Annotated in this window: 119 protein-coding genes, 1 tRNA gene, 2 pseudogenes and 1 riboswitch (2 of these 123 only partly in view); of the genes and pseudogenes, 33 read left to right on the top strand and 89 right to left on the bottom strand. The window is 40.9% G+C overall.

Annotated features, from left to right (window positions below; translation table 11 throughout):
• Positions 1–117: the 3' portion of a hypothetical protein gene (locus M3204_RS02035; RefSeq protein WP_251477808.1), read on the top strand. It extends 90 nt beyond the left edge of the window; 117 of the gene's 207 nt are visible here — the last part of the coding sequence; the start codon falls outside the window, past its left edge; its stop codon occupies positions 115–117.
• Positions 118–292: 175 nt separating this feature from the next.
• Here M3204_RS02035 and M3204_RS02030 read toward each other — a convergent pair whose 3' ends face one another.
• Positions 293–1,864 carry a peptide chain release factor 3 gene (locus M3204_RS02030; protein ID WP_251477805.1) on the bottom strand — a complete coding sequence of 524 codons (1,572 nt, stop codon included), beginning with the start codon at positions 1,862–1,864 and terminating at the stop codon, positions 293–295.
• Between the two features lie 92 nt (positions 1,865–1,956).
• Between M3204_RS02030 and M3204_RS02025 the strand changes: the two genes are divergently transcribed.
• Complete coding sequence (locus tag M3204_RS02025) at positions 1,957–2,244, top strand: hypothetical protein (protein WP_251477803.1); 288 nt, start codon at positions 1,957–1,959, stop codon at positions 2,242–2,244.
• A gap of 44 nt (positions 2,245–2,288) precedes the next feature.
• Positions 2,289–3,161, top strand: coding sequence for a metal-dependent hydrolase (locus M3204_RS02020; protein ID WP_251477800.1), 873 nt, complete (start codon positions 2,289–2,291; stop codon positions 3,159–3,161).
• Between the two features lie 109 nt (positions 3,162–3,270).
• Here M3204_RS02020 and M3204_RS02015 read toward each other — a convergent pair whose 3' ends face one another.
• The 5 genes from M3204_RS02015 to treP all read right to left on the bottom strand — a co-directional run bounded on the left by M3204_RS02015 (position 3,271) and on the right by treP (position 8,892).
• Positions 3,271–3,483, bottom strand: a complete 213-nt coding sequence (locus M3204_RS02015; protein ID WP_251477797.1) for a hypothetical protein — start codon at positions 3,481–3,483, stop codon at positions 3,271–3,273.
• A gap of 225 nt (positions 3,484–3,708) precedes the next feature.
• Complete coding sequence (locus M3204_RS02010) at positions 3,709–4,938, bottom strand: alanyl-tRNA editing protein (RefSeq protein WP_251477795.1); 1,230 nt, start codon at positions 4,936–4,938, stop codon at positions 3,709–3,711.
• Between the two features lie 107 nt (positions 4,939–5,045).
• Entirely contained in the window at positions 5,046–5,456 is a 411-nt protein-coding gene (locus M3204_RS02005; protein ID WP_251477792.1) for a YugN family protein, read from the bottom strand.
• A gap of 291 nt (positions 5,457–5,747) precedes the next feature.
• Positions 5,748–7,433, bottom strand: coding sequence for an alpha,alpha-phosphotrehalase (gene treC, locus M3204_RS02000; protein ID WP_251477789.1), 1,686 nt, complete (start codon positions 7,431–7,433; stop codon positions 5,748–5,750).
• A 43-nt stretch (positions 7,434–7,476) separates the two neighbouring features.
• Positions 7,477–8,892 (bottom strand): PTS system trehalose-specific EIIBC component, encoded by a 1,416-nt coding sequence (treP, locus tag M3204_RS01995; protein ID WP_251477786.1) that lies wholly within the window; start codon positions 8,890–8,892, stop codon positions 7,477–7,479.
• A gap of 294 nt (positions 8,893–9,186) precedes the next feature.
• On the opposite strand from treP, the gene M3204_RS01990 reads away from it, so the two are divergent.
• Positions 9,187–9,627, top strand: coding sequence for a YkvA family protein (locus M3204_RS01990; RefSeq protein ID WP_251477783.1), 441 nt, complete (start codon positions 9,187–9,189; stop codon positions 9,625–9,627).
• Between the two features lie 243 nt (positions 9,628–9,870).
• The gene (locus tag M3204_RS01985) at positions 9,871–10,113 is read left to right on the top strand and encodes a hypothetical protein (protein WP_251477779.1); all 243 of its coding nucleotides are present in this window, start codon (positions 9,871–9,873) and stop codon (positions 10,111–10,113) included.
• Positions 10,114–10,369: 256 nt separating this feature from the next.
• Here M3204_RS01985 and M3204_RS01980 read toward each other — a convergent pair whose 3' ends face one another.
• The 11 genes from M3204_RS01980 to M3204_RS01930 form a co-directional block, all read right to left on the bottom strand.
• Complete coding sequence (locus M3204_RS01980; RefSeq protein ID WP_251477775.1) at positions 10,370–11,239, bottom strand: carbohydrate ABC transporter permease; 870 nt, start codon at positions 11,237–11,239, stop codon at positions 10,370–10,372.
• On the bottom strand, positions 11,236–12,228 hold the full coding sequence (locus tag M3204_RS01975; protein ID WP_285856858.1) for a carbohydrate ABC transporter permease: 993 nt from the start codon (positions 12,226–12,228) through the stop codon (positions 11,236–11,238). Before M3204_RS01975 ends, M3204_RS01980 begins: the two co-directional genes overlap by 4 nt.
• A 102-nt stretch (positions 12,229–12,330) precedes the next feature.
• The gene (locus M3204_RS01970) at positions 12,331–13,623 is read right to left on the bottom strand and encodes an ABC transporter substrate-binding protein (RefSeq protein WP_251477773.1); all 1,293 of its coding nucleotides are present in this window, start codon (positions 13,621–13,623) and stop codon (positions 12,331–12,333) included.
• A 106-nt stretch (positions 13,624–13,729) separates the two neighbouring features.
• Complete coding sequence (locus M3204_RS01965) at positions 13,730–14,347, bottom strand: hypothetical protein (protein WP_251477770.1); 618 nt, start codon at positions 14,345–14,347, stop codon at positions 13,730–13,732.
• Positions 14,331–14,858, bottom strand: a complete 528-nt coding sequence (locus M3204_RS01960; protein ID WP_251477768.1) for an RNA polymerase sigma factor — start codon at positions 14,856–14,858, stop codon at positions 14,331–14,333. Before M3204_RS01960 ends, M3204_RS01965 begins: the two co-directional genes overlap by 17 nt.
• 198 nt (positions 14,859–15,056) lie before the next feature.
• Positions 15,057–15,191, bottom strand: a complete 135-nt coding sequence (locus tag M3204_RS01955) for a YjcZ family sporulation protein (protein WP_251477764.1) — start codon at positions 15,189–15,191, stop codon at positions 15,057–15,059.
• Between the two features lie 36 nt (positions 15,192–15,227).
• Positions 15,228–15,326 (bottom strand): YjcZ family sporulation protein, encoded by a 99-nt coding sequence (locus M3204_RS01950; protein ID WP_251477761.1) that lies wholly within the window; start codon positions 15,324–15,326, stop codon positions 15,228–15,230.
• Between the two features lie 229 nt (positions 15,327–15,555).
• Positions 15,556–15,921 (bottom strand): hypothetical protein, encoded by a 366-nt coding sequence (locus M3204_RS01945; protein ID WP_251477759.1) that lies wholly within the window; start codon positions 15,919–15,921, stop codon positions 15,556–15,558.
• A gap of 293 nt (positions 15,922–16,214) precedes the next feature.
• Positions 16,215–16,514: a metal-sulfur cluster assembly factor gene (locus tag M3204_RS01940; protein WP_251477757.1), complete on the bottom strand. Its 300-nt coding sequence runs from the start codon at positions 16,512–16,514 to the stop codon at positions 16,215–16,217.
• Between the two features lie 205 nt (positions 16,515–16,719).
• Positions 16,720–18,192: a UDP-N-acetylmuramoyl-L-alanyl-D-glutamate--2,6-diaminopimelate ligase gene (locus M3204_RS01935; protein WP_251477755.1), complete on the bottom strand. Its 1,473-nt coding sequence runs from the start codon at positions 18,190–18,192 to the stop codon at positions 16,720–16,722.
• Positions 18,193–18,392: 200 nt separating this feature from the next.
• A complete protein-coding gene (locus M3204_RS01930) occupies positions 18,393–19,124 on the bottom strand; it encodes a protein-glutamine gamma-glutamyltransferase (RefSeq protein WP_251477753.1) in 732 nt (243 codons plus the stop codon).
• A gap of 303 nt (positions 19,125–19,427) precedes the next feature.
• Between M3204_RS01930 and M3204_RS01925 the strand changes: the two genes are divergently transcribed.
• From M3204_RS01925 to M3204_RS01910, 4 genes are all read left to right on the top strand, one after another.
• Positions 19,428–19,559 carry a 3-methyladenine DNA glycosylase gene (locus tag M3204_RS01925; protein WP_251477751.1) on the top strand — a complete coding sequence of 44 codons (132 nt, stop codon included), beginning with the start codon at positions 19,428–19,430 and terminating at the stop codon, positions 19,557–19,559.
• A gap of 91 nt (positions 19,560–19,650) precedes the next feature.
• Positions 19,651–19,887, top strand: coding sequence for a hypothetical protein (locus M3204_RS01920; RefSeq protein ID WP_251477749.1), 237 nt, complete (start codon positions 19,651–19,653; stop codon positions 19,885–19,887).
• 95 nt (positions 19,888–19,982) lie between these two features.
• Positions 19,983–20,402 (top strand): pyridoxamine 5'-phosphate oxidase family protein, encoded by a 420-nt coding sequence (locus tag M3204_RS01915; protein WP_251477746.1) that lies wholly within the window; start codon positions 19,983–19,985, stop codon positions 20,400–20,402.
• Positions 20,403–20,687: 285 nt separating this feature from the next.
• Complete coding sequence (locus M3204_RS01910) at positions 20,688–21,917, top strand: NAD(P)/FAD-dependent oxidoreductase (RefSeq protein WP_251477743.1); 1,230 nt, start codon at positions 20,688–20,690, stop codon at positions 21,915–21,917.
• Positions 21,918–21,998: 81 nt separating this feature from the next.
• Here M3204_RS01910 and M3204_RS01905 read toward each other — a convergent pair whose 3' ends face one another.
• The 5 genes from M3204_RS01905 to M3204_RS01885 all read right to left on the bottom strand — a co-directional run bounded on the left by M3204_RS01905 (position 21,999) and on the right by M3204_RS01885 (position 27,655).
• A complete protein-coding gene (locus M3204_RS01905; protein ID WP_353056018.1) occupies positions 21,999–22,565 on the bottom strand; it encodes a M15 family metallopeptidase in 567 nt (188 codons plus the stop codon).
• 584 nt (positions 22,566–23,149) lie between these two features.
• Positions 23,150–23,863 carry a GDSL-type esterase/lipase family protein gene (locus M3204_RS01900; RefSeq protein WP_251477739.1) on the bottom strand — a complete coding sequence of 238 codons (714 nt, stop codon included), beginning with the start codon at positions 23,861–23,863 and terminating at the stop codon, positions 23,150–23,152.
• A gap of 257 nt (positions 23,864–24,120) precedes the next feature.
• The gene (locus M3204_RS01895) at positions 24,121–25,059 is read right to left on the bottom strand and encodes a YsnF/AvaK domain-containing protein (RefSeq protein WP_251477735.1); all 939 of its coding nucleotides are present in this window, start codon (positions 25,057–25,059) and stop codon (positions 24,121–24,123) included.
• Positions 25,060–25,278: 219 nt separating this feature from the next.
• Positions 25,279–26,583, bottom strand: a complete 1,305-nt coding sequence (locus M3204_RS01890; protein ID WP_251477731.1) for a hemolysin family protein — start codon at positions 26,581–26,583, stop codon at positions 25,279–25,281.
• Positions 26,584–26,869: 286 nt separating this feature from the next.
• Entirely contained in the window at positions 26,870–27,655 is a 786-nt protein-coding gene (locus M3204_RS01885) for a TerC family protein (RefSeq protein WP_251477728.1), read from the bottom strand.
• A gap of 509 nt (positions 27,656–28,164) precedes the next feature.
• Between M3204_RS01885 and M3204_RS01880 the strand changes: the two genes are divergently transcribed.
• Complete coding sequence (locus M3204_RS01880; RefSeq protein ID WP_251477725.1) at positions 28,165–29,958, top strand: methyl-accepting chemotaxis protein; 1,794 nt, start codon at positions 28,165–28,167, stop codon at positions 29,956–29,958.
• Between the two features lie 72 nt (positions 29,959–30,030).
• Here M3204_RS01880 and M3204_RS01875 read toward each other — a convergent pair whose 3' ends face one another.
• On the bottom strand, positions 30,031–30,501 hold the full coding sequence (locus tag M3204_RS01875; RefSeq protein ID WP_251477722.1) for a hypothetical protein: 471 nt from the start codon (positions 30,499–30,501) through the stop codon (positions 30,031–30,033).
• Positions 30,502–30,648: 147 nt separating this feature from the next.
• Here M3204_RS01875 and M3204_RS01870 point away from each other — a divergent pair, with 147 nt between their 5' ends.
• Together M3204_RS01870 and M3204_RS01865 are read left to right on the top strand one after the other, a co-directional pair.
• Complete coding sequence (locus tag M3204_RS01870; protein WP_251477717.1) at positions 30,649–31,203, top strand: tyrosine-type recombinase/integrase; 555 nt, start codon at positions 30,649–30,651, stop codon at positions 31,201–31,203.
• A gap of 13 nt (positions 31,204–31,216) precedes the next feature.
• Complete coding sequence (locus tag M3204_RS01865) at positions 31,217–32,719, top strand: potassium/proton antiporter (protein WP_251477710.1); 1,503 nt, start codon at positions 31,217–31,219, stop codon at positions 32,717–32,719.
• A 36-nt stretch (positions 32,720–32,755) separates the two neighbouring features.
• Here M3204_RS01865 and M3204_RS01860 read toward each other — a convergent pair whose 3' ends face one another.
• Together M3204_RS01860 and M3204_RS01855 are read right to left on the bottom strand one after the other, a co-directional pair.
• Positions 32,756–33,370, bottom strand: a complete 615-nt coding sequence (locus M3204_RS01860; RefSeq protein WP_251477704.1) for a TetR/AcrR family transcriptional regulator — start codon at positions 33,368–33,370, stop codon at positions 32,756–32,758.
• A 37-nt stretch (positions 33,371–33,407) separates the two neighbouring features.
• Positions 33,408–34,940, bottom strand: coding sequence for a carboxypeptidase M32 (locus tag M3204_RS01855; RefSeq protein ID WP_285856859.1), 1,533 nt, complete (start codon positions 34,938–34,940; stop codon positions 33,408–33,410).
• A 176-nt stretch (positions 34,941–35,116) separates the two neighbouring features.
• Here M3204_RS01855 and M3204_RS01850 point away from each other — a divergent pair, with 176 nt between their 5' ends.
• Both M3204_RS01850 and M3204_RS01845 read left to right on the top strand, forming a co-directional pair.
• Positions 35,117–36,004, top strand: coding sequence for an ABC transporter permease (locus M3204_RS01850; RefSeq protein ID WP_251477701.1), 888 nt, complete (start codon positions 35,117–35,119; stop codon positions 36,002–36,004).
• Positions 36,001–38,886, top strand: coding sequence for an ABC transporter permease subunit (locus M3204_RS01845; RefSeq protein ID WP_251477698.1), 2,886 nt, complete (start codon positions 36,001–36,003; stop codon positions 38,884–38,886). Before M3204_RS01850 ends, M3204_RS01845 begins: the two co-directional genes overlap by 4 nt.
• A gap of 235 nt (positions 38,887–39,121) precedes the next feature.
• Here the strand turns inward: M3204_RS01845 and M3204_RS01840 are convergent, their stop codons facing one another.
• The 13 genes from M3204_RS01840 to fdhD all read right to left on the bottom strand — a co-directional run bounded on the left by M3204_RS01840 (position 39,122) and on the right by fdhD (position 51,740).
• Entirely contained in the window at positions 39,122–39,814 is a 693-nt protein-coding gene (locus tag M3204_RS01840) for a response regulator transcription factor (RefSeq protein WP_251477695.1), read from the bottom strand.
• Positions 39,811–41,268: a sensor histidine kinase gene (locus M3204_RS01835; protein WP_251477693.1), complete on the bottom strand. Its 1,458-nt coding sequence runs from the start codon at positions 41,266–41,268 to the stop codon at positions 39,811–39,813. The genes M3204_RS01840 and M3204_RS01835 overlap by 4 nt, the downstream gene beginning before the upstream one ends.
• A gap of 13 nt (positions 41,269–41,281) precedes the next feature.
• The gene (locus tag M3204_RS01830) at positions 41,282–42,022 is read right to left on the bottom strand and encodes an ABC transporter permease (RefSeq protein ID WP_251477691.1); all 741 of its coding nucleotides are present in this window, start codon (positions 42,020–42,022) and stop codon (positions 41,282–41,284) included.
• Positions 42,003–42,731, bottom strand: a complete 729-nt coding sequence (locus M3204_RS01825) for an ABC transporter ATP-binding protein (RefSeq protein WP_251477688.1) — start codon at positions 42,729–42,731, stop codon at positions 42,003–42,005. The genes M3204_RS01830 and M3204_RS01825 overlap by 20 nt, the downstream gene beginning before the upstream one ends.
• A gap of 26 nt (positions 42,732–42,757) precedes the next feature.
• Positions 42,758–43,621 carry a hypothetical protein gene (locus M3204_RS01820; RefSeq protein ID WP_251477686.1) on the bottom strand — a complete coding sequence of 288 codons (864 nt, stop codon included), beginning with the start codon at positions 43,619–43,621 and terminating at the stop codon, positions 42,758–42,760.
• A 383-nt stretch (positions 43,622–44,004) separates the two neighbouring features.
• Positions 44,005–45,543: a flotillin family protein gene (locus tag M3204_RS01815; RefSeq protein WP_251477683.1), complete on the bottom strand. Its 1,539-nt coding sequence runs from the start codon at positions 45,541–45,543 to the stop codon at positions 44,005–44,007.
• 11 nt (positions 45,544–45,554) lie between these two features.
• Positions 45,555–46,091 (bottom strand): NfeD family protein, encoded by a 537-nt coding sequence (locus tag M3204_RS01810; protein ID WP_251478117.1) that lies wholly within the window; start codon positions 46,089–46,091, stop codon positions 45,555–45,557.
• Positions 46,092–46,307: 216 nt separating this feature from the next.
• On the bottom strand, positions 46,308–46,865 hold the full coding sequence (locus M3204_RS01805; RefSeq protein ID WP_435367711.1) for a DinB family protein: 558 nt from the start codon (positions 46,863–46,865) through the stop codon (positions 46,308–46,310).
• A gap of 179 nt (positions 46,866–47,044) precedes the next feature.
• Positions 47,045–47,734, bottom strand: coding sequence for a DUF975 family protein (locus tag M3204_RS01800; RefSeq protein WP_251477680.1), 690 nt, complete (start codon positions 47,732–47,734; stop codon positions 47,045–47,047).
• Positions 47,735–48,170: 436 nt separating this feature from the next.
• The gene (locus tag M3204_RS01795; protein ID WP_251478112.1) at positions 48,171–48,893 is read right to left on the bottom strand and encodes an amino acid ABC transporter ATP-binding protein; all 723 of its coding nucleotides are present in this window, start codon (positions 48,891–48,893) and stop codon (positions 48,171–48,173) included.
• A gap of 28 nt (positions 48,894–48,921) precedes the next feature.
• Complete coding sequence (locus M3204_RS01790; RefSeq protein WP_251477677.1) at positions 48,922–49,581, bottom strand: amino acid ABC transporter permease; 660 nt, start codon at positions 49,579–49,581, stop codon at positions 48,922–48,924.
• Positions 49,582–49,751: 170 nt separating this feature from the next.
• Positions 49,752–50,501, bottom strand: coding sequence for a transporter substrate-binding domain-containing protein (locus M3204_RS01785; protein WP_251478109.1), 750 nt, complete (start codon positions 50,499–50,501; stop codon positions 49,752–49,754).
• 450 nt (positions 50,502–50,951) lie between these two features.
• On the bottom strand, positions 50,952–51,740 hold the full coding sequence (gene fdhD / locus M3204_RS01780; RefSeq protein ID WP_251477675.1) for a formate dehydrogenase accessory sulfurtransferase FdhD: 789 nt from the start codon (positions 51,738–51,740) through the stop codon (positions 50,952–50,954).
• 424 nt (positions 51,741–52,164) lie between these two features.
• Here fdhD and M3204_RS01775 point away from each other — a divergent pair, with 424 nt between their 5' ends.
• The 4 genes from M3204_RS01775 to M3204_RS01760 all read left to right on the top strand — a co-directional run bounded on the left by M3204_RS01775 (position 52,165) and on the right by M3204_RS01760 (position 57,105).
• Entirely contained in the window at positions 52,165–53,427 is a 1,263-nt protein-coding gene (locus M3204_RS01775; protein WP_251477673.1) for an L-lactate MFS transporter, read from the top strand.
• A 73-nt stretch (positions 53,428–53,500) separates the two neighbouring features.
• Complete coding sequence (locus tag M3204_RS01770) at positions 53,501–53,860, top strand: DUF2294 domain-containing protein (RefSeq protein ID WP_251477671.1); 360 nt, start codon at positions 53,501–53,503, stop codon at positions 53,858–53,860.
• Positions 53,861–53,999: 139 nt separating this feature from the next.
• A complete protein-coding gene (locus M3204_RS01765; RefSeq protein WP_251477668.1) occupies positions 54,000–56,360 on the top strand; it encodes an FdhF/YdeP family oxidoreductase in 2,361 nt (786 codons plus the stop codon).
• A 160-nt stretch (positions 56,361–56,520) separates the two neighbouring features.
• Complete coding sequence (locus M3204_RS01760; protein ID WP_251477666.1) at positions 56,521–57,105, top strand: hypothetical protein; 585 nt, start codon at positions 56,521–56,523, stop codon at positions 57,103–57,105.
• Positions 57,106–57,598: 493 nt separating this feature from the next.
• On the opposite strand, the gene M3204_RS01755 is transcribed toward M3204_RS01760, so the two are convergent.
• The 11 genes from M3204_RS01755 to M3204_RS01705 all read right to left on the bottom strand — a co-directional run bounded on the left by M3204_RS01755 (position 57,599) and on the right by M3204_RS01705 (position 66,320).
• Positions 57,599–58,375 (bottom strand): TatD family hydrolase, encoded by a 777-nt coding sequence (locus M3204_RS01755; RefSeq protein ID WP_251477664.1) that lies wholly within the window; start codon positions 58,373–58,375, stop codon positions 57,599–57,601.
• On the bottom strand, positions 58,362–59,123 hold the full coding sequence (locus tag M3204_RS01750; protein ID WP_353056019.1) for an ABC transporter ATP-binding protein: 762 nt from the start codon (positions 59,121–59,123) through the stop codon (positions 58,362–58,364). Before M3204_RS01750 ends, M3204_RS01755 begins: the two co-directional genes overlap by 14 nt.
• A complete protein-coding gene (locus M3204_RS01745; RefSeq protein WP_251477661.1) occupies positions 59,120–59,881 on the bottom strand; it encodes an ABC transporter permease in 762 nt (253 codons plus the stop codon). The genes M3204_RS01750 and M3204_RS01745 overlap by 4 nt, the downstream gene beginning before the upstream one ends.
• Positions 59,878–60,171: a thiamine-binding protein gene (locus M3204_RS01740; RefSeq protein ID WP_251477658.1), complete on the bottom strand. Its 294-nt coding sequence runs from the start codon at positions 60,169–60,171 to the stop codon at positions 59,878–59,880. Before M3204_RS01740 ends, M3204_RS01745 begins: the two co-directional genes overlap by 4 nt.
• A gap of 2 nt (positions 60,172–60,173) precedes the next feature.
• Entirely contained in the window at positions 60,174–61,175 is a 1,002-nt protein-coding gene (locus M3204_RS01735) for an ABC transporter substrate-binding protein (protein ID WP_251477655.1), read from the bottom strand.
• Between the two features lie 132 nt (positions 61,176–61,307).
• Positions 61,308–61,415: riboswitch (TPP riboswitch) on the bottom strand.
• Positions 61,416–61,633: 218 nt separating this feature from the next.
• Positions 61,634–62,101 carry a hypothetical protein gene (locus M3204_RS01730; protein ID WP_251477654.1) on the bottom strand — a complete coding sequence of 156 codons (468 nt, stop codon included), beginning with the start codon at positions 62,099–62,101 and terminating at the stop codon, positions 61,634–61,636.
• 14 nt (positions 62,102–62,115) lie between these two features.
• A complete protein-coding gene (locus M3204_RS01725) occupies positions 62,116–62,703 on the bottom strand; it encodes a hypothetical protein (RefSeq protein WP_251477652.1) in 588 nt (195 codons plus the stop codon).
• A gap of 98 nt (positions 62,704–62,801) precedes the next feature.
• The gene (locus M3204_RS01720; protein ID WP_251477650.1) at positions 62,802–63,161 is read right to left on the bottom strand and encodes a hypothetical protein; all 360 of its coding nucleotides are present in this window, start codon (positions 63,159–63,161) and stop codon (positions 62,802–62,804) included.
• A gap of 314 nt (positions 63,162–63,475) precedes the next feature.
• A complete protein-coding gene (locus tag M3204_RS01715; RefSeq protein WP_251477648.1) occupies positions 63,476–63,628 on the bottom strand; it encodes a hypothetical protein in 153 nt (50 codons plus the stop codon).
• 42 nt (positions 63,629–63,670) lie between these two features.
• Entirely contained in the window at positions 63,671–64,693 is a 1,023-nt protein-coding gene (locus M3204_RS01710; RefSeq protein WP_251477646.1) for a hypothetical protein, read from the bottom strand.
• 205 nt (positions 64,694–64,898) lie between these two features.
• The gene (locus M3204_RS01705; protein WP_251477644.1) at positions 64,899–66,320 is read right to left on the bottom strand and encodes a glycosyltransferase; all 1,422 of its coding nucleotides are present in this window, start codon (positions 66,318–66,320) and stop codon (positions 64,899–64,901) included.
• A 145-nt stretch (positions 66,321–66,465) separates the two neighbouring features.
• Here M3204_RS01705 and M3204_RS01700 point away from each other — a divergent pair, with 145 nt between their 5' ends.
• A complete protein-coding gene (locus M3204_RS01700) occupies positions 66,466–67,665 on the top strand; it encodes a glycosyltransferase (RefSeq protein ID WP_251477641.1) in 1,200 nt (399 codons plus the stop codon).
• 554 nt (positions 67,666–68,219) lie between these two features.
• Here the strand turns inward: M3204_RS01700 and M3204_RS01695 are convergent.
• The 10 genes and pseudogenes from M3204_RS01695 to M3204_RS01650 form a co-directional block, all read right to left on the bottom strand.
• Positions 68,220–68,522, bottom strand: a pseudogene (locus tag M3204_RS01695) (hypothetical protein); the annotation flags it as partial.
• Between the two features lie 150 nt (positions 68,523–68,672).
• Positions 68,673–69,599, bottom strand: coding sequence for a GDP-mannose 4,6-dehydratase (locus M3204_RS01690; RefSeq protein ID WP_251477639.1), 927 nt, complete (start codon positions 69,597–69,599; stop codon positions 68,673–68,675).
• 1 nt (position 69,600) lies between these two features.
• Positions 69,601–70,560 (bottom strand): GDP-mannose 4,6-dehydratase, encoded by a 960-nt coding sequence (gene gmd, locus M3204_RS01685; protein ID WP_251477636.1) that lies wholly within the window; start codon positions 70,558–70,560, stop codon positions 69,601–69,603.
• A 158-nt stretch (positions 70,561–70,718) separates the two neighbouring features.
• The gene (locus M3204_RS01680) at positions 70,719–71,846 is read right to left on the bottom strand and encodes a glycosyltransferase (protein ID WP_251477633.1); all 1,128 of its coding nucleotides are present in this window, start codon (positions 71,844–71,846) and stop codon (positions 70,719–70,721) included.
• Between the two features lie 41 nt (positions 71,847–71,887).
• A complete protein-coding gene (locus M3204_RS01675; RefSeq protein ID WP_251477630.1) occupies positions 71,888–72,490 on the bottom strand; it encodes a class I SAM-dependent methyltransferase in 603 nt (200 codons plus the stop codon).
• A gap of 62 nt (positions 72,491–72,552) precedes the next feature.
• Positions 72,553–73,515 carry a hypothetical protein gene (locus tag M3204_RS01670; protein WP_251477627.1) on the bottom strand — a complete coding sequence of 321 codons (963 nt, stop codon included), beginning with the start codon at positions 73,513–73,515 and terminating at the stop codon, positions 72,553–72,555.
• A gap of 92 nt (positions 73,516–73,607) precedes the next feature.
• Positions 73,608–74,975, bottom strand: coding sequence for a sugar phosphate nucleotidyltransferase (locus M3204_RS01665; RefSeq protein ID WP_251477624.1), 1,368 nt, complete (start codon positions 74,973–74,975; stop codon positions 73,608–73,610).
• A 283-nt stretch (positions 74,976–75,258) separates the two neighbouring features.
• Positions 75,259–76,200, bottom strand: coding sequence for a glycine rich domain-containing protein (locus M3204_RS01660; RefSeq protein ID WP_251477622.1), 942 nt, complete (start codon positions 76,198–76,200; stop codon positions 75,259–75,261).
• A gap of 210 nt (positions 76,201–76,410) precedes the next feature.
• Positions 76,411–76,483, bottom strand: a tRNA-Val gene (locus M3204_RS01655).
• 133 nt (positions 76,484–76,616) lie between these two features.
• Positions 76,617–77,234 carry an NUDIX hydrolase gene (locus M3204_RS01650; RefSeq protein WP_251477619.1) on the bottom strand — a complete coding sequence of 206 codons (618 nt, stop codon included), beginning with the start codon at positions 77,232–77,234 and terminating at the stop codon, positions 76,617–76,619.
• Between the two features lie 290 nt (positions 77,235–77,524).
• Here M3204_RS01650 and M3204_RS01645 point away from each other — a divergent pair, with 290 nt between their 5' ends.
• Complete coding sequence (locus M3204_RS01645) at positions 77,525–77,746, top strand: WYL domain-containing protein (protein WP_251477617.1); 222 nt, start codon at positions 77,525–77,527, stop codon at positions 77,744–77,746.
• A 40-nt stretch (positions 77,747–77,786) separates the two neighbouring features.
• On the opposite strand, the gene M3204_RS01640 is transcribed toward M3204_RS01645, so the two are convergent.
• The 3 genes from M3204_RS01640 to M3204_RS01630 form a co-directional block, all read right to left on the bottom strand.
• Positions 77,787–79,745, bottom strand: coding sequence for a TRAP transporter permease (locus tag M3204_RS01640; protein ID WP_251477614.1), 1,959 nt, complete (start codon positions 79,743–79,745; stop codon positions 77,787–77,789).
• Positions 79,729–80,265 (bottom strand): DUF1850 domain-containing protein, encoded by a 537-nt coding sequence (locus M3204_RS01635; RefSeq protein WP_251477610.1) that lies wholly within the window; start codon positions 80,263–80,265, stop codon positions 79,729–79,731. Before M3204_RS01635 ends, M3204_RS01640 begins: the two co-directional genes overlap by 17 nt.
• A 180-nt stretch (positions 80,266–80,445) precedes the next feature.
• Entirely contained in the window at positions 80,446–81,441 is a 996-nt protein-coding gene (locus M3204_RS01630) for a TAXI family TRAP transporter solute-binding subunit (RefSeq protein WP_251477607.1), read from the bottom strand.
• A 215-nt stretch (positions 81,442–81,656) separates the two neighbouring features.
• On the opposite strand from M3204_RS01630, the gene M3204_RS01625 reads away from it, so the two are divergent.
• The 3 genes from M3204_RS01625 (at position 81,657) to M3204_RS01615 (ending at position 83,459) form a co-directional block, all read left to right on the top strand.
• Positions 81,657–82,382 carry an alpha/beta hydrolase gene (locus M3204_RS01625; protein WP_251477604.1) on the top strand — a complete coding sequence of 242 codons (726 nt, stop codon included), beginning with the start codon at positions 81,657–81,659 and terminating at the stop codon, positions 82,380–82,382.
• A gap of 138 nt (positions 82,383–82,520) precedes the next feature.
• Positions 82,521–83,030, top strand: coding sequence for a YjcG family protein (locus M3204_RS01620; RefSeq protein WP_251477601.1), 510 nt, complete (start codon positions 82,521–82,523; stop codon positions 83,028–83,030).
• Positions 83,031–83,036: 6 nt separating this feature from the next.
• Positions 83,037–83,459 (top strand): GNAT family N-acetyltransferase, encoded by a 423-nt coding sequence (locus tag M3204_RS01615; protein ID WP_251477599.1) that lies wholly within the window; start codon positions 83,037–83,039, stop codon positions 83,457–83,459.
• Between the two features lie 109 nt (positions 83,460–83,568).
• On the opposite strand, the gene M3204_RS01610 is transcribed toward M3204_RS01615, so the two are convergent.
• Positions 83,569–83,895: a hypothetical protein gene (locus M3204_RS01610; RefSeq protein WP_251477596.1), complete on the bottom strand. Its 327-nt coding sequence runs from the start codon at positions 83,893–83,895 to the stop codon at positions 83,569–83,571.
• Between the two features lie 249 nt (positions 83,896–84,144).
• Here M3204_RS01610 and M3204_RS01605 point away from each other — a divergent pair, with 249 nt between their 5' ends.
• Positions 84,145–86,454 carry an ATP-dependent helicase gene (locus M3204_RS01605; protein ID WP_251477593.1) on the top strand — a complete coding sequence of 770 codons (2,310 nt, stop codon included), beginning with the start codon at positions 84,145–84,147 and terminating at the stop codon, positions 86,452–86,454.
• A gap of 143 nt (positions 86,455–86,597) precedes the next feature.
• Here M3204_RS01605 and M3204_RS01600 read toward each other — a convergent pair whose 3' ends face one another.
• From M3204_RS01600 to M3204_RS01560, 9 genes are all read right to left on the bottom strand, one after another.
• Complete coding sequence (locus tag M3204_RS01600; RefSeq protein ID WP_251477590.1) at positions 86,598–86,852, bottom strand: stage VI sporulation protein F; 255 nt, start codon at positions 86,850–86,852, stop codon at positions 86,598–86,600.
• A 284-nt stretch (positions 86,853–87,136) separates the two neighbouring features.
• Complete coding sequence (locus M3204_RS01595) at positions 87,137–87,271, bottom strand: YjcZ family sporulation protein (RefSeq protein WP_251477587.1); 135 nt, start codon at positions 87,269–87,271, stop codon at positions 87,137–87,139.
• 94 nt (positions 87,272–87,365) lie between these two features.
• Positions 87,366–88,082, bottom strand: a complete 717-nt coding sequence (locus M3204_RS01590; RefSeq protein WP_251477582.1) for a DUF421 domain-containing protein — start codon at positions 88,080–88,082, stop codon at positions 87,366–87,368.
• A 30-nt stretch (positions 88,083–88,112) separates the two neighbouring features.
• The gene (gene spoVAE, locus M3204_RS01585; protein ID WP_251477580.1) at positions 88,113–88,469 is read right to left on the bottom strand and encodes a stage V sporulation protein AE; all 357 of its coding nucleotides are present in this window, start codon (positions 88,467–88,469) and stop codon (positions 88,113–88,115) included.
• Positions 88,470–88,484: 15 nt separating this feature from the next.
• Positions 88,485–89,498, bottom strand: coding sequence for a stage V sporulation protein AD (gene spoVAD / locus M3204_RS01580; RefSeq protein WP_251477577.1), 1,014 nt, complete (start codon positions 89,496–89,498; stop codon positions 88,485–88,487).
• Positions 89,499–89,978 carry a stage V sporulation protein AC gene (gene spoVAC / locus M3204_RS01575; protein ID WP_251477574.1) on the bottom strand — a complete coding sequence of 160 codons (480 nt, stop codon included), beginning with the start codon at positions 89,976–89,978 and terminating at the stop codon, positions 89,499–89,501. It abuts the gene before it with no gap.
• A 15-nt stretch (positions 89,979–89,993) separates the two neighbouring features.
• Positions 89,994–90,479, bottom strand: a complete 486-nt coding sequence (locus M3204_RS01570) for a YhcN/YlaJ family sporulation lipoprotein (RefSeq protein WP_251477571.1) — start codon at positions 90,477–90,479, stop codon at positions 89,994–89,996.
• A 185-nt stretch (positions 90,480–90,664) separates the two neighbouring features.
• On the bottom strand, positions 90,665–90,802 hold the full coding sequence (locus M3204_RS01565; protein WP_251477568.1) for a hypothetical protein: 138 nt from the start codon (positions 90,800–90,802) through the stop codon (positions 90,665–90,667).
• 77 nt (positions 90,803–90,879) lie between these two features.
• A complete protein-coding gene (locus M3204_RS01560; protein WP_251477565.1) occupies positions 90,880–91,227 on the bottom strand; it encodes a DUF1360 domain-containing protein in 348 nt (115 codons plus the stop codon).
• A gap of 203 nt (positions 91,228–91,430) precedes the next feature.
• Between M3204_RS01560 and M3204_RS01555 the strand changes: the two genes are divergently transcribed.
• Positions 91,431–91,955, top strand: coding sequence for a CotY/CotZ family spore coat protein (locus tag M3204_RS01555; RefSeq protein WP_251477561.1), 525 nt, complete (start codon positions 91,431–91,433; stop codon positions 91,953–91,955).
• 48 nt (positions 91,956–92,003) lie between these two features.
• On the opposite strand, the gene M3204_RS01550 is transcribed toward M3204_RS01555, so the two are convergent.
• From M3204_RS01550 to mgtE, 4 genes are all read right to left on the bottom strand, one after another.
• On the bottom strand, positions 92,004–92,471 hold the full coding sequence (locus M3204_RS01550; RefSeq protein WP_251477558.1) for a CotO family spore coat protein: 468 nt from the start codon (positions 92,469–92,471) through the stop codon (positions 92,004–92,006).
• 161 nt (positions 92,472–92,632) lie between these two features.
• Positions 92,633–93,400: an enoyl-ACP reductase FabI gene (fabI, locus tag M3204_RS01545; RefSeq protein ID WP_251477555.1), complete on the bottom strand. Its 768-nt coding sequence runs from the start codon at positions 93,398–93,400 to the stop codon at positions 92,633–92,635.
• Positions 93,401–93,509: 109 nt separating this feature from the next.
• The gene (locus M3204_RS01540; protein WP_251477552.1) at positions 93,510–95,369 is read right to left on the bottom strand and encodes a monovalent cation:proton antiporter family protein; all 1,860 of its coding nucleotides are present in this window, start codon (positions 95,367–95,369) and stop codon (positions 93,510–93,512) included.
• A 34-nt stretch (positions 95,370–95,403) separates the two neighbouring features.
• The gene (mgtE, locus tag M3204_RS01535; protein ID WP_435367715.1) at positions 95,404–96,729 is read right to left on the bottom strand and encodes a magnesium transporter; all 1,326 of its coding nucleotides are present in this window, start codon (positions 96,727–96,729) and stop codon (positions 95,404–95,406) included.
• Between the two features lie 470 nt (positions 96,730–97,199).
• Between mgtE and prpE the strand changes: the two genes are divergently transcribed.
• Positions 97,200–97,940 (top strand): bis(5'-nucleosyl)-tetraphosphatase PrpE, encoded by a 741-nt coding sequence (gene prpE, locus M3204_RS01530; protein WP_251477545.1) that lies wholly within the window; start codon positions 97,200–97,202, stop codon positions 97,938–97,940.
• A gap of 53 nt (positions 97,941–97,993) precedes the next feature.
• Here prpE and M3204_RS23975 read toward each other — a convergent pair.
• A pseudogene (locus M3204_RS23975) lies at positions 97,994–98,464 on the bottom strand (CAP domain-containing protein); the annotation flags it as partial.
• Positions 98,465–99,182: 718 nt separating this feature from the next.
• Here M3204_RS23975 and M3204_RS01520 point away from each other — a divergent pair.
• Positions 99,183–99,377: a hypothetical protein gene (locus M3204_RS01520; RefSeq protein WP_251477538.1), complete on the top strand. Its 195-nt coding sequence runs from the start codon at positions 99,183–99,185 to the stop codon at positions 99,375–99,377.
• A gap of 2 nt (positions 99,378–99,379) precedes the next feature.
• On the top strand, positions 99,380–99,586 hold the full coding sequence (locus M3204_RS01515) for a hypothetical protein (RefSeq protein ID WP_251477535.1): 207 nt from the start codon (positions 99,380–99,382) through the stop codon (positions 99,584–99,586).
• 106 nt (positions 99,587–99,692) lie between these two features.
• Here the strand turns inward: M3204_RS01515 and M3204_RS01510 are convergent, their stop codons facing one another.
• From M3204_RS01510 to M3204_RS01490, 5 genes are all read right to left on the bottom strand, one after another.
• Entirely contained in the window at positions 99,693–100,586 is an 894-nt protein-coding gene (locus tag M3204_RS01510) for an RluA family pseudouridine synthase (RefSeq protein WP_251477532.1), read from the bottom strand.
• A 445-nt stretch (positions 100,587–101,031) separates the two neighbouring features.
• On the bottom strand, positions 101,032–101,190 hold the full coding sequence (locus M3204_RS01505; RefSeq protein ID WP_251477529.1) for a hypothetical protein: 159 nt from the start codon (positions 101,188–101,190) through the stop codon (positions 101,032–101,034).
• A gap of 122 nt (positions 101,191–101,312) precedes the next feature.
• A complete protein-coding gene (locus M3204_RS01500) occupies positions 101,313–102,113 on the bottom strand; it encodes an NAD kinase (protein WP_251477526.1) in 801 nt (266 codons plus the stop codon).
• Between the two features lie 32 nt (positions 102,114–102,145).
• On the bottom strand, positions 102,146–102,784 hold the full coding sequence (locus tag M3204_RS01495) for a GTP pyrophosphokinase (RefSeq protein ID WP_251477523.1): 639 nt from the start codon (positions 102,782–102,784) through the stop codon (positions 102,146–102,148).
• 34 nt (positions 102,785–102,818) lie between these two features.
• The gene (locus M3204_RS01490; protein ID WP_251477520.1) at positions 102,819–103,199 is read right to left on the bottom strand and encodes a hypothetical protein; all 381 of its coding nucleotides are present in this window, start codon (positions 103,197–103,199) and stop codon (positions 102,819–102,821) included.
• Positions 103,200–103,319: 120 nt separating this feature from the next.
• Here M3204_RS01490 and M3204_RS01485 point away from each other — a divergent pair, with 120 nt between their 5' ends.
• From M3204_RS01485 to M3204_RS01470, 4 genes are all read left to right on the top strand, one after another.
• Positions 103,320–103,907 carry a CYTH domain-containing protein gene (locus M3204_RS01485; RefSeq protein ID WP_251477517.1) on the top strand — a complete coding sequence of 196 codons (588 nt, stop codon included), beginning with the start codon at positions 103,320–103,322 and terminating at the stop codon, positions 103,905–103,907.
• A 21-nt stretch (positions 103,908–103,928) separates the two neighbouring features.
• Positions 103,929–104,570, top strand: a complete 642-nt coding sequence (locus M3204_RS01480; protein ID WP_251477514.1) for a lytic transglycosylase domain-containing protein — start codon at positions 103,929–103,931, stop codon at positions 104,568–104,570.
• A gap of 192 nt (positions 104,571–104,762) precedes the next feature.
• Entirely contained in the window at positions 104,763–105,164 is a 402-nt protein-coding gene (locus M3204_RS01475) for a globin (protein WP_251477511.1), read from the top strand.
• On the top strand, positions 105,161–106,042 hold the full coding sequence (locus tag M3204_RS01470) for a ClpXP adapter SpxH family protein (protein WP_251477508.1): 882 nt from the start codon (positions 105,161–105,163) through the stop codon (positions 106,040–106,042). The genes M3204_RS01475 and M3204_RS01470 overlap by 4 nt, the downstream gene beginning before the upstream one ends.
• 570 nt (positions 106,043–106,612) lie before the next feature.
• Here M3204_RS01470 and pepF read toward each other — a convergent pair.
• The 6 genes from pepF to M3204_RS01440 all read right to left on the bottom strand — a co-directional run bounded on the left by pepF (position 106,613) and on the right by M3204_RS01440 (position 114,175).
• Complete coding sequence (gene pepF / locus M3204_RS01465) at positions 106,613–108,430, bottom strand: oligoendopeptidase F (RefSeq protein WP_251477505.1); 1,818 nt, start codon at positions 108,428–108,430, stop codon at positions 106,613–106,615.
• A 175-nt stretch (positions 108,431–108,605) separates the two neighbouring features.
• Positions 108,606–109,808 (bottom strand): competence protein CoiA, encoded by a 1,203-nt coding sequence (locus M3204_RS01460; protein WP_251477502.1) that lies wholly within the window; start codon positions 109,806–109,808, stop codon positions 108,606–108,608.
• 231 nt (positions 109,809–110,039) lie between these two features.
• Positions 110,040–111,551, bottom strand: coding sequence for a cardiolipin synthase (cls, locus tag M3204_RS01455; protein WP_251477499.1), 1,512 nt, complete (start codon positions 111,549–111,551; stop codon positions 110,040–110,042).
• Positions 111,552–111,704: 153 nt separating this feature from the next.
• A complete protein-coding gene (gene mecA, locus M3204_RS01450; protein WP_251477496.1) occupies positions 111,705–112,373 on the bottom strand; it encodes an adaptor protein MecA in 669 nt (222 codons plus the stop codon).
• A 402-nt stretch (positions 112,374–112,775) separates the two neighbouring features.
• Positions 112,776–113,171, bottom strand: coding sequence for a transcriptional regulator SpxA (gene spxA, locus M3204_RS01445; protein WP_207498861.1), 396 nt, complete (start codon positions 113,169–113,171; stop codon positions 112,776–112,778).
• A gap of 434 nt (positions 113,172–113,605) precedes the next feature.
• Positions 113,606–114,175: a GNAT family N-acetyltransferase gene (locus M3204_RS01440; protein WP_251477493.1), complete on the bottom strand. Its 570-nt coding sequence runs from the start codon at positions 114,173–114,175 to the stop codon at positions 113,606–113,608.
• A gap of 216 nt (positions 114,176–114,391) precedes the next feature.
• On the opposite strand from M3204_RS01440, the gene M3204_RS01435 reads away from it, so the two are divergent.
• Entirely contained in the window at positions 114,392–114,577 is a 186-nt protein-coding gene (locus M3204_RS01435) for a hypothetical protein (RefSeq protein WP_251477490.1), read from the top strand.
• A 265-nt stretch (positions 114,578–114,842) separates the two neighbouring features.
• On the opposite strand, the gene M3204_RS01430 is transcribed toward M3204_RS01435, so the two are convergent.
• A protein-coding gene (locus M3204_RS01430) for a putative glycoside hydrolase (RefSeq protein ID WP_251477488.1) crosses the window boundary here: on the bottom strand, positions 114,843–115,343 show its 3' portion. It continues 690 nt past the right edge of the window; the window shows 501 of its 1,191 coding nt (coding positions 691–1,191); its start codon lies beyond the right edge, outside the window; its stop codon occupies positions 114,843–114,845.

Raw genomic sequence — 115,343 nt, 5'->3', positions numbered from 1 at the left:
GAAGCGTTTTTTGCTTCTGCCGGCGGAGTTGAAGTTTCGGAGTTTCTAGGAGGCGAAACTAGACAATTCGAAAAGCGGAGGCGACTGTTCAACTCCGACAAGCGCTGGAGGGCCTGACAGTGAAGTCGTTCTTTGACTTCATTGGCAGGACCGAAGCGTCTCGAGGAGTTAGGAGCCGCAGCTAGACAAGCGACTCGAGGGGCTAGGCGCTGGAGCTGGACAATTTTCGAAGTGAATTTTATTCTTATTTTGTAAATAAAAGAGCCGGCTTGGTTTAGCCGGCTCAATTGTATTAAGCATCCATCGGATTATAAAGTTTAACTTCAGGATTTTTGTCCTGGAACCATCTTAATGCAAAGTCATTCTCGAACAGGAATGCTTTTTTATCAAACCGGTCAGTTACAAGCAGGCTTCGTGAGCTGGACAGGTTTTCATTGACCTGGTCACCTTCGATCCATCGTGCGATTTTGGAGCCCTGTCTTTCCATCAATACTTCAACGTTATACTCATTGCGCATTCTCGCCTCGAATACTTCAAATTGAAGCTGGCCGACAGCACCAAGCAAATACTCATCCGTCTTCACGGTTTTGAAGAGCTGGATGGCACCTTCCTGGACAAGCTGCTGGATCCCTTTATGGAAATGCTTCTGCTTCATGACATTCTTGGCCGTTACCCGGACGAAAAGTTCTGGAGTGAACTGAGGAAGCTTTTCGTATTGGAAGGCTTCCTTGCCAGAAACAATTGTATCACCAATCTGGTATGTGCCTGGATCGTACAGACCGATAATGTCGCCGGCAACAGCCTCCTCAACAGTGCTGCGGTCGTCTGCCATGAACTGAGTAGACTGCGCAAGCTTCATCGGTTTTCCTGTCCTGCTGAGCTGAACCGTCATGCCTCGCTCGAATTTGCCTGAGCAGATTCGCAGGAAGGCGATCCTGTCGCGGTGAGCCGGGTTCATGTTTGCCTGGATTTTAAAGATAAATCCAGAAAACTCTTCTGATAATGGATCTATCTCGCCCGCAGTCGAATTTCTTGGCTGTGGCGTCGGTGCAAATTGAAGGTAGGAATCAAGGAATGTTTGAACGCCAAAGTTCGTCAATGCACTCCCAAAGAATACTGGAGTTAACGTTCCATCTGCGATACGCTCCTTGGAAAACTCATTTCCCGCTTCGTCCAGCAACATGATTTCTTCTAATGTCTGCTCATATAATGAAGATTCTTTTAATGAATAGTCTCCAGCAATTTCGCCCTCTTCATTCAATGAAATAAAGCGTTGGTCCTCATCGACACGAAATTGCTCAATCCGGTTATTGAATCGGTCATATATTCCAAGGAACTCTTTTCCCATGCCAATAGGCCAGTTCATCGGATAGGATTCGATGCCAAGAACCTCTTCCAGTTCGGCAAGCAGTTCAAGCGGCATTTTACCCTGACGGTCAAGCTTGTTGATAAAAGTAAAAATCGGGATACCCCTCATTCGGCATACCTTGAAAAGCTTGAGAGTCTGGTCCTCGATTCCCTTTGCAGAGTCTATGATCATCACGGCACTGTCAACCGCTGTTAACGTTCTGTACGTGTCCTCCGAGAAATCCTGGTGGCCTGGAGTGTCAAGAATGTTGACCTTTACCCCATCATAATCGAATTGCATGACACTGGATGTTACGGAAATTCCACGCTGCTTCTCGATTTCCATCCAGTCGCTTGTCGCAAACTTCCCAGTCTTCTTAGCTTTTACAGTACCGGCATCCCTTATGGCGCCGCCGAATAGCAAAAGCTTTTCCGTAAGCGTCGTTTTCCCGGCATCCGGGTGGGAAATAATCGCAAAGGTTCTGCGCGATAATACTTCATCTTTTAATTTTTTCATGTTTAAATGTTTCCTTTCTGTTAAAGGCAAAATTCCTCATAGAAAAGCGCAAGCGCCTTGGTCAGCCCCGACAAGCGTTGGAGGACCGACCAGTGAAGTCGCTCTTTGACTTCATTGGGCGGACCGAAATCGAAAAGTATAGCCGACTGCCCAGAAACGGAGAAACTGGAGACTCCGACAAAGAAGCGCTTTTTGCTTCTGCCGGCGGAGTTGAAGTTTCGGAGTTTCTAGGAGGCAAAACTAGACAAACGTCTCGAGGGGCTAGGCGCTGGAGCTGGACAATTTTCGAAGTGGAAATTTATACTTTCTTTGCTATAAAGTTAATCTTATCTTTCTGGCGGAAAGTTTGCAATCCTGCAGTTACATATCAGAACTTTTAAAAATTTTCCTTTTACGATTATAATGAAGATTCAGGAGGTGTAGGATGGACTCAATAACTCATACTTTATTCGGTTTAGCCCTGTACGGCGCCGTTGATAAAAAAGATATGGAAAAATCGCAAAAGCGTGCTTATTTGCTGACAGCGGTCGGTGCCAGCCAGATTCCGGACATAGATGTCATCTCGAAATTCTGGGACAGCGAGGGCCTTTACCAGATGTGGCATCGAGGCATCACTCATTCCGTGTTTCTGACCCCAGTCTGGGCTGCATTATTTATTTTACTTTCTTTCCTTCTATTTAAGGTAAAAGATCTCAAACTATTTTTCCTTGGCTGGCTGGCGGTCATGATCCACAACACAAGCGATCTATTTAACGCCTGGGGAACAGGTTACCTTGAGCCGTTTTCCAATATAAGAATTACATTCGGTACTATTCCCATCATCGATTTTGTGTTTTGGATCATCATCGGTACGGCGTTCATTGCTTCAAGGGTCAATAAAATGAAAAGTCCTTACTATTTCAAATTCGCATGGGCCTTCATAGCTCTCCATGTGATTGTCCAAAGTGTCCAGGGCTGGCTTATCTACAACCAATACGAAAAAGAATATGAGCAGATTGCTCTTTCGGCTGGCTTTATCCCATGGACATATACGGTCATCACCAAAAACGAAAATGAAGTTGCCATTTTCCAGGATAATCTCTTCTCTGAAAAAAAGCTGCAATATAAGCTGACTTCTGCCGAAGATGCCAACCTGAATAGTTTATTTGAAGAAAAACCGGAGGCAAGGACACTGTATGAGTGGTCACCATTTGTCGTGATTGTCGATGATGGCGAAAAGCTGGGAGTCTATGATCCGCGTTTCTATCGAAATGGACAATCCTTTTTATTTGAATACATTGATAGTACCCAAAATTAGATTTTAAAATAGAGACTAAGGATTTATGTCTCCAACAGAGAAAGACCTTTAAAACAGCCTAAATAAAAGAGCAGCCCGAAGCACCGCGGGCTGCTCTTGCAATATATATTTACAATCTAGCTTCTATATCTTCCATCATCTCGTCAATAGTGTCAGTGATTTCACTTGTCTTCCTGGCAACAGCAATGGTGAATTCCAATAATTCCTTATAATTTCCTACTGGAATCATTGAATTCGTTTTCTCGTATTCATTCACTTTTAAACCGAGATTTTGCAGGATCATAATGGCTTCTTCTACAGATCCTTTTTCAACATCAAACATTCTGATTCCCCCTATTTCTCTGGTTGAATTTCATTATGAGGGAGTTAAACCTTTTTTTAAATGGTAAAACTTTCATCTATATCCAATCTTACTGTAAAAAATAGGTAAAAAGTCTGTTTTTCTATTGTATTCTCGTAATTTTAATTTAAAAACGAAAAAATTACTGCTAATGTACTAAAACTTTCGAACTTAAAATGGCTTTTTACTTCAAAAAATGTTCACAATTCATCTCATCTTTCCTATCAGCTGCTGAACGAATTGCTCGCCGTCCATCAGCTTTCCGCCTCCCTGGGCAAGGGACTCATTGCCGCCGCCCTTACCGTCAACAATAAGCAAAGCTTCCTTCGTCAATTCCTTCAAATTAGCATTTGCATTCTTGCCGCGGGCAAAGACAAATTGCAGCTTGTCTTCATTTTCTGCAACGAGCAGGAAGGTCCGATCCTCTGCCTCAGAAACAAGCTGACGCGCCAGCTTCTGCAGCTCCTGGATGCTCCGGTTTTTATAAACCTTGCTTGCTACATCTCTATCACATTCAGCGATTAACTCAGCAGATTCGTAAGATAACAACCTGTCCCTCGACTCCTCGAGAGATTTTTCCAGCTCCTTACGATGAACAAGCATCCGATTAACCGCCTCCACCATGTCTTGCTCTGGTGCATTCAACGAGGCAGTGAGCTGCTGCAGGACCGAATGCTTGCGGCCAAGCTGCTTCAGGACGCGTTCCCCGCACACAAACTCTACGCGAACCTTTTTCTTCTGCCTTTCCCAGCCTAAAATTTTCAACGATGCTACCTGTCCTGTACTATCCGGATGAGTCCCGCCGCAGCCGTTGTAATCAAAGTCTGGTATGATGACTAGCCTGATATTCTTTGATACGGAAAGTTCTTTCCTCAGCTTATATTGATTCAGTTCCTCTTCATTGACCCATACTGTGGTGATCGGCCGGTTTTCAAGGATGATCTTGTTTGCAAGCTTTTCAACTTCAGCTGCTTCTTCAAAGGAGAGATTGTCTGTTTCCAAATCGATTGTCAATGTATCTTTTCCGAGATGGAAGCTGACTGTTTTATAATTAAACAGCTCTTCAAAAGCGGCAGATAAAATGTGCTGTCCGGAATGCTGCTGCATATGGTCAAAACGCCGATTCCAATCAATCCTGCCTTTTATTGTATCCGTTGTATCCAAATGCGTTTCTATGTAATGGCGGATTTCACCGTCGACCTCCTCGACATCCAACACTTTAATCTCATTTAATGTACCTGTATCGGATGGCTGGCCGCCGCCTGTCGGGTAAAAAGCTGTCTTTGACAAAACCGCATATAAACGCCCCGACTCGTCTTTTTCTTGTTTTATCAGTTCTGCGGAAAAGCTTTTCAAATATGCATTTTGATAATATAACTCCTGTTCCATTTCCTGCTTCACACTCCGATTTAAAAACTTTGATAACAAGTATAGCATTTTGATCTGTTTCCTTGTCCAGCTTCTTGAAAACCGGCATTCCATTCTTTAAATTCCGGAATTAAAAAGGCAGCTTCCACATGTCCATGGAAGCTGCCTTTTTCCTTTTATTGCCCAATCAATGCCTGCTCAGCCTTGTTGATTAACGTCCTGCCTCGCTCGACATATTCTTCCGGGAATGGCGCATCCTTGTCAGCAGGCTCTTTGAACTGGTTGAATGAACCGCTTAGCGCCCCAATATTCCCATCCTCATCAACGTCTGTTTCGAACTGATGATCGAGCAGGAATGGAGTACCGATTTGGACGAGGGTTCCTTCATCATCTAATGGACCACCAGTGGATTGGAAAGGAATCCGCACATATTGTTGGTCGCCATGATCATCATTCATCTTGTAATCGAAATAGGCATGGTCATACTCCCAGTTTCCATTGACCGTAAAGCCCATCGGCTCCAGTTTTTGTTTTAACTCTCCTACTGTAAGCTCTTTTCCTTCTATATTTGATTGAATTTGGATCATTTTGCAGACCTCATTTCGTTTTGGATTGGTATATTAGTATTTTCCACCTTGAAATAGTGGTCAAACATGCTACAGCATACTGGTAAAAAGTGAATTGCTTGCAAATTTTTATGGGTTTATATTGGAATCACTACAGAATCAGGCAGAATCACTACGTTTTTTAGCACAATCACTACGAAACAAACCATAATCACTACGTTTTTTGCAATAATCACTACGAAATCTTAGATAATCACTACTTTTAACAAATTAAGTAAAAAAAGTGGAGGCATCTCAGCCTCCACAAAAAGGTTATTTCGTTAAATGATAAACAATTGATTCAAAAGGACGTAGGTCGATTCGTGCAACATCCTTCCCAGAATCCTTATAGTTTGAAAGCAGGATTTTCGCCTTAAAACCATCGAGTGTGATTGACTCTGGAAGTTCAAATACTGTTTCTTCCCCGTAAAAATTGTTTACGACAAGCAGTTTTTCATCCTCGCCGTTTCTTATATAAGCGAAGATTTCTCGATTTTCTTCAAGAATCAGCTCGTAATCACCATAAGTGATGATGTCATACTGTTTTCGCAGCTGTATCAGCTTCTTATAGTGGTAAAATACCGAATTCTCATCAGCAAGCGCTTTTTCAACATTCACAGTCTGATAATTCTTCGCTACATCGATCCAGGGAGTGCCTTTTGTAAAACCTGCATGTTGTTCTGCATTCCATTGGACAGGAGTGCGTGAGTTGTCCCGGGACTTGCTTTGCAAAATCTCGAGGATTTCTTTTTCAGGCATACCTTCTGCCTGCTTTAATTTGTACATATTTAATGATTCTACATCTCGATAGTCTTCAATTTTATCAAAATAAGGATTCGTCATCCCGATTTCTTCACCCTGATAAATATATGGTGTACCTTGCATCATGTGGATTGCGGTTGCCAGCATCTTCGCGGACTCCCGGTGGTATTCACCATCATTTCCATAGCGGGACACAACTCTCGGCTGGTCATGGTTGCACCAGAATAACGCGTTCCAGCCGCCGCCTTTATGCATTTCGGATTGCCATGTTGATAGAATCTGCTTCAATGCAAGGAAGTCAAAATCTGCAAGAGTCCACTTGTCACCATTTTTATAATCGACTTTTAAATGATGGAAGTTGAACGTCATGCTTAATTCGTTTCGTTCCGGATTCGAGTATTTTATGCAGTTTTCGATTGTTGTGGAGGACATCTCTCCAACGGTCATGCTGTCATATTTCGAAAAGACCTCACGGTTCATTTCCTGCAAATATTCATGGATCTTCGGGCCGTCTGTGTAAAATTTCCGGCCATCCCCCGGCGGCACGGAGCCGTCATCATCCGGGAAGTCTTGGTCTTTGGAGATCAAGTTGATGACATCAAGCCTGAAACCATCGACTCCCTTCTTGAACCAATAATCCATCATTTCATATACATCGTTGCGGAGCTGTTCATTCTCCCAGTTCAAATCCGCCTGGGTCACATCGAATAAGTGAAGATAATATTGACCTGTTGCTTCATCGTACTCCCAGGCATTCCCGCCAAATTTGGATTCCCAGTTAGTTGGTTCGCTGCCATCTTCCTTTGGATCCTTCCAAATATAATAATTACGGTAAGGACTCTCTTTTGACTTCCTGGCATCCTGAAACCACTCATGTTCCGTGGATGAGTGGTTCACAACGATGTCCATGATCAGCTTGATTCCACGCTGATGTGCTTCCCCAAGAAGACGGTCAAAGTCTTCCATCGTTCCGTATTCTTCATATATTTTATAGTAGTCTCTTATATCGTATCCGTTATCTCGCTGAGGTGAGTCGTAAATTGGCGTCAGCCAGATTACATCGACACCCAGTTCTTTCAGATAATCCAGCCTGGCGATAATCCCCGGAAGGTCGCCTGTTCCATTGCCGGTTGTGTCAAAAAAACTCTTTGGATAGATTTGATAGACAACAGCCTTTTTCCACCATGGTTCAGTCATGATAAAACATCCACCTCCATCAGGATTCACTCTCTTGTTGAAATTATGCTTCTTTGTTCTTCCTAGTTTTAGCCATTATGAATGTCAGTACGAACGGCACGACAAGCGCGATTCCCATCCCGATGAAGAACACTCCCCAAAACTCAGTGAAAATTGACAAGAATGCCGGCAGGCCGCCCACACCGATAGAAGGAGCTTGGACGCCCCGAAGCGTAATGACAATTCCTGCAATCGCAGAACCGATGATTGCCGCAATAAAAGGATATTTATAGCGCAGGTTTACCCCGAACATCGCAGGTTCAGTGATTCCAAGCCAAGCTGAAATCGCTGAAGTCAATGATAGACCTTTCAATTTTTCATTATCCTTGTCTGCAAACATCATCGCGAATGCCGCTGAACCCTGGGCGATATTTGAAAGAGCAACCATTGGCCATAGGAATGTGCCGCCAATCGTGCCAATCAATTGTAAATCAACCGCAAGGAATGTATGGTGCATACCAGTGATAACGAGTGGCGCATAAAGGCCACCGTAAATCAATCCGCCAATCGCCGGAACTGCTTCAAAAATACCAACAACTCCATTAGTGATCAAATTACCGATTGCAAAAGTGATTGGTCCGATGACAATGAAAGAAAGGAAACCTGTGACCAACAACGCGATCGGCGCAACCGTCAGCAATTGAAATGCATCAGGTATACGTTTTTTCAAGAAAATCTCCATTTTCGCAAGTACATATGAAGCTAGCAATACAGGCAATACTTGTCCCTGATAACCTACTTTTTCCACAGTTAAACCGAATATATTCCAAGTTGGAATTTTGCCTTCCTGCTGCGCAGCACCATAACCCCATGCGTTCAATAGATCAGGATGCACAAGCATCAATCCCAGAACCATACCGAGAAGCGGATTTCCGCCAAACTTATTGACGGCACTCCAGCCAATCAAACCTGGCAGGAAGACGAATGCTGTATTTGCAATCAAATTAATAATGCTCGCAAAGTCAGCCCATCCAGTATAAACATCAATAAGCGCCTTGCCTTCAAAGAAGATATCCTTCCCTGTAAGGATGTTGTTGATTCCCATTAATAGACCTGCTGTAACAATCGCTGGCAGAATCGGAATGAAGATATCCGCAAGTGTTTTAATCGCTCTTTGCAGAGGATTCAAGTTTTGTGCAGCAGCATCTTTGATATCCTGTTTAGATGCTTCACCCATACCTGTGATAGCAACCATTTCAGCATATACCTTGTCAACCAGCCCCTGGCCGATGACGACCTGGTATTGGCCATTTGCAGAGAATGACCCCTTTACAAGTTCAATATTTTCAAGCTTTTCTTTATCTACCTTGCCTTCATCCTTCAAGGCAAATCGCAGCCTTGTGACACAATGGGTGGCAGCTGCAATGTTTTCTTTGCCGCCGACAGCTTCGACAATCTGTTCAACCGCTTTACGATCCATATTTTTCTCCTCCTGTTACCGTTTTCATTTCCTATTAAAAAAGAATGCTGATTTTACCAACGCTTGTATATACATGTTGTTTACGTTTTCATTCTACTTGTATATACAAGATTAGTCAACAATTTTAATCCCTCTTTAAAATTCCCTTAAATCTGCGTATAAAACAGACTTTTTCGCTGAACAGGCTGGCTTGGCAAAAATTTACCACTTGCCCCCGATGTTTTGATAAAAGGAATGTAAGGGTAAAAATAAGAGTAAGAAAACTTTTTAGCAAGTGCAGGAAGGGTGTTAAATATGTTGGGCACAAAAAAAATCGAACAAGGTTATAAAAAATTTGAAGCGAAGGCGAAAGAATATGTAAATCGTCCTGAGAAGACAGATGTTCTATTAAAAGATGCGAGCAAAAAGGCTGACGATAAAAAAGGTTCTCTATCGGAAATTTGGGACAACCTCCAACTCCTGTTCGACCTGGTCGGTGCTTGGCGGAGGGGAGAATACCGGAAAATTCCCACAGGCTCAATCGTGACAATCATTGCCGCTATAATCTATTTCGTTTCACCAATCGACTTAGTCCCTGATTTTTTGATGGGATTAGGAATCATCGATGATGCGGCGGTTATTGGATTCGTTTTAAAGCAGCTCACCACTGATTTGGAAAAATTTAAGAGTTGGAAAGAAAATTACACTCCAGAAAATGTAATCCTAGAGGAAAAACTCCCCCAACATAACGCATAAATACCATGGAGCCTGTCTTATTAGGGCTCCCTTTTTGTTGGGAAAATAGCAGCCTGTCTACTAGTTCATAAGTTCGCTTTTCAGGAATAAATATATAGTCCTATTCTAAAATCCTGTAATAGTCCGTACGTTAAGATAATAGTAAATTTTTTACAAAGACTTTTTTCGCGCAGCTTTTTTTCCTTTTTCATGACAAGCAGTAAAGCAGGCGAAAAGAGCCTAAATAAAAAAGGGGGAAGAATCATGCAAAAGCTCATGTTGTTGACGTTTGTCCTGCTGCTTGTTTTCTCTGGTTCTGTCATTGCCTCTCCTTCTCAAAAAGATTCATTTACTCAAGCTAAAACTACTTTCGAGAATTACCGAAGCGAAACCGTTGTCAATCCGGAGGGCTATGGCTGCTGGGTATGCACAAAATACACCTATCACAATGGATATAGAACCTGTGTATCAGGGGTATGGCTGACTTCTTGTCCAGTTACGTACTGAAGTTGAGTATTTTCGTAATACAAAAAAAGGCTGCTGTACAGCTATGAAATTTTCATACTGTACAGCAGCCTTTTTATATTTTGATTGTTTTCGAATTGCTTGTTGCTTTTCAAATAAGCCGATCCCAGCATTACTCCTGGCTTCGAGCTCTTTAAAGAAGATCTTGAACCAAGAAAGCAAAAAGTTCCAGAATCTAATTTCACGGATTGAATGTAAAAGCAACAAATTTTACGAAAAAGCGTTTATTTTTAGAGCATTACCCTTTCGTCCCAGAGGCAATGTTCGATCCTTCAATAAAATATCGCTGGAAAAAGAAGAACAATAGAACAACCGGCAGCAGGACTGTAACCGACATCGCCATTAAATAATGCCACTGTGTCTGGACGGTTCCCTTGAAGGTTTGTAGCCCAATCTGCAATGTGTACATGCTTTCATCGTTTATATAAAGCAATGGACCCAGCAAATCATTCCAAGCCCCGTTAAAAGAGAAAATCGCTACAGTAACCAATGCAGGCTTTGTCAATGGCAGCATGATATGCCACCAGATCTGCAAATGGCCCGCTCCGTCAAGGATAGCCGCCTCGATCAGTTCATTCGGGATACCCATCATAAACTGGCGGAGCAAAAAGATAAAGAAGGCACTTCCGAGAAAAGCTGGTACGATCAGCGGCAAGTAGGTGTTCACCCATCCAAGCTTCGAAAAGAGGATGTATTGAGGAACCATTGTCACGAATCCGGGAATCAGCATCGTAGAAAGTACAATTACAAAGAGAGTGTTTCTTCCCTCGAACCTGATTTTTGCAAAACCATAGGCCACCAGCGAATTGACTAGTACACTTCCAATCGTCCCTAGTGATGCGATTAATAAAGTATTCAATGCCCAGCGCGTGAATGGTGCCGTCTGCCAAGCTTCAATATAATTGCTGAAATTGAATTCTTTAGGAAATAAAGTCGGCGGGTACTGGGCGATTTCGGCTGGAGATTTCAATGAAGTCGAGATCATCCACCATAAAGGTATCAAAATCAATGTGCTTCCGGCAATGAGAAGCAGTGTCACGAAAGTGTGCTTTACATTTTCTTTAAACTTCTTCGTTTCGTAAAACTTAGGTTCTGTGACCGCACTCATTTCCCATCTCCCCCTTCATAATGTACCCAGCGTTTTCCGAGTTTCATATTCACTACTGTCAAGATCATCACGATGATGAACAGCAGCCATGCCATTGCTGAAGCATATCCCATATTAAAGACTTCAAAGGCATTGTTCCACATATGCAAATTATAGAACAACAGTGAATTTCCCGGGCCGCCACTTCCATTCTCTGTCATCACATAGGCTTCCTGGAAAATTTGGAATGAACCAATTGTGCTTGTGATGACATCAAAGAAAATTATTGGTGAAATCATTGGCAGTGTAATATGGAAAAATTTCTGCCATGCTGAAGCACCTTCAATATCCGCTGCTTCATACATCTGTGGCGATACACCCTGCAAACTTGCGAGATACAGGAGCATTCCCCCGCCTACACTCCACATTTTCATCAAAAGCAAGGCAGGCTTTGTCCATTCCGGATCAAAAAGCCAGGCCGGACCGTCAATTCCAAACCATCCGAGCATCGTGTTGACTAGTCCGGTAGATGGACTTAAAAGCTGCATCCACAGGAAGTAAACTGCCACCCCCGATAATACTGCCGGCAGGTAATAAATTGTACGGAATACTTTCATGCCTTTTACCTTCTGATTTAATAGAACACCGAGTAAAATTGCTCCGGCAGTAGTGAGCGGTACCGAAAAAACAACGTAATATAAGGTATTATATAAAGAAGTGCGAAATAAATCGTCCATTGTAAACATACGTTTGAAATTTTCAAATCCGACGAAATTCATTTTTGAGGTGATATTATAATCCGTAAAACTTGCAGCCAGACTGAATAATAATGGGCCCAATGTCAGCCCGATAAATCCAATGATCCAGGGAGAGATAAATAAATAGCCAGCCAGGTTGTCCTTTGCTTTTCTGCTAAGACCTTTCTTTTTACCTGCGGCAGAAGCTTTTGTTTCATGCATTACTTTAGCACTAGCTTCTGAATGCACCAATGTGCTTTCTGTTGACTTCATACAATCCTGAACCCCCTTGATGTAACGTTAAATACTTTAATGATTGCAAAAATATCTTTTTATGAAAAAGAGAAGGGCAGCCGCCTTCTCTTTCTCTAACCCTTATTTTTTCATTTTAGAAACATCTTTTTCCGCTTCTTCCAATGCATCCTCCGGTGACATTTTTCCTAAAAGTGCATTGTCAACCTGCGGGTTGATTCGACTGTGGTAGTCCGGATAGTCAACTGGTATTGGGAACATTTTCGTTTGCTCGAGATTCTTTACAGTTGCTTCATAGACGGTTTTATCATCGCCTTCAAGTTCATCAACTGTTGCTTCTGCAGCTTCCTTATTGGCAACATTGTCATAGTTTTTAACCGCCCAGTACTTCTGTGCGTCTACACCTGTCAGATATTTAATGAAATCCATTGCTTCCTTCGGATGTTTTGCGCCTTTAGGGACTTCTGCAACGAAACCGCCGCCTTCTGCAAAGTTTCCTGTTCCCTCTTGATAAGCCGGGATTGGTGCCACACCGAATTCAATATCTTGTCCATAATCTCTTAACTGTGTATAGAATGTTCCAACATCGACCCACATTGCTACCTTTTCAGCGATGAACGGATTTGCTTGCTCGCTTCCGAATTCCGCCTGGAAAGCCTGTACAGTATTTTCTCCCAGACGTTCCTTCCAGCCCAGGATCCATTCTAATGCTTCAACCTTCTTTGGTGTGTTGATGGCTAACTTGCCATTGTCGATAAAACCTTTTCCGCTGTCAGCATTCGTCATCCAGCTCGATGCGCCAACGCTTCCCCATAGAGGATAAAAACCGATGCGTTCATAGTTATCGCCTTTTTTGACATCTAATTTCTTTGCATACTCTTCAAGCTCAGCCCATGTTGCAGGCGGCTTATTTGGATCGAGTCCCGCTTCCTTGAATGCTTTTTTATTATAGAAAAGCAGGCGTGTATCTGTATTAAACGGAACAGCGTAAGCTTTTCCATCGTATTCTACTGTTTCCCATAAATGCGGATAAAACTGTTGTTTGAATGAATCGTCTACATACTTACTTAAATCCTCAACCTGTTTATTTTCCGCACGTTGAGATACTGTATTGATATCATTGATAATCACATCTGCTGGATTTCCAGCTGCTACTGAAGCCAGGTTCTTTGTCCAAATATCTCCCCATGGCAGGAAGGTATGTTTAACGAAAACCTTGTCCTGAGAGGTGTTGTAATCATCAATAATCTTTTCGATGATTGGACGGCGAGTTTCTGATCCCCAGAAAGTCCAGAAATTAACTATAACCTTTCCGTCCTTCGTTTTTTCTGCTTCTGCCTTCTGTTCGCCTGAACAACCAGCCAGCAGTCCGATAAGTAAAAATGATACAAGAATTAATGCAAGACCCCTCTTCATGATTCTCCCCCTGTATATTCAAGTTGATATTATAAACACAAGCTAACTATTACCCATTCCGAAATATTGATAAACATTTAAATTTATAAAAACAAAAAAACAGGTTCTAAAAATGAACCTGTTTTTCCATATCCTTTATCGAATTAATGATCAGGCTGGCTTGGTTTGCTGCTATTTTATAAATCTCCTTATCACTAAATTGTTTGATGAATACTTCATCCCCACTGATTGACAGCTTATATTTAGCAGATTTGCTGCCTTCGAAAACAATTAAAAGATCAAATTCTTGTTCCGCAGCAGGGACTTGTGACACAACAGTCCTGCTATTCAAAGCTTCTTGGATTGTCTTCCTCCATGCTGGATCCTCAATTATAACTACTCCCTTTCTAGTTAGATTGGAATTAAGGCTGAAATAATGGTCTGAATCAGACTTGGCCAAATAAGTCAGGACAACTTCACCTGCTGCAACAAGTTCCGCAGGTTTCATTGCGGATTGCTGGCTATGTACAGGATTGATGATTTGGCTATAAAGGAATACCGAACAAAACAGAACCATAGAAAAAGTAAGGAAGACTCCTGTCCAATTGCCGAATAAATTGTGGAATTGTTTTTTTGGTTTACTTGTTTGCATTATATGAATATACGTCTTCCGTTTTTGAGTTTGGGACCTGGGAATATGATTAAGACTCCTGAAGCTATCTTCTAGTTCAAATGATTTCTTCAATTAATTCGCCTCTTCTCTTTAACTCTTTTTTTAAGGCTGCCATCGCACGTGATGTAGTGATTTTCACTTTGCTCTCGCTCCAGCCAAGGATCATTGCTGTTTCTTTAATTGAGAATTCTTTGATTTTCCTTAAAATCAGTACTTCCTGATAGCTTAGTTTCAATGATTTAATTGTTTTGTAAAGAAGCGTTGTTTTCTCCCCTTTAACAATGATTTCTACAGGAGATGGCTGGCAAGACTGGACGACATACTTGTCCAATGAAAAAAACCGCAGCCTGTTTCCTCTTCTTAAATAATCAATCGCTACATTCCTGGCAATCTTCACTAACCACGTAAACATTTGCGAATCGCCGTTAAACTGATCATAATGCTTATACACCTTTAAGAATGTTTCCTGGGTCAAATCCTCGGCGACTTCCTTTTTCCCGGTCAATAACAGGAGATAACTGTATACCTTGTCACTGTATTCCTCGTATACCTTCTGGAAATGAATGCTATAGTTATCGCTCAAATTTCTCCCCCCTTTTGCAATCAGTTAGACGAATGGGCGTGGAAAAAGAAACAGTTTTTTCAGAATTTTTTTACTTTATTTTAAAATAACAGGAATATTTTTATTTTCCATCATTCTTAATGACTAACTTGGATATGACCTGGTAAAATTTCTACGCAAAAAAAGTGCTTGAAAAATCAAGCACTTCCCAGTTTCTTATTAGAATTTATGGCATGAGCAGCCAACGATAATCAGGAGGATGAACAACACAACGATTAAAACAAAACCGCTGCCGTAGCCTGCACCTCCAACGCCGTAACCACCTTGACCACAGCATCCGCCGTATCCGTACATATTATTACCTCCTTTTCGCAACCGATTATTCAATTTTTAGTAACCGAAACCCCAAGACGCTCCGATTATGATTAAGAGAATGAACAAAACAACAAGCAGAGCGAAACCGCCGCCATAGCCGCATCCTTCAGTCATCGTAACAACCTCCTTTTCTTATGTCCTTATATCCTATTCAGGTCGGGACATTTGTGCAATTAATCATCCCAAAAAAAATAAGCCCATATTCGGAATAGCGGAGGTGGCTTAGTTCGTTCATCATTTGGCCAAGAGGTGCAGCATGGACGCATTGCCCTTATCTATCTGCCCATACATTTTTTTATGGATAAAAAAGAGAGCCTCAATTGGGCTCTCTTTCATGCTATGACTAACCAATCATCTGCTCTTTGTTATGATGTGTTTCAGTCATGAACTCGTATGTAATCAATGGTTCAACCGGAATTTCCAGCCACCTTGACACTCCGTTCTGTGTCAGCTTCTCCATGTAAACTGGCTTGCAATCTTCCAGCAAGCAAAGTTTTAATGTTTCAAACCCATTCAGCTCATAGACCATTCTTTCGATTTCATTTTTTTCCTCGGGAGTGACGAGCACTTTCTCTTTTTTTGGCTCAAGCAGCACGACAATTAATTCCTTTCGCATCTGCTTTTCCAGCTCCATTCTGGCGAAAGCCAGTTTTTTCAAAGTCCTGTTCAATTTCCACATGCTGATTCCATCGATTTTTTTTAAGATCATCAAGATGCCTCCAATATTTACCCCAACTCTCATTCTAAAAGACAATTCGTATTAAGGTCAAAATATATTGGGGTATGGTAAAAATTCCAAAGGAAAATATAAAAGGCTCTTTTCGTAAACTGTGTTGCTTTCACAACCAAAAGTTTTTCGGATTTTAAAGCATTTCTTATTCAGAAATCTGCTCAAAAAAGAAATTGCTTTTTCGAAAACAACAACAATCTATGCACTACAGACAATAAAAAAGACTGCAGACTGATCCGCAATCTTAATGGATATATTCGAGGCAACGCTCATCATAGGTCTAAGAGATATTGGGCATATCGGGACATTCGGTCTTTGGTCCATTTTGGGGCAGAAACCATTTTAATATCTATATGTTCAAGGTTTCTCATCCGTTCTGCCAGATGATCCCTTGCGGATAGTGCAATGTATTCTGCCAGCATACAGTCTTCATTTCGGGTCGTCATTACGATTTCGATATCTTTATCATCTTTAACACAAACCTCGTACACCAGGCCAAGGTTCACAATATCGACTCCAAGCATCGGCTCTTGAACTTCTTCGAGCATTTTATAAATATCATTTTTATCCATATTGAGTTCCTCCCTCCGGAATGGTTAGGTTTGGTTTTCTTACTTCTATCATAAGAGAAGCAGGGAAAAAACAGGAGTGACGCACTTCACATTTCATATTATTGTCATTTTTAGAAGAATAATTTGTGTCTTTTTACCAGTGGGGGTTTAAATTTCATTCCAGACGGAAAAGAACAGGCTGAAATGAATTCAGCCTGTTCAGATTTTAGCCTATTACCTTTTCCTTTTTCTGCATTTTTTGCAAATATAACAATGTTTCCTTATCAGTGGTTGTTGGAAGCTCATACATCGACTGATACTCTTCAGGACCTTTTCCGGTTATCAGTACCCAATCACCTTTCCTGGCACTTTCCCAAGCGCTCTGGATTGCCATTGTCCTGTCTGTGATGATTGTGCCCTTATTCAGTCCAAACTGGTCATTAAGTTCCTTTAGTTCATTGAACATAACTTCTTCAGAAACTCCATTGAGATCATCAAAGGTTAGGATGAATTCATCGCTGAGCATGGCAGAAGCTTTGATCATATGCTCTCTTTTCGTTCTGTCCCGTTCGCCCCTGAAGCCAAAAATATGCTTGATTTTAGCTGCGTCGTGTTCTTTTGCAGCCTGCAGGCAATATTCTATCGCATCCTGGGTATGAGCGTAGTCGACAATAAATGTCGCGCCTTCAGGATGAGGTATCATTTCGAATCTTCCAGGCACACCCGGGAATGATTTCAGCGCTTCAATGATGACCTCTGGCTGGATTCCAATTTTTATAGCGGTCAAAAAGGCCATGGCCGCGTTGTAGACATTGTGCTGACCGGGAGATGGGAAGGTTAATGAATAAACTGCGCCGCCCATTTTAATATCGAACCTTGTCTGGCCATTCAATTTTATGTCCTCGATTTTCAAGTCATGGGAGTCATCGTAGCCAATTGAATATACTGGAATTTCTTTGTCGGTAAGCAATCTGGCCAGTTCGTCTCCCCATTCACTTAGCCTGCTGACAACGGCTGCTCCCTCAGGCTTCATGTAATTATACATCAATGTTTTAGCTTCGAAATAATCCTCAATCGTCGGATGATAATCCAGATGGTCATGGGATAGATTTGTAAATAATCCATAATCAAGCTCCAGCCCTTCGATCCTGAATTGCTTAAGAGCGTGAGAAGATACTTCAAGAACAATGAATTCATCATTGCTTTTCGCTATCAATTCCTGGATCTGCAAGGCATCTGGAGTAGTATTTGAAGGCTTGTACACTTCATCATTTATAATATAAGACACTGTTCCTAACAGCGAGCAGCTTTTCCCCGCGTGTTCAAGAATGTGCTTTAAGATGTATGACACAGTGGTTTTCCCGTTCGTTCCGGTAATCCCAATTACGGTGTGCTTTCTGGACGGATGGTTATAGAATGAACTCGCTGCCCTTCCGAGTGCAAGCCTGCTATCAATCACTTGTATGTAAGGAACATCAAGTCCAAGTTCATTTTCTCCGATAACCGCAGCGGCACCTTTTTCGATTGCTTCATCAATGAATTCGTGGCCATCCATCTGAAAGCCTGAAATCGCAACAAATAAATCTCCCGGCTTCACCTTCCGCGAATCCATCTGAATCCCGCCCAACTCTGGATCTGCGTCGTTCTTGTATTTTTTTATACAGCTGCCGAGGGCTTCCAGCACTTTGGTTAATCTCATTTCCAAAACTCCCTTTTTAACATGACAATAAATTCCGCACCTGGAATTTAGAAATGTATATATTATCTCTCTTTTTATATTCCCCAGTTTTTTAAAACTATGCCTCGTAAATTCTACTAGATTTCAACTTGAGAAAGATGAGCCAAACGAAATAGAAAAAAAGACCGGCTAAATAACCAGTCTTTCACTCTAATTTGGGATTATCTGCTTGAAAACTGGGACAAGTATTTAAAGTTCAGCCGGCTGTGCTGCTGGAGCATGTAAGCTGAAGTAGAAGCCCCTGTTTTTCGAAGCGTATTAAGCGCCTTAATCATTTCATCCGCAGTGCCGATTCCAATTCCATGCCCATAATAAAGCCCGTTACCAAGAACAACCGCGTTTTCACCGCGCCATATAGGCTTGTCAAAATCCGGGTTCATGAAATACACAACATCACCTGGAATAAACTCACTGCCCTCTAACGTGATGATTGCCAGGTCGGGGTCATAGTTCCAATTCCAAACAAGCAGTCCTCGGAATAAATAATTGAAATCTCCGAGCTTTATCGTATCCAACACCGCTTTGTAAAAAATGATCACCATCGCTGTTGAACACTCAAAACCGTATTCCTGTCCATTTACATAAATATCATTAATCGCGTCTGAAGGCAGGACATTCGATTTTAACAGATACCCACTTGGTACCTTCGTCCAAAAAACTGGATTAAACCTTGAATATGTGAATGAAGTAAAAGAGACACCACTGTCTTTAAGCTTCATTGCTGCTTCAATGGTATTTTCACGAAGCCTGATTTCAAACAGGAGCTGAAAGGTTGTTTCATATTCAAACATTGACAGGCTTCTGTCCAGGTAATCATAAATCTCCTTTTGTTTTCCAGAAAGATTCTGCAGCTGCTCGCTGCCAATCGGATCCGGAAACCTAATTATGATCATCACGCTCCCCCTCCATATTCCTTTAATTAAGCACATAATTAACTATATGAAGATGATGCGCTTAAAAGACATTAGACAATAGACGGGATTAGACTTCAGCAGCGCAAATAATTAAAACTTTATTCGCTCGAATTCTTTTGACACTCGAAGGCGAAATTGCAACGGCCCTCATCTTACCGGCTCCACCCCTGAAAAACGGTCAGTGCAATCGGTATTCATTCTTCTTAGCAATTCCTTTTATAGTTTCATTCCCCTTTTATACGGGTAATTTTTCAGTATCCACATCGACAAGGAGGTTTTAACATGACCGAATATAACCAAAAAAATAATGATGGTTCGCTTGAACAGGAAAAAAAGGAAGCTCAGAAAAAAGATATCGAACCCCAAAGAGATCCTGTAAAACCTCAAGAAGAATCGAGTACAAAAAATAATTAGGCGCTTTTCGTAAACTTTATTGCTTTCACAAGATTGTTAATGCATTCCCTGTTATTCGAAAACAGTCAATAAATAAGATGAGGTGAGAGGAATGGAAAAGAAAAAAAAGCCAGTACCAGTAGACAATACGCAAAATATGGATAACCCTGAGCAATATGAAACTAAAACTACAAGTCTCCATGATAAATTTGACAGTGAATTGACAGTAGATACGATTCCCATGGAAGACCTTAAACAGGAAAAGCGGGAAGAAAAGGATAAACACCATACTAAGGATTCATCTTCCAGCGAGAAAAAGTACAACGTGGATTATGACAATGATTTATAATCGAATACCCCGGTGAATCCGGGATTTTTTTTTGATGGTTTATCTTTTTCTTTAACGTGAATATTAAAAACATCAAACTAAAAGGTGGAATGATAATGAGCAATCAAGAATTGAAGGACAGGATATTAAAAGTATTAGGTGAATCAAAGGTCGGCTCACTGGCCACTGTGGAAGGAAATAAGCCTCACTCCCGCTACATGACTTTCTTTAATGAGGATTTGACACTCTATACACCAACGAGCAAAGAAACCTATAAAGCAGATGAGATTGAAAAGAATCCCCATGTGCATATCCTGCTCGGCTATGATGGAGAAGGGATGGGCGATGCCTACATTGAGGTGCAAGGAAAAGCGGCAATTCGTGAAGAACAAGATTTGAAAAACAAGTACTGGAACGAAAAAATGAAAAAATGGATAAATAGTGCCGAAGATCCAGATTACATCATATTAGAAATTAAGCCAGAAACAATTCGCTTGATGAATGACAATGGCGAACCTGAAACATTGAATTTTTAAACGCAACTTCTAAGGGAGATGGTATGATTCCATCTCCCTTTTCCATGCAAAACACCGTAAACGTTTTCATTATGAAAATGCAAATCATGTCGAATTTTTGTTGAATTTAGTCTGAATTTTTACTTGCTATCACTATATATTTATCGTAAGCTATTGATATAGAATACTTGTGAATGTTTTCACAATTCAACCCCTCTAGGATTTTGAATTAAATCATTTTTTTGACTGGTTATGTGAATGTTTTCACAAAAGTAAAGGATTTAATTAGAAAGAAGGAATATTATTATGAAAACTCCAAAGGTAGTCATTTTAGGTGCTGGTTACGGCGGTCTCGTTACAAGCAGACAGCTAGAAAAGACATTACGCAGTGGCGAAGCGGAAGTGACATTGATTAATAAGCATGATTACCACTATATATCAACACAGCTTCACAAGACTGGTGCCGGGACAGCTGCCGATGAGAAAATCACGCTCCATATTCCCGATCTTCTTCAGGCAAATAAAGTCCAGTTTAAAAAAGGCACTATTGAGAATGTAGACTTTAACAGCAAACGAGTATTATTAGAGTCCGGTGAAAAAGTGGATTATGACTATTTGTTAATCTGCCTTGGTTTCGAGGTTGACACTTTTGGTATTCCCGGAGTGGAAGAAAATGCATTTAAAATCAGAAGCTTCAGGACCACGAAAGCCATTTACAACCATATACTGAGGCAATTTGCTGCGTATAAGGAAGATCGTGACCCTTCCAGGTTAACCTTTGCTGTTGCTGGGGCAGGTTTTACCGGTATTGAGATGGTCGGCGAGCTTTTAGAGGCTATCCCGAAGCTTTGCAAAACATACGATATACCCGTAAATGAAACGAGAATAGTGAATATTGAGGCATCGCAAACCGTCCTGCCTGGATTTGATAATGAAGCAATTGAGTTCACAACGAACTATGTGAAAAAGCACGGTGTAGAATTAATGACTGGAACCAAAATTCTCGAATGCTCTCCAACAACCATTACACTGGACAATGGTGAGGAGTTGCCGGCAAGGACACTGATATGGTCTGGGGGCGTCCGCGGCAACACCCTCTTGGAAAAATTGGCACTGCCAATTACTAAAGGACGAATTCCTGTAGACCAGCATCTTCGTGTGATGGGTATGGAAGATGTCTTCTGCATCGGCGATGCTGCTATGTTCATGAAGAATGATGATACTGCACTGCCTCCAACAGCTCAAGTTGCTATCCAGCAAGCCGAAGTGTGCGGTCCAAACATCATTTCAAGCTTGCGCGGTGAACCATTGAAGGTGTTTGAGTACCACCACAAAGGAACTGTTGCTTCAATTGGCAACAAGGCAGCCGTGGGTAAAGTATTCGGATTGAAAATAAGTGGACTATTTGCGGCATTGATGAAGCAGGTGATTGAAGCACGGTATCTTTTCGTCCTCGGTGGTCCAAAGCTGATCGTCAAGCAGTTCTTTAAATTTGGAAAACCTCAATCAAAAATCGCCATATCAAACCAAAAATAGTTCAGTTTGGTTGCATCTACGTTTTTATAGCTGTTTACAAAGAAGCATCGGCAGCCTTGTAGCGCCGATGCTTTTAATTATTCATTCCTGTGAAGCTGTCAATGAATCCCCTGGCGGGCGTTTCCCGCGTTGCAATTCATTGATCGTAAGTCCAAAACGCATTTCTAAATGAGGGTAATCCTTAAATTGCTTCCAGTCTCCTCCCCATTCAAATCCAAGATCCTTCGCTATCGAAACTACCTCTATCCAATCAGATTTGCCATTTCTATTGCCATCGTATGCTGTATCCCAAATTGCTTTTCCTTGACCATTCAGCAGAGCAAAATCTACCGCCAGGCCAAAATTATGATATGATTCGCCGCCCTTGGCATGTGTGACGATTTGTCCTTCCGATGATCTGCCCTTTTCGTAAAGCTGATCTTGTTCTTGAAAACTGCGGAAGCCATCTGTCACCATGACCCTTATCCCTTTATCAGCAGCCTGCTGAATCAGGATATCCTTATTTTCTTGCACAACCGGATGTAGATTCTGCGGTAAAGGAACATTCTCGTTAATACTCGGATTTGTGAGGAATTGATAATATAGCAGGAGCGCAATCAATATCAGCAAGAAGGTGATGAACGCACTTCCGAAAAGTTTTATTTTCACGTCAAATTTCCTTTCACGTATTCTGTCATTCTATTATATAAACGAATTCAGGCCGTATATGGTTTCATTGAAAAACCTGGCAAACATATTTGCCAGGCAAGACTGAAGACAAACTCGATGAAAATCGCGCATATCTGCATTCTTATTTTCTTCGTAAATTATCCTGTTGATTTCCGTTCCAGGCGCTTCGCTTTCCGCGGGTGGCCCGGGGAGCCTCCTCGGCGCAAGCGCCTGTGGGGTCTCCCCTGACCCATGCTCCCGCAGGAGTCTTCGCGCCTTCCACTCCAATCAACAGGGCATCTAAACTTAACGTGGAACTATACCAAAGTCTATTTTCGAAAAATAATCCAATCGCATGCTTTGGACAACCCTTAGGGGCTGAAAAAATTGTGATGCAGGCGATGCTTACTTTCCCTGCCTTGGACATAGAGAAGTCCAATAATGGTCTAAAAGTATAGCTAAGAGAGTCTATTTTTCCCATGAAAAATCCGATAAAATCTAAAAAGGGGTTCGGAATGAGACCATTCTGAATCCCTTTTGTCGACAAACTGACCTGGCACCCATTTTTGCCAGGCTTGTAATTATTATTCGAAATTGTATTTCTCAAGAATTCGATCGGCAATAATTTTATACCCTTTATCATTCAAGTGCAGCGAGTCACTGAAATATCCCTTCTTATCCTTGCCTTTGAACAAATCATTTGTAGGAATATAGGTAATCCGTTTTTCATCGTCGATGACATTAATTATTTCCTTATTCCAGCCATCGATAATCGTCTCTATTTTGCCGCTGTCAGGATAGGGATTATAGAGTCCCAGCACCAGGATAGGTCCCTCCTCATTATTTTTCTTCAGGATGTCTATTATAGCTTTCAAGTTTTGAACATATATCTCCTGTCCTTTTTCTATTTCCCCGGTTTTCAGATTTTTTAAATTTCCTCCATTGCTATTGATTAAATCATTTGTCCCAATAAATAGGATAAAATAATCTGCTTCATCCAGCTTGCTGCTCACCCTGATATCCGACAATTGTGTCAGAATACCGGATGACTCAAGACCATAAATAGCTTCATTTGTAAAATCAAAATCCTCTTTGTTTTGTTCATTCAGCTTTTTATCAAGTGTATCAATATAGCCAGAGCCTTTTTCATCGCCAAAGCCATAGGTAAGTGAATCACCAAAAGCTACTACCTGCTTGTCCCCTTGCTTTTTCTCTGAGCTATTATCGTAAATTGAAAATGCAGCTAGTATTGAGATTAAAATGATGATAAATAAGATGAATGCTGTCTTTTTTCTCATGATGTTGATCCTTCCCTGTTCATTTCCTCCTTTTTACCCGGCAGTTGAACTATGTTAAACATACAGATTCCTCCACAGAAAAATATTCCTCTTGCCATCAATGCGAAAACAATGGTATATTTGTTGAGCGATGAGCTGAATTGTGTAAGCCGACAGACACTCCTTATGGAAATGCACGATGTGGCGTGCAGTCAGTCGCCTCAATACGCAGAAAAGACGCCTTTCGGGGCGTCTTTTCTTATTTTATATGTGATTTTTTATCTGCCCTTATAACCATCACGGTCAAGGTCCTTAAACCCATCGCGATCAAAGTCACGGTCTCGGTCAACGTCAGTTTCATTCACTAAACGGTCATTGTCTGTTTCAAGGTGAGCTTCCTCACGCTTAACACTTTCAACTACTTGTTCAGTGTCAGTTACTTCGCGCTTGCCGATCACTAATTCTTCCGTAACAACTGGCTTCTTAGTGACCTCTACTTTTTCTTCCATGATTGGAACACGGATTGTTTCTCCGTCTTCGAGAGTGGAATCTACATCCGTTGCCGCTTCGTTCACTTCACGTCTCTCAACGTAAACTTCTTCGCGAGTAACCGGGATATTTACTCTTTGCTGTTCTTCTACAACTTCCTTGTGTACTTCTACTTCACCAGCCTGAACTCGTTCTTTTGAAACATCGAGCTGTTCTTCTCTTAGTTTCAATGTTCTCTCTTCTGTATCATAGCGATCAGTATCATATGCTCTGTTGTCAGTACCATATTCACCTGTCACTCCAGTGTCAGTCACTGATGTATCAGCAACATAGCCTGTATCCTCTACGTTTAAACCAGATGCTGTTGTTTCAGCCAGAAGGATAATGCGTCCAGCTCGTACATCTTCCTCATATTCACTTGCTGCATCGTCTGTTAAGCCAAGGCCGACTAAACGGTCTGAAATAGAAGGCTCATTGCCGCCAAGGTTTCTGTCTGCATCGAACGCAGTCATCAGGCTCTGCCAGAAGCCTCCCTCTTTATGATCATCATAATCTGTTCCGAGGTTTTCAGTTGTCACGCCTGTCCTGCTTTCTAATGCAGAAGATAGTTCTGTAGTATCGCCGATGATTGAAAAATCCTGGACAGCATACCCTTTATTTTTATACTCTTCAATTGCTTCGATCAATTCTGTTTGATTATCATATACTCCAACTACTTTTTTAGTCATGTGTAATTCCTCCATTTCATTTTTACGATTCATCCGGTTGCCCCGGTAATGTGGTAATACCCAGTCCCGAGACAAATTGAAACATGTTTTGGACTTGCCAATATTAGCCACTGTTTTTTTGTAAGTCGAAAATGAATCAGGAGCATGGGTTATTATCGTGGGATTTTTAGCAAACAAAAAAAGCCGGATTTTTCCCGGCTTTTTTGCTGTAATACGTTATTATTCTTTTTCTATTTTTGTTACTTCTAAATATGCAATATGGTATTCGTCAATCTCGATAATCTTGAAAAGATAGCCCTCTTCCTCGATTTCATCTCCTATTTTCGCGTCGAGGTTCTTGGTCATGAACCAGCCGCCAATTGTATCGACCTCTTCTTCTGACAGATTAATACCCAGGATGTCATTTACCTCATCAATCAATACCCTTGAACTGAACAAGTAGTGGCCTTCTTTCACTTTCCTGATTTCAGCAATTTCGTCGGCATCGAATTCATCCCGTATATCACCGACGATTTCTTCCAGGATATCCTCAACTGTCACAAGACCGGACGTACCGCCATATTCATCGATCAATATTGCCATATGGATACGGTCTTTTTGCATTTTTACCAAAAGGTCATGAATCGGTATTGTTTCTATGACACGAATGACCGGCTTAACAAACGAAGTCAATATCGACTCCTTATGAAGATCCTTCTGCGTCAATTTTGCCGTAAGAATTTCCTTGATGTTGATCATGCCAAGCACATTGTCTTTTTCACCGTCAATAACAGGATAGCGGGTATACTTTTCCTGCTGGATGACATCGATAATTGTATCAATGGTATCTGTAATATCCAAAGTGACTATTTCAGTCCTTGGGACCATGATTTCCTTCGCAATGCGCTCATCAAATTCAAAGATATTGTTCACATATTTCAATTCATTCTGATTGATTTCTCCACTTTCGTAACTCTCTGACAAAAGGATACGCAATTCTTCTTCAGAGTGGGCTAAATCATGTTCTGAAGCAGGTTTGAGTCCAAACAATCCAACTAACAGACGCGCAGAACCATTTAACACCCAGATAAATGGATACATGATTTTATAAAACAAGATGATAGGTTTTGCAAAAGCCAATGTGATCGCTTCAGCCTTTTGGATTGCAACCGTTTTAGGAGCCAGCTCACCGACTACAACATGTAAAAAAGTAACTGATGCAAAGGCAATTCCAAATGATAGAATATGCGATAACGAAGGATTAAGATCCCATGCTTCAAAAAGTGGATGCAGCATCGCTTCCACTGTAGGTTCACCTAGCCAGCCAAGTCCTAATGCTGTAATCGTGATTCCTAACTGGCATGCGGAAAGGTACTCATCAAGATGGGTTATAACGTGCTTGGCAGCTTTTGCGCCTTTTTCCCCTTCAGTGACAAGCTGGTCAATTCTCGAAGTTCTTACTTTAACAATAGCAAATTCTGTAGCCACGAAAAAACCGGTTAATGCAATCAATAACGCCACCAAAAGCAAATTAGTAATAATCAATGGGCAAGCCTTACATTGGTAAGGCAGACACCTCCTATAACAAGAAATAAGTTCATGAAGTAAATATAGATCCCGTTGAGAAAATCTTATTTTTTTAAATTATACCCCTATAAGATACAACTAACGCATAATTGGGGAAAATCATTTCTAAATACAATTTGCGAAATAAGTTAAGTGATATTGAGAGTAAGGAATATGGGAGGAGAAAATAAAAGATTCCCCTAAATACAGCTTGTCCATAAAAAGGCGTGAGCCGTATTTCAGGGAATCACATTTTATGATCGAATTAGGACGCCTTTCTGGCACTCTCGGGGGTCTTTTCTTTTGAAAGGAACCAGCCAGCAGCTGCAATCCCCACTAGCACTGCATAAAATGTCAGCTTCCAACCTGTTGAATGGGCAAATTCCGAACTTAAAATACCAAGAGATGGGTGGGCTAACGTTATTACCGCCAGTTTCACACCAACCCAGCCGACTATGCCGAATGCTGCAATTTCCAGTCCCGGCCTTTTTTCAAGCAGGGTAACAAACATATTGGCAGCAAAGCGCATAATGATCAAGCCAATCATCCCGCCTGCGAATATGACGAGAAACTGTCCGCCATCCATCCCTCCAATGTCCGGAAGCGGCGTTTCTGGAAGCACGACGGCAAGCGCCACTGCCGCAAGAATCGAATCGACTGCAAACGCAATGTCTGCGACTTCCACTTTAAACACAGTCATCCAGAAACCGCTCTTGTTTGCTTTCTGATTCCCAGGCTTCTCCTCCGACTCCTCTTTATCCTTTATGGCAATCTTTCTGATAATATGGTTCACCGCCATGAACAGCAGGTATAATGCTCCGATTGCCTGCACCTGCCAAACATCTACAAGAAATGAAATGACGAACAGCGATAAAAAGCGGAACACAAATGCCCCAGCCAATCCATAAAATAAAGCCTTTTTCCTCTTTTCTTCAGGCAGATGTTTTACCATAATTGCAAGAACTAGTGCATTATCTGCAGCAAGCAGCCCTTCCATTACAACGAGCACAATCAGCACCCAGCTGTACTCAAGCACTAATGAAATATCCATTTAATAGCCTCCTGTTTCGTGAAAAATTTTGTTTAAATATTCTCTTGCTCAAAAGAAAAGGCCCTTACCATAACGGTAAAGGCCTAAAATTGCATAGAAAAAGACCTTTACCAAAATAGTAAAGGTCTTGCTAACAACGTCAATGTTGCCAATAAAGCCGGAGATAGTATCTCGTAATGACGACTTTATTGTAGCAGCTACTCCCCTTTAAAAAGAGAATATTTAATTACCTATAATATAACTATGCCCAGGGATTCTGTCAATGAAAATAAACTATATGGTATTTTTCCTTAACAATTCTTAAAAATAGCCGAAAATATAAATAAATATAAAGTTAATATCTTGATTACTCTGAGCGGAGTCAAGCTCGATTTGGAATTCCAGGAAGAATATCGTGTTTTTAGTGGCCAAATAATTCAAATTCAAGCTAAAAAAACGGTTACTATATCACCTTAATAGTTCCAAAGAAAAACTTTTTTCGCCTAAGAAAAACAGAGGGAGTGGACAAATTGCTTTTTAAGAAAAAAAACACTGCTGCAAAAGCAGTGAAAAAGATGAATCCTAACAAAAAACAAACGAAAAGAAATATGAGCTTAAAATTAAAAGTCGTTTCTTTAAGTATCATTTCGATGCTAATCCTCGCACTGGTCACAACGGTGTATGCGCAGTATACGATTAAAACGAGTAATATCGAATCAATGGAAGCTGAACTGAACACGATTTCAAGCTTGTTATCAGACCAGGTAACTCCTGGAAAAGCCCAAACAATCATTAGCAATCCTTCAGTTAATAACCCTGGTGTTATAACGATGCAGAAACAAATGGACAAGATTTTAAAAGACAATCCATTAATACATACGGTTTATCTGGTAACGCTTGACGGGGATCAATTAACCCTTCCAACTATGAGCTCTTCGATGATGTCAGAGGATATCACCTACGGCGCTAAATTCTCTGGCGGGAAGATATTTGACAGCGCTGCAAAACAGGCTATAAAAGAGAACAAACGAGTAACGACCGAAGTATACAAATCGGAAAGCGGTGAAAGAATTACCGGATTTGCGCCAATCCCGAATATGAGCGGGAAAGTTATTGCTCTTTACGGTGTCGACTTTGATGTTTCTCAAGTCAATAAAAAAATTAATGCAGAAGTTGCAGGCATTTGGGTTCTGGCATTGATTATCCTTGCCTTATCAAGCATTGCCATGTTCTTTTTTGTTTCTATGTTAATCAGGCCGCTTAATAGAATCAAGGATTTGACAGCAAACATCGCAAAGGGCGATCTATCCCAAAGCGACATTGCCGTAAAATCAAAGGACGAGGTCGGTGAATTGGCGGAAAGCATCAATACAATGACTGCTTCTCTTAGGAATTTGGTATCTCAGGTGCAAACAAGTTCCAAAGAAGTGACGAGTGAAACAGTTGCCTTATCCAGGGTAGCATCTAGCTCTGTCGATGCAATCAGGGAGCTGACAGCGGCCAACCAACAAGCTGCAGCCAGCACGCAGGAACAGAATGCAAACATTGAAGAAATGCAGGCAACATTAGAGGAAATCAACGCGGGAATCGAAGAAATTAATGCCTCCGCCCAACAGGCTAGCTACATTGCGAAAAATTCAACTGAAACCTCCAAGGAAGGAACAGTTAGAATCGATGAAATGCTCGAAGGCCTAGAAGCGGTGGAAGACAATACAAACCAGCTTGCTGACATCATCGTCATGCTTGAAAAACAATCCGATAAAATCACGCAATTCGTCAAGATCATCAATACGATTTCGGATCAGACAAATCTTTTAGCATTAAATGCTGCCATTGAAGCGGCAAGAGCTGGGGACCATGGAAAAGGCTTCGCAGTCGTCGCGAATGAAGTCAGGAAATTGGCTGAAGAAAGCGCCAAATCTGCTTCAACAATCATTACAATCGTGAACGAAAACGTCCAAAACACCCGTGATGCAGTAAACTACATCACAAAGACGAGAGAGGCCGTGCAATACAATAAGGACTTGTCAATTAATGCTAAGAACACCCTTCATGAAATTTATGAAACAACATTGGAAATCGAGGATAATTCCAATAATATCGCCTCTGCAATTGAGCAGCAGGTCATTGCGATCGAACAAATAACTAACTCCCTCGACACGGTTTCCCAGGCTTCCCAGCAGATTGCTGCTGGCACCAGCCATACAGACCAGTCAACACAGGAGCAATTAAAAACCGCTGAAAATGTAAATGCAACAACGAAAATTCTCCAGCAAACCGCTCTGGAATTAGAGAAGATTACAGGAAACTTCAAGCTTAAATAAATGCATTAGTGCTTAGTCCATATCGCTAAGTATGAATCAAAAGAAAAGGATGCCGCGGTGGCATCCTTTTTCTTATCTCTTCCTGAACCCTTCTTCTTCTAAATATTGTTTAGCTTCACTATAAGACATGAATGTTCCATCCAAATTCAATCCGGCATACACATTCCACATTTCATCTTCATTAATGAGGATCAACGTATGATTGTCGGAATTAACCCAGCGTTCTTCTTCATGATCCTCTATGATTGCCGATTCGAGAGTCGTGTTGGGAGAAAGTGAATCAATGGATTGTTTAAGGATTGTTCTTAGTTCTTCTGCAGAAAAATCACGAATGTTTACCATGCCCTTCGAATCGAGGTCATACCCGCTTAAAAATTCCGCATAAACAAATCCGTTTCCATTTTGGTGCAGATGATATACAACATTTTTCTTATCATAGATACTGTTCTCGAAATGGAAGTTGACACGTCCTAAAGATACATTTTTCCGTTCAAGCTCAGGAAATGATTCAATAATTGCAAGTTTCTCTTCAAAAGTCAGCATAGAGCCTCCAGCTTGTTAATAATTTTTTCAATACTGCTCATTATACCATTGGACTAATGCTAAGCAAAACCCGTCTTTTTCAAGCACATCTTTATGTTACACAAGTTAATATAAGATATAATTAAGTTACATAAGGAGGTGCAGTTTATGAAAACAGTTGGTGCTATTAAAAGCAGAAAGCATATAAATCATATGAAGGCTTTTTTAGAGGCTCACTCAACAAGAGATTATTGTTTATTTTTGCTCGGAATCAATACTGGCATAAAGCTTCAGGAACTGCTCCATCTAAAGGTTCATGAAGTCAGCAGTAAAGATGGAGAAATAGTAGAATTTCTTTCACTCCCCCACTACAACAATCCTCCAGTATATCTCAATGCCACATTAAGGCAAAACTTAAAAAATTATATTAATCATAATTCAATGATTGATACAGACTATCTTTTTAGGTCGCGAAAGACAGATCAACCCATTTCACGTCAGCAAGCTTACCGGATTATTAACGATGCTGCAAAAGATGCCGGTATCGAAGATCCTGTAGGAATGACCACCCTGAGGAAAACATTTGGTTACCATGCCTATTATCAAGGTGTTGCAATTTCACTCATCCAAAAACGTCTGCAGCATGCCTCTCCTTCGGAAACGATTCATTTCATTGGCGTGAATCATCACTCAGAACAGATCAAGTTAAATATAGATTTATAAGGAGGAGTTTTTATTGCCTGAAACTATTTTAAGCACTGATTCATTCATTCTCATATTAGCGCTTTTGTTTATCGTCGGGGTACTGACGACAAGGTTTTCGACTAAGCTTGGCGTTCCCTCGCTTATTTTATTTATTTTAGTTGGGATGGTAATGGGCAGTGATGTCCTGGGAATCATCTATTTTGACAATGCAGCCTTGACACAAATGATCGGTGTAATAGCCCTCGTCATTATATTGTTCGAAGGTGGTCTGCAAACTAATTGGAATGACGTCAGGCCAGTAATCGTCCCCTCATTATCATTGGCGACTGTTGGTGTTTTACTTACCTCGGGTATTGTGGCTGTTGCTGCAAAAATGATACTAGGGCTCGATTGGCTGGAATCGGTTTTATTTGGTGCGATTGTTGGTTCTACTGATGCTGCAGCCGTTTTTGCAGTACTGAAAGGGCACAATATTTCTCCTAAACTAGGTTCAACACTTGAAGCAGAGTCAGGCTCAAATGACCCGATGGCTGTTTTCTTAACTGTGGCAATGATTGAGCTCATCACGATACCTGATACTAGTATCATTACATTGGTTGGGGATTTCTTCTTACAAATGGGAGTTGGCTTAGTTCTTGGTTTTATTTTTGGAAAAATAGCCGTTAAATCACTTAATACCATTAACCTTGATTCGAGCGGACTATACCCGGTTTTTGCTACAGCCTTTGCCTTGCTGACTTATGGCCTCACCGCGTTCTTTAACGGCAGCGGCCTCTTGGCGGTATATATTGCAGCTATAATGATTGGAAATGCGGAAATTGCCTACCGACATTCCATCTTTCGTTTTTCTGAAGGGTTCGCATGGATGATGCAAATTCTCATGTTTGTCATCCTTGGACTACTTGTATTTCCCTCAGATCTTTTCAAACCTGCAATATTAATACAGGGTATATTAATATCACTAATCCTTATGCTCGTTGCAAGGCCGGTGGCTGTTTACCTGTCCACGGTAAATATGAAGTATACCCAAAAAGAGCGCATTTTCCTCTCCTGGGCAGGCTTAAAGGGCGCAGTTCCAATCGTTCTTGCTACTTTTCCCTTACTGGCAGGAGTCGAAGGCAGCCATCAAATTTTCAATGTCGTATTTTTCGTTGTGTTGACGAGTGCATTGATTCAGGGATCAACAATTCCATATTTAGCAGACAAGCTGGGATTGAATGGTCCAAAGAAAACGACTCCTATGCAGTCGCTGGAATTGATTTCATTAGGCAAAGCGGATGCTGAAATGATAGAATATGAAATGGAAAGCGACAGCGCAATTGTCGGAAAAACATTGACCGATATTCCATTTCCGGAAGGCTCGCTAGTCAATGCTATCATTCGAAAAGGAAAACTTATTGCCCCCACTGGAAATACTCTCATCATGGCCGGAGATTTCCTGTATATTTTGTCTGCAAGAAAGAATAAGCCACAATTGAAGAAGCTATTAAAGGAAAAAGCAATCTACAAACAGAATTTCCTTGATTTAAAATAGTAAAAACCAGTGAGACGATCTCACTGGTTTTATTTTTTAAACCATTAAGTTTTCAACGAACATGGATTGCATTTCTTTTAGTATATCTTTATAGCGATAATTTTCTAGTATTGCTGCCTGTAAGGTAACCCCATTTACCATTGCCCAGAAAATATCAGCGTACATGTCCGGATCGATTCCTTTTTTGAATTCACCTGTAGTTTGCCCTTCCTGGATGATTCCTGCCAGCAGTGTGACAAAGAAGCTCTTATAGCGTTCAGTAAGTGCTTTTTTCAATTCAGGTTTGCGGGTAGAGTAAAGCCTGAACTCGAAATGAACCAACGCATGATCCTTGTTCTCTTCATCATTTGGATCATTAAGCAAGTAAGCTTCTATCAGGTAATTCAATTTGTCCAAAGCCGTCTCACGTTCGTCAATCGCCTTCGTGAACGTCTTTCCGGACTCATTTGTCTGGCCTTCCATGAGGGCTAAGTATATTTCATCCTTGCTCTTGAAGTAATTATAGATTGCCCCTTTGCTTAGTCCTGAATGAGTGACTATTTCATCCACTGTCGAAGCCTCAAAGCCTTTTTTTGCAAAACAAGCATGTGCGCTCTGCAATATTTCCTGACGCTTCTTTTCTTTATATTCCTCCGAAACAATCGGTGTCATTTATACTACCTCTTTTTCTGAGTTGATTTCTGCACAATTAGAGCTTGTATACCTTGCTGTACTTCTCTTCAAGATATTGAACAAGATAATCTGCATTCAGTTCTTCACCGGTAGCCTTGACGATCAACTCATTAGGCGTATAAAGCATGCCATATTGATGAATATTCAACTTAAGCCATTGCTGGATCACACTGAAATTTCCTTCTTCAATACTTTCGTGGAAATCAGGAAGATCCCTCTGTACCTTATTCAGGATTTGAGCAGCATAAAGATTGCCCAGGGAATAAGATGGGAAGTAGCCAAGGCCTCCGAAAGACCAGTGAATATCCTGCAGGACTCCTTCGCTGTCGCTGGCTGGAGTTACCCCAAGATATTCCTTCATTTTTTCGTTCCATATTCCCGGCAGATCCTTTGCTTCAATTTCCCCTGCAATCAATGCTTTTTCAATCTCATAACGCACCATGATATGGAGGTTATATGTCAGCTCATCCGCTTCGACCCTGATGAAAGATGGCTGTACCGAATTGATGGCTCGGTAAAAATCATCCAGCGCTACATTTCCCAGCTGATCAGGAAAATGCTCCTGAAGCTTTGGATAAAAGTATTTCCAGAACTGCTCGGAGCGGCCAACCATATTTTCCAGGAATCGTGATTGTGATTCATGGATTCCAAAAGAAGCTCCTTCCTGGAGTACAGTTCCTTCAAACTCAGGATTGATATTTTGTTCATATATCCCATGTCCTGCCTCATGGATTGTTCCAAAAATGGCAGAACGAACATTATTCTCGAGATACCTGGTCGTAATCCTGACGTCACCCGTGTTCACGGTCTGCGCGAAAGGATGGACTGTTTCATCCAGCCTTCCTGCTTCCAAATCGAAACCAATAAGCGGTAGGATATGACGGTTAAATTCCTTTTGTTTCTCCACCGAGTATGGCTGTTCAAAAATTTCCGCAAGAGGTTTGCAGGTTGAGTTCTGAATTCTCTTAAGCAAATCCGCACTTGATTCTCTTAATTTAACAAACAATGGATCTAACTTTTCAACTGTCAGTCCTGGCTCAAATTCATCCAGCAGAGCATCATAGGGATGGTTTTCATAACCATAAATTTCAACAGCTTTCCGCTTAAACTCTACGATTTTCTCTAGATAGGGAAGATATTTTTCAAAGTCATTGTTCTCCCTTGCCTCTTCCCAGGCATCGTTCGCCTTTGACGTAAGCACGGAAAAATCTTTGATCATTTCAGCTGGAATACTCTTTGAACGATTATAAGATTTAAGACGTTCACGAACCTTAGCCTTTGCCGCTTCATCTAGATATTCCTCAGCTTCCGGGGCAGAGAGAGTGCTGAGCACCTCCCCCATTTCCTCAGAAACTGTAAGTTTGAACGCTTCCGTTCTAAGTGTGCCATTTGCATTCGCAAAAATCGACCGTCCTTTTTTAGGAGCAATAACTTTTTGGTCCCAGCTCAGCAAACCTAAAATACTATTAAAATGCGAGATTTTTTCATCTAGTTCTGTAAATTTTTCAAGCGCAAAAATGATTGATTGGTTCATTACCTTCTGTTCCATCTGCCTTCCCCCTTGTTCTTTTTAAATAAACTACCCAGTCGGTTTATTATAATTTATATTACATTATTTTTGCAATTATCACAAAATTATTAAAAAATATTTCTAAACTTATGCAACCTTACATAATCTTACTACGTCAAAACTTAAATAAAGAATTTTTTTCCAAAGGAGAGCTTATGAAAAAGATCATTCATTATCCATTTTTACTTTTGACCTCAATAGCAGGTCTGTTATTTTTCATTTCGTTTCCCAGGTTTTTCGCTTATCGGGTGCCGGAAGGTGACCATCTCGGCTTTAAGCTGTCTGCCTTTTTTAAAGCTATGGCAGCGACAGCAACACAATTTTTCGAACCTGCTAGCTGGCAATTTTTCGAAAGCTGGAATCAAGAAACCGTCATTGAGCGGTATACATACTCGCTTGAAATCATTTTTGTAAGTTTGGCTTTCACTATTTTCATAGGATGTTTTCTAGCCTATTTATTTATGAATTTCCCTTACAAACAACGCTCAAAGGTTAAACATGTCCTGAATTTTTTTGAAGGACTACCTGATTTACTCATTATTTTTATGATGCAGATGTTCCTTTTCACTCTTTACAGAGAATTCAATATCCGTCTCGTTACGATGTATGGGTTGGCCGGTAAAGAACCGCTGGTTTTCCCGATGATTATAAACTCCCTCCTTCCATCACTGTTTTTTGCGCAATTCCTGATTAAAGTAATGGAAGAGGAATTTGAAAAACATTACATTCTGTTAGGTCAGGCAAAAGGGTTATCTAAGATACGGCTTCTTTTTATCCATTTAACCCTAAACATTGTGCCGGTTGTTTCCATCCACTTCAAAACCATCATCTTCTTGGTTTTGACAAACCTGGTGCTTGTTGAACACATGTTTGTCCTCGATGGCTATATAAAGGAGCTTTATGATTTATTGATGACACAGGGTGCATCTCCAGTAAAGATTTTCTTTTATGTCGGGGTCTTTATGCTGCCAGTAATCCTTATAGAGAGATTAGTCACTTTTTTCGGTAAAAAAACCGGAAACGCTCGGGGGATGGATATATGAAAAGGGTAAGGAATATTTTCGCAAATGCACTCGCACTAATTGTCACTTTTTTTAGGTATATCAATTATAAAAATATAAAAACTGGCATTACGTGGCTAGTAAGGGAAACTAGAGAGCTGAATTATCAAAAAATCAAAACACGCTTGCCCATCCTAGCTAAATATTTATTTCAAAGATTCGTAGCTTTGCTTCAATATCTCAATAACCTTAAATACCGGAACATCAAAGTCGGTTCAACGATCATTATTCTATTGTTCCTGATCAGTGCCTTCACGGAGCCTATGCCGGAGAGCAACGAACCTTTGATTTTTGATGAAGATGGGAAATTTGTCGCCGCTCCGCCCGCTCCGCCTTCCTTAACCTTCCCGCTTGGGACAGATATGGGTGCGCGGAGTATGGTGAACCTGGTGCTTGCAGGGGTTAAATACACCCTCGGGGCGGTATTTGGAATTACCCTTGCTCGCCTTTTAGCCGGTGCAATGCTGGCGCTGGTGACGATATTATGGTTTCCAGGCATTAAGCGATATTTCCGCGCCTTCTTTTGGCCATTCATATACATTCCGCCATTGCTTGTAGGAATCATTTTAATTATCCAGATAGCAGCTATTCCCTTAGGGATTTCTGCAAAGGTCATTCTAGAGTATCAAGTTCTTGTTTTGTTGTTGATTGGTCTCCCTGGCGTCTATTACTTCACCCTCAATATGATAGAAGAAATACAGAAACAGCCATATGTACTTAGTTCATCACTGATGGGTGCAAGTAAATTTCATACTTTGGTGAAGCATGTATGGCCGAATATTAAATCTCATTTACTTTTATTGACTACTCAGCAGATTTTATCGGTGCTGCAGGTGCTGACGTTCCTGGGAATCTTTTCATTATATTTAGGCGGTCCCCATCCTACTCCGCTGACTGATGACCCAAGGTTAATATACAGGAGCATTACTAATGAACTTGCTGGTATGGCTGGCCAAAACTTTTGGCTGATCAGACGGGCACCATGGATGGCTTACAGCCCAATCCTGATCATTGCCTTCATTGCAATCATAGTGAATTGGATGAAGAAAGAGGTTGAGGACCATATTGCTGGAGTCGTGCCTGTTAAACACAGGGTTAAGACTGCTGAAGTCCATGCTGCCAAAGAAACAAGCCTCTCAAGGAGTTTTGTATTATTGGGTCTGCAAGAGCAGCCAGCAGTGGACTATGAAAAAAATATTTATATAAGTGACTTGATCCGCGAAAAGCTCATGACGGTACGAGGTTATTTGGCTCGCTATAGCATTTATCGCAGTGCTGAAAGAGTTGTCGTGAATGCTGCAGAATATTTCTCATATAACAGTAAGCCGGTTTTAACTACTTTATTGACGGCGTCTTTCGTATTATGGGCAGGTGTATTTTCCTATGCGGAATATCGCGAGAATGAAAAAGCAAATTCTAAAGAAAAAAGTGTAGAGGTATCCTCAGAATCGAAAGAGATTAAAGACTTATTTAGCACCAGTTTTACAAACAAGGAGCATGTGCCTGTCATTTATAAAGCCAACCTGACTTATCAGGATGCTGATGCTTCATTAAAAGGCAGCCTTCACGTTACAACAACCAATACAACTGGCGCAGATCAGGAAAAAATCTACTTCCATCTGTATCCTAACCAGTTTAAGGAACCAATTGATGGACCTGAATGGGAATTAGTCAGAGGACCTTCACCGGTACCGGGCTGGATCGATATCCAGGAAATCAAAGTAAATAATGAGAAAGCTGATTTCAAAGTGGATGGAACTATTTTAGAGATACAAATGAAGAATTGGGCGGACGAGGCAGCCGCTGAAATTGATCTTAAGTTCAATTTCCAGCTCCCTGCGAATTACAGTAATGCAAGCTACGATTATGCAGCAGTATGGCTTGGGAACTTCCTGCCGAAACAGGCTGTGTTTGATAAAAACGGATGGAACCTGGATCCTTATTCACCGATTGGCTTCCCATTCTATAGCGAAACAGCAAACTACGACGTTACCATAAATGCTGCTTCTAAGTTCGAAATCCTATCGAATGCAGAGGAGGCTATAGCCACTAAAGAGGCTCAGGGGGAAACAATCAAATACAATGCTAAGGTGGAAAACGTCCGTGATTTTGCCCTTGTCCTGCTGGATAAACAGTATTATCAAATGGAAAAGTTCATGACTCCTGACGAAACGGCTGTAAACGTTTGGTACCGGCCCACTACTGATAAGCAGATGAAAGCACACAGTAATGCTATGGGGGCCGCTCAATCTATTCAATTCTTTACCGATCTCTTTGATGCTTCCTTACCTTATAAGGAACTGGATATTATCCGGACAGCTGAAGGAAATCCACAGATGGCTTACCAGGGTATGATTTTCTCACCTGGTTATAACTTTACTGATAATGACTTTGGCTCTCTTAGCATGACAGATGGCGTAATCCGCCAGTGGCTGTCAGGAATGATTGGAAGCCAGGGATATAAGGAACCATGGGTGAATGAAAGTCTCGTTAGCTACTCCTTGCAAACTTATATGGGAGAAAAAGGCTACACAGCTCGAGGTTCTGCAGAAGAACAAATAAAGCAGCAACAAGAAATAGCAAGAATTCAAACAGAAAGCCAGTTTTTAAGCAGCCCATTGAATGAATTTAAAAATATAAATGATTATACTCTCATGATGAGTTTACATGGCTCTAATATGTACTTGGAACTGGATTATCTTGTGAAGGCAGGAAAAGTTCGCAAAGCTTTGAAGGATTACATCAAAGTGCACACGAATAGGAACGCCTCAGGACACGATCTGGTCGAACTATTTGAAAAAGCAGGCCACCCTCAAGCAAAAGGATATTTCCAGGATTGGCTGAAACCTGAGGTGAGAGAATAGATAGATTGAAAAATGGTGCTGAGCTCTATTACGAGCTCAGACACTTTTTAAAAACTTTTATTCAAATTGGAAAAAATTCGTTAAAATTTCCATTTCGCTATAAAAGTAAAAATTTCGCTATAAAAATTTATTTTTCGCTATAAAAGTGAAAAATCCGCTATAAAATTCTCATTTTCGCTATAAAAATGAAATGCTTGGAATATGTGCATGTGTCACTAACAGTTTCCATCCATCTTTATGCTTTTAAGCGATAACCCGCTCCCCAAATGGTTTCAATGTATTCTGGATTTGACGGATTTGTCTCGATTTTTTCTCTGATTTTTCGGATGTGCACTGTGACAGTGGAGATTTCTCCCATGCTGTCATAGCCCCAAATCCGTTCGAAAAGGTGATCTTTGCTGAAAACCTGGTTAGGATTGCTCGCCAGGAATGCCAACACATCAAATTCCTTAGTCGTAAAAATAGTTTCCTTATTGTTTACGAAAACCCTTCTGTCAGAGCGGTCAATATGCAGTCCGCGGATAAAGATTTCGCTATTTTCCGGTTCGCGGTGCTTTGCCATCAGCCTTTCATACCTGGCTAGATGGGCTTTAATCCTCGCAATCAATTCATTAGGACTAAAAGGTTTGACAACATAATCGTCGGCCCCCAAACCAAATGCCCTGATTTTATCAATATCTTCTTTTTTGGCACTTACAAGCATGATAGGGACATCCTTGGTTTTCCTTATCGTTTTGCAAACTTCAAAACCATCAATATTGGGAAGCATCACATCGAGCAATATAAAATCATACTCTCCGGACAATGCCAGCCGCAGTCCTTCATCTCCAGCATAAGCTATATCTGCAGTGAAGCCATTGATTTCTAAATAATCCCGTTCAAGTTCAGCTATGCTCTTTTCATCTTCAACTATAAGGATTCTTTTCATGAGTCCACCTGCTTTGCCAAAGAAATAATGATTTTAGTCCCGATCCCTAAACTGCTTTCTGCCTCGATTGTGCCTCCATGTTCTTCAATGATCATGCCAGCGATGGACAGCCCAAGGCCGCTGCCCCCTGTTTCTTTATTACGAGATCCCTCTTCCCGGTAAAATTGGTGGAAGATAAACGGGAGTGACTCATTACTGATACCAGGACCATTATCAGCTAGTTCAAGGATGACTTCACTTTGGTTTTGATAAAGAGAAATGGTAATTTCTCCATTCTTCTTATCCATGTATTTCAGGCTGTTATCGATAATGTTTGAAAACACTCTTTTCAATTTTTCCCGGTCGACACTCACCGGATAACAGCCAGATCCATCGTAATTAAAAGCCAGATTCACATTCCTTTTTTCAAGATCAAATGCCAGTTCCTCAAGATAATCTATCATATAATCCTTAAGATCAACTTCCTCAAAATCAAAAGGCAGTTTTTTCAAATCAAGTTTTGAGTAAAGAAATAATTCATTTATCAGAAGATCCATATCTATTGATTTCTGGTAGATTGTTTGGAGATAGCGTTCCAGTTTCTCAGGAGAATTTGTGACTCCATCGCGGATACCTTCTACATATCCCTTAATGGATGTGATTGGCGTTTTCAGATCATGAGAGATATGAGCAATCAATTCTTTGCGATTCTTTTCATATCGGGCCTTTACCTCTGCTGATTCCTTCAGCTGCTTTCTCATCGCTTCAAAATCGTTGCTCAACTGTGCGAGTTCATCTTTTCCATCTACTTTAATTGTATGGTCAAGATTTCCCTCCTTGATTTTTTGAGCCGCTTCTTTCAGATGCTCAATTGGCTTGATTATGCTCCTGGAAACATAATAGGTTAACAATCCGTTCGTAACCACGAGGATCAATACAAGAATGACAAATAGAAGTGGGTAAAATGTGCGCATCAGCCTGGTTAATGGGCTGGCGTCCTTTATCAAAAATAATGAAGCGCTCCCTTTTTCAGGAATATAAAAATCATGCTGCATGAGGGAATATGTTTCATTGCCGATTTTCTCAATATTACGCGATGATGTGGCTGCTCCATAGTCAGGGAGCTGCGCTGCAGACAAGTGGGCAGTTTCTTCGGATGCAAAGATTATTTCCTGTCCTTGCCTTAGGACAATGAATATACCTTCTTCATCCAACTTGGCTGAAAGGGCTGATAAATATTCCACATTGGCCAAGCCATCTGGATCAACAAAGGATTTTTCCTTCAGTTCGCCAAACAGCTTTGTATCCTCACTCACAGTGTTCTTATAATCATGGCTTTCCGGCATCAGATCACTAACTTCGCGGATGTCCCCAAGAAAGATAAACATCAAGAGCAAGCCTGCAAGAATGAACAGGATCAGAGGCACCAAGACCATGGCAAGATAGGATAGAATCAATCGATATTTAATAGACATATAAACACCTTCGTTATAGTTCCTTTGTTTTAAACATATAATAGCCGGCAGTCAAAAACAATGAACTGAAGGAGAACAAATAGGTTAAAGATTGCACCAGCCATAAAACATTCACATTTCCAAGCCACTGCTGGTACCAGTCCATATAAGCTGTCGGAAAGTAATGCATGAGATTTGGAAAAGCAAATGGCAATGCAGCCATCAAGCCATACAGAAAAATGCTGCTAGCCAATGAAGCAGGGCCGTTCTTAAACCATTGTGACATGAATGCAGCTAAAGAAACGATTGCCGCCAACGGTACGATTGAAACAAGCAAAGAGATGAATGTTGAACCAGCCTCGTTCCAAACGATTGCTTTTTCCAAAGCCCTTGAGGTGATCAAAGCAGAAGCCCAAACAACCACAAGCTGCATATATGTCAGTATCGTAATGGCAGCGACTTTAGATAAGTAGATCTCCATTCTGGATATAGGCCTGACTTGAAACAAAGATCCTTTTTCCCATTCACCAGCAAAAAGTTCCGAACTGGACATAAATATAAACAGAGGTAGAACGACCAGAAGAAAACTATTCATAATGAAAAAGCTGACGCTTAGGGAAGGCAAGGTAATCATATCATTCGACTGAATACGACCTGCTGCAAATCCTATTAAGATTGGCATGACTGAGGCAAGCACAAAAAAAAACTTCACACTTCTCTTTGCAATCAGCTTATCGATTTCATTATGTGTATTACTAACAATATCCCGCAACATGAACGCCTCCGATTCTTTCGATATAGAGGTCTTCAACCGATTTCCCGGCCGGAATTAACTCTTTTTCGATAATACACTGAAGTTCTCCCTCGATCAGGATGCCAAAATGGGTGCAGATTTTTTCAAGCTCAGAGGTGAGATGGCTGGATATAAGGAAAGTGACCCCCGATTCGGACAGTTGTTGGACGATGCTGCGAAAAATCAGCATCCCATCAATATCAAGTCCGTTTGCAGGTTCATCAAGAATAATCAGCCTTGGCTTTGGAAGCAGTGCGGCAGCTAACCCGAGCCGCTGAACCATTCCCATCGAATAAGCAGATGCCTTGTCATGTTTATATTGGCTTAACCCTACTAACTGCAAGACCTCATCGATTCGGGATATTGGCAGATCCGGATAAAACCTGAGGATCATTTTCAGGTTTTTCCAGGCAGACAAATGTGTATATATACCGCCGGATCCAATGTTTGCCCCAACATTCCTGATTGCAGATTTATAATCCTTTTCAAGATCCGTGCCTAAAACCAAAACATTTCCACTATCAGGTTTAAGCTGGCCTGTGATTGCCTTCATCAATGTTGTCTTGCCAGCACCATTAGGCCCAATTAATCCAAAGACATTTCCTTTTTCGATCGAGAAATTGATTTTCTTTATTCCACGCCCATTTTTGAACGTCTTTCCAAGATCGGAGACTTCCAGAACTGTTTCCATACATCTCACCTTCTGCAGCAAATTTATTAGTTACGCGATTTTCCGTGGCTCACTTCTTCGATCGTTAAATTCGTAAGATCAAGTGGTCCAACTTTAGTGTTATTGACATTTGTCACGTCCAGGCTGACAGCAAAACTTACTTGATGTGTTTTTCCCTGCTCATCTTTTCCTGTCACTATTATTTTTACATCCTGGGCTTCTACAAAGGCTTGTGCGCTTATTGCTGCTTTGACTTCTGCTGACTTTATGACAATATCTTCTTTTAGTTCAGGGAGTTTGAATTTTACATCATGGAAGCTTGAATCCATATCTTCTGTCCGATCGTTCATCATTGCAGCATGCTTAAGCATCATTGATGTCACAACATTAGCTGCAATCGGTATCTCAGTTTCGGATAGGCTAAGCACTACTTCCTTGGAGCCATCCTTGCTGTCATTGACAACAACCTTCTGCTGGAGATCTTTAGTCAGGACATCCACCAGCTTTTCCATGTCTTCCTGAAGCTCCATCCTATCTGACTTAGACCCATGAACGCGGCCATCTGATTTCATTGAATAAACTTTGTTTTCCCTGTCCTTTTTCACGAGGAATTGGCCATCTTGTCGATACATTTCGTAAGATCCTGTCGTTTCACCATTTGAAAAAGTACTGCTTCCTGCCATCGTCTTGTCTAGACGATTCGTTTTAATCGTAGTGTCTGCACTGTAAACTTCTTTACTGTTGTCCAAAAGGTCCATACTGATTTCCATCGTCGTGCTTTCCAACTGATGTGTCTTCTTTAATGCATCCTTGTACAAATCATAACCGGATGTATTCGCCGAAATCGAATACACGCTGCCGAGCATGACCGTCCCGCTTATTCCGATTACAGCCAATATTTTCATGTTCATTTTCAAACCTCCTCATAATATGTAAATCATCTTACAAGCAAAGGTTAACCTTCATTTCTAAACTGTTTCTAAACAAATTCTTAAATCTTTATTAAATCTTAAAATTTGATTTACTAGGGGCACAGATTAGTTAGGAGCCCAATTATTTTAATAAGTTGATGGACTTTTTTTAACCCGAGACTGGAAAAAAACATCGATAATTTCCAGTTCGCTATAAAAATAACATTTTCGCTATTAAATTTCTAATTTCGCTATTAAATTCATATTTTCGCTATTAAAATTTTAATTTCGCTATTAAAAATAGATTTTCGCTATTAAAATGATTTCCCGCTCATAACACACACAAAAAAACGCCTGGATTCCAAAATCCAGACGGTTTTTTGTTAATTCTCTTCATTATTTGCTGTTCCCATACTCTTTTTGTCACGGAATTCATCTGTTAAAGCATCGATACTGTGCCTTACATTAGCTTTTCCTGAGAAGTTTTCAATCAGTTCTTTCACATCGATGCCGGATGATGCTTTCAGCGATTCCTGAAGAGTCGCCATCAGGTTGGTGGCATAGCCGGTTACCTTGTTCGCCCCGCCATTTGCATCGCTCCCACCTGTATCGACTACAGTGATCTTATCGATATTGCCAAGCGGTGCTGCGACTTGCTTCGCATATTCAGGAAGCATTTTCAAAATCATATCCAGGATTGCAGCCTGCCCAAACTGTTCGAATGCTTCGGCGATCTTTTCCTTCGCTTCCGCTTCTGCCACACCCTTCAGGCGGATGATTTCTGCTTCAGTTTCACCCTTGGCCCGTTCTGCTTCTGCTTTCGCAAGACCGTCTATACGGACTTTTTCCGCTTCTGCTCGTGCCATCGCTTCAATGCGGTATTTATTTGCATCGGCTTCGGCCATTTGCTTCGCCTTGTCTGCTGCAGCTGATTGCTCGACTGCATATCGATCTGCATCCGCCTTTTTCTTAACCTCTGAATCATATTGACGTTCGCGGCGCAGAATTTCTTTTTCTTCCAGCTCAATTTGCTTTTGGCGTTCGATGATTTTAACCTGCATTTCCTGTTCGGTAACCTCTTGCTGTGACCGTGCAGTTTCCAAATCGTATGCCTGGTCAGCACGTGCCTTGGCGATATCCTGTTCACGGCGGAATTCTGCAATTTTCAATCCATTGATTTTTTCTGCTTCGGCAATCTCAGTCGCACGCTCAAATTCAGCTTTTTTCGCTTCTTTGTCTGCTTCAGCCTTTTTAATGCGCGTTTCTTTTTCCGCATCTGCTGTTGCGATATCGGCATCGCGCTTGACCTGGGCAATCCGTGGTTTACCAAGAGAATCAAGGTAGCCGTTCTTATCGCGAACATCCTTGATCGTGAAAGACACGATCACTAATCCCATTTTTGCGAGGTCCTGTGAAGCAACACGCTGAACCTCCTGGGAAAATTTATCACGGTTTTTATAAATTTCTTCTACAGTCATCGAACCTAAAATCGAACGCAGATGACCTTCCAAAACTTCCTTCGCTTCATTTTCGCGATCTTCTTTACTCTTACCAAGGAACTGCTCGGCAGCAGTTGCAATCTCGCTGATAGATCCGCCGATTTTAATGATCGCCGTTCCGTCTGCCATAACCGGAACGCCCTGCTCTGTATACACTTCCGGAGTTGTAACTTCAAGTTTGCTAGATAGCAAGCTTAACGGACGTGACTGCTGGAATACAGGGAAAATGAAGGTACCACCGCCCCTGATGATTTTGATTTTGTTATTCGATTCATCGGTATGGACATTTCGGCTGCCAAGGAAGCTTCCTGTCACAATCAAGGCTTCATCAGGCCCTGCCGTTTTATATTTCGTGATAAAAACTGCGATCATCGCAATGATCAGGAAAGCGACAAAACCAATAACTATAAACATTAGATCCATACTAACTCCTCCTATATATAATTCTCTAATTCTTCGTAAACCTTTACTTGCAGCACTCCATTTTCAACATCAATGACGAGCACTTTTTTACCATATGCGATTTCGTTTTTCGTGAAGCTGACAGCCGGCTTTGAAATGCGGCCGCTGACATTTTCAATCAAAACCTCACCATAACCATCGACAGGTATACCAGTTATGACGGTTCCAATCCTGCCTCTTAAATCGCTTTCCTTGTAAACAAGCGACTCTTCAGCATTGGATAATGGAATCAACACAAAAACATTCAATAAAGTTACAAGAATAAGGGCAATAATTGCAGAAAAACTTGCGATCAATCCACTGTGCAACGGCGTAAAAATTTCTCCTAAGTAACCGCCCGCAGAAAAAATCGTTACGAATGAAAAAAGCAGCGTCGGATTGATAAATGGAATACCTTCCATGACACCCTCAAGGAAATCACCAAAAAACAAATAAAGAATCGTGATTACGCCTGAAATTACCAATCCATAAAAATAAATTGTCTCTAATGGCCAGCCAAATAGCTCCATCATTCTCACCCTTTTTAATACTTTTGTATGGCGATTTCATTACAGCTAATTATTCGTCCTCCTTTTTGACATTTATTTCTTGTTATGTAATACGATTATACTGGTAAGAAGTTTCAATTTTTTAAAAAATTGGCGAATTAAAAAAGATGCTTGGTTAGCAAGCATCCATGTTACGTTACCCAGTCCACAACTTATAAAATAACGAAGGCACCTCGTTCAATCTTTGACTAATTGTTTTTTGCGTTCCAAGCTATGTATCTTCTTAATCATCCTTATTTGGCCGCGATGACTGAGCTCATCTTCAAATACATGGAACCATTTGAAATAGTTGTTCGCTGGCTGATCCCACCACCAGTTTGTCTGTTCAAATAACCATTCATCAGGTAACACCTGAAATTTTTTATAGGTGTCGATGCGGGCAGCCTGGAGATCTTCAAGGTAATATTCCAGCGGAAACCCTTTGAAAGCAGTTCTCCCTTTTGTACCGAGTTCAAGCCCTGCAGCCAGCTCTTTCTCCTCTTCCTCCGTTGGATCTCGTCTTTCAAAAGTGACGATTTGATAGATTCTTTCAACCGCAGCCATATGGCCCAGCAGCATCCCGATTGAATTTGCTTCTTCATGGACAAGAAAATCGAGTTCCTCTACTGTCAGGCCTTCCACTGCCTTTATTGTTGTATCCCGAGTGTAATTCATCATTGAAACCAAATGGCCTAATGTAGGCGTAAAACCCTCTTTGTTGTCTATTAAAAATAACGTCGACATATCAATGCTCATAATCTCCCTCATTTCTCTAACATACTAGAACTAATAACATTCGATTTTTACCTTAATTATCCTTTATTTTTTCCTAATGAGGTGAAAAATTATGATGAAGGATACGCTGGTGTTAAAATCCAAACAATTTCCCAATATAAAAACAGCCCCAGCGATTTTAATAGCTGAAGCTGCTTAATTTAAATTGCCAAATCGTCAGTTTTTACATCCTCATTGCCTCTCGGTGCGATGAGTTCATTGTAAAAAGTCGCATTGGCAGTAAGAATGTATGGAGTTAACCACAAGAAACCGATTCCCAATGTGAAAATGGCGATGAATGCCCAGCCAATGAAGCTCAGGTTCATCAGGAAGTACTTCCATTTGTAGCCTTTCATCCTCTTTTTGCTTTCTGTGATTGCCTCGAGCGCCGAGTATTCGGGATTGTCCCTCAATAGGTAGAAAACTTGTGAATAAGCGATTCCTTTGATAATACCAGGTATAATCAATAATAATGACCATAATATCGTGAAAATCCCAACCAGGATGGATGTTCCAACAACTTTTAATGATAGTTCCCATTCTTTATACACAGCGAAAACTTGAGAAATTTTCGGGTCATTCCATCTTGCAATAACAAGGTAAAACCAGTAACTGGCCGCTGACAATGGGATAAACAGGAAGGAGAAAAATATACTTACTAAATTCCCCAACGCAGATGGCTCAGTCTGTTCCATCCAAGCTGTAAACCCGCCGCTAATTATCACTTCGGCGATCATCGGTACAAATGTCGTCACCAAAAATACTGTTAAGGTCAGCAGGACACCAATTCCCCACTTTCCTTTCAGTGATGCCAATGCTTTCTTTTTAATCTGAGAAATGCTTAAATTCATTTACTAATTTCCTCCTTTACTTATCAGTCTTATCGGTAAATCTTTATAAAAATAAAGATACACCCCATTATATTTTCGAATTTTTAACAAATACCTCGAATATTTACGATAATGCCCGTGACAATCTTTGGAATCATACACTCACTCTCCAACCTCAGTCGCTTTAGTAATTTCCCGCTCAAGACATTTGCTTTCGATTGAATACGTTAAGATCATGAAAAAAACGCTGCACAAGGCAGCGTCCTTTTACATAAAATCATTCTATTTTAAAAAGTGATTAGTGCCAATCGTTATTTTTCTTGCTGCTCTTTATTTACCTTCTCCAGTCGGACCGTCTTTAATCAGCGAGCCTAGTTGCAACTCTAATGACATTCCCTTCTCACTTTTTATGCTGATGCCCCTTGATAGACTCGATGAAGTACATTCGTTCCACTTCCTAATATGTCCTGCTTAAAAATTCTCGTGTACGCTCTTCGACTGGATTATCAAAAATTTCATCAGGATGTCCTACTTCTACAATCCGCCCGCCATGCATGTAAATGACCCAGTCAGCGACCTCACGGGCAAATCCCATTTCATGCGTCACGACCACCATCGTCATCCCTTCCTCTGCCAGTTCTTTCATTGTCGCCAGCACTTCGCCTACCAATTCCGGATCAAGGGCAGATGTCGGCTCGTCAAACAGCATGATATCAGGCTTCATCGCAAGCGCTCTGGCAATGGCTACACGCTGTTTCTGCCCGCCGGAAAGCTTGGAAGGGTAGACTTTTTCTTTATCTGCTAGTCCAACCTTGTCGAGCAGTTCCTTTGCTTCCTTGATTGCTTGATCCTTGCTGACACCTTTGACATGGATTGGCGCCTCGATGATATTTTCAATCACATTTTTATGTGGAAATAAATTAAAATGCTGAAATACCATGCCAATCTTCTGACGAACTTCGTTCAAATCATGCGAATCGGCATTTATTTCTTCCCCTTCGATAATGATTTGTCCATTATCTATTATCTCTAAAAAATTCAGACAGCGGAGCAGGGTGCTTTTCCCCGAACCACTGGCTCCGATTAAGCAGACTACGTCACTTTCTTTTACATTTATGTCTACATCCTTTAGGACATGAAGATCTCCAAAGGATTTGTTTAGCTTTTTAACGTTAATCATATCTCTTACGTCCAAAATAAATTCCCCCTTAGTCACTTACAGAAAGTTTCTTCTCAAGCAGTCCGACCAATGCAGATATTAAGTAAACAAGGAATAGATAATATACAGCCACAATGAGCAGGTATGTCATATTATCAAAATCGTTTGCCCCTTTTGTGGTGGCTACATTAAATAATTCATACATTCCGATGAAGGCAGCTAATGAAGAATCCTTTAGGCCGATAATAAATTGGTTTCCAAGCGGAGGAAGTGCACGGCGGAATGCCTGAGGGAGGATAATCCTTCTCATCGTCAGGTTCGTGCTCATACCAAGCGATCGCCCCGCTTCCATTTGCCCTTTATCAATCGATTGAATCGTCCCACGGAATATTTCCGCGATATAGGCACCATTATGGAAGGCTAGCGCAAGGCCAACTGACCAAAACGCTGAGATATTCAGATCATTCAATCCAAAGTAAAATATAAAAATTTGGACGATCAATGGTGTTCCTCTGACCAAATAAATATATGCATTCGCAATCCATTCCAAAATTTTAATTCCAGATATTTTTAGAAAGGCAAAAAACAATCCTATGAAAATAGCAATAAAGATAGAAATTGCTGTAACTTGCAATGTAAGCAGCATGCCTTTGATGAAAATGTCATATGTGTCAAAGAATACTTCTATAACATGCGATAAACTTGGCAAAATTCATTCAACTCCCTTGTAAGCTCTTTTTGTGCACTATTTAGGTTTGATACGAAAATGCAGGATAAAACAGAAAAGCGTTATTGTTATATAGCTATATGTATATATTAAAATTACAATTTAAGCAGAAACGAATGTGCAGTTATCCCGCACATTCGCTCCCGAGTGGACTATTTCTCCGGATCAGCTGTGATGTCTTCACCGAAATATTTTTCACTGATTTCCTTCAGTGTTCCATTTTCTCTTAAGGTTTCTAATGCCTCATTAATCTTTTTCAGCAGTTCTTCATTTTCCTTTGAAACTGCGATTCCCTGTTCACTGCGGCCAAGAAGCTCCTTGCCTGCGATTTCAAGACCAGCCCCAATCGCTTCTTTCCCTGTAATAAAGTCCGTTATAACAGCGTCATGCCTTCCATTGGCCAACGCTTCTAAAGCAGTTACGTCACTGTCATAAAGCACAATATTATCTGTTACTTCTTCTGCAGTATCAGCATAAGTAGAACCTTTTGAAACAGCAATTTCTTTTCCCTCTAAATCTCCGAGTTTCTCAACATTGCTGTCAGCACTTACAAAAATCTGTGGTCCAGAATAGTAATATGGAGTAGAGAAATTTACATGTTTCAAGCGATCCTCATTAATCGTATGGCTGGCAACAGCTGCATCGAAGCGGCCTGATTTCACGCCTTCTACGATACTGGCAAACTTAAATTTCTTCTGGTTTGGCTCGAGACCTAGCTCCTTTGCGACCGCCTCGGCAACATCAATGTCAAAACCGGTCATCTTTCCTTCACCATCTGTCACGCTGAATGGCTTGAATTCACCAGATGAAGCAAACGTGAATTTGCCTTCGTCCGCCAATTTCATGCCGCCTTCACCTGAAGCCTTTTCATCACTGCCGCATGCAGCCAGAATGCCTGCCATTGTTAAGAACACCACGAATATTGATAATATTTTCTTCACTTTTTTAAATTCCCCCTCAGCTATGTACTGTCATATCTACCTTTTAATCGTAACAATTCTGTAACATTTATTCAAAATTCAAATTATCTGATAATTCACGATATATAAGCGTATATTAAGGTCTCGGCCACTCAGCTGACTTAGCCTCCCATTTCCCGCCATATCCTTTCAGATACTCCCGATTCTTCCTAGTCCGACAAATTGTTGCAAAATACAAAAAAGCCGAGGAAACCGTTACCGGACTTCCTTGGCCATATTATAGGTTTATGTAGATTTGAGATTTAACTATTTCTCCTCGTTAACAAAAACACGTAAAAAATCCACCGCTTAGTTGTAAAGAGTAGAAGTTATACAAACATAACGTTTCGGATTTTATTAATCAGCTTTTCTCACTGGAAAAGCATACAGAAATCAATCTATTATCCTCTCTGGACAAGAGTAAACATTGAATGATTTTCCACGGATAAAACCGACTGCGGTAATGTTCAAATCCTTAGCCAGCTTGATTGCAAGATCAGTAGGTGCAGATTTTGACAGGACAATTCCCACTCCAATCTTTGCAGCCTTCAACAATACTTCGGATGAAATCCTGCCGCTGAAGACGATTATTTTATCTCGTACTGGAACTCGGTTTAATATGCTATATCCCAATAATTTATCTAACGCATTATGCCGCCCTATATCTGTACGGACTGCTATAACCTCTTCCGGCGTACAAAGAGCAGCGTTGTGTACTCCTCCTGTCTCCTGAAAAACCCTGGAACTGCCTTGCATCTCATTCATGAGTGCAATGCTTTGGGAAGCTGTGATTGTCGTTTTAGCGGTTGATGTCTTAGCCGTTTTAGCGTCATTATGAAAATAAAACTGCCGGCTTTTTCCGCAGCATGAACCAATAAAACGTTTGGAATAATACTGCTGGTTTGTCGTGAAGTTTGCTTTCAGCATTACGTAAGCATATCCTCTGCTTTCGTCAATGCTGATGGAATGGATATCGCTGTAAAAACGGATAACACCTTCGGATGCCAAAAAGCCAACTACCATTTCCTCAAAATTTGTCGGAGTACAAACCATGGTCGCAAACTCCATGTCATTTACATAGATCGTCAACGGGAATTCGTTCACTACGACATCTTCAACATCGTGAAATTGGCCGTTCAAGTATTTTGTTATGGTATATTTATCACTCATATTTTCCAACATTGCCGTCACCTATTTTTTTTGATTTTGAGAATATTAAAATCTAAACACAATCCTTTCTTTTTCACAAGAAAAATTTACAACACACCCATAGTGAAAAATTGATTTAGCAACCTGCTAAGGTATTGCATCTGCTGTTCGGAAGTGATAGAATTTTTTTGAAGTTCACAAATCCGTCACATTTTGATACGAGATAGCGACCCTGTCTTTCGGTTAAGATGTCTTTGGAATTGTAAGCGATTAACTGTTGGTCCAAGAGTAGCGAACCTGCTTAGTACTAACCGTCAATCTATCTCTAGTCCCTATTGGGATCTGGAGAGGTTGGCGGTTTTCTGTTTTTATGGAATCTATACATATTGTGCAGACAAATTCGCTATTTGGCAGAATGAAAGAGTTTGATTTTAAAAGTGAATAAGGGGGAGCAAGTATGAAAAAAACAAAGAACCGATGGCTTATTGCTGCATCGGCAGTGGGGATTCATATTTCCATTGGGTCGGTATACGCCTGGAGTAACTTTACGAATCCATTAATCCAGGAATTCGGCTGGACCTCAAAGCAGGTTCAATTTACCTTTAGCCTTGCAATACTATTTTTAGGCTTATCTGCAGCATTCCTTGGACATTTTGTTGAGAAACATGGTCCTAGAAAAGCTGGACTTCTTGCAGCTGGTTTTTTCGGAGCTGGAATTTTAGGATCTGGTGTGGCTGTCAATCTAGGATCATTGCCATTATTGTATATTACTTATGGTGTATTAGGCGGAATCGGACTTGGTGTAGGCTATATCGCTCCAGTTTCAACTTTGGTTAAATGGTTCCCCGACCGCCGTGGACTAGCTACCGGACTTGCGATCATGGGATTCGGTTTTGCGGCAGCGATTAGCAGCCCAATCATGGACTCATTAATCAAATCTGTTGGTACAGCAAATACATTTTTCATTTTAGGTGCCGCTTATTTTATTATTATGACTTTATCATCACTCTACCTTGAAAAGCCGCCTGTTGGCTGGGTTCCTGAAGGGTTCAGGGAAAAATCCCAATCTGGCAAAATGAAAATTAAACAAGATTTATCACAATTGACAGCAAATGAAGCGATTAAAACTTCACGCTTTTATTATTTATGGGTAATGCTTTTCATTAACGTAACATGCGGTATCGCAATTCTATCCGCAGCAAAGCCTCTCGCGGAAGAAAGCATCGGCCTCACAACAGTTGAAGCAGCAGCCCTTGTTGGAGTGCTTGGCCTTTTCAACGGCTTCGGCCGCATTGCCTGGGCATCAATTTCTGATTATATCGGCCGCCCGAATACCTACACTATTTTCTTTGCAACACAAATTGTCCTATTCATGTTGCTGCCTCATACGAAAGAAGCTTTCCTGTTCCAGGCAATGCTTGCGGTTGTCTATACAATGTACGGCGGCGGCTTTGCAGCTATCCCGGCATTCATCGGCGACATTTTTGGAACAAAGCAACTTGGAGCAATACACGGTTATATTTTAACAGCCTGGGCTGCAGCAGGATTGGCTGGTCCTATGTTTGCAGCATGGATGAAAGATACAACTGGAAGCTATGCAACTAGCTTAACCTTCTTCAGTGGACTGTTCGTTGTCGCTCTTATTGTGTCAATTTTAATTCGCCGTGACATTAGTAAATTGTCCAAACAGAATGCAGCAAATGAAAGATTGGCAGGTTAATTCTTTTTAAATGCTGTTTCGTATGGTAAAATACCAATCATCTTATAACCTGTATAGATGACAGGAGGATATCATGAATAAATACGAGGCAGAATTCAGCAATCTTGTCCGCTCCTTTCGCAAAAAGCATATGGGTAAAGGCCCGAGCAAGATCACGACAACTTTTTGCAAGAAGTGGGCTATCTGTGAAATGGAAGGAAATCTTTCTCCTGTTGAAAAGTTCATTGCTTCCGCTAACGAAGGGAAGCAGGCATTGCGTGCAGCAAGAACCGAAATGGTGAAAGAAATGTACCGGAAAAACCCCCCTGTTGAGATGGAGGAATTTCTCGGCTGCAAGCTTATTGAACTTTTTGTAGATATAGATATTGACCGTGATTTTGGAATGTCGATCTTCGTTTTTGAAGATGACATCCAGGAAAAATTTTGCGAATAATTAGGTATGGCACTTGGCAGCGACCCTGCTAAAGACTAACCACCGTTAAAACTTGAACAACGATTTCAAGTGGACGGTGGTTTTTTCTTTTCTTATATCTTATAAACTGTAATTGAAATGAAAATGGGAGTGCTTTAAATTGGGAAAAACAAAACATCCAGGACCACAAAAAAAAGCGGTTATGCCTGCTCCGAAACATTGGGTCAGCCCTATTCCCTTTGGACTTGGCAAGGTAAAACCGAAACATATACGTGATACAATGAAGACACTTTGGGACAACAGAGATAATTTTGGTTATGCAACGAACATTTTAACTAAAGGTGTTTGTGACGGCTGTGCACTTGGTGTATCAGGCCTGTATGACCAGACTTTAAGTGGTCCGCACATCTGTACGACAAGGCTGAATGTTTTGCGACTGAATACTGCCGGTTCCATCAAGCCGGAAATTCTCCATTCAGATATTGATGAGCTTAGACAATATGACAGCACCCAGCTTCGGAAATTGGGACGCATCCCCTACCCTATGATCCGGAGAAAAGGCGAGCGAAAGTTTTCCCGAATTACTTGGGATGACGCGCTGGATATGATCGCAGACAAAATGAAGAAGCTGGATCCGAAACAATACGCTTTTTACTTAACTAGCCGCGGCATTACAAATGAATCTTATTATGTAGCGGGGAAAGTATCCCGATTCCTTGGCACGAACAATATCGACAATGCCAGCCGCATCTGCCACTCCCCTTCCAAAACCGCTCTAAAGCGTTCAATCGGGGTTGGTGCTTCTACTTCCAACTATTTGGATTGGATTGGAACAGACGTGCTTTTATTTTGGGGAAGCGTAGCCTCAAACAGCTCACCTGTTTCTTCCAAATATATGCTGGAAGCAAAGAAAAATGGAACTAAGATCATTGTAGTTAACCCATACAAGGAACCCGCTATGGATGAATATTGGATTCCTTCGAACCCAGAATCAGCCCTATTTGGAACAAAAATTGCCGATGACTTCTATCAGGTCAATATCGGCGGAGACATCGCTTTTATGCATGGAATTATGAAGCATTGGTTCGATATGGAGACAATTAACCATGGTTCAGCGATTAACCATGAATTTGTGAATGAGCATGTAAATGGTTATGAAGAATTAAGATCCAAAGTTCAGGAACAAACCTGGGAAGATATCATTGCTTCCTCCGGTATCTCTAAAGAACGTATTATCGAATTAGCCGAACTTCTAGCAAACAGCAAAAATGCCGTTTATGCATGGGCACTTGGATTGACTATGCATTCATTTGCAACTGATAACATCTCACAGGTTGCAAACCTGGCATTGCTTCGCGGTCACTTAGGCAGAAAACATGCAGGCGTTATGCCATTCCGCGGCCACTCTTCCGTTCAGGGAAGCGGTGAAATGGGTGCAGATCCATTCGTTCTTCCAGGCGGAGATTTTTACGGTGAAAATATCAAGCGCATCGAAGATTTATGGGGATTTGAACTGGCCAAATGGCAAGGCGATATTGTCGGAGTCACACTTGAGAACATCCTTCTGCCAGAAGACCATGAACGCAAGATTAAAATGTACTACCTATCAGGGGGCAATTTCCTGGAAACAATGCCAGATCCTATCTTCGTTGAAAAGGCATTATCTGAACTTGATGTTCGGGTACACCAGGATATCATACTCAACACATCCACCCTTGTTGATGCGAAGGAAGCCGTCATTGTCCTCCCTGCTAAAACTCGCTATGAACAGGAAGGCGGCGGAACATCTACTTCAACTGAAAGAATGGTTTATTTCAGCCCGGAAATTGAGGGCAATAAAAATCAAGTTGAAGAAGCAAGAGCTGAGTGGAAGATCTACATTGATCTGGCTAAGCGTGTAAAACCTGAAACGGCGCATTTAGTTGATTTTAAAGATGCACAGGAAATCCGCAACGAGATTGCCCAAGCTAATCCAAATTATGAAGGAATCCAGCACTTAAAGAAAGCTGGGGACGTATTCCAATGGGGCGGGGCCTGGTTATGTGAGGATGGAATCTGCCCGACTCCAGACGGCAGAGGAACCCTGATTCCCGTTGATATTCCTGACCTCGGCAAAAAGGAAGGTCAGTTCATCGTAACCTCCCGCCGCGGGAAACAATTCAATTCTATGGTCTACAATGAAGTGGATCCCCTTAACGGTGCAGGCCGCTATGATGTCTTGATGAATGCTGATGATGCCCAGGATCTTAGCATTGCTGAAGGTGAAGGAATCGTACTGTACAACGGCTTTGGAGTTTTCCAGGGAAGAGCGAAATTCGTGGATATTTCCAGAGGAAACGTCCAAGTCCATTTCCCTGAAGGAAACTTCCTGCTGCCAAGAGGCAGATATGAGAAATATGCAGGCATCCCTGATTACAACATTACAGTGACATTGGAAAAGGCGGATCGTTTCAATGCCCGCAAAGATGTTGAACATCACGAACGACACATTGAAGAAGACGAACTCGATGCACCAGCTTAAGAAAAAACATAGCTTGCAGGACTTATTAAATGGTCCTGCAAGCTTTTTCTGTTTGTGAATATTTATCCTAACTAAGATCTTCAAACTTTCTGCACATTTTTGCAATCTCGCATGGTTTGTCCTCCACTTTCATATGATGGTGAAAAGGAGGTTACCCCTGATGTTGTATTTGGTTTATGTCGGTACTACCCTATCAATAATACTAATACTCTCTATGATCTTGGCCTATCAATTCAAAGATAGATTGGCAGGAATGAATGCTATGATCATTTCAATGTATATAGGCATGAATATTGGCTTAACTTCTGGAATTTTACTCGGCACTTATCATCAAGGAGATCTTTTCACTTCCACCTTGCTCGCAATGGGGATTGGAGCGACAAGCGGCACTGTTTTAGGCATATTGTTCGGTCCTGTCTCCTCCATCGAAGGTTTCATGTCGGGTATAATGGGCGGAATGATGGGAGCAATGCTTGGCGAGATGTTGCTCCCTGAAAAAGCGTTGATTCTTACAAATATCTTTTTAACAATCTCTATATCTACATTATTTTTCTTTAAAGTCCTGCCTCGAACCAGGACAACTATTAAGTCTTTAAAAGAATTCTTTAAACCGATGCTAGTTTTTATTTTTCTATTAGCTTATCTTTTATTAGGAAGCCGGTTAGGTGTTGTATGGCTCCTTGAAATTCAAAGAGATTTAGATCACCATCAACACCTGCAGCTTATAGAAAGTCCGGGACATTAGGTGCTTGCATGGGAAGCGGCTAAGAGATTGCCGTTTCTTTTTCTGTTTAGAACAATTCCAACTAACAAATGTAGAGCTTACATATTAGTGAAATAAATAAGGAAGTAAGAAATTAAAATTTAGTGAGACTTATAGTTGGCGATGAACGGGTTGCAAAAAAAAACGCCTTAAGATTTCAACACTTATTATATTTTTTATTCGTAGTGTAGTGTTACTTTCCTTGCTAGTAACGGATCTTTTAATCAGCAGGAACCTTAGTTAGAATGTAAAAAAGAGCCTTAAAGACAAAGCCAAAATCGTTTCAAGGACAGTAGCGAAATCACATATTGTCATCGAAGGAATGGAGCACAACCGTGATAGTGCAGAAGTTAGCTAAAATAACTTTTAAAACCTTTTGTAATTAGAATAAGATTAATACTTTATTAAAGTAAATCTCTCTTTAATTTTCTGGCAAAAGAAAAAGGATAGGCTTAACCTATCCTCCCGAATATCACTAGATTCCATAGAAATCTTTTACTTGATTAAAAATAGTGGCGTACACTTCTTCAATTGTAACCTTCTTTATAGAAGCAACTTCCTGGATCACTTGATGAACCATTGATGGATGAGTCATCTTGTTTTGAAAAATTCCATCAAATGGCCACGGTCCGTCTGTTTCTGCCATCGTCAAATCCAAGGGATAAAATGCTACAACCTCTCTCGTTTCTTCTTCATAAAATATGTCTGGAGTGAACGACACGATATACCTATTCTCTATCATTCTTTCCATTGTCTTTTTATCCCCTTTGAACCAGTGAAAATGCGCCTTTTTTACATTGTGCTTTTCCAGCAGGTCACAAACAATGCGGGCATCCTCATATACTGCATGCAAGATAATTGGTTTATCCAGCTTCATAGTTAAAAGAATAAATTGCTCCAAAATCTCCACATACCCTTCATATTGAAAGCAACTACTTTTATCCTTCAAACGTAAATAATATGGCAGCCCTACTTCACCGACGGCGACCATTTTTTCTTGATGGCCTGAAATCCATTTTAAAAGCTCATCCACTTCCGTTTCCGCCGGCACTGGCTGTTCTGGGTGGAAGCCAAAAGCGGGAAAGATGTATGGATGGTTAGAAGCCAGCCTAAAATTTTCTTTGCAAGATGAGAGATTCATCGAGACTGTTATTAAACCCTCTACTTGGTGTGAAGCTAAACTTTTAATGATTTGCTTTTGATGATTTTCTGTATATTTATCGAAATGGATATGAGCATCAAACACTTTCATGCAATCCACCTGCTTTCAGCGCACTGTAAATGTCCCTTTTAAGCTGGAGAAATTCATTTTCCAAAAGCAATAGGTCTGTTCGTGGCCTCTTAAACGGTATACTTATCTCCTGTACTATTTTCGCAGGCCGAGGAGATAAGAGATAAATCCGATCCGATAAAAAGATTGCCTCTTCAATGTTGTGAGTAATAAAAAGAACCGACTTTCGCTTCTCTTCCCAAACGGATAGCAGCCACTTTTGCATATCGAATCGGGTGAACTCATCCAATGCAGAAAATGGTTCATCAAGCAGTAAAACAGATTGTGGGCTCAATAGCGCTCTTATAAATGCGACTCTTTGATTCATCCCGCCTGAAAGCTGGTGTGGAAAAGCATTTTCATAGTCTGACAAGTTTATTTTCTTTAGCCAATCTTGCGCCTCTTGTTTATCAGGTTTCTGGAATAGTTCCTGTCCAAGCAAGACATTGTCCAGCACCGTCCTCCATGGCAAGAGCGAGGGCTGCTGAGGCATATACGCTATATTTCCTGTTCCCCCATTAATTTTCCGTTCACCAAGAAACATTTCTCCATTATCGGGGAGGAGCAATCCGCCAATACATTGAAATATGGTACTCTTGCCGCTTCCAGAAGGACCAATAATTGAAACAAATTCGCCCTCTTTCACATACAAAGAGATCTCTTCGAGTACTGAGCCTGTCTCAATAAAGGCTTTGGTAATTTTTTCAAGACTGATTTTCGCTCCCATCATTCCCCTCCTTTTGCATTCCATTTAATCAATTTCTTTTCAATCACCACAATCAGGCTGTAGAGAATCATGCTGAAAAATACAATAATAAAAATCGCAATGAACACGCGGTCTGTTCTGAAAGCTGAGGAAGATAAGGTCATAAATACACCTATTCCTTTTTCAGCCCCCAGCCACTCTGATATAACCGCACCCATCACACTATAGGTCGCTGCAATTTTCACCCCAGATAACAGCGGCGGCAGCGCATTTGGGAGTTCTACCTTCGTAAACATCTGCATTGCTGTGGCACCGGACATCCTCATATAATGCTTAAGTTCACCAGGAACATTGCTGAATCCATCTAATGAAGCAATAGTGACTGGAAAAAAACAGACTAAAATGATGATGATCAATTTTGGCAAAAAGCCAAAACCAAACCAAATGACTAACAATGGTGCCAAAACGATAATTGGAACATTTTGCGATAAGATCAGCAACGGATAGAATGCGTTTCGCATAGAAGGCATTAAGTGAAGCATCATTGCAATTAAAAAGCCGATCGTTGACCCCAACAAAAGCCCGGTAATCGCCAATTTCAAGGTTGCTCCTATATCAGGGAAAAATAGTGGATAACTTGCTATCGCTTCCTTAAAAATGACAGAAGGAGCGGGCAGCAGCCATGGAGGTATCTCCTTAACATGAGTGACCCTTTCCCATAACAAGAAGAAAAGGAGGAGAACCAAAAATGGTCTCCATCCTTTATTCCATATTGATTTCATGACTGGTATTTCTCCGTCAGTTGACCCATTGTAATTCCATCAGGCTGATACAAGATTTTCACCTGGGAGATTACATTTGGAGACCCAACTTCAATCATTTTCTTGTTCATCTCTGCAATCACAGCTAGCAGATGTTCCAAATCCCCTTCCATTGTCGTTTCAAGAGGATGAACTTCGTAATTCACGCCGGACTGATCAATTATATTGATTGCTTCATCGACATAATTAACGACTTCCTCGGTAGATGAAGCCTTTGGTATTATTTGTACACTAATTAACGCATTTGCCATTGTTAGTCCCCCCTCTTCGGTAAAAACTCATTCGTAAAAGCTTTTTCAGCTTCCAATTCCTTCTCTAGAAGGCCATTGTCAAACATCCATTCACTGTAATTCTCCCAAACCTCCAGCTTTTGTTCTCCCCAGCGCTCAGCATCATCCTTGTACTTGGGAGATAGCCATTCCTGGCTTTTCTTCACTAGCTCTTCATCCAGATCAGGTACAGCCTTGATTAAGATTTCAGCACTATCACCTGGATGCTCGATCGCAAATTCATATCCCTCTGTAAGGGCTGCCACGAATGCTCTGACGGTTTGCGGGTCATTCTTGATCATTTTTTCATTAGTGGTGATGACAGGTGTGTAGTAATCAAGCTTCTTTGAGTAATCAGTTAAATACACCATATTGATTGGTTCATTTCGAATTTCTGCCTCGATCCCTGTCCATCCATAATAAATCCACGCATAGTCGATATCACGATTCACCGCTGTAAAAAAATCGGAGTCCCCCATATTAACGATCTTCACTTTTTCCACATCAGCATCTTCTTGTTTCATTAACGAAGTGATTACAGCTTTTTCAATTGGCGATCCCCAGCCGCCATAGGTTTTGCCTTCAAAGCCCTTTGGCGAAATAATGTTTTTGGCTTTTGGTGAGGCAAACCCTGAAGTATTGTGCTGAATAACTGCTGCCAGCGATATGATCGGTATTCCCTGGATTCTCGCTTGAGTAATCCCTTCCTGGTAACTTACCCCGAACTGCGACTTTCCCGATGCCACAAGCTGGTCAGCCCCCGCTTCTCCAGGCAGTATAATCTTGACATCCAGACCACGCTTCTTGAAATAGCCTTTTTCCTTTGCAACATAGATTCCCGTATGATTTGTATTCGGGGTCCAATCAAGCACAATTGAAACCTTCTTCAATGAACTCTCCTTCTCGGCTGTTGTCTCACTTGATGAACACGCAGTAAGGCTCCAAACCATTAATAATGCAGATAACAAGATTACTAATTTCTTCATGTTTTTTCCCTCTTCTCTTATTTGATTGACAATGAAGGTGGAAAAGAAGGCTGGGTAATAAAGTATTTGAAAAATAAAAAAGCGCTCAGGGGAATCCCAAGCGCTTGAAAAAATCCATAATAAACGAATAAACGTCTATCAGAAGATGTTCCCTACGCTGGTACTAACCAGATCAGGTTAAAGGGTCAGCATCTATGGACACTTTCTCAGCCGGCACCACCGGCTCCCCTACATTTCCAATTCTCCAATTGTCAATTTAACTATAAAGAATATTCGAAAATACGTCTAGAATTAAATTAAAAAATAGTTATTTTGTTATCTAAATACGAAAAAAGATAGTACATCCTCAGACCGTATCAATCACTATCCTAATCAGCCGTATATTTCCACATTTGAAAAACAAAAAAAAACAAAAATTTACGTTTCCTACCAGGATCTAACCAGCGGGCTCTCAAGTATTAAAATGCACGCCAAATGGTTTGGAGGTCGTTTTTATGAACTTTATAAGACTGCACCATTTTTTGCTGCTCTTTTAAGGTTCCACCCAGCTTTAACACATCATCTCTTAATTGCACCCTTATAAAATCTGAAAGACAGCATTTTTTGGATAAACTGTAAATTTGCTCGATAGTCTCTAAAAGCACGCCGTTTTCATATTCTTTATAATCCAGATATAAGGAATGGAATTCATACTCATTACTATATTCCGACAGCATAAGGATCTTCCTGGAAATTAAGTACTGCAGTTCATTTATTTGTTTTATTAATGTGGCAATGGTCTTGCCAATTGATTCTTCGTTGCCTGAATCCAACTCGCATTCAATCAGGGTACAGAACGACCTTACATAGTGCACCAGGGCTTTTTCAAATGTAAATGCAGAACTGAGCAATTCATGTGCCAGTTCTTCAGGAGTTTTCTCATCCATAGAAATCCCTCAAATCAGCAATCATCATGTTTTTTATTTTTGGAGTGTTTACAGCGGCATTGGCATTTTGGCACACCGCAAACTAGGCATGCTATACAGCAATGAGTACATTTGCATTTAACTTTTGGAGGTTTCGGACAGTGATTTCCAAAATCACAAATGTCGATTACATTCTCCAGTTTCTTTAATAAAAGCCATTCCTTCATTACTATAGTTTCTAGCAGCCGATTAACTCCCTTATTAAATTTTACAATCTCATGGTTTGAAGGATTGGTGGGAAAATCAAGACATTCACCTACAAACGCCTGTATTTTTTCAGCTTCTGCATTCATTATGTGTGAAAGCGCAATTTCCTCAAGGGCGATCGACTCCAATAAATCGATCATCACCTCACCCAGGTCGGGTCTATGCGGTTCGGGCGGAATGGTGGGCATACTCATCTTTTTTGATTCCTCCTTGACTAACTTCTTATAATCTAAAATATGGATAAGTATTCTTTTACGTGTCATCTGCCCAAGCCCTTTGTTAACTGCTGTTAGCCCAAAAAGATGAATTCCAAGGTGAAGTTTCTTCATCTCATAGAATTTCGGGAATAAAAACAAGCCTCCGGTTCACCTAATTCGAGGGAACCTAAAGGCTGTTTGAAATATTTAAAGAAGCTCATTGTGCATAAAACGGTTTACGTGTTCTCAGTAAATCCTTACCCTCCGCCGTTGCCGCCACCATTGCCGTTGAGAGTGCCAGGAAGAGGAGTGATTGCAATCAGATCAAGGACGTTTTCAAATTTGAACTGCAGCAGCATTTCCTTTTTAATTACGTCACGAAGAGTTCTTTGAACACTTGCATTGACATCAAGTAAATCTGCTAATGTAACTTCTTCTGGACCTATTACATCTGTATCTAAGGTTCCAAGGACAAATTGCAGTTTTTCTGCCTCAGCATTCATAATATGAGCAAGAGCCATTTCCTCTAGCGCAATAGAAGCCAAAAGCAAAGGAATCGTTTGGTCAGTACCTACCGAAATAAGAGGTGTAATATTGGGTATGTTTGGAAAAGACATTAAGATTTCTCCTTTCAAATTTGTTTTTTAACAAAGGATTTGATCCCTTTTTTTGTCAAAGGGCTTATCAGCCAATGTTCTTTACATAGTATTCAATAAATTAATAAACGACTGTTATATATGTCCTAAGTGGTTTGTGGAATTTCAACTGACATCGTTTTTTTAGATATTAATAACCGTTTGAAATTACTGAATTATTAATGAGATATTTGATGTACCTTTTATCTTAAAACAACGTGAGGATTAGTTTCTGGCTCAAGTTTGAAAGGTACGGCTGATAATAGTTATGCTATATTATTTAAAATCAACATTTTTCACAAAGATTTGCGATGTGATAACCTTTGCAGCAACCTTTCAGAAAACTTTGGATCAGCTTCCATGCTGTCAGAAATCCACTTAATTTCATTTTCAGCTAATTCACGATCCAAAGAAGATTCAACCGCATGAACTAGTTGTTTTAAATTCATTGACTTTCCTCCTGTTCAAAATTGCCAAACAGTCTTTTCAGGTTAAAACCCGAAAAAGCTTATGGAAATCTGGCCATTTCCAGTACCAGCACCAGCATTATTGATTTGGTTTGTTCCATTATTTTGGGAACCGCCGCCTCCGCCGCCTCCGCCAGTAACAGTGCTGCCGTTTCCACCGCCGCCTCCGCCGCCGAATCCGCCATCATTATTGTAAAAGCCTTGACCAGGTGCACCACCTAAACTTATTGCTTGACCCCCTGTTGCCCAAATAGTATTTGCACCACTTGTTAAGATCCCGCCTCCTCCAGCACCTGGAAAACCTGTAAAACCTGCTGCTCCACCATTACCAGCTGCACCTCCAGCTCCACCTGGATTTCCTGACGTTCCATTAGGTGTTATAACAGCATTTACTCCGGGATTATTAGAGCCTCCGCCTCCACCACCTGCAGCAACTAAGAGATTTTCGATGGATGCGGCACCTGCAGTACGCCAAACAAAACTGCCGCCTCCACCACCTGCTGAGTTAGGGCCAGCTGTGATGCCCTGTCCCCCTACCAGTACACTAAGTGTTTCCCCGGGCGTTACAGTGAAGTCTCCCTGAATAGATGCACCCAGCCCCGGTGCTGATACACCAGTCCCCCCACTGGCACCAACTGCTTGTATTATGGCAAACGTTGCACGCGCCGGGACTACGGTGGTCTGAATATTTCCTGTAAACTCAAAAGTTCGTTGTTCTAAGATTCCTGGTTCTATTGTTCTTATTAAATCTAAAACATTTTCAAATTTGAACTCTAGCAGCATTTCTTTTTTAATCACATTACGAAGTGTATTTCTTACACTGGCGTTAACCTCGAGCAGGTCGCCTACTGAAATCTCTGGAGGAGAGAATGTGACTCCTGTATCATCTAAAGTACCTAAAACCATTTGAAGCTTTTCTGCCTCTGCATTCATAATGTGGGCAAGTGCTAATTCTTCTAAAGCGATTGAACTTAATAGTAAAGGTATGGTTTGTTCTGTAGTGACAGAAATTAATGGGGTGATATTGGGAACATTCGGAAAAGACATCCTTAATTTCTCCTTTCTCTTAAATATTTGCACTCGTTGTGCATTAGATTGAACTGAAAAAAAGTCTCGACACTTTATCAATATAGTTTATTCGGTAAGTACTTGTATGATTGAGTGTTAGCCCTATTATCTGCGTGGATTTTTAATTCAATATAAAAAAAGCAAAGTATCTTTCGGACACTTTGCTACTTAATACATCCTTTATTCATTCTGTTTTTGATTCCGATTCTTTTAAATAACAATACCTCATCATATTAAAGATATTTTCTTTAAAACCTTCTCTTTGCTCATTCATGTTAGTAGCAATGTATGTGAGGTGCCCTAATGATTTGAGATAATTATTTTGTTCCAGATAAATAACAGCGGCATTATATCTTGCAGGAAGGGATGACGGATAGGCCGCTATAATATTCAAGAATATCCCTAAAGCCTCCTCACTCCGGCTTTCTGAGTAAAGTTGTTTCGCTCGTTCCAGCTCAACTTTGGTTATTTCTTCATCTAAAGTGCGCGTAAACAGTTCCCTTTGTGCCAGTTGATTCACCCTATCTAAAACGTGTTCGGCACTTTTTTTCCAAGTAAAATTAGATAAAATATGCTGGCTAGCCTTTTTGCCCATCTCTTTGACCAATTTGCGTTGTTCATATGCAAGCCGCATTACCTTTTGTAGATCAGGAACTTCAATAGAAAGCCACCACGGAAAATCAACTGTTTCAAGATTTCCTACCCTTTTCTCTGCTAAATCTACTTCCTTTGACGGAACAAAGAACGCAGTTTCCTCGGTACAAAAATCTAGGCATGACCCACTATCCGGCACAATTACTGGAGTACCACACGCCATTGCCTCAGCGATCGGTAAACCAAACCCTTCTCCTCTGTACGGATGAACCAGGCAATCACACACCTTATATAATCCTGCCAGCTCTGCTTCGGTAAGCTGCTTATCCATATAAACGATCCGCGGATTTGCAGGGTCATCCATTGCTTCGTGAATCATCTTCTCAAGTGTGATTCCTTTATAAAAAGATTCTGTCCCCGTATCTTTTATAAACAGGCAGACATCGTCATCAGCGGTAAATTCTGCAAGATAAGCCTGCAGCAGAATATCAATTCCTTTGCGTCCAATAGTGCCACCAACAAAAAGAAAGTTAAACGTATTTCTATCCACCTGCAGCGGTCCGACATTGAAATGAAAAATGTTTTGGTCTACACCCAATGGAATGATATGGATTTTGCTCTCGGGAATTCCAGAACGGATATAGCTTTCCTTGTTGTAGTAGCTATAAACCCAGATTTCATCCACCCAGTATTTCATGGGAATATACCACTCTCTCGGAATCGCTCCAAATTCCCACGGCTGCATGTAAACCGAAATTCCATTCTGTAGTTTTAACCAATTTGGCGGCCATTGATGTGATATGGTCAAGTCAGGGTTTGAGAAAGTCTTAAATTGCTTTTTGTCAGCTCCGAAATACTGTTCTAGCGTCATTTCTTTTTCAGGTAAAGCTTTCCTTAGATCAATCGTTTCATTTTCAGTTAAATACCTGCAGATATTTTGATTTACAATCGCAAGACTATGCCCTGCAAATTGAGGGCCAATCCAATTGATTCTAACCGTTTCTTTATTCAACAGTATCCTCCTAAACTAATAAGTTATTAGTTCCCTATTTGTCATTATATTTGTCTCCATTCTCGAACGTTCCAGGGAATCACTTTTAACATGTGCGGCACATACGATAGATAATGACGCTAAGTGTAAGAGGAGGAATAAGTTCATGACTGAACGTCGTCTGTCTTTGTGCATGATTGTTAAAGATGAAGAAAAATATATTGGTACCTGCCTGAAAAGTGTAAAGGATTATGTGGATGAAATGATTATCGTGGATACCGGATCTACAGACCGAACGGTTGAAATTTGCAAATCCTTTGGTGCTAAGGTCTTTATCTTCCCGTGGAATGGGAGCTTTTCTGATGCCAGGAATTATGGGTTGGAGCGTGCTACGGGGGATTGGATTTTATGGATGGATGCTGATGAAAGAGTTGATAGTGCCGATGCACACAAATTAAGAGAAGTCATCGAATATAATGACTTTATCCTTTCTGTTCATTTAATTAATTATTTTGGTGACGCCCCTGATCCAAAGAAAACATTCGATATTGCACATACCCGTCTTTTCCAAAATAACAAGGGTTTTAAATTTGTTAATAAAATACATGAAATGCTTAATGCAAATGAGGTTTTTACTAAACATAGTGCCAGTGCAACCATAAAATCAGTCCCTATTAAAATTTATCATTACGGGTACCTTGACTCAGTCAACGATGAAAAAAAGAAATCCGAACGCAATATCAAATTACTAGAAGAAGAGCTCAAACAAAAGGATTACAGCCCCTGGATGGAGTATCATATTGCAAGTGAATATTACCGACTGAAAAAATTTAATGAAGCTTTTGACTATGTAAACCGTTCCATTTTAAGTTTCATAAAACAAATGAAAACTCCTCCTTCTCTTTTATACCGATTGAAATATTCAATATTGATCAGCTCAGGCAGTATAGAAGGAGCCTGGCCGGGCATTGAAAGAGCCATCGCCCTCTACCCTGATTATGTAGACCTGCATTTTTACAAAGGGTTAATTCTACTTGTGAAAGATTCCTATAAAGAAGCATTAGAGGCATTTGACAAGTGTCTTGAACTCGGGGAGGAAAATCTTCAGCACCTTACCCTTAAGGGAGTAGGCAGCTTTCAAGCTTTATACTATAAAGGTTGCTGTTTAGAACAACTTGGGCAAATAGAACAGGCCGCCATAAATTATGCAAAGGCCGCAAGTCTATCTACGACCTTTAATTCTCCTGTGGAAGCATTAGTAAAAATCACTCAAAAACATCAAGAGCTTTTTAATGCAATTCCTGTGGATAATGAAGATAATAAGCTAATAACCAATATACTTTCACGTAAGACAAATAAAAACTAGATGGTCTTTTGCTGACCATCTAGATTTTTTGGATATTGTTATTCTTCAACGACAGGACATTGGTCCGGCTCACCATTACATGGAAAAACTTGGACATTAGGTTGACCTGGACCTTGGTCTACTGGAGTTGTAAATGTTTCCCCATCAATAGTGATGATTATAACATCATCTGCTTGACCGATCCCTTCTATTAATACCAATTCAAATGTCGCAGGCACACCGTTCCTTAATCCTGTTCCTATAACTGTAAATTGAAGTCTTCCATCTGGCAGAGTACAGCAGGTTGCCAATGCGCCGTCAACTAAGGTATACCCTGTAACTACAAATGTGGTATCGGGGATATTTGGATCAGTAGGTTCAAAGGTGAAGTCAAAAAGGTCAGTTTGTTCAGGTCGACAGCTGCCACTTCCACAAATTTGGATAGCACCCTGGGAGGTGATATTGGTGATCCTTCCAGCTCCAGGTCCAGCGACAGAACTAATAAAAATTGTTACTTGATTGGCAGGAGTGCTGAATCTTGTTCCACACTCACAAAATGCGGCTACCTCCTCTTCAATCAACTCAAGAATATTTTCAAACTTAAATTCTAGCAGCATTTCCTTCTTAATCACATCTCGCAGTGTACGTTGGACATTTGCATTAACAGCAAGAAGATCATCTAGAGAAACTTCAGCCGGAGTAAGCGGAGTACCACCAGGCAGTGTTCCTAGAACGAGCTGCAACTTTTCTGCTTCAGCATTCATAATATGGGCAAGGGCTAATTCTTCAAGAGCGATGCTTGATAAAAGTAACGGAATGGTCTGCTCTGTAGTAATAGAGATTAACGGAGTAATATTGGGGATATTTGGGTAAGACATTACCTTACCTCCTTTCATAACTTATCAATATAGGGTATGACAAATTGTCCAAAGCGAAACGTCAATTGTCCCTATTGCTCTGCCTATTTTAAAGTTAAACACATACAGGGTTAGAAAAAATAAAAATACCCCCTTGTTTAAGAGGGTATACTATACTGATGTTAACCATTCCACATAAATATCCTTTAAAGTATCTTCCAGCTTCCTTTTGGGAATCCATCCCGTTGATTTAAAGATTTTATCTGCATCCCCCACTAACTTGGGAATATCTGATGCTCGCATTCTGCCAGGTTCAACAACCAGATTGATTTTTTCCTTGGAGAAGCCTATTAAAATATCGAGTATTTCTTGAATACAAATGCCTTTCCCTCTGCAAACATTATAGATTTCGCCTGGTTCGCCGTAACATGCAAGATCGTAATAAGCTTCAACGATATCCCTTACGTCGGTAAAATCCCTAATGGATTGTAAATTACCGATCCTCATGGTCTTGTCTTTACTGATTCCTCTATTGATTTGAGCTATTTGATAAGCAAAATCTGTTGTCACGAAGCCCAGATTCTGGCCTGGTCCAATATGATTAAAAGGCCTCACATGAATAATATTCATCCCATAGGAGTTAGTGTATAATTTCATCAGCATACTTACTGAACACTTACTTATCCCATAAGGACTGATTGGATTTATTTCTGTCTTTTCGGTTACTTTGTCTAATTTTCCCGAAACTCTGCCATACTCTTCTGAAGATCCAATTGTGATTACTTTTATTGTTGTATCAGTTTTTCGCACTGCTTCCAATAGATTCACCGTGCTTATTACGTTCCCCTTGAAAAATTCCGCTTTATGCCGCCAGGAGTCTTTTACATTGCTTAATCCGGCAAGATGAAAAATATGAGTAGGTTTCACTTTTTTCAAAACATCAATTATTTTTGCCTCTGAAAGTAAATCTACTTCAAATATATGATTTACTCCTCTATCAACTCTTGAAGTCCCATAAACATCTGCTTTATCTTTCAAAAATATTTCAAGATGCTTCCCGACAAATCCGTTGATTCCTGTAATAAGTGCTCTCATCATTTCATTGCCCATATTTCTTTAAATCATGTTCAACCATCATTTTTATCAAATCCTCAAAAGAAACCTTTGGCTCCCATCCTAACTTTTTTTTCGCTTTTTGTGGATTGCCCAGCAGCAAATCCACCTCTGCCGGTCTCATAAATTCAGCGGCCTGAACCACATGATCCTCCCATTTCAATCCAGCATGGGCAAAAGCAATTTCAACAAGGTTCTTGACCGTATGTGTTTTGCCTGTTGCCACTACATAATCATCCGGCATCTTCTGCTGGAGCATGAGCCACATCGCTTCTACATAATCTCCTGCAAAGCCCCAATCCCTTTTGGCCTCGAGATTTCCAAGACGAAGCTCCTTTTGTAGTCCAGCTTTAATTCTGGCCACCCCATCTGTTACTTTCCTGGTGACAAATTGTATGCCTCTCCTTGGTGATTCATGGTTGAATAAGATCCCCGAACACGCGAATAAATCATAGCTTTCACGGTAATTAACTGTAATCCAATGCCCAAATACTTTAGCAGCCCCATAAGGACTACGCGGATAAAATGGGGTCGTTTCCCTTTGAGGAGTTTCTGCCACCTTCCCAAACATTTCCGAGCTGGAAGCCTGGTAAAAACGCGCTCCCGGTTGCTCCTGCCTTACTGCTTCCAGCATATTTAGAACACCAAGACCAGTAACCTCCGCTGTATAGACAGGCTGGGGCCAGGAATCAGCTACAAATGATTGGGCACCAAGATTATAAACTTCATCCGGCCTTGAAGCTCTCACTGCCTGGATTAATGAAGAGAGATCAGACAAATCACCAGATAAAAACTCTATTTCATTCTTTATATGCATAATATTTTCAATGTTTTCTGTTGAAGTCCTCCTCTTTAATCCGTAAACCTTATACCCCTTATCAAGAAGAAGTTCGGCCAAATACGATCCATCCTGGCCGGTTATACCAGTCATAAGTGCTTTTTTCATGATGGCCTCCCAGATTTTATAGTTTCATAATTCTCCCTTTATTTTTTATGCTGTTATCGCCTGCCTGTATTCCCTTCATCTAAAAATAAGGCACAAAAAAGCCTTATATAAGAAGCTGCATCATTGCTGATATCCTCCTTCATATAAAGCAGACAGACTTATGAGAAAAATCGGGCTATCATTTGCTCAGCAATCACCTCGGGAGAGAAATGAATATTTATATCCCGCTTTGCCTGTATTGCAATTTCTTCTCTTTTCTTATCGTTTTCAAATGCTTCCCGCATCGTTTTTCTAACGCTTTCTTCCTTTACCTTTGCCCATTTATGTCCATAGTAGTGAATAATTCTTGTTCGTTGCAATTCAGGGTGTACAAATTCCAGGTCCTGCTCCGGTTCAATTAATAAGCTATTCTGATTGTTCATAAATTCTGTTACCCCTCCCCAATTAATGGATATGGAAGGTTTGCCCATTGCCATTACCTCCATCTGAGGCATACCCCATCCGCAGGCCCTTTCAGTAGAAACATAACAGTCACAGCTAGAATATAAACGCAGCAGGTCTTCTCGAGGAGTATTCTCGATGATGAAATGAATATGAGGATTATTTGGCTTATTTGGTATATACGAAGATACTAATTCAAAGAGATTCTTCTGGCTTATCCAGCCTGGCACATAAATCTTTAATATCAGACTTACATCATCCTCAGCTGAGAATTCGTTACAATAGCTAGGAATCAGTAAATCCAAGCCTTTTCGGTAATCGAACGCTAATGTATATAAGAATTTAAAAGATTTTACTTCAGGTGGAAATGAGTATGGAGAGAATGGTTTCGTATAAGGGCTGCTTTCAATAGGATAATGAATAACATGAATTTTTGAAGGGTCAACTCCCGATTCCGTAAATGTCTGGTAATTAAATTGGGTAGGAACCCAGATTTCATCCATATCGTTACAAAAGTTAGTCCAGTGAACCGGAATTCGGTCTGTTTCAAATAAAGTAATACCGATTGTTTTATGAAAGCCTTTTTTATTTACCCCAATGAAAGATTCTGGGGTACCATGAATAATCAGAATGGGATTATTGCCAACATCTTGCCTTGAATTAAGAATACTATTCAGCAGATTGATATCATCCTCTCCAATTTCTGTATTAAGCTTTGCCGTACTCAATATTTGGACAGGCAGATCAATATACTTCAAGGCTCTTAAGTAATTCCTTGTAACATTACCGTAGCCCCCCATATCACCTATAGGGCCTACCCATACAATTCCCGTAGGCGGATTCATCTGATCACTCCCTTATGAATAGTTTCATAGATTAAAAGCAATTATCGCCCTTCTCTGCAAAATTGAAAACAAATCATCGTTCCCTCAACTAAGCAAATGTGATCTCCTTCATTCATATTTAAAGCATCAATTACCTCTGTCACGCCTGGTACGAGGTGATTTCCGTAATCGTGCCAGCAAATAATACCACCTTTTCTTATCACTTGCATGGCTAAAAGTGTATCGAGGGCCACGCCTACTTTAGAATGATCGCCATCGATGAAGATTAAATCTGCTGCAGGCAGATCAGTTGGTACTAAATCACGTGTACCATTCGGTTTTACTATTAATTCGACTCTTGGGTCATTTTTTACACATTCCCCTGCTTTTTGAGGAACTTCCCCCCTCTGTACAGGTAATGTTGTTTGATGTGAAGGTATGACATCTATCCCTATATATTTTTCAATCCATGGACTATTGTCTAAAATGCATTTCGCTGTTTCTCCACGTTGAATGCCTATTTCGATAACAGTTTTTGGGTAGAATGTTCTTGAAAGAGCAATTAATACTTTTACATCATCAAAGCTCGTGTAAAGAGGTTTTTCAGCAATAAAGGCACCACTGCCAAATAATTTAAAGAAAGCTTCCTTACTTAATATACTCATGATGTCCCCCACAAGTTTTTTTAGTTTCACGATTTGTTAAAGTAATAAATAAGAGGTATTACTTATTTGCTCAAGTATTTCCCCCATTGCTCTTTTATTTTCTCTTTTCCAAATAACTGAATTGCCTTTGCTCTGGCATTTTTACTTATTTTTTTTGCAAGATTATGATCATTCAATAACTCTTGTAGTGAATCCCGCAATTCTAAAACACTATCTGATACAAATCCTTCTTTTCCATTTTCGATTAGCTCATGAATTTCAAAGGTCTGTTGCTTAAGCAATGGGTGGTTTCCTTGTATTTCCGAAACAGAAACTACTGGTATGCCCGTCATAAATGCTTCGATAAAACCAAGAGTATAGCTTGTGATTCTAGTACCCGTATAAAAAAATGCCCGGTTTTCCCTCAGCTCCTGTTTCATTTGTTCATATGTCAGCATCCCGCCACTTTCAGGCGTCCATTCATTCCCAGGACCAAACAATTTAACTGGCAGCCCCTTACAAGCTATATGGAATAAATTATAGTTTGAGCCTATCCAATTTTTTTTCATTGATTGGCTCAATGTCATGATCTGATTTTTACTGCCTTCCCAGCCACCATATTCATCTGGATCTTTATAAAATCTAATCATGGCATCTTCTCCAATATACTCTGGGATCAGCTTTTCCCTGGGTGAATACCTGACAATTTCCATACCTTGTTTACGATACGGACTGAGCATCCTTTCAACTTCTGGTTGAGATTGACCGATTGATCGCCATATAACCCGCTTGTGCTTAATCTTTTCCCAATTATTTATGATGATCGAAGGATCGTGCATACTCATAACAATGTCTTTATCTTCAATCATTTCAGGAGGCAAATCATACTTAGGAAAGCGGTCTACTAAATTAGCGAAAACAGGATCAAAGGGCATTTCGGTTATAGGATGACGATATGAGCTTCCTAGATGCGGACGGGCATATACGCCATGGGAGTAACATTCGTGCCCTAATTCGGTGAACAACTTCAATTCATCGTATTCCAAAACGTCATGGACTGATAAATATAAAATTCTCATTAATACTCATCCTTCTCGGTGTAAATTTCATCGCAGAAATGAAGTCTAAATTTTACTATTCATTGGAATGAATCCTTCATCTCTTCCCAGGACATGAACAACCGGACGATATCCTCTTCGACTAGCTCACTTCCCATTTGAACTTCAATAAATTCTATATCTTCAATAGCTTTGATCCCATGTTTTGCTCCGATTGGAATATTCAATACATCGCCTGTTTTTACAAAGGATATTTCATCATCCAATGCAAATTCACCTTCGCCAGATACAACTATCCATACTTCGCTTCTTTTGAGGTGGTATTGGTAGCTGATGTTTTTCCCTGCAAAGACACACAGACGTTTAGTAAGTACATTCATTCCATCCGCAGATTCCTTATAATCCAGGACACGGTACCAGCCCCAGCGTCGTTCTTCAAACATCGGCCGCTTAAGTTCATCCTTTACAATCTCTTTGATTTGATGGCTCTTCGATTTATCGGAGACAATAATTCCATCCGGACTTGTCGCGATAATCATATTCGTGGCACCTATTACTGAAACTGGAATGTCTAATTCGTTTATTATATGGGTATTTTCACATTCATCACTTTTAGAAGCTTTCCCTATGACAGATGCTTGCATTTCCTCAGTTAATGTATTCCATGTCCCTAAGTCCTTCCAATAACCTTCGTAAGGAATAACCGCAACCTTTACGGCATTTTCAACTATTTCATAATCAAAGCTAATTTTGGGGAGCTTTTCATAGTATTCAACCATTTGATAATACTGTGTTGGTAATCCTCTTTGACTCAATAGTTTAATAATAAGGTCCAGCCTGAAAGCAAAAACACCACAATTCCATAAAGCTTCTTGCTGGATTAATTTTTCTGCCTCCTCCACTGACGGTTTTTCCTTAAACTCCATAACAGTCCTGTATGAGCTATGCCTCTGATCGTCATTGCTAAGTTTTATATATCCATATTTTGTCGATGGGTATGTGGGAGTTACACCGATCAAAGCAATATCCATTCCTGATTGAGCTATTACCTCATCTAAATCTTTAACTTTTTCAAAAAAATGATCTTCTACAAATGGATCCACTGGCATAACCGTAATTACTTCATCTAAACTCACGCCCATAACTGAATATAAATATGTTGCAGCTAAAACAATTGCCGGGAAGGTGTCCCTCTGTTCTGGTTCGATAATCAGCGGCACTTGGGAGCCTAATTGATTTTGAATGATATCCACTTGGTTCTTGCAGGTTGAAATATATACGGTATCCAATAATTGATTCTTCTCCAATTGCCGCCAAATTCTCTGGACCATTGATTCCAACTTATTTTCCGGATTTGTTAACACCTTTAAAAATTGCTTTGACCTTGAGCTATTCGAAAGAGGCCATAATCGCTTTCCTGATCCACCCGATAACAAAATAAGCTTCATGTTTGCACCTCAATTGCTTGGATTCATAAGTGACTTAATATCATATGTAGTTCTAGCCAGATATGTATAGGGCATTTAACGGTGTGAAGCAGGGGGAATTCATTGTAAGGCAAGCCGCAAGGAGCATAGAGAGGAGGGCATTTTGTGTTATACCACGAGGCACAGATGTTACCCATTTTTAATTTTCAGCATAAGAAAAGCAACGTCTGGATTGAACGTTGCTCTTTCTCATAATCTTATAAATAGTTAGCTATACTCTTTTCTGGTTCGAATGAGAGAGTGGTTAAACAGTGGTAATTCGAACAAACCCGTTACCAGTTTGTTGTCCAGATGTCGTACCAGCATTTTCTAAAGTACCTGTAAAGGAAGAGCCTCCAAATCCGCCACGATCTGTGGATGAATCATCTATATCGCCACCGATGAAACCACCTCCGCCTCCACCCCCGTCACCTTCAAGTACGTCTGCAGGATAATCAGTTCCTTCTCCAGGAATGCCATTTAAATTAGCATTTGCACCTCCTGGTCCACCATCAGAAAATCGTGCACCTCCGCCTCCGCCGCCAGCAACAATAATTCGGTTATCCAAAGAGGTACCTCCACGCCTTACATCTGATGCGCCACCTCCACCGCCGCTGCAGCCTGCAGGTCCAGCATCTCCTCCGCCATTAAAGCCTCCCCCAGTTCCAGCCACACATTCAGGGACACGGCCACCAACAAAAACAAACAGAGTCTCACCTGGAGTGACATCTGTTTCACCAAATGCATAGCCACCTAGTCCACCTGGAAAACTGTCAGGGCCGCCTTGTGCTCCCCATGCTTCAATCCTTATTCTTGTTACATTCGCTGGTACAACAAACTCCTGCACATCACCTGTAAATACGAACTCAGTAACCTGAGGAGCTGGAGGAGGCAAGGTACCAATTAGGTCCATTACATTTTCAAATTTGAACTCAAGCAGTATTTCCTTTTTAATTACATCCCGAAGCGTTCTTTGAACACTTGCATTGACATTAAGAAGATCTCCTAATGACACTTCTGCAGGGGAAAGAGCAACTCCTGTATCACCCAATGTTCCTAATGCAAATTGAAGCTTCTCTGCCTCGGCATTCATGATATGAGCAAGAGCCATTTCCTCAAGAGCTATTGAAGACAAAAGTAATGGTATTGTCTGCTCGGCGGATATAGAAATAAGCGGGGTTATATTAGGTATGTTTGGAAAAGACAAAATAGTTCACCTCTTAGTTTATAGTCACTATATAAATATGGGTACAGAGGTGATGAGGACACGACCATTACCTAGTAAAACGTATTTTTTGTTCAAAATTGAAAGATATAGCTATGATAAATATACCCGTGACTCGTCTTGAAAGACTCTGGATATTTTCGAAAGACAATAAAAAAACCTCTTGATAAAATTATCAAGAGGTTTTTAGTATGATTCCTACTGGGTTCGAACCAGCGACCTCTACCCTGTCAAGGTAGCGCTCTCCCAGCTGAGCTAAGGAATCGTCATTCAGTTTGTCCTTTTTAGTGAGGACATTTACTAATATATACTGGAATGGTTGTCGTGTCAATATATTTTAAATCGAAAGTAACCTTCATTAGAATATAAAATCCCACTCGTTAAAATAAAATATAAAACTATAAATTTCTTACTCCTTTGATTACCTTTTTAATATATGAATCCTCATGCGGAACAAAATCATTTTTAACGACTGTCAAGCTTAGAGGCTTCTTTGCACCATTATCATCTATTTGAAATCCATCAACTTTTAATTCTTTCAATTCCTCAAACCATAGTTTTTCGAAGTCATCAATTCTTGCCCTCACTATTCCAGAGACTTCCTCTTTTTGAAGTTCGTAATTATCAAATGGAACATGCTTGTCATATAAGTACACATGGCATAATTCTTTATCAATAAATTCAGGGCTGACAAGTGAATCTTTGATGATTCCAAGTTCTATAATTTTCTCACTAGTTAAGTCGATCCCCAGCTCTTCTTTAACCTCTCTTAAGCCGTCCATGAAATTCTCATCCGCTAAAATATGTCCTGCCGCAGTTATATCCAATAAGTTAGGATAATCCTTCTTTGCAGAACTGCGGATTTGAAAATAAAGATAGTCTATTCCAGCAATCCTCTCAATAAACCAGCAATGAAAGGTTTTATGCCAATGTCCTGCTTTATGTACTTCCGACCGAGGTGCCGTTCCTATTTCAATTCCATGTTCATCAAAAATCTTCAACATTTCACTTTCCATTTTTTCATCCCTCCATTTAAAAATTATAACATTCATTTCCTATAAAATAAGAAAAGCGCAAGCGCCTTGTTCAGTCCCGACAAGCGCTGGAGGGCCGACCGGTGAAGTCGTTCTTTGACTTCATTGGGCGGACCGAAGCGACTCGAGGGGCTAGGCGCTGGAGCTGGACATTTCTCGAAGTGAAATTTATGCTTTCTTATCAAATAACAAAAGAACATTTGTTCTTATTTCCTTGAATAAAGAACGAATGTTCGGGTATAATAATAGTATAAAATTATGGAGGTGATACCATGAATACTCTGCTTACAAAGTCGCTTAAAGAAAACACGCCTGTGGAAATGATTTACTTGGCGGCAAACAACCAGATCACTCAACGGAGAATAATCGTGAAAGAATTGCGCGGCAACTATTTTAAAGCATTTTGTTATCTGCGCAGTGAGGATCGTCTTTTCAAAATCGATAATATTCTTTCAGTCATGCCTGAAAAACGTAAGCTTCTTAAAACAAGCTAAAAAAAGAAGCCTCCGCAATGAGGACTTCTTAAATATACTATTAGCTAGCTGGACTTGTCTCTGCTGTATCATTTCGCTTAATCAATAATTGCAAAGCAATAATTAAAACAAATGAACCAAGGCCGATGATATCGGTAATTTTCTCAGGATAGATGAGCATCAATCCACCAACGACACCAATTAACCTTTCGTACCAGAATAACTTCCTCAGCCAGAATCCAATTATTCCAGCTCCGATTAACATCATACCTGCCAGTGCAGTGAATACTACCCAAATCAAATAATACCAAGTTGTATCAATCATTAACAATTCTGGTGACAATACGAACATGTAAGGTATGATGAAAGCTGCGATAGCCAGTTTTGCCGAGTTGACACCTGTTTTTATCGGTTCCCCTCCTGACACTCCTGCTGCGGCAAATGCTGCAAGTGCCACTGGTGGGGTAATATCTGCAATAATCCCGAAATAGAACACAAATAAGTGTGCAGATAAATCGGGTACACCTAATAAGATAATTGCCGGAGCGGCAATCGTTGAAGTAATTACGTAGTTAGCTGTTGTGGGTGACCCCATGCCAAGAACAAGAGATGCTACCATCGTGAATGCCAGGGTAAGGAGCAAATGTCCTCCGGCTAGATCCAACAGCCCGTTAGCAAGCTTTAAGCCTAGACCTGTTTTAGTAACTACTCCAACAATGATACCTGCAGCAGCAGTTGCAGCTGCTACGCCTAATGCGGTGCGCGCACCATCCACTAGCGCGTCAATCATATCTCTGAATCCAATCCTGGTTTCTTTCTTAATTGCACTCACAACGATGGTGATAAGTATGCTCCACAGAGCAGCACGCATAACACTCATACCAGATACCATCAGGATAATGACCGCCAAAATTGGCAGAAGCAAGTAAATTTTAGCCACAACTTCCTTTCGGTTAGGCATTTCTTCATCTTTCAAACCTCGGAGCCCAACCCGTTTTGCTTCGAAATGCGTCATGATCCAAATACCGGTGAAATAAAGCAATGCTGGAATAGCAGCAGCCTTCGCGATATCCCAATAAGTAATCCCTCCGCCGATGAATTCTACCATCAAGAAAGCAGCTGCTCCCATGATAGGAGGCATCAGCTGGCCACCCGTAGATGCTGCCGCTTCTACTGCACCAGCAAACTCTTTGCGGTAACCAAGTTTTTTCATCATAGGAATTGTAAATGAACCAGACGTTACAACGTTAGCTACCGAACTTCCGCTGATGGTTCCCTGCAGGGCACTTGAAAAAATCGCTACCTTTGCTGGTCCGCCGACTCTTTTACCAGCGATAGACACAGCAAGGTCATTAAAGTATTGACCAACACCTGTTTTTACAAGGAAAGCCCCAAATAATAAGAATAAAAAGATAAACGTAGACGAAACACCTAATGGGGTTCCTAGGATACCTTCAGTAGTGAAGAACATGGTTTGAATTAAACTGTCGAGTTCCAGTCCCCTATGTGCCAGGAATCCCGGCATGTATGGCCCATACAATGCGTATACCATGAACAATACCGCGATAATGGTAATTGGCAGTCCCACCGTCCTTCTTGTCGCTTCAAGTACAAGTAAAACTGCGGCAAGACCGATATAAAAATCTGTTGGAGTGAGCCGTCCAACCCTATTAACCAGTTCATCAATCATCAATGGCCAATAAGCACCTACTGCGATCGCAATTAGTGCCAAAATGATATCATACCAGGCCACTTTATGATGAATCCGGTCTTTCTTGCGGGCTGGAAACAAGATGAAAATCAATGCGAGCGCAAAGCCTAAATGGATTGATCTTTGCAGCTGCGCAGTCAAAACCCCGAATATAGAAGTGTACAACTGGAACAATGAGAATGACAGCAGTAAAACAAATGCAATGATGCCCATTATTCCTTTTAGTTTCCTTGAAGCTGATTCAGGATCGTATTTTTCCAGCAGCTCCTGCTGTTCCTGTTGTGATAAAGTTTCATTTTTTGTGCTCAAGGATATTCACTCCTTCCAATTGCTGAATAAAATTAATTTTTTTCACTAATATCCGCACCCTGGTGCCAGGCTCAATTGCCCGGGTAAGCGGATAGGAAACATTCCCTTGAACAAAGGTATGATTGGCCCTGACCTTGCCAACCCGCAGGTCAAAGTGTTCAAACCTCCTGTCCATGTTTTTTACAAAGTATTTGCCATCCTCCATCTCGAAAACTTCTCCTTCAGCAACTTCAGATGGCATGCCGATTGCAAAATCCTCATATTCCAATTCATATTGCTGGATTTCATTTTGTTCAGTTACTATATAGCTTTCAATGACATCCGACAAGTGAATGGAATGCTTATATTTAATCTTAAATGATTCTCCTGCAGCTATAGGCACATAGCAGAGTATATCATCACTTTCCGGTTGAATAAAAACAACTGCTTGTTTATAAGGAATGTACATTGAGATTATTAATAATAAAAGAATGAGGAGCAGCAAAACGAAGATCTTGTTTTTACTCTTACTTAATTTCAATATAACCCCTGCCTCGCCTGTCCAATGACTATCTTGGAGGTTAGATATTCATACAGTAAAAAAAAGACCGGGTGAGAGTTCGGTCTATCCTTTAGGGGAACGCGCCGGAGTATATTCATGTGAATATGAATTGACCGGGCAAAGTCCTCGCAAGGAATTTGTCCGGTCAGGGCCAATCTATTACTCGGCTGCTTTGATTCCCTTTTCATCAAAGTACTTTTGAGCACCTGGGTGTACGTCGATTCCAACACCATTCAAAGCATTTTCAGGTTTGATTTGCTTTGCCTTAGCATGTTGTACCTGGTCAAGATTTTCGAAGATTGCCTTAGTGATATCATAGACAACTTCATCAGAAAGATCTGCTTTTACAACAAGCATGGCCTGAACAGCTACAGTTGGAACAGCTGAACCTAGCTTATATGTTCCGCTTGGTACTTCTTCTTTAGTGTAGTATGGGTATTTTTCGATAAGCTTATCAGCCTTATCTGCATCTACTGGAACAATGACAACTTTTTCTGTTGCTGAAAGTTCCTCGACAGCAGCTGTTGGATGTCCAGCAGTTACGAATGCAGCGTCAATATTGCCATCTTTAATTCCGTTTACGGACTCATCAAAGCTAAGATCTTGCTTTTGGATATCATCAAGAGTCAATCCATACGCTTCAAGAATCTGTTCCGCATTCGCTGCAGTACCAGAACCTGGTGCACCGATTGAAACCTTTTTACCTTTAAGGTCTTCTACAGTTTTAATACCGGATTTTTCTGTTGTGACGATTTGGATGGTCTCTGGGTAGAGAGTACCAATTGCCTTGATATTATCAATCGCATTTCCATCAAACATCAGCTTTCCTTCAGTTGCGTATGAAGCGATATCAGTCTGAGTGAATGCAATCTCACCTTTATTGTCTTTAATGCTCTGCATGTTTTCAGCAGAAGCTCCTGTTGTTTCAGCATTTGTGCTAACCCCTGTTGCATCAGAGACAATATTGGCAAATGCTCCGCCCAACGGGAAGTATGTACCACCTGTCCCACCAGTAAGAATGCTCATGTATTTTGGTTTTTCTTCTGATTTGCCTTCTCCGCCGCCTTTTTCGTCAGAGCCGCCACCACATGCTGCAAGCACCATGGAAAGAACAAGCATTAGTGCAGTGAACAAAAGAAACTTTCTTTTTTTCATCAGTATTCCCCCTTATAAATATAGAGTTGTTCATCATAATCTTACCATAAGAGTTCACACAATTGTCAAACATGTTACTTGCTTACTAATTTGATAAATAGTATCCTTTGCAATTATATATAGAATGCCAAGAAAGCTTTTTCAAAATACATATGCTAAAATCGTTGTGAAGATAGATGATAACATTGCAGATTGATCGATTTGGAGGTTTGAAAATGGATTATCCAATGGGTAAAATTAATGAAGTCACATTGCAAAGCAAGGAATTGGGAGAAGATATAACGATGCTGGTGTATCTGCCTGCTAACTATTCTCCTCTATATAAATACTCGTTGCTGATCGCCCAGGATGGACGCGATTATTTCCAATTGGGGAGAATTGGACGTATTGCAGATGAATTGTTAGGCAAAAAAGAAATTGAAAACGTCATCATTATCGGGATTCCTTATGAATCTGTTGAAGACAGACGCAGAAAATATCATCCTGAGGGAGAACAGCACGATGCATATATCCGATTCCTGGCACACGAGCTTGTGCCATATTTGGATGAACATTATCCAACCTACCAAATGGGAATGGGAAGAGCATTGATTGGCGATTCGCTGGCGGCTACTGTTTCCCTGCTCGCAGCCCTGCAATATCCGCATACTTTCGGCAGAGTTTTGCTTCAGTCACCATATGTCAATGAGCAAGTATTGTCAGCAGCGAAAAACTTCAGCCAGCCTTCTTTACTGAATATCTATCACACCGTGGGTGAAAAGGAAACAGTCGTAAAAACATCGTCCTCCAAAAACAAAGATTTCTTAACCCCGAACAGGGAGATATCATCTATTTTCAAAGAGAAAAGATATTCCTATTTTTACGATGAATTCCCTGGAGACCATACTTGGACTTACTGGCAGCCTGATTTAAAACGAGCCATAAAATTAATGTTTTCATAATTTAAATAGAACTTAATAGAATAAATGCGTCTTTATATTATATATTTAGAAAATTTGTTATAATGAATGATAAATCATTATTTCGTTTACTTCATTTAATTTGATATAGCATCAACCATTTGAAACGGGGGTATTAAGATGAAATTTGGTATTGTCATTTTTCCATCGAAGAAAATCCAGGATTATGCGAATTCATTAAGAAGGCGCTATGACCCGCATTATGCATTGATTCCGCCTCATTTGACCCTAAAGGACGCATTCGAAGCCACTGAAGAAGAAATCAAGGATATTGCTGAAAAGATTTATACAATCGCGCGTAACTTCGGTCCCGTAGACATCAAAATCAATAAAATTGGCTCCTTCAAGCCTACAAATAACGTGATCTACTTAAAAGTGGATTCACCAGAAGAACTGGAAAAACTTCGTAATGAGCTTAATTCCGCATTTGACGGCAATCAAGAGTACAATTTTGTGCCACATATTACAATCGGACAAAAAATGTCAGATGATGAGCATTCTGATGTATATGGTTCGTTAAGGATGACCAACGTCAATTTTGAAGATACAGCAGATCGCATCCATTTACTTTATCAGCTGGAAAATGGGTCTTGGACTGTATATGAAACATTTCGCCTAGGAAAGGAATAATCATAAGTGGAAGTAAAAATCGTAGAAACCGAACAAGAATTAGCAGACGCATTTGATGTTCGCCGGACGGTGTTCATCCATGAACAAAATGTACCTGAAGAAGAAGAAATCGACCAGTATGAATCCGACGCGGTTCACTTCGTTTTATATGATGATGACAAAACAGCAGGCGCAGGAAGATTCCGTGTATTAGATGGAATTGGAAAAGTTGAGCGCATCTGCGTTTTAAAAGAAAATCGTAAAACAGGCGCCGGTGTGGCTATCATGAATAAAATTGAAGAGTATGCCAAAGCACAGGGCATCACTACATTAAAGTTGAATGCCCAAACACATGCAATTCCTTTTTATAGCAAGCTGGGCTATGAAACAGTATCTGAAGAATTCCTTGATGCCGGCATTCCGCATAAAACGATGAAGAAAACGATTTGAATGTTTAAAGTTCTCCTTTCACACATTGAAAGGAGAATTTTTTTGTTCGGTTCATTTATTTTCCTTTGTAAAAAATAGCACCTAAAAATAAAAAGCACTGCAGCTGAGTTTAAATTGACTCGCTGTAGTGCTTTCCTTTTCCCGTTAGTTCAGCATATGTCTGGTTGACTACTAAAGGGTTAACTCTTTTTTTATAAACCCGGTCGATTTTAGGGTAGTTGAAATCCGTTCCCGCCATTTGCATACGGGCCACTGGCTGCTGATCCTGGCGTTTTTGCGCTGGTGCCACTAACTCCTGCTCCCGGCCTTTTTGCACAGGGTCTTCCTTACGGATCCTTGAAATTCTCCCTATTTGAAACGGATCGTAATCTGTACCTATTTCACGTTCTGCGTACTGTATATATTGATAATTCGTCACCGGAAGAATATATCCCATTATGATTTCCCCCAAGCACTAATATTTTAAATGATTTTCAATCTCACTATATCCTTCTTTTCTTCTCCCCTCTTTCTGTCCGTATTAAACTTATAAATTGCTATTTTATGACCTGTTTTTTTCAAAATGATTGTTTCTATGATTTTCTGTCCCGGAAAACAACACTCTATGAAAAACAATCTTTTGTTAAAAATCTTATTCTGTTATGATAAAGATTGTGTTATTTTTGGACGGAAATGAGGAAAAATCATGAAGACTGCTAAATACAATCAACAAATAATCAGCCTTGAGCAGTATAGTCGTGAGGACTACCAGAAGCTATATGATGATGGAAAAAAAGGCATGCTTACTTGTTCTGTATGCGGGGATCCTGTCCGCCTATATCTCGGTATTCAGGACAAGCCTCATTTCTACCATCATCTTTCAAACAAGGAAGATTGCAATGATTTAAATCTACAAGACACGAATCCAGCTAAACCTGCTGAGATTACTGAATATACAGAGCAAAATGGATTTCGCATCCCAAGATCTCGTTCTATTACAGCTGAAGCTGAAAAAGAAGAGCAGTTTGTCGCTCCCCGGGAAATCAAGATTCCCTCACCGTTTATGCCCATTCCTCCGGCTGTTCCAGGAGTTAAATTAAAGTATTTAAAGCAGTTGAAGGACTCTGGGATTCAGTTTGACGGAAACCAGGAACAGGCAGTCATGAGCACAGATGGTCCTTTTTTGATCCTTGCCGGCGCCGGAAGCGGAAAGACGAGGGTGCTGACTGCCAGGACCGCATTCATGCTTGAAGAGAAAAAAATCGATCCTGGTGCAATCATGCTTGTGACCTTCACTGCAAAGGCAGCCGCTGAAATGAAGAAGCGAATCACTCATTATCCAGGTATGTCGCCAGCAAAAGTCAATCAGCTAGTTGCCGGAACATTCCACAGTATTTTTTATAGGATCCTCTGCTACCATGAACGGGAGAAATGGTCCTCTGACAAGCTAATGAAAAAGGATTGGCAAAGGGAGCATATATTAAAAGAGGCCGGCAGAAAGCTTCATCTGGATGAAAAGGAATTTGCTTATGATCTTGCCCTCCAGCAAATTGGATTGTGGAAAAACACAATGATCATGCCAAACGAGGTTAAGCCTGAATCTCCATGGGAAGAAAAAGTGGCTTTACTATATAAAGACTATGAATTAGCTAAAGAAAGACAGCAAATATTCGATTTTGACGACATGCTCTTGGGCTGTTTTAAGCTTTTCAAATCGCAGCCTGATATTCTCGAAAACTACCAAAATCGTTTTCAGTATTTTTTAATAGATGAATTCCAGGATATCAACAAGGTTCAGTATGAGTTGGTTAAAATGCTTTCCGGCAAAACAGAAAATGTCTGTGCAGTCGGGGACGACGACCAGTCCATTTACTCATTCCGCGGCAGCGATCCAGCCTATCTATTCAAATTTAAGGATGACTTCAAAGAAACCAAATTGATCATCCTCAACCAAAATTACCGGTCACCTCATGAGATTGTTGAGACAGCCAATACGGTCATCTCGGCTAATCTTACACGCCATGAAAAAGATATGAAGGCACAGTTTTCTGGTGAATGTCCACCGGTACTCTTCCATCCATATGATGAGGAAGAAGAGGCTACGATGATCCTGACAGATATCAAGGAACGAATTGAAAATGACGCCCGCCCAAGTGACTTTGCGATCCTGTTCCGGACGAATGCAGCCAGCAGGGCGGTATTCGAAAGACTCGCCAATTCGAGTCTGCCCTTCCGCGTCGACCAGGATATTGAATCGTTTTACGAACGGTTCATGGTAAAAGGAATGCTCTCTTTTTTACGCTTGAGCCTTAATCCAGATGATTCTGAAGCGGTAAAAAATATCCTTCCTTCACTCTTCTTGAAGCAGTCTATTTTCCGAGATCTACAGGCAAACAGCATCCTGAACGATTGTTCGATGCTTGAAGCTCTTGCACATGTAAAAACTGGCTTTGCCTTCCAGGAACAAAAGCTTAAAAAACTTATCCCTATTGTCCGTTCCCTTTCATCTTTGGGACCTGTCACAGCCATTGACATAGTTGAGAAGGATCTTGGTTACCAGGATTTTATCAAGAAGCGCGGCAATGAGGGCAATCAGCTTGAAAAGGGTTCAGATGACATCCGTGACTTGAAAGTGGCGGCACGGAATTTTAAAACGGTTGCAGAATTCATTGAGCACGCAGACCATATGACAGCTATGAATGCAGAAGTTAAACGGAGCAGCAAAAATGTAACGGACGCCATTACACTCAGCACCATCCATCGTGCAAAAGGGCTGGAATATGAAAATGTATACATTATCGGTACTGTAGACGGCAGCATCCCCCACGATTATGCTTTGGATTCTTATCGCAATGGAGACAGGCAGCCTATGGAGGAAGAACGCCGGCTGCTTTATGTAGCGGTGACTCGTGCCCAAAAGAATCTCTTTATTTCTGTTCCGCAGAGAAGGCGGGGAAGAAAAGTAAATCCCTCCCGTTTCCTTGCTAATTTAAAAAGAAGGTTATCTGCGCATTGATTGTTGCTTTTCGAATATACTTTATATCCGTATGGATCTTAAGTTTATGAACCAAGGTTTATAGAAAACGAAAAAAATCTAAAAGAAAAATGCCAAATCAGGACCTGGATGCTAATTTCAGGTCCTGATTTACAATGTAGATCTTATTTCTTGTTAATCATTTTAGAAATTTGGCCAAAATCAAGCTGCTTTCCATCCTTTACGATGGATTCAACAATCTTGTCTTCCATTTCCTTATTTACAGGCTTATTGGCAATTTGTGATACGCGGCGAATTACGCCTCTAACGGTTTTCTCATCTTTAAAATTTGCATTTTGCAATGAATTCGCAAGTTCAAAAACATCCTTCATATTTACGCCAGTCTTTTTTTCTATATTCTTGAAGAAATTATTATCCATATCAAATCACGCCTCCTTCACTAGCTATTCTATAGTATGAAGGAACCGGGAAATGGTGAAAGAGAGGCAGTTGCTCTGCCCCTGAAAAACCCTTCCACCATTGCGCCTATACAGTGGCAAAAAATTTTTTCACTGCATGAACAAAAAGCACAAGTGTCTCGAGGGGCTAGACGCTGAAGCTGGATTAAGAATACTACATGTAGTCCATAACTAAATTATTTTATAATTTCCTTAACAACAGGAAAAACCGCTTCTGCTTGAAACGGCTTTTCCTGATTTTTTCCTTAGTTGTAGAAGCTTGCTCCTACAATAATTAACAAAATGAACAAAACGACGATCAATATAAAAGTGGAACCGTTATAGCCACCGCCATAGCCGTAACCACCATAACCGCCGCCCCAGCCGCAACCGAAGCCCATTCTTTTTCACCTCACTTTTATTGAGTCATTATCAATATATGTGAGGCTGCCCTTTTTGTTTGGGCGAGCTTAATTGTTATGTAATACAGGTAACCTACACCTTCTCGAAATCTGGAAAGCGGCTGGCCATATATTCATCATAAACATCCACACTAATCTTCCCGGAATGCTCCACTTCAGCATAAAAAACTTCATGCTGTTCATAGCCATGATCACGAAGTTTTTCATAAAGCTGCTCTTTGCTCAAGCTAATTTTCTGTAAATTTTCCGCAATCATCTTTCCATCCATAATAACGGACACTGGTGAAGATTCATCTTCTTTATCATTATTGAAATCTTCATAACGCAGCGGCTGTTTCGCTTTTTTTAATAAAACACTTAATTCACCGTTTGAATCAAGTGAAGCGAATTCAACATCTGCAACCCTGAATACACTCTTCTTCCGGAGCTGCTCAAGTAATTCATCCAGGCTGTATTTTTCCTTGCGTAAATTTTTCTCAATGATATTCCCTTGTTCAATGAAGGTTGTTGATCTTCCTTCGACAATATTGCGGAATGCTCTGCTTCGCAATGAAATCATCGAGATGGCTAAAGGAACAAATGACCAGACAATCATGCTGGCAATTCCGTCCCTCAAGCTCAAATCTGGATCCATTGATAGCGTACCCGCGATATCGCCAACTGTAATCCCGACAATGTACTCAAAAAAGGACAGGCTGGACAACTGCTTTTTTCCAAGAAGCTTTGTGATGATGAACAAGCCAATAATCAGCATGATGGAGCGGATTACGGTTCTGAGAATATCAGGCATTAAATCATTCCTTAAATTGGACTAAATAGATCAGCCTTTTGGTTTAAAAATAAGGGCGCCAATAAAACCAAAAATGACGGCTGCAGAAATACCTGAACTTGTTATTTCGAACATCCCTGTCAGGACACCAACCAATCCATGCTGTTCAGCTTCCTGCAAAGCTCCGTGTACGAGCGCGTTGCCAAAGCTTGTAATCGGAATCGTAGCACCTGCACCGGCAAAATCGATTAAAGGTTCATATAAACCAAAGCCATCAAGGACCGCTCCAATCACTACAAGCAAGCTCATTGTATGGCCAGGTGTCAATTTTGCAATATCAAACATAAGCTGACCGAATACACAAATCAGTCCTCCAATGACGAATGACCAGAAAAACATAGGCAGCAAGGTGTTTCCTCCTTTCTAATTCATCTCGATTGAAACGGCGTGAGCAATGCACGGAATGCTTTCTTTTTGCTGAAAAGAGAGTGGTGATAACAGAGCGCCTGTAGCCACAACAAGAATTCGATTGTATACGCCCTTTTTCATCTGGTTCAATAAGTGCCCATACAGGACTGATGCTGAGCACCCAGCTCCGCTGCCGCCGGATTGCACCGGCTGGTCATCTTTATAGATCAGCAAGCCGCAATCCTGAAATTGATTTCTCGTTATATTTAAACCCGACTGATGTAAAAGCTCATATGTCGTCTCCTGGCCAATCCGGCCAAGGTCACCTGTGACAATAAGATCATAATAAGAAGGCTCGATGTTTAAATCCTTGAAATGAGAAATGATTGTATCAGCTGCCGCGGGAGCCATTGCTCCACCCATATTGAATGGATCTGACAATCCCATGTCGACGACTTTCCCAATTGTCGCTGAGGTGGTCACAGGTTTACCGGATTTGTCAGGATTATCTGTAACTACTGCTGCCCCTGCCCCTGTCACCGTCCATTGTGCTGTCGGCGGCTTTTGTCCGCCATATTCGGTTGGGTAGCGGAACTGCTTCTCTACTGCTGAGTTGTGGCTCGATGCACCTGTAATCGTTTTTTTTGCACCCTGATAATTCACGATGAAGGATGCAAGCGCAAGACCTTCCATAGAGGTAGAACAGGCACCAAATAGGCCGAAATATGGAATTTGCATCGTTCTCGCTGCAAAGCTAGAAGGTGTGATCTGATTAATTAGATCACCAGCAAGCATGAAGTGCATATCTTCTTTGCTTAAATTCACTTTCTGAAGAGCCGAATTTATTGCTTCTTCAAGCAGGTGCCGATGGGCTTTTTCATAAGAATCCTGCCCCATCCATAAATCATCATGGAGAATATCGAAATCGGCAGCAAGGTTTCCCTCTGCCTCAAATGGACCGCCAGAAGATGCCCATGATTCTATTACAGGACGGTTAGCGAACTGCCATGACTGCCTTCCGATCAACATTTACAACACCCCCATCATCGTCAGCAGCGTCTTTACAAGCGCCACAATGAACGCAGAAAACACTCCAAACAGGATTACTGTTCCTGCCAGTTTGAACATATTTCCTCCAACCCCAAGAACAAACCCTTCTGTCCTGTGTTCTATCGCCGCAGAAATAACTGAGTTTCCAAATCCAGTAACCGGAACAGCGCTGCCCGCCCCCGCAAATTGGCCGATATGATCGTAAATCCCGAAACCTGTTAAAAGCATAGAAATAAATATCATCGTTGCGACCGTAGGGTTCCCTGCAGTCTGTTCAGTAAAGTTGAAGAAGTAAATATAAAAATAGGTGATGGCCTGTCCTATCAAGCAAATAGTACCACCGACCAAAAATGCTTTTATGCAATTTTTTACGACGGGCCGTTTTAATTCATGCTTTTGTTCGAGCTGCTGATACTGCTGCTGCTCAGGTGTCAGCTTTTGCTTTTTTTTATCCCCCATTTCGCCCATCCTTCCTTAAGTCATTTCTTTTTTCAATGAAATAATGCGCTGCAGCTGTTTTTCAGCCTTCTTTTCCGAATAGGCCGGATCCTTCATTCTCTCGCGCAATTCAACTGCCTCAATAAAAATCTTGAAGTCGCTTGAGACAATGAAATTTTCACCAGGATAGTTTTTCTCCAGTTTTTTGTTGATTTCTTTTTCGATTCTTTTCATGCCAAATCGCTTCATATGCTTCACCTTGTAAGCGACCAATGTATCTTCTTTTCCAGCGATAACGGCAACATCATAAATTTCATCAAGCGATTGAATATCCTTTTTAACCTTTTCAGCCAGCTTTACATTCTTATCATCGAAATCATTCGTCGCCCCTGCTTCTGGGTTGATGGATTGGATCATCGATGCCCTGCTGTCCGGAGAAGTTTTACCAAACGAGCATCCAGCAGTACCTATGGCGAGTAACAACAAAACTGCGAAAGCCTTACTTGCCTGTCTCATTTTCATCTTTAATCCCTTCCTATGCAGTCAACTTTGTGGTTAAAATTATTTTCCACGTCTAAATGATAATTTATGAATTTTTTATTGCGGGTTTTATTTCCATGTAATGTTAATCACTTATTACATTGGAATCTAATGTCTTAGGATGAACCAAAAAAAACGCCTGCCAGTTTGTTTGGCAGACGCTGCTTCTATGCTTGTTTTCTCTTTTTGCCGCAACCGCATCCGCCTTTTTTACGCCTGCGACGGTTGCCCACAATACTCTTTTTTGAACCTGAATCTGAGTTTTGCTCGCCTTTGGAATTAACCTTCTTTTCTTCTTGCATCATTACAACCCCTTCATTAAAGAGTCCATATCTCATTTTATGATCTTCTGTCCAATGGTGTTCTGGACGGACTCATTAATTTACTGGTCTTTAACAATCATATGTTGAATGATTGATGCAAGCCCGGCAACCGCAAGGATTGTAATAAACGGTATGGATAAATCAGGATAAAATTCATAAGCCGCATAAATGGCTGCTGTACACCAAATACCCGTGCACCAGTGGCAGCTTAACAATTCACCGAACCAAAATTTTATGCCGGTTCCTTTTATTTCTATATAGGTTTCTGTACTGCCATCCTCCAGTGTTTCAACGACTGTTTCATGGAATGGAGCGCGAATGAATTCAGTGATTGTATCGTAGACGATCAGACGGGTCAAACGAAAGCTAGCGAAGACCAACAGGCAAAAATCAAACCAGCTGTCCATGATTCTCACCACCTGCATATTATCAAGTCGATTCAGCATATGCACAGGCAAATACCTATGTATGGGCTCGAGCCTGTCCGCTCCTGTCATTAATTTTTGTATGAATCTGCGGAAAATTAGACAAACACCCACACCATTAGACGGGCGATTCATATTCTATTAAGGACAATAGGTCATATCAACTAAAAGGAGATGAACTTGTTATGGGTTGCAAAGGTAAAAAACATGATAGCGACAGCTGTGTATGCGAAGTACTAAGAGCAGTTGCAGACGCTCAGGATGAAGTGGATGTAGACAATGATTGCGATGTTAGCTGCCATAGATCAATTCAAGAATTGCTTGCAGGCGCACAAACTCCATCGAACGGTTTAGATACAATTCCACTAATTCTTTATTGCGGTGATTGCGTACCATTCGAAGGATTTGGAACTCGCATCAGGCCAAATGGAGGAGGCCCACAAAGACTGGACTGCTTTAGATCTTTCTTCTTCCGTGTCACTTCTGTGGATGACAACTGCTGTGCGAAAATTGAGTTATTGACTACTCGCGGTGATGAAGGAGAAGGTTTCGATACTCCATGCCGTCAAATCCAAACTGGTGGTGCCAGAAACGAATTCTTCAGAACTGGAATCTGTATCACTGTTGACCTTGACTGCTTCTGCGCAGTAACATGCTTGGATCCAGTAGCAGCGTTGCCGTTATCAGCCATGAATGGCACCGAGGACTAAACAAGATTTGCTGTGATAAGGGCTTACCATAAATGGTAAGCCTATTTTTTATAATCCAATTCTTTTAATATCAACTAAGTCTTCTACCAGAATGCTAACACTTTTCTTTCTCGGGCTTATAGAATGAATTATTAGCGTTCCGTCTTTAAGATTCAAAAAATAACCCTTGTATGACCTGTCAATTGTAAGGAACTCATATTTGACCTTCGCAACTGATGCTGGGACAAGTTTAAGATGTTTGATTTTTTCCTCAAGACTATATTCATTAAATGATTTCTTTTTGTTGGTATCCATCTTTTCGGCCTCTGGTACTTTTTCTTCCTCAAGTGATATTTCCTGTGGATCGGCTTCTTTTTGTACCATATCCGTTGTTAAATTATTTTCATTTAACATTTCATTTTGTTTTGTGCTGTACTTGTAAACAAAATTCTCCTGCATTTCTGGTTGTGGGATTTCAATATTTGGTTGACGAATGTAAAACAAGGGTATTTGCTTGCGACTGCGTTTCCTCCCCATAGATTGCACCTCCATAACTCCACTCACCTTATATTTATGCGTTAGCCTAGGATAGGTGACGAAATGGAAAAATAGCCTCTATTTTTATTTTAAAAATGGTAAGGGATTAAAGATTTATTTTCCAAAAATAAAAAGCCCGCTAAGATTCGCAGGCTTTCGTCTTATAGAATATGGAATCCAGAATCGACGTGGATATTTTCACCGGTGATTCCGCGTGACATGTCACTGAACAAGAATAGCGCTGTATCGCCGACTTCTTCAGGAGTTGTATTCCTGCGCAGCGGAGCTCTTTCTTCAATATCTTTCAGGATTAAATTAAAATCGCTGACACCCTTCGCTGAAAGGGTTCTGATCGGGCCTGCAGAAATCGAGTTCACACGAATATTGTGCTTTCCTAAATCTGCTGCAAGGTAACGGACGCTTGCGTCAAGAGAAGCCTTTGCTACACCCATGACATTGTAGTTAGGAATTGCGCGTTCTCCGCCTAAGTATGTCAGAGTTACGATGCTTCCACCCTCAGCCATCAGCTCCTTCGCTTCTTTAGCAACAGCTGTAAGAGAATATGCACTGATATTATGGGCAAGCAGGAAGCCATCACGAGTAACATTCATATAGTCGCCTTGCAGTTCTTCTTTATTGGCGAATGCAATACAGTGGGCAACTCCGTAAATAGACCCTGCTGCTTCCTTAATTTCTTTAAAGCATTTAGCGACATCTTCGTCACTTGTAACGTCGCATGGTAAAACTAAATAGTTTTTATCAAGTGATTCCGAAAGTTCACGGACACTTTTCTCTAGACGCTCACCGGCATATGTGAAAATTAAATTCGCCCCGGCATTGTGGAGAGATTGAGCAATACCCCAGGCGATGCTTCTTTTATTGGCTACACCCATTACTACATATGTTTTACCGTTTAATGAAAGAGTCATTTTTAAAATATCCCCCTGTTAATACAAGTTATTAGTACCTAGTGCTAATTCTACACTATATCGTTTGATTTGAAAAGGAAAACCCGCCTTTTTTAGACGGGTTTAATCGTTAGCACCAAAAACAGAACTCAAGTTCACGTTTCAGTTCATCTACATATTCCTTTGATCCAGTGACAATCAAGCGGTCATTGAGCCTCAATTCCGTGTCCCCATGAGGAACGATTGATTCATTTTCCCGGAGGATACGGACGAAAATGACATCCCCGGTGAATGGGAAACGCCTGATGCTCATACCATCAAAGTGATCATTAAGCATGCGGATTTCGTGCAATGAGTTTTCCTGATTCGTAAGGATCGTCATGACTCCAGGTGATTCAATCATTGCGCGTAGCAGTGACTCGGTCGAGCGGAGAACGGAGAATACCTCAATACCTTCTTCTTGTACCTTCTCCGCAAGATCCGGGCTTTCAATCCTTGCGATAACACGTTCAATTCCTTTCTCCTTAGCACTGACTGCAATCGTAGCATTGAGGTCGGCATCACCAGTCGAAATCACGATAATATCCGCATCATAAACTTTATCTCTCTCTAATGTTTCGATCTCATAATTTTCGACCTCGATGATTTCAAAAACAGAATCGGCAATTTGCTTTTCCGCTTTTTCCTGTTTTGTGTGATACAGGACTGGCTCATATAATGAAGATTTTAAATCACGTGATACAGGAAGTGTCATTTGATTGGCACCAATGAATGCCACCTTAAGCTTTTTCTCCTCTGCTTTAGCTGCTGGGAAAAGTTTTTTGAACATTATAGGTGTAATTACACTTGATATAACGGCCACTAAAATCAAGGTTCCACTCATCTGGGGAGTGATCATTTCCATTCTTTCACCTATCGTTGCTGCAGCAATGACCAACGACAATGTTGACGTGAGAAGAAACCCTGCTGCAAAAACAGTCTTGTTATCATACCATCTTTTTAATAAGTATACGGGAATCATTTTTGAAATAAATAATGCCACAAGCAATAATGGTATCAGCAATAAGAGCTTCTTCTCGCTGAACAAAGACCATAGGTCCAGTTCTACACCTACCATTACGAAGAAAATCGGGATTAGGAAGCCGTAGCCGAATGAATCGAGCTTGTGTACCATTTCCTGGTCAGGTGCCAGCAATGAGACTAACACCCCAGCAAGGAACGCTCCCAGGATATTTTCGGCACCGACAGTTTCCGAAATCGCCACAAGCAGGATAATCAGCGCGAATACAGCCCTCGTACCGATTTGGGTAGTCCCGGTGGATAAAGCATTGATAAAAGTGCGGTTCTTGAAAAATTTTCCGATAAAATATAATGCGACCCCAGCACCGAAAAGTACAAGAAGCAGCCAAGTGTTTCCACCGCCTGTATCATAAAGAGAGACAAAGACGGCAAGCAAAATCATTGTAGCCAAATCGGCAATAACAGCCACTAAGAGAATGATTTGACCAATATTCGTTTTCATCAAATGTGCGTCCTTCAACGTCGGCACAACAACTCCAAGAGAAATCGTGGAAATGATCAGCGTCATCAGGAATACATTTTCAATGAAGCCTGCAAGTACAAATAAATATGAAAGACCTAGCGAAGCGATGAAGATTCCCACAAAAATAATGGATGAGATGACAAAGGTGTTTGGTTCCTTTTTTCCATTTGCCAACACTTTATTCTTCTTCCCGCCTGAAAATGCAGTAAAATCGATTTCCAAACCACTGAGAAACATCAGGAAGAGGAATCCCAATGTCGAAAGCGTCCCAAGCCATGCATCCTCATGAACGATGTTGAATCCGCTTTTCCCGATGACCAGTCCCATAATGATTTCTGCCACGACAACTGGTATGAAGCTAAGTTTTAAACGGTGAAGCAAAATAGGTGTTAAAAATGCAACGATGATGACGATTACGAGAGAGGTAATCGAAGCATGCTGTTCCATCCTCAGCCCTCCTTTTTTGGTAAGTTCATATTTGTTATTTAGTAAGATAACTCATAAAAGCAGTAGCGATTCCGAAGTAAATCAAAATGCTGATGATATCATTTATAGTCGTAATGAATGGACCTGATGCTACGGCAGGGTCGATTTTCAGCCGGTGCATAAGCAAAGGTACTAAAGACCCTGCCAAAGTTGCTATAATCAAGGTGATAAAAATAGATATGCCAACAAGCGCTCCAAGGAAAAGGTCGCCCTGCCAAAAGTAAACGACAAAGGTAATCAAAATTCCACAAATCGATCCAGTGATCAGGCCGGTACCAGCCTCCCTCAAAATAATATTCCACTTGCTCTCTTTTTCAAGGTCACCGGTAGCAATCCCCCTGACTGCAACCGCCAGCGCTTGAGTGCCAGAGTTTCCTGCCATTCCTGCAATCAAAGGAATGAATACCGCCAATATGGCAACTTTATTAAGTGTCTCCTCAAACCTGCCTATCAGGCTTGCCGTAAACATTCCAAGAAAAAGCAGGATAATCAGCCAGGGCAAGCGTTTTTTAGCTGCTGAAAAAGGATTACGATCCATGGTATCCAAATCCGCAATACCTGCCAGTTTGGAATAGTCATCAGAAGCTTCTTCTTCCATGACATCGATGATATCATCAACTGTAATGATACCTAAAAGGTGATTTTGAAAGTCAACAACGGGCAGCGCCAGGAAATTATAATCCCTCATCATACGCGCAACTTCTTCCTGGTCTTCTCCAACAGATACTGAAACTACACGGTCATTCATTATTTCCAAAATCATCGTGTCGTCATCGGCAACAATAAGATCTCGCAAGGAAATGACTCCAGCCAGGCGCTTCTCTTCATCAATGACGAAAATATAATAAATCGTTTCCGCCCTCGGCGCTTCTTTTTTAAGGATATACATCGCCGACCTGACAGTCTGGTTAGCGGAAATCGCGATGAATTCTGTCGTCATGATACTGCCGGCTGTGTATTCTTCATAGTGAAGCAAATCCTTGATTTCCTGTGCTGCTTCTTCATCCATGATCGTCAAATAACTGGCGACCTGTTCTTTATCCAGTTCATTAAGGACATCAACTGCATCATCTGCATACATATTTGAAAGCATGTCAGCCGCATAAGTAGGGTTCATCTGGGCCAGCACATCTTTAAAGTTTTCTTCATCAGCTTCTAAATTCTCAAATAGTTCGGCCATTTCTTCAGGCGAAAGAAAATTATATACCTTCGCACGAGTCTCATCATCAAGCTCACCGAAAAATGCAGCCTGGTTGTACGGGTGCAATTCTAAAAATTCAGCCCGGAAATCATCAATTTTTTCAGAGTAAAGTGCTTCCATTAGCAACCCTATGTTGATTTGCTGCTTTGATGCTGATTCTTGCCGTTCCTCAGCCATCCACCTTACCCCCTTTCTCCTTCGATACATTCCATTATACTAGCATTTCTTGTTTTCTTTGTCTTTTCTGGGCCCTTTTTATGAGTTCAAATTTGATACTATCTGGTCCAATTCAGGAATATCGTTCAAACAGAATATTGTCAGGGTCAACTAGGATAGTAAACCACCCATAGAAAATCCGTCTTGAAATCCAAATTAGTCTTTCTTTTAACATTCCCTTTCTTTTGATGTTTTTTGTAGAAAAAAATTGCTGAAAACTAAGCCAATTCATTTTTAAAATTCCAAAGAGGTGCCCTGGGAGGCGAAAAGGTGACCAAATCAGCCAGATTCCTTATCATGTATAAGAAAATTATACTTTTCTTTTTCCTGATCAGCGGGAAGAATAAAGTAAAATAAAGAGGAGGATCTATGCCATGAATTTAGATATTATCGGGGACATACATGGATGTTATGCCGAATTTCAACAACTCACTATTCAGTTAGGATATGACTGGGAGTCTGGCATCCCAATCCACCCGGAAGGCAGAATGCTGGCATTTGTCGGTGACCTTACAGATAGAGGCCCGGAATCGCTAAGGGTCGCCCAAATAGTCTGGGAACTAGTCATGAAAAGCAAAACGGGTTATTACGTTCCTGGAAATCACTGCAATAAGCTGTATCGTTACCTCCTTGGAAACAAGGTACAGACGACCCATGGACTTGAAACAACTGTAGCTGAATATTTATCACTGGACACTAAGCAGAAAAACATATTTCGCCAGAGTTTTCTTGAACTTTATGATTCCTCACCGTTATATCAGGTGCTTGACCATGGCCGTTTGATTATTGCCCATGCTGGCATCCGCGAAGATTACATAGGAAAAAACAATTCGAAGGTGAAAACTTTTGTTCTTTACGGAGATATAACTGGCCAGTCAAACCCTGACGGCACACCGGTCAGGCGTGACTGGGCCAAAAGTTATAATGGAAAAGCATTAATTGTTTATGGGCATACTCCCGTAAAGGAGCCAAGAGTCGTCAATAATACTTACAATATTGATACAGGGGTTGTATTCGGTTGGCGCCTTACAGCGCTAAAATATCCAGAGATGGAGTTGATGTCTGTACCTTCAACTATGCCCTATGTACCTGAAAAGTTTCGGGAGATAGATTAAATACCCCATATCAAAAAAAGCTAACCATTACGCTGAATGGTTAGCTTTTTGGCTTATTTACCAATAAACATTTGTGTCCAGTAGTTTCCTGAACCAGTATGCCCAACGCCAATATGGGTGAAATTAGGGCTTAAAATATTCTTTCTATGTCCTTCACTGTTCATCCATGCATTTACTACCTCTTCGGCACTTTGCTGACCCATCGCGATGTTTTCACCTGCTGATTGGTAAGTTACTCCGAAATCCCTCATCATATCGAACGGAGAACCATATGTTGGGCTAGTATGTGAAAAATAATTTTTCGCTTGCATGTCATTCGACTTTTCCTGAGCTACATTGCTTAAAGCTGTATCTGGCTGAAGGTTTTGCAAACCATTTTTTCTGCGCTGCTCATTTGTTAAGTCGATCACTCTTGATTCAAATGCACTAAGCTCTGTGCCGCTTGGCGTTGCCTTCTGCTCAGGTGCTGGCGCTGCTTCCTCAGTAGGTGCTGGGGCTGGGGCTGCTTCCTGCTCAGGTGTCGGCGCTGTTGGAGCAGGTGCAGTTCCCTGATTTGGTGCTGGGGCTGCTTGTTCTGGTGCTGGTGCTTCTCCCAGGTCAGGTGTCGGAGCTGTTCCTTGCTCAGGTGCAGGTGCCGCTCCTTCAGGTGCTGTTATAGGGAATTGGTTTCTCAACCGTTCTTGTGTGTCACGTTGTGCCCTCTGCCAATCTTCGTAAGTAAGTCTTCCCTGTCGGTTCATTTCTGTATGAGGAAATTTAGAACTAGGGATGCCAGTGCTGTAAGAGTTAGGATCAATTGTCAGGAAGCCATCTGGCGTTTGCAAGATTTCGCTTGTTCCATTTCCTCTGTTTTGTCCAGACCTTTTAATCGCACTCGTTTCGCTTCTTCCGTTTTGTTCCTTCAATCTTTTTGTATCATTGTCCAAATAACTTGTTCGGTCCTTGCCGAGTGTAGTCATCCTGTTGTCTCTCAAATCCAGCGCTTCATCATTATTGTTATTACATGCTGCGAGCCCTAGGAGCATAACTGCTGATACTGCAATCAATTTTCCGTGTTTATATATGTCCAATGGATATTTCCTCCTCGTTTTTTCGTTTATTACTTCTTTATCATTTGAAGAAATTACGGAAATATAAAATGAAATATCTGTGAAAAACTTGGAAGGAATTGCATGAACAAAAAGCGCAAGTGCCTCGTTCAGCCCCGACAAGCGCTGGAGGGCCAACCGGTGAAGTCGTTCTTTGACTTCACCTGAGCGAACCGAAATCGAAATGTGTAGCCGACTGCCCAGAAACGCAGAAACTGGAGACTCCGACAAAGAAGCACTTTTTGCTTTTGCCGGCGGAGTTGAAGTTTCGGAGTTTCTAGGAGGCGACACTAGACAATTCGAAAAGCGGAGGCAACTGTTCAACTCCGACAAGCGCTGGAGGGCCTGACAGTGAAGTCGTTCTTTGACTTCATTGGCAGGACCGAAATCGAAATGTATAGCCGACTGCCCAGAAACGCAGAAACTGGAGACTCCACCAAAGAAGCGCTTTTTGCTTCTGCGGGGGGAGTTGAAGTTTCGGAGTTTCTAGGAGGCGACACTAGACAAGCGTCTCGAGGAGTTAGGAGCCGCAGCTGGACAAGCGACTCGAGGGACTAGGCGCTGGAGCTGGATTAAGAATACTACCTGTAGTTATCCACAACTATAATTTTATAATTTCCTACACATCAAAAAAGGCAAATCCGCTTTTGGGATTTGCCTGGAATTATTTTGCTAGTACTTCAATCATATCGACCGGCAGGTTTGCCGAGAATTGCATTTCCTTTTGTAAAAAGGGATGAAAGAACTTGATTTCTCTGCAGTGCAAAGCCTGTCTGGAAATTTCACCCCTGTATCCTCCATATAAAGTATCTCCTAGCAGCGGATGGCCTATGAGGGCCATATGAACCCGTATTTGATGGGTCCTTCCTGTCAAAAGCTTAAGCTTAATATGCGTAAAACCTTCGAGTCGCTGGAGAACCTCATATAAAGTGCAGGCATATTGCCCAGCTGGGTTTACTTCCCGTTCAATGATGCTGTCACTTTTTCTCGCAATTGGTTCTTCGACCTTGCCATGATCAAGTTCAATATTGCCTTCAGCAAAGGCTTCATAAGTCCGCTTTACCCCGCCTGCTCGCTGTTGTTTGCTGAACAAATGATGGATATGGCTATGCTTCGCTATCAGTACGAGTCCGGAAGTATCCCTATCAAGCCTGGTTACAATATGGGTAGTTGCAGATAATCCACTGCGTTCGTAGTAGCCTATCAGCCCGTTGGCCAGACTGCCGGCTGGATGCTCGCGTGATGGAATCGTATTCATTCCTGCTGGCTTATTAATAACAAGAATATATTCATCCTCATAGACAAGCGACAGAGGTATTTCCTCTCCCTTCATCCCAGCAGACGGAACCTCAGAAGGAAAGGCAACGCTGACACGGTCACCGCATTTGATAATATACCTTACATTCACTTCCTGACCATTCACAGAAATGAAACCGCCATTAAACTTAATGTCAGTCAGCGCGGATTTGGAGATTTCTTTGTCTCTGATGAACTCCTTTAGCATTTTCCCATGGTCAACAGCCTCAGCTGTGAATTCCAATGTAAAGTTTTTCGCCATATTAGCGGCTCCTGTCTTAATTGTTTCTCTGTGTTTGGGTTTACAAGTTCAAGATCATCTATTGGGACATTTTGATGTCATTAAATCTCTGATAAGTCCATTAAGGTCTTCTTTTTGGACATTTTGATGCCACTCACCTTCCGAAATGTCCAATAAATCCCTCTTCTTGGACATTTTGATGCCGTTCACCTTCCGAAATGTCCATTAAAACCCTCTTCTTGGACATTTTGATGCCGTTCACCTTCCGAAATGTCCATTAAAACCCTCTTCTTGGACATTTTGATGCCGTTCACCTTCCGATATGTCCAATAAATCCCTCTTCTTGGACATTTTGATGCCGTTCACCTTCTGATATGTCCATTAAGTCCCTCTTCTTGGACATTTCGATGCGGTTCACCTTCCGATATGTCCATTAAGTCCCTCTTCTTGGACATTTCGATGCGGTTCACCCTCCGAAATGTCCATTAAAACCCTCTTCTTGGACATTTTGATGCCGTTCACCTTCCGAAATGTCCATTAAGTCCCTCTTCTTGGACCTTTTAATGCCGTCACCTTCAGAAATGTCCAATAAATCCCGTATTTTTGACATTTCGATGGTATCCATCGTCTCAAATGTCCTTTAAAACCATTCTTGGACGCTTTGATGGCTTTCAACCTACAAAATGTCATTAATGATTCCCTAGCTGCAACTCGTTATGTTCTTGAACCGTTTTCAAAGGTGCACACTCAATCGCTGTCAGAAATAAATGAATCATGAACCCGTTTCCAGAATGGGAACGGCCTGAATCGCGCAAAGCGGATTTTTTCATCTGCCACTCTGAACTGAATGGATTTTACGTCTTTATGCAAAAGCGTCAGGTGGTCAACTGTCACCTGGAAGTCCGGCCTGTTGACTGGTTTTAATGTACAAGTATGATGGTCCGGGAGGATTAATGGAGAGCCAACTGTCCTGAACACCCGGTTATTAATAGAAGCCATTTCAGCGACCTGAATGGCCCTTAACGATGGGTGAAGGATTGCTCCTCCCAACGCTTTGTTGTATGCAGTGCTTCCTGATGGAGTGGATACACACAAACCATCGCCGCGGAAGCGTTCAAAATGCTGGCCCCTTATTTCAACATCCATGACCAGGGTGCCTTCAACGGATTTGACAGTGGATTCATTCAGGGCGAGATACCTGGTTTCCCTGCCGCCATGCTGGTATCTTATGATAACCTCGAGCAGAGGATATTCGATCACCTGGTAAGGTGTTTTTGCTATAGCGATGACAAGCTTTTCTATTTCCTCCGGAACCCAGTCAGCATAAAAGCCGAGATGGCCGGTATGTACTCCAATAAATGCTGTTTTATCGAGCCTGCTGCTATAACGATGGAAAGCATATAACAGCGTGCCGTCGCCGCCGACTGAAATACAAATATCTGGCTGGTCTTCATCATAGATAAGATCAAAATCCAATAAATAAGTCCTCATTTTATGCATCAATGTATTTGACCGGGAATCCCCTTTTGAAGTAATCGCGAATTTCATGAATTCAAACACCCCCGCATATCAGTGTTAAACTATTTCTTCCCATCCTGCTGCATCTCTTTTTTACGTGTGAAAAAAGCCTGGGCATCCTGAATCTCTCCTCTGATCGTAGACATTTCTTCATCGAGGCGGAACGCTGCCTCAGCTGCCCGCTGAAGCCTGATTTTAATATCCTCTGGGAAGAGCCCTTTGTACTTATAATTCAATGAATGTTCCACTGTTGCCCAGAAATTCATCGCAAGTGTACGGATCTGGATTTCAGCGAGGATATTCCTTTCTCCCCTGATTGTCTGGACCGGATAGCGGATTACGACATGATAGGAACGGTAGCCGCTCGCTTTCTTATGGGAGATGTAATTCCTCTCCTCGACAATCTCGAAATCGTTCCGGCTCCTCAATAATTCCACGACAGTTTTAATATCATCAACGAACTGGCACATGATTCTCAACCCGGCAATATCCTGCATCTCAGTTTCAAGCTTATCTAACGAAATTCCTTTTTGATGTGCTTTATCCAGGATGCTTGCAATTGGTTTTACCCTTCCTGTGACAAATTCAATCGGGGAATGGTCGGAATCAAGCTCGTATTGGCTTCTAATGCCTTTAAGCTTTACCTTTAGTTCTTCAACAGCGTGTTTATAAGGTTCTAAAAATTGATCCCAGTGTTTCACATCAGTCACCTCATCCGGTTCTATTCACGAAAGCCTAAGCCGAGGGTGTGGCAAAAACTTGTTCCACTTTCGCGACCATTTCCTCTCCGTAATTGCTATTACCAGTAATATTCGCAATCAAATATTCCATTTCTTCACGGAAGCCTTCAAGCTTAAGCTTGCTGCCATTGGCAGCCAAATAAGTATCCATCGCTGACTGCAGGCCTTTCTGAATAATGCTCCACATTCCCACAGGAATCGAGATATATTGATAGCCGCCTTCTCTATCTACAATATAAATAAAAGATAATTGATCAGAATCAACTAACATCTGGCCTGTTGCTGATATATCAGCAATTTCTATTTGTGAATCAGTGCTGAGCAACAACTCATTGTTTTCAATAATCGAATTGGTAATCATAATTCTTTGGCTCATTTTTTCAACCTCCATAATCTTTTTTATTTTATCATATCGAACCAATTTCTACTAAGGATTGAAGCAAAAGCTGTTTAACGAGATAATAAAGACAGTAAATCCTGAAAGGACGGTCATACCATGAGCCAGAACATAGAAATTGAATTTAAAAACATGCTGACTGAGGAAGAATTCCTTCGCCTCAAAACACATTTCCTAATAGATTCCGCCAATTTTAAAAAACAGATCAACCATTACTTCGATACTCCCTCTTTCTCGCTGAAGGACCATCACTCTGCATTGCGAATCAGGGAAAAAGGAACAGAGTTTGAAATGACTTTAAAGCAGCCTGCAGCTCAAGGTTTGCTAGAAACAAATCAACAGCTATCCGCTGCCCAGGCAGAAGAGATTCTATCAACCGGAAAGCTCCTTGACGGTGAAGTAAAAGAAGCTGTATGTAAATTGATCCATGATGCAGACGAATTGCATTACTTCGGATCCCTGACAACAGAACGCGCTGAGTTTGATTACAAGGGAGGGCTGCTTGTCCTGGACCATAGTTACTATTTAAATACAGAAGATTATGAGATAGAATATGAAGTAACCGATGAAACAGACGGATTCAGGATTTTCTCTGAAATGCTTGATGAATTAAAGATCCCAGTGAGAACGACCGATAATAAGATTAAAAGGTTCTACACTAAAAAATACAGTCTCTTAAAAGAGTAAAACCAGGCAGGAGATTTGATAATGAACGTTGACCAGTTAAAAGTCATGCTTGAATTGCAAGCCCTCCAAAATTTCACTAAACCGTCTGGACAATCTGGTAATAGCCCATTCCAGGAAATGCTATCCGGCCTGCTCTCTGAAAAAAGTGACACTTTGGGAGCAACTGCAACTCGCTTGGAAGACATATTCGGCAGTACGCAAACTGCCATGAAATCGTTTAATTTAAATACTATAGGTATCGGGCAAATGCTCCCTCCTATCCAGCTTACAAAGATGTCTGTGAAAAACACAGACTTTAATGAAATCGTTGATCAAGCCGCCGCAGCCTTCAACCTTCCTGCCAAGCTGATTAAATCAGTCATCCAAAAGGAATCCAATTTCAATCCGAATGCTGTCAGCCCGGCTGGAGCATCAGGCTTGATGCAATTGATGCCAGGCACTGCGAGGGGACTTGGCGTTAAAAATGTCTTTGACCCAGCGGAAAACATCTTCGCTGGAAGCAAATATTTGCGCCAAATGCTCGACAAGTACGACAACAACCTTGAGCTTGCTCTCGCCGCCTATAACGCGGGACCTGGAAACGTTGATAAATACGGCGGAATCCCGCCATTCAAAGAAACCCAAAAGTACGTACAAAAAGTAACCAATAGCTTTTATGGATGATATTCCCATCCCTTTTGGCCGTCTGCCTGTGGTAACAGACGGCCTTTTTGTGTACATTAGTAAAGCAGATAAACCATAATTACACGATTGCAAGGCTATTTGTTTGAGATATAAATTTAGCATTGCTACAATAAATATCATAACTATTAAGCAGAACGAAATTTTAAAATCTATTTTAAAGGAGTTATCAATATGGTTGAGAATAAGACCTTACCATTCGAAGCCATTGGCGAAGGAACACTTCACCGGCTGGTCGATGCTTTTTACCACCGTGTTGGAATGCATCCCGATCTTGCTCCTATATTCCCGGATGATCTTTCTGAAACTGCCCGCAAGCAAAAGCAGTTTTTGACACAATATTTAGGTGGGCCGCCTTTATACACTAGTGAACATGGGCACCCAATGCTCCGTGCAAGGCATCTGCCTTTTGAAGTCACACCGGCAAGGGCGAAAGCATGGCTTTCCTGTATGGTCGAGGCGATGGATGAGGTTGGCCTTGACGGGCCAATCAGGGAAGATTTCTACGCGCGGTTATACCTTACTGCACAGCATATGATCAATACTCCTGATGACGAAACCGGTGAGAGCACATGAAACTCAAAAGAGAAAACCTGTTGAGCTACGATCCATCAGAGTTTTGCCATGGAATGGATAAAAAGCCAATCGAAATCTATATGTTCGTTGATCCTCTTTGCCCGGAATGCTGGGCACTTGAGCCGATCATTAAAAAGCTCCACATCGAGTATGGTAAATATTTTTCCATCCGACATATCTTAAGCGGAAGACTTGCCACCCTGAATATGGGCAGAAAGAAACGATACGAATCGATTGCCGAGCTTTGGGAAAAAACAGCAAGCAGGACTGGAATGTCTTGTGACGGGAATCTGTGGTTCGAGAATCCGGTCTCATCGCCTTATTTAGCTTCTATCGCTATTAAATCCGCAGAGCTGCAAGGAAAAAAGAAAGGCATCAGATTCCTCCGCCAGCTGCAGGAAGTATTATTTTTAGAAAAGCAAAATGTCTCTAACTTTGAAGTGTTGAAGACATGCGCACGCAATGTCGGTCTTGACGTAGAAGAATTCGTGACAGACATTCACTCTGAAACAGCCGCTAAGGCATTTCAGTGTGACATGAAAATAACGAATGAAATGGATGTCCAGGAGATTCCGACACTCGTCTTTTTTAATGCGAATATCGAAGAGGAAGGCATCAAGATCACTGGACTATACCCTTATGAGGTGTATGTCCAAATCCTTGAAGAAATGCTGCAGAAAAAACCAGAACCAGCAAAGCCGCCCACACTCGAATTATTTATGAAGCAATACAAAATGGTCGCTTCAAAAGAAATTGCCGTCGTATATGACATGACCGTGGCACAGGCGGAAAAGGAAATGAAGAAATTGATGCTGAAGCAGCAGGTAGAACAAATCCCCGCTAAATATGGCATGTTTTGGAGATACCAAGAAGGATGACCGTGCAGAGTTGCACGGTTATTTTTTACGTTTCTCTTGTGCTTTTGGATTGCCGTGGCGTTGCCTTTAAATTATCCAATGCAACACGAAAAAAGCCTTGCAGCTCTCCAACTGCAAGGCTTTTCTCTATATTATACGAACAAAGGGGATGGGAGAAATTTTTCACGGTCAAACAAAGGGGTAAATGTTTGTTTGTGATCAACTTCACGACAATAATATATCATAACCCTATACCCTATCACAATACACTTGTGTGTTATTTCACAATATTGTCAAATACCATTCATGAAAAGTTAGACAACCGCATAAACATTAATTAAAGTAGTGATTTTTCGGAGGAATGCTTGATGGATAAACTAGTTTTTTCCCTTATGGCAATATTCATACTTTTTTCATTTATCCTTCACATTGGAGGCTTGATGCATATCGTCCCTTTGTATCTAACATCCCCTATCCTCTTTTTATCGTTATTTATTTTACTGATATATTTAAATAACCGGAAAAACTTTAAGGGATTTTAATTTCATCCAAATAAAACCGGCCGTATTTCCTGCGGCCGGTTCCGTCCTATTATGAAAGCAAAGCTTCCATTTCATTTAGTTTTTCTTCGAATACTTTTAGTGCTTCTTCGATTGGTGTTGAGCTTGTCATATCGACTCCGGCTTTTTTCAGGACTTCGATTGGATAATCGGAGCTTCCTGACTTGAGGAACTCAATATAGCGTTCAACTGCTGGCTGCCCTTCTTCAAGGATTTGTTTGCTCAGCGCAGTTGCCGCGCTGAAACCAGTGGCATATTGGTAGACGTAGTAATTGTAATAGAAATGCGGGATTCTTGACCATTCAAGACCGATTTCTTCATCAATTTCAATATCCTCTTCTCCAAAATACTTCTTATTTAACTCATAGTAATCCTTTGTCAGCGAATCTGCAGTCAATGCTTCATTATTCTGCGCTTTTTGGTGGATCATATGTTCAAATTCAGCAAACATTGTCTGCCTGAATACCGTTCCTCTAAAGCCTTCCAGATAATGATTCAGCAGATACAGTCTCTTCTGCTCATCATCAATCGTTTTAAGCATATAATCATTTAGCAAAGCTTCATTGCATGTAGATGCCACTTCGGCAACGAAGATTGAATAGCTGCCATATGGATATGGCTGTGTCTTCCTTGTATAATAGCTGTGTACGGAATGTCCGAATTCGTGAGCTAAAGTGAATAGGTTATTTACGTTGTCCTGCCAGTTCATGAGGATATATGGATTTGTGCCATACGCTCCTGAGGAATAGGCTCCGCTGCGCTTTCCTTTGTTCTCGTATACATCAACCCAACGATTTTCGAATCCTTCCTTTAGGACATTGGTGTACTCCTCACCCAGTGGCTCAAGACCCTTTAGAACATAATCCTTTGCTTCAGCATAAGGAATTTCCATCTTCACGTTTTTGACAAGCGGTGTGTATAGATCATACATATGAAGCTTATCAACACCTAAAACCTTACGGCGAAGCTTTATATATCTGTGAAGCAAATGCAGGTTGTCATTGACCGTATTAACTAGGTTTTCATAGACGCTTTCAGGAATGTTGTTCGCGGCAAGAGCAGCATGCCTTGCAGAGTCATATTTGCGGACTCTGGCATTGAAATTGTCTTTTTTGATATTTCCACTCAATGTGCTTGCGAAAGTATTTTTGAAGCCGCCATATGTTTTATAAACAGCCTTGAATGCATCCTCGCGAACCCTGCGATCCGCACTCTCAAGGAAACGGATGTAGCGGCCATGCGTAATTTCCACCTCTTCCCCATTCTCGTCCTTGATTGAAGGGAATTCAAGGTCTGCATTATTCAGCATGCCAAATGTATTTGAAGGTGAACTCATCACTTCTGACGCCTCTGCAAGAAGAGCTTCCTGTTCAGCAGAAAGGACATGAGGCCGTTGAAGGTTGATTTCCTCCAAGGCATGCTCATAAAGCTTAAGCTCTGCTTTTTCTTCTAAGAAACCCTTAATTTTGTCTTCATCAGCTGCAAGGATTTCAGGAACAATGTAGGCAAGTGCGCTTCCTGCCTGAGAGTATAAATTTTTGATACGGTCATCAAGTCCCTGGTAAAAGGAATTTGTCGTATCCTGGTCATATCGCATATGTGCATATGTATACAGCCTTCCCAAACGTTCGAGCAGTTTATCCTGCAATTGAAGGGCGTTGTATAACTGGTCTGCGTTTTTACCTAGCTTGCCCTGGAACTCCTGAACCCCTGGTAGCAGCCCCTTCACTTCATTGAACTCTTTTTCCCATGCTTCATCATTTGCAAAAATATCCTCAAGTCTCCACGTATCTTCGGTGGCTACTTCATTTCTTCCTGGCAACTTCTTTACTGCAGATTCATTCGACATCTTTATCCTCCTATCGACATTTCGGTATTCGAAAAACTTTTCTAACATCATTAATTCGCTAATGATTTCTAATTTCCCTCTTTCAAATAGAAAAAAGGAGTAAAGTTTTTCAATTTTCTATAAACCCACTTACTACTTAACTTCCTTATTTTACGCAGGAGATCAACTTTTCATGTTATTTGAAAAGGGCTTCTGTTATTTTACTTTGGTGCTTGCGTAAAAATTCTTCCTCTGCTTTAATTTGTTCCTCAATTGTTGAAGGAAAAATGATTTCCCTGTTTACTTTTACAGTACCTGAATTGATTCGTGACAAAAACGATACCTTCGTCAAAAGCAAGATATATTCAGCCAGAGGATAAAGGTAGTCTCTTTGTCCGGCCAAAGGCAAGTTTCTAAGCTTGATTTCCCCACGCTTCATTCGTTTATTAAATGAGTCCAGGACTCTGGCATACTTAACCAAATCACCTTTTTTATAATGGCGGAATACATCAAGGTAGAGAAACGATTGCCAGATGAATGAGGGGGTTTCAATGTAGGGACTCGAAAAAACTGGTAGTCCGATTTCTGATGGTAGTGTGAGAAGACTGAGACGGTTATGGTATAGTTCCTGAAGAAAAGGATTTTGGCGTGCCCCTGGGTACAATACGTATTGAGATTTCAATCTTTGATTTTCAGCTTGCCAGGCTTTAATAATAGGAAATTGTTTTTCAGCTGGGCTGAGCAGCTGGTTGAGCGAAATTTGATGTATTGGTTGGACTTCAAGATAGGTGAGGGTCTTTTGTGAGGAAATGGGAAAAACGCCGTGCAGATTGATGAATTGTCTTGAAATGGGACAAAACGCCGGTATATTCCAAGTATGGTGCGGCCTTCGAAGGAAGAGATAGAGGAAATTACTTACCGAAACAACATTTCTCCTGGTCCGTTTAATCAGGTTCGCTGCTGCAATCCAAATCGGTATATATCCGTTTTCGAGATATACTTTTGTTCTTTTGACAAAAAGCGGTTCTGGGATGGCAGAACATTGAAATTCAAGTGCATATTTTTGTCCTTTTAATTGAAATGTGATATCTGGCTTCTGCCTTATTTGCGGGTCAAATTTCTCAAGCTCCACATGGATTCCCTGTTTTTTCAGCCAACTATAGAGCTGGAGTTTTCCTGATAGATGGTATTCCGATTCGCGATCATATTCGTATTCGCACATACCGCCTGCCAAATGTGAAAAATGCCAAATCTTCTTGCTGCCAAGCTTCAAGATCACTTCTTCCTTACATACGGGACAATGGAACTTTTCCTTTGACCGGATCTCGATTAGCTCTTTTTTGTCCCATCGATCACCCAGCGACAATCTTTCTCCATTGTTTCTATTTGCTACAAGCACATTCGATGCGCCTCCTTTCGTAATATAAATTCGATTCAATATAGGCGAATACCTTTTTGATTCAGAAGGATTGAAAAAAAATCTTACATTGAGCTCGTCGTCACAGGAACCTCTTACTTTACCCGTACTCTCGTTATTTTCACTTTTACGGGCAAAGAACTTTGTGCCTTGAACAGAACATTCCCCGAAGAGTAGATTCTTGGCCTCAAAAAACCCGGACAATGTCCGGGCCTACAGCATCGGCGATAATAGCCTCGAAGTTGATTCAAGCAGTCTGTAGCCAATATGGCGTTTATTAAAATCAGCTATAACAATTTCCTTAGAATTCAGCAAATCATTTTCATATTCTTTTACGAGTTCTTCTGTACTCGTTGTTTTATACAGGAAAGCATTGACCTCAAAGTTGAGGTGAAAGCTTCTCATGTCCATATTGGATGTACCAATTGACGCCAGCTGGCCATCGACAATCACGATTTTGCTATGCATGAAGCCTTTTTCGTATTCATACACCTTCACGCCAGCCTCAAGCAGTTCCGGAAAGTAAGATCTCGATGCATAAAACACAATTTTTTTATCAGGACGCTGCGGGACAAGGAGCCTAACATCGAGGCCACTGAGAGCCGCGACTTTAATCGCAGTGAAAATATCTTCATCAGGGATGAAATATGGCGAGGCAATCCAAACGGATTTATCTGCGGATGAAATCATCGAGAAAAAGATGTTCTTAATGACGCTCCACTCATTGTCAGGGCCGCCTGCAATCATCTGGACACCACCATGTGTATTTTGTTCAAGTGCAGGTGAAAGATAGTCCGATGTCAAAAAGCTGCTGTTCGTCATGTAAAACCAATCCTGCAGAAAGATGAGCTGCAGGCTTCTCACTGCCTCACCCCTGGCCATTAAGTGAGTGTCACGCCAAAAACCAAACCCTTTGTCCCTGCCAAGATATTCATCTCCAATATTCAAACCGCCTACAAAACCTACAGATCCATCAATGACAATGATTTTCCGGTGGTTCCTGAAATTGAATTTGCTATTCAAGAAAGGAAGCCGGACTGGGCCAAATTCGACCATATCGACGCCAGCATTGATCAAATCTGCAACATATTTCTTTGAGAGCTGCCACGAGCCAACTGAATCATACAAGAATCGTACCTTCACGCCTTGTTTAGCTTTTTCAATCAGGACATCTTTGATCTCGTCGCCGATTTTGTCATTTCGGACAATGTAATATTCCATGTGGATGTGGTGCGTTGCTTTTTTCATTTCATCGAGGATATTGGTGAAAGTCTCATCACCATTAGTTAGCACCTTTGTACTTGTCGCGAATGAGATAGGACTGTTTCCAAGCTTTTGGGCAAGTGTGAACAATCGACGGTGATCCTCTTCCATCTCCTGCATCCTTGCTTCATTTGCCCTTTCGACATCGCCTTCAACTTTAAGAAATGCTTGTTTATCGAGAAAGTATTTTCTCCGGAACATTTTTTCCTTCCGATAATTGCGGCCGAATAGCAGATAAAATATGAAACCAACTACCGGGAATCCCCCAAGGACGACAATCCACGTCAAGGTCTGAGCGGGATGGCGGTTCTCCAGGAAAATAACGAAGCTAATAAAAATCACAGTCATTGACATGAAGATACTTATATATCCAAGATATGATGCATCAAGCTTTTCATAAAAAAGATAGTAAACCCCTGCAAGGAGCAAGAAAAATAATAAAACCCTAACAGTGTTTCTCATGGTATTCACCTGTATTCTCTCTCTGATTTCCATGCGGAACAAAAATACTGTATGTCCGCGAAGACTATAGATATATATACGTTTCTATTATAGGAATGGATTCATACAGATTATATCAAAAAAGCCGACTTCATCTCTGAAATCGGCCCCTTGTCAGGAAAAATGCTTTCTTAATACACTAAATACATCTTCTCCGACAATCTTATTACCGTATTCTTCAAGACGGTGAATCGTAATATTCGATTCAAGCCCGTATTCGAGAAGAACGCTTAGTATATTATCAATTTCCTCTTCATCCTCAAATTCTTGCTCAGGAAATTCAATGTATAAATAGTACTTGTCAGCAAGACTGTACAAGCTCGTTTTTATCTTATCGAGTCCCGGCCGTTTTGACAGAGCAATGACGTCTTCGAAATCTTTGAAGTGAAGCAAGAATTCAAGATCGTCTTCGAAGGCAGGCTCATCTTCCTGCGACCCTTTTGGATTAAACTGATGATCCAATAATTCTTCAATTCTTTCGTCGACAGGCAGGTCCTTTTTATCATTTGGAAGCGGCAATTCAAATTTAGGGCCTTCCTTAGATAGGTGGGCCTTCGTAACTAAAACTTCCAGACCTTTCTCAAGAGCCTGGACCTGGATCCATAGAGGGCCTTCCACAGTAAACTCTTCCTCGGCATGGACTTCATCCATCATCTCCCAGAACAGTTCCTCGCTGCGGTCGCGGTTATACCATATTTCTTCCCGGTCGAATCCACGCTCCTCAATATCCATATATGAAATATAAAACTTAACCGTATTTTCATTAATACGTTCGATTTCCATTCGCTTTCTCTCCCTTCCAGGCAAAGATTTGAAGGGACAAAATACCCCCAAAAAGCTGTTGGTCTTTATCTTTTACCCTTAATAAATAAGCCTAAATCACCTTGTTTTTATAAAGGGAAGGTAAATAGAAATAACAATCTTGTACTGTTATTTTATGTTATATTAAGCCAATTTGGAAACAAAATATACACCCATTTTTATAAAAGGCTAATGTGATCGTAAAATTAAAGTATTCTTTACATTTTATCAGAATTATGCTAGGAATTCAATTTTTCAGTTTGTCCTTTATTAACTGAATTCTGTTAATTTTCCTGTTGGTTTATGCCTTTTATAAACACTCCTGAATCTCCAATGAGGTTTGCCTTACAATAACAAAAAAAGCTCCCAAAAGGGAGCCTTGTATTAATTGACTAAACGCTGAGCTTCTCTCAGCTGGAATGTACGTACTTTACGCGGCAGGAATCGTCTGATTTCATCTTCATTATAACCAACCTGCAAACGCTTCTCATCGATGATGATCGGGCGGCGAAGCAAGCCTGGATTTTCCTTGATTAGTTCAAACAATTCCTGAAGAGGCATCGTCTCTAAATTAACATCGAGCTTCTGGAATGTTTTTGAACGGGTTGAGATGATTTCGTCCGTACCATCCTCCGTCATACGAAGAATTTCTTTTATTTCATCAATAGATAAAGGCTCTGAAAAAATGTTTCTTTCCGTATATGGAATCTCATGTTCTTCAAGCCATGACTTCGCTTTTCTGCAAGAGGTACAACTTGGTGAAGTGTATAAAGTGACCATTGGTAATTCACACTCCCTTAGATTTACTTATATATTATTCGCTTCCAATGAATGGCATTTTCCTAAATAATAATAAGTATAATTTTATAATTCATATAGATTATTATACACCAAGGATTCAAGAAAAGGTATCCCTTTTAAAAAATTATTCCGGGTAACTATGTAAGGATTTATTAGCCTATATATATATAACGAACTTAATTGAAAAAAGTTTCATTAAATTTATATTTTTTCATCACCCTTTGCATCCCATCTATATAAATATTCGTACAATTCTAGTTATTTTTGTCCGTTTGTTTAAGATTTTCATAATTTAATTATATTTACCCCTCTATACATATCTTAAACCTTTTGTTCTAAAATTTTTTTATTCTCAATTAAATTACTGGAAATGAAAACGCAGCCATGCATATAATACATGGCTGCGTTGATATTTAAAGATCCTGCAGCAAATCGTCACGCTTCTCTTCAAGCGTCAAGACTTCATCAACAGGCTGGTATGACTCTCCATAAAACTTTTCATCCTTATAAGTATGAATCAGATTGTACGTTTTTTTCATGGCTTCATAGACAAGCTCTTCCGGTGCATGGTCAGGAGCCCAAAAAAGAATTTCCATTTCATTGATTTCCTTTGTTGCCAGAGACCTTCTTCGGTATCCAATCGTCCGTGCATGTTCAAAGCCTTCCCGCTTGTAAAAGCGTAAACGCTTTTCCGAATCCGTATCTTCATAATTAATCGGTTCCACCTCAAGGATAATTGGCTTGCCTTTATCTTTCAGCTTTTCGATCATCTTATGTCCGAGTCCCTGACCGCGTGTATTCTTTGAAACAAAGAGGTAATCGATGAAGACAAAGTCATCTGTTTCGACATACATAAGGACATGTCCAGGGCCCTCATCCTTATGGTAAATTTCTGGACGTTCTTTTAAAAGTGTTTCCATGTGTTCCTTTGATTTCATTTCCTCAATGGGAAAATACTGATTTAATTTTTCATACCAATGCATTGCTTATCTCCTTTTCTACTTTATTCCATCCTGATAAGCACCCAGCTTTTCTTATATAAACATGATCAAGTAACTTCTAATTATTTTTTCTTTATAAAGTTCTTTTAATACACGAACAATTCTTTTAAAATAAAGATGAACGGGGATCATGTATTCATATTTATCACGATTCATCCTAAAATGAATGAATGGTGAAAAAAAAGGTGGAGGTTTATCATGGGCGGTTACATAATGGATTTAACAATCGTAGCTTTGCTTATCGTGGGAATTACCGCAACAATCGGTGTTATTACCAATGGAATTGGCACCAAATTCTTTAGTGGCAATAAAAGAACTGAATTTGTAGACCAGTCTAACCGATTGCAAACCGGCTGGAAAAACGTTGGCGGCGGCAAGAAATAATCCGTTTCCCACAAATTATTATACCTTATCTTACATCGATAATCTAATGATATAAGAAAAGCGCAAGCGCCTTGGTCAGCCCCGACAAGCGCTGGAGGGCCGACCGGTGAAGTCGTTCTTTGACTTCATTGGGCGGACCGAAGCGACTCGAGGGGCTAGGCGCTGGAGCTGGACATTTCTCGAAGTGATTTATACTTTCTTATCTCTCGAAAAAGCCTGAAATGAGTTGCTCATTTCAGGCTTTTTTAGTTAATTAACTATTCTCTTATGGGGTATAATCCACTCCAGGAGTATAGCGATTGCTTGCGTTCCATAAAAGGTATTCGTTAATGCCCTGGTCCTGAAGGGCTTTAATCTGGTCCTCAACCTCTTTCTTTCCATAAACAAGGTAATTCCCGCTGCCGAGCCAGGAAGCTGTAAAATCTTGAAGCCAAGGACGCGAAATTGGCGGAGTTTTTAATTCACCAAGCTTTTGCTTCTCTAGCTTAGCATATTCTTGGACAAGGCGGTATGGCTCAGTGTCAGGCTTGGCAATGCCAAAATAAGAAGTCCAGTGGCTCGGATAAATCATCGAAGAAATAACATCTACATTCTCCGATATTTTCGAGAAGTTCTGGCCGATTCCAGGGGCTTCTGGCAATGTTGCCGAATAACCAAATATATCAACTGATACCTTCACATCATAGGGCTTTAGTTCCTTTCTGGCATAGGCGACAAAGTCGGTGACTGCTTTTACGCGTTTCTGGACATTGTCCATGTCGACATC

Source organism: Mesobacillus subterraneus (assembly GCF_023715485.1).
Lineage (GTDB): Bacteria > Bacillota > Bacilli > Bacillales > Cytobacillaceae > Mesobacillus > Mesobacillus subterraneus_B.
The sequence above is the reverse complement of the archived record's forward strand: the minus strand, read 5'-3'. Positions and strand labels throughout refer to the sequence as shown.

Bases quoted from the DNA above. Each gene is read 5' to 3' on its own strand.
- M3204_RS01480 (WP_251477514.1), top strand. From the start codon at position 103,929: ATGAACGTTGACCAGTTAAAAGTCATGCTTGAATTGCAAGCCCTCCAA.
- M3204_RS01700 (WP_251477641.1), top strand. From the start codon at position 66,466: ATGACTGAACGTCGTCTGTCTTTGTGCATGATTGTTAAAGATGAAGAA.
- M3204_RS01810 (WP_251478117.1), bottom strand. From the start codon at position 46,091: ATGGAGCTATTTGGCTGGCCATTAGAGACAATTTATTTTTATGGATTG.
- M3204_RS01775 (WP_251477673.1), top strand. From the start codon at position 52,165: ATGAAAAAAACAAAGAACCGATGGCTTATTGCTGCATCGGCAGTGGGG.
- M3204_RS01795 (WP_251478112.1), bottom strand. From the start codon at position 48,893: ATGATTAACGTTAAAAAGCTAAACAAATCCTTTGGAGATCTTCATGTC.
- M3204_RS01985 (WP_251477779.1), top strand. From the start codon at position 9,871: ATGCAAAAGCTCATGTTGTTGACGTTTGTCCTGCTGCTTGTTTTCTCT.
- M3204_RS01930 (WP_251477753.1), bottom strand. From the start codon at position 19,124: ATGATCATAATTAGGTTTCCGGATCCGATTGGCAGCGAGCAGCTGCAG.
- gmd (WP_251477636.1), bottom strand. From the start codon at position 70,560: ATGAAAAAAGCACTTATGACTGGTATAACCGGCCAGGATGGATCGTAT.
- spoVAD (WP_251477577.1), bottom strand. From the start codon at position 89,498: ATGTTGATCGGAAGGCAGTCATGGCAGTTCGCTAACCGTCCTGTAATA.
- M3204_RS01895 (WP_251477735.1), bottom strand. From the start codon at position 25,059: ATGACTAAAAAAGTAGTTGGAGTATATGATAATCAAACAGAATTGATC.
- prpE (WP_251477545.1), top strand. From the start codon at position 97,200: ATGAATTTAGATATTATCGGGGACATACATGGATGTTATGCCGAATTT.
- M3204_RS01735 (WP_251477655.1), bottom strand. From the start codon at position 61,175: ATGAAGAAATTAGTAATCTTGTTATCTGCATTATTAATGGTTTGGAGC.
- M3204_RS01815 (WP_251477683.1), bottom strand. From the start codon at position 45,543: ATGGATCTAATGTTTATAGTTATTGGTTTTGTCGCTTTCCTGATCATT.
- M3204_RS01730 (WP_251477654.1), bottom strand. From the start codon at position 62,101: ATGGATGAGAAAACTCCTGAAGAACTGGCACATGAATTGCTCAGTTCT.
- M3204_RS02020 (WP_251477800.1), top strand. From the start codon at position 2,289: ATGGACTCAATAACTCATACTTTATTCGGTTTAGCCCTGTACGGCGCC.
- pepF (WP_251477505.1), bottom strand. From the start codon at position 108,430: ATGTCGAATGAATCTGCAGTAAAGAAGTTGCCAGGAAGAAATGAAGTA.
- M3204_RS01825 (WP_251477688.1), bottom strand. From the start codon at position 42,731: ATGGAAACAGTTCTGGAAGTCTCCGATCTTGGAAAGACGTTCAAAAAT.
- M3204_RS01645 (WP_251477617.1), top strand. From the start codon at position 77,525: ATGAATACTCTGCTTACAAAGTCGCTTAAAGAAAACACGCCTGTGGAA.
- M3204_RS01845 (WP_251477698.1), top strand. From the start codon at position 36,001: ATGAAAAGGGTAAGGAATATTTTCGCAAATGCACTCGCACTAATTGTC.
- M3204_RS01980 (WP_251477775.1), bottom strand. From the start codon at position 11,239: ATGAGTGCGGTCACAGAACCTAAGTTTTACGAAACGAAGAAGTTTAAA.
- M3204_RS01920 (WP_251477749.1), top strand. From the start codon at position 19,651: ATGGAAAAGAAAAAAAAGCCAGTACCAGTAGACAATACGCAAAATATG.
- M3204_RS01540 (WP_251477552.1), bottom strand. From the start codon at position 95,369: ATGGAACAGCATGCTTCGATTACCTCTCTCGTAATCGTCATCATCGTT.
- M3204_RS01945 (WP_251477759.1), bottom strand. From the start codon at position 15,921: ATGATCTTAAAAAAAATCGATGGAATCAGCATGTGGAAATTGAACAGG.
- M3204_RS01925 (WP_251477751.1), top strand. From the start codon at position 19,428: ATGACCGAATATAACCAAAAAAATAATGATGGTTCGCTTGAACAGGAA.
- M3204_RS01940 (WP_251477757.1), bottom strand. From the start codon at position 16,514: ATGGATAAAAATGATATTTATAAAATGCTCGAAGAAGTTCAAGAGCCG.
- M3204_RS01650 (WP_251477619.1), bottom strand. From the start codon at position 77,234: ATGGAAAGTGAAATGTTGAAGATTTTTGATGAACATGGAATTGAAATA.
- M3204_RS01500 (WP_251477526.1), bottom strand. From the start codon at position 102,113: ATGAAATTCGCGATTACTTCAAAAGGGGATTCCCGGTCAAATACATTG.
- M3204_RS01710 (WP_251477646.1), bottom strand. From the start codon at position 64,693: ATGTCTTTTCCGAATGTTCCCAATATCACCCCATTAATTTCTGTCACT.
- mgtE (WP_435367715.1), bottom strand. From the start codon at position 96,729: ATGGAAGCACTTTACTCTGAAAAAATTGATGATTTCCGGGCTGAATTT.
- M3204_RS01915 (WP_251477746.1), top strand. From the start codon at position 19,983: ATGAGCAATCAAGAATTGAAGGACAGGATATTAAAAGTATTAGGTGAA.
- M3204_RS01745 (WP_251477661.1), bottom strand. From the start codon at position 59,881: ATGAAATCAATATGGAATAAAGGATGGAGACCATTTTTGGTTCTCCTC.
- M3204_RS01820 (WP_251477686.1), bottom strand. From the start codon at position 43,621: ATGAACATGAAAATATTGGCTGTAATCGGAATAAGCGGGACGGTCATG.
- M3204_RS01860 (WP_251477704.1), bottom strand. From the start codon at position 33,370: ATGACACCGATTGTTTCGGAGGAATATAAAGAAAAGAAGCGTCAGGAA.
- M3204_RS01720 (WP_251477650.1), bottom strand. From the start codon at position 63,161: ATGTCTTTTCCAAACATACCCAATATTACACCTCTTATTTCGGTAGGT.
- M3204_RS02005 (WP_251477792.1), bottom strand. From the start codon at position 5,456: ATGATCCAAATTCAATCAAATATAGAAGGAAAAGAGCTTACAGTAGGA.
- M3204_RS01970 (WP_251477773.1), bottom strand. From the start codon at position 13,623: ATGAAGAGGGGTCTTGCATTAATTCTTGTATCATTTTTACTTATCGGA.
- spxA (WP_207498861.1), bottom strand. From the start codon at position 113,171: ATGGTCACTTTATACACTTCACCAAGTTGTACCTCTTGCAGAAAAGCG.
- M3204_RS01620 (WP_251477601.1), top strand. From the start codon at position 82,521: ATGAAATTTGGTATTGTCATTTTTCCATCGAAGAAAATCCAGGATTAT.
- M3204_RS01505 (WP_251477529.1), bottom strand. From the start codon at position 101,190: ATGGATACCATCGAAATGTCAAAAATACGGGATTTATTGGACATTTCT.
- M3204_RS01835 (WP_251477693.1), bottom strand. From the start codon at position 41,268: ATGTCTATTAAATATCGATTGATTCTATCCTATCTTGCCATGGTCTTG.
- treC (WP_251477789.1), bottom strand. From the start codon at position 7,433: ATGACTGAACCATGGTGGAAAAAGGCTGTTGTCTATCAAATCTATCCA.
- M3204_RS01630 (WP_251477607.1), bottom strand. From the start codon at position 81,441: ATGAAAAAAAGAAAGTTTCTTTTGTTCACTGCACTAATGCTTGTTCTT.
- M3204_RS01855 (WP_285856859.1), bottom strand. From the start codon at position 34,940: ATGGAACAGAAGGTAATGAACCAATCAATCATTTTTGCGCTTGAAAAA.
- M3204_RS01595 (WP_251477587.1), bottom strand. From the start codon at position 87,271: ATGGGCTTCGGTTGCGGCTGGGGCGGCGGTTATGGTGGTTACGGCTAT.
- spoVAC (WP_251477574.1), bottom strand. From the start codon at position 89,978: ATGGGGGATAAAAAAAAGCAAAAGCTGACACCTGAGCAGCAGCAGTAT.
- M3204_RS01605 (WP_251477593.1), top strand. From the start codon at position 84,145: ATGAAGACTGCTAAATACAATCAACAAATAATCAGCCTTGAGCAGTAT.
- M3204_RS01955 (WP_251477764.1), bottom strand. From the start codon at position 15,191: ATGTACGGATACGGCGGATGCTGTGGTCAAGGTGGTTACGGCGTTGGA.
- M3204_RS02030 (WP_251477805.1), bottom strand. From the start codon at position 1,864: ATGAAAAAATTAAAAGATGAAGTATTATCGCGCAGAACCTTTGCGATT.
- M3204_RS01600 (WP_251477590.1), bottom strand. From the start codon at position 86,852: ATGGATAATAATTTCTTCAAGAATATAGAAAAAAAGACTGGCGTAAAT.
- M3204_RS01875 (WP_251477722.1), bottom strand. From the start codon at position 30,501: ATGCTGACTTTTGAAGAGAAACTTGCAATTATTGAATCATTTCCTGAG.
- M3204_RS01565 (WP_251477568.1), bottom strand. From the start codon at position 90,802: ATGATGCAAGAAGAAAAGAAGGTTAATTCCAAAGGCGAGCAAAACTCA.
- M3204_RS01910 (WP_251477743.1), top strand. From the start codon at position 20,688: ATGAAAACTCCAAAGGTAGTCATTTTAGGTGCTGGTTACGGCGGTCTC.
- M3204_RS01755 (WP_251477664.1), bottom strand. From the start codon at position 58,375: ATGAAAGTGTTTGATGCTCATATCCATTTCGATAAATATACAGAAAAT.
- M3204_RS01675 (WP_251477630.1), bottom strand. From the start codon at position 72,490: ATGAGTATATTAAGTAAGGAAGCTTTCTTTAAATTATTTGGCAGTGGT.
- M3204_RS01470 (WP_251477508.1), top strand. From the start codon at position 105,161: ATGAAACTCAAAAGAGAAAACCTGTTGAGCTACGATCCATCAGAGTTT.
- mecA (WP_251477496.1), bottom strand. From the start codon at position 112,373: ATGGAAATCGAACGTATTAATGAAAATACGGTTAAGTTTTATATTTCA.
- M3204_RS01800 (WP_251477680.1), bottom strand. From the start codon at position 47,734: ATGAATTTAAGCATTTCTCAGATTAAAAAGAAAGCATTGGCATCACTG.
- M3204_RS01740 (WP_251477658.1), bottom strand. From the start codon at position 60,171: ATGGCAAATGCGTTAATTAGTGTACAAATAATACCAAAGGCTTCATCT.
- fabI (WP_251477555.1), bottom strand. From the start codon at position 93,400: ATGACTCTTTCATTAAACGGTAAAACATATGTAGTAATGGGTGTAGCC.
- M3204_RS01475 (WP_251477511.1), top strand. From the start codon at position 104,763: ATGGTTGAGAATAAGACCTTACCATTCGAAGCCATTGGCGAAGGAACA.
- M3204_RS01870 (WP_251477717.1), top strand. From the start codon at position 30,649: ATGAAAACAGTTGGTGCTATTAAAAGCAGAAAGCATATAAATCATATG.
- M3204_RS01900 (WP_251477739.1), bottom strand. From the start codon at position 23,863: ATGAGAAAAAAGACAGCATTCATCTTATTTATCATCATTTTAATCTCA.
- M3204_RS01570 (WP_251477571.1), bottom strand. From the start codon at position 90,479: ATGAAAATGAGACAGGCAAGTAAGGCTTTCGCAGTTTTGTTGTTACTC.
- M3204_RS01435 (WP_251477490.1), top strand. From the start codon at position 114,392: ATGGGCGGTTACATAATGGATTTAACAATCGTAGCTTTGCTTATCGTG.
- M3204_RS01555 (WP_251477561.1), top strand. From the start codon at position 91,431: ATGGGTTGCAAAGGTAAAAAACATGATAGCGACAGCTGTGTATGCGAA.
- M3204_RS01750 (WP_353056019.1), bottom strand. From the start codon at position 59,123: ATGATGGGAGCGAAAATCAGTCTTGAAAAAATTACCAAAGCCTTTATT.
- M3204_RS01440 (WP_251477493.1), bottom strand. From the start codon at position 114,175: ATGCATTGGTATGAAAAATTAAATCAGTATTTTCCCATTGAGGAAATG.
- M3204_RS01715 (WP_251477648.1), bottom strand. From the start codon at position 63,628: ATGAATTTAAAACAACTAGTTCATGCGGTTGAATCTTCTTTGGATCGT.
- M3204_RS01830 (WP_251477691.1), bottom strand. From the start codon at position 42,022: ATGTTGCGGGATATTGTTAGTAATACACATAATGAAATCGATAAGCTG.
- fdhD (WP_251477675.1), bottom strand. From the start codon at position 51,740: ATGTTGGAAAATATGAGTGATAAATATACCATAACAAAATACTTGAAC.
- M3204_RS01590 (WP_251477582.1), bottom strand. From the start codon at position 88,082: ATGCCTGATATTCTCAGAACCGTAATCCGCTCCATCATGCTGATTATT.
- M3204_RS01785 (WP_251478109.1), bottom strand. From the start codon at position 50,501: ATGGCAGGCATTCTGGCTGCATGCGGCAGTGATGAAAAGGCTTCAGGT.
- M3204_RS01485 (WP_251477517.1), top strand. From the start codon at position 103,320: ATGAGCCAGAACATAGAAATTGAATTTAAAAACATGCTGACTGAGGAA.
- M3204_RS01990 (WP_251477783.1), top strand. From the start codon at position 9,187: ATGTTGGGCACAAAAAAAATCGAACAAGGTTATAAAAAATTTGAAGCG.
- M3204_RS02015 (WP_251477797.1), bottom strand. From the start codon at position 3,483: ATGTTTGATGTTGAAAAAGGATCTGTAGAAGAAGCCATTATGATCCTG.
- M3204_RS01935 (WP_251477755.1), bottom strand. From the start codon at position 18,192: ATGAGATTAACCAAAGTGCTGGAAGCCCTCGGCAGCTGTATAAAAAAA.
- M3204_RS02010 (WP_251477795.1), bottom strand. From the start codon at position 4,938: ATGCTATACTTGTTATCAAAGTTTTTAAATCGGAGTGTGAAGCAGGAA.
- M3204_RS01840 (WP_251477695.1), bottom strand. From the start codon at position 39,814: ATGAAAAGAATCCTTATAGTTGAAGATGAAAAGAGCATAGCTGAACTT.
- M3204_RS01805 (WP_435367711.1), bottom strand. From the start codon at position 46,865: ATGAGCATTGATATGTCGACGTTATTTTTAATAGACAACAAAGAGGGT.
- cls (WP_251477499.1), bottom strand. From the start codon at position 111,551: ATGAGAAACACTGTTAGGGTTTTATTATTTTTCTTGCTCCTTGCAGGG.
- treP (WP_251477786.1), bottom strand. From the start codon at position 8,892: ATGGATCGTAAAGCGGTTGAACAGATTGTCGAAGCTGTCGGCGGCAAA.
- M3204_RS01885 (WP_251477728.1), bottom strand. From the start codon at position 27,655: ATGGATATTTCATTAGTGCTTGAGTACAGCTGGGTGCTGATTGTGCTC.
- M3204_RS01625 (WP_251477604.1), top strand. From the start codon at position 81,657: ATGGATTATCCAATGGGTAAAATTAATGAAGTCACATTGCAAAGCAAG.
- M3204_RS01950 (WP_251477761.1), bottom strand. From the start codon at position 15,326: ATGACTGAAGGATGCGGCTATGGCGGCGGTTTCGCTCTGCTTGTTGTT.
- M3204_RS01690 (WP_251477639.1), bottom strand. From the start codon at position 69,599: ATGATGAGAGCACTTATTACAGGAATCAACGGATTTGTCGGGAAGCAT.
- M3204_RS01550 (WP_251477558.1), bottom strand. From the start codon at position 92,471: ATGGGGAGGAAACGCAGTCGCAAGCAAATACCCTTGTTTTACATTCGT.
- M3204_RS01610 (WP_251477596.1), bottom strand. From the start codon at position 83,895: ATGGGATATATTCTTCCGGTGACGAATTATCAATATATACAGTACGCA.
- M3204_RS01770 (WP_251477671.1), top strand. From the start codon at position 53,501: ATGAATAAATACGAGGCAGAATTCAGCAATCTTGTCCGCTCCTTTCGC.
- M3204_RS01975 (WP_285856858.1), bottom strand. From the start codon at position 12,228: ATGAAGTCAACAGAAAGCACATTGGTGCATTCAGAAGCTAGTGCTAAA.
- M3204_RS01560 (WP_251477565.1), bottom strand. From the start codon at position 91,227: ATGGACAGCTGGTTTGATTTTTGCCTGTTGGTCTTCGCTAGCTTTCGT.
- M3204_RS01850 (WP_251477701.1), top strand. From the start codon at position 35,117: ATGAAAAAGATCATTCATTATCCATTTTTACTTTTGACCTCAATAGCA.
- M3204_RS01665 (WP_251477624.1), bottom strand. From the start codon at position 74,975: ATGAAGCTTATTTTGTTATCGGGTGGATCAGGAAAGCGATTATGGCCT.
- M3204_RS01760 (WP_251477666.1), top strand. From the start codon at position 56,521: ATGTTGTATTTGGTTTATGTCGGTACTACCCTATCAATAATACTAATA.
- M3204_RS01510 (WP_251477532.1), bottom strand. From the start codon at position 100,586: ATGGCGAAAAACTTTACATTGGAATTCACAGCTGAGGCTGTTGACCAT.
- M3204_RS01680 (WP_251477633.1), bottom strand. From the start codon at position 71,846: ATGAATCCGCCTACGGGAATTGTATGGGTAGGCCCTATAGGTGATATG.
- M3204_RS01490 (WP_251477520.1), bottom strand. From the start codon at position 103,199: ATGAGCCAAAGAATTATGATTACCAATTCGATTATTGAAAACAATGAG.